This window comes from Bradyrhizobium sp. OK095 (genome assembly GCF_900109945.1).
GTDB lineage: Bacteria > Pseudomonadota > Alphaproteobacteria > Rhizobiales > Xanthobacteraceae > Bradyrhizobium.
Genome location: NZ_FOBX01000004.1, coordinates 336073 through 448052 on the forward strand (window position 1 = coordinate 336073; position 111980 = coordinate 448052).

Here is a 111980-nt window from a genome sequence, read left to right on the forward strand (position 1 = left end):
GGCACGATCGACGTCACCGGCGCCAGCAAGATCGACGGCGGGGCCACGGTCAGCATCAGCACGATCACCGCCGATGCCGCGCTGACGCTGGACGGCGTCACCGTCTCCGGCACGGTCGTCACCGACAAGTCCAGCGTCGTGCTCGCCAACACGGTCATGCTCAAGGACGGTGCCACGATCCAGGGCACTTCCAGCGCGACCAAGGGCGCGATCACCAACAACGGGACGCTCGAGATCGCCGGCGCAGCGACGCTGCTCAACGATATCGTCACCAACACCGGCCATGTCATCAAGATCGACGATGGCAAGACGCTGACGCTGTCCGGCACCGAGATATCGGGCGGCACCATCAATAATTACAGCGGCGCGCTCGGCGGCACGATCGACGTCACCGGCGACAGCAAGATCGGCGGCGATGCGACCCTGAATCAGGGCGCGGTCACGGTGGAGAGCGGCTACGCGCTGACATTCGGCGACGCGACGGTTGCGGGCACCGCGATCACCAACCACGGCGCCGTGAATGTCGATACGAGCAAGAAGCTGACGCTGAACGGTGCGAGCCTGACCGGTGGCGCGCTTACCGTGTCCGGCACGCTGGATTCGACCAGCACCAGCACCGTTACCAATGCTTCCATCACCAACAACGGCCTGCTCGAAGCGATCGGCGGTCTGCTGACGCTCGCCGCTAGCACCTCGGCCACCATCGCCAATGCCGGCACGCTTCAGGCCAACGTCGGCGAGCTCGACATCGACCACGAGGCCGTCACCAACACCGGCACGCTGACCGCCATCAACGACGGCATGCTGAAGCTGATCGGAATGACGGTGACCAATACCGGCGGTACGGTGTCGGTTGAGTCGGGCTCCACGCTCGATCTCGTCGGGGCAACGATCGACGGCGGCACGGTGACGGTCGCGGGCACGCTGGAATCGACCGGCACGAGCGCCATCGACAGCGCCGACATTACCATCGCCGGCACCGGCACGATCTCCGTCACCAGCGGCACGTTGACGATCGATCCCGCTACTCTCCACGCCATCACCAATCACGGCCTGATCGAGGTGGTCACGGGCGGTGCACTGAAGCTGACGGCAGCCACCGTCACCAACACCGGCGCAACGATCACGGTTGACGGCACGTCGAAACTCTATCTGACCGACGTCTCGATCAACGGCGGCAGCCTGACCAATGCCGGCAATCTCTACAGCGTCTCCGGCAACAACACGGTCTCGGCCAGCGTCACCAACACCGGCACCATCGAGGTCCAGACCGGTACGCTGAATCTTTCCGGCGGCGTCACCGGTGTGGGTACGCTGATCGTCGACGACACGGCAACGTTGGAGCTCGGCGGCGCGGACGTGCAGGCCGTCACCTTCGCCGGCGGTACCAATACGCTCCAGCTCGACAAGACGAGCCATGACTTTAGCGGCACCATAACGGGTGCATCGTCGGCCGGCGGCACGTTCAACGTCACCGGGGCCGGCAACGTCACGACCTCGAAGGGCGATGCGCTCGATTTCACCGCATCGGGCGGGACCGCCGGCAGCCACGGCAACATCGTGCTGACGCCGACCGGCGCCCTGACCGGTGCGACCAACGGCATCGTCGTCACCCAGAACGGCATCGGCGACATCTCGTTGACGACTGTTGGCGACGTCACCGGCCAGAACGGCAACGGCATCGTGCTGCACGACAGCGTGGCCGGTGTGGGCGATATCACGGCAACCATCGGCGGCGGCGTCTCCGGCGCGGTCGGTCTCGATGTCGTCTCCCATGGCGACGGCGCTGTCACCATCACGAATAACGGGCACATCGCCGGCACGACCTCGTTCGGCATCAGTGTCGACCAGAATGATGCGGGCGCGACTGGCTCGACCCACATCACCAACACCGGCTCGGTGGTTGGTGCCGACGGTGTCGCGGCGATCTCCATCGAGGAGAACACCACCGGCACGGCGACGATCGACAATTCCGGCACCATCGGGCCTGACGCTGCGAGCGTGGCCTCGACGACCTATGCGATCGTCGAGACCGGCGGCGAGATCACGATCAACAATACCGGCCACATCAACGGCAACATCTCGGTCGCCACCGCCACGTTCAACAACGAGGCGACGGGGATTTGGACCGTCTCCGGCAGCGGCGTGTTCGGCGATGCATCGTCGATCGTCAACCATGGTGAGATTGACCTTCACGGCGCCTCGATTTCCGGGACCGGGCTGAGCATCGACAATTATGCGGATATCGACAGTTGGGGCACGGCGTCGATCTCGGGCATCATCACCAATACCGGCACCGTCGAAGTCCATAATGGGGAGCTGACGCTGTTCGGCTCGCTATCCGGCACGGGCTCGGTCACCGTCGATGCCGGCGCGTTGCTCGACGTCAAGGATACGGTCTCTCAGACGATCACACTCGCCGGCGATGGCGCCGAGCTTCAGATCGACACGTCGACCTTCGGTGGATCGATCGCGGAGCTGTCCGCGAACGACAAGATCGACCTGACGACGATCAAGTACGGGCTCGGCACCAGCGCGGTCTATGTCGCCGATGCCGATCATCCCGAGAGCGGCGGTGTGCTGACGGTCACCGGTGACGATAACAAGACCATCAGCCTGACCCTCGTCGGAGACTATCGCGGTGCACATTTTGCGGGCAGCGATGAGAGTGGCCACACGCTCATCACGATCCACGGGGCTGACGACGCGCCGACGATCACCACCACGGACACGGCGCAGCTGACCGCGAGCTTCTCCGAACAAGCTGATACCACCGGGGACTCCTCGTTCGACCCGACGCCCGCCGCGGCCGGCTCGATCGATTTCACCGACATCGACTTGACCGACCGTCCGACGGTGACGCACGTCGATCAGGCCGTAACCTCACTCGCCGCCAACGGCACCACCGACCTCACCGCGTCGCTGACGACCGCCGAGATCGACGCGTTGAACAACGCGCTGACCTATGAGCTGACCGGCAAGAACAACGGCACCGTCAGCTGGCACTATTCGATTGCCGACAACGCGCTCGATTTCCTCGGCGAGGGCCAGACCGCGAAGGTCGTCTCCACCATCACGCTCGATGACGGCCAGGGCAAGACCGCCACGACCGACGTCACGATCACCATCACTGGAAAGAATGACGCGCCGACATTGGCTGATGTGACCAAGGGGCCGCTCGTCGATACGGCCATCGCCGACAACTTCTCTGACATCACGGGGACGCTGGTCGGGACCGACGCCGACCATGGCGAGACGGCGACGCTGAAATACGCCGTCCAGAACGCGGATAGTCACGGGACGTTGGAGGGCTCGTACGGCTCGCTGACGGTCAATCCCGATGGCACCTACACTTACGTTCCGAATGCGGCTGCGATCAACGCGCTCTCGGAAGGCAATCATGCGGATATTTTCACGATCCAGACCAAGGACGTGCACGATGCTGTCGGCACGGCTTCATTCACGGTAAACGTGACCGGTGCCAACGACGCGCCGATATTGTCCGATGGCAGCATCGGGAAGCTCACCGACACGGCCATCGCGGATCACTTCCTCGATCTCACCGGCCAACTGGTCGCAACCGATGCCGACACCGGCGACACGCTGACCTATTCGGTCCTGAATGCCGATAGTCATGGGACGGCGGCGGGTCTGTATGGGTCGCTCACGGTCAATGCCGACGGCAGCTATACCTACGTGCCTGACGCGGCGTCGATCAACGCGCTGCCGGAAGGCTCCCACTATTCGGACAGTTTCACGGTCCAGGTCTCCGACGCGCACGGCGCGGCCACCACCGCGACATACACCGTGGACCTGACCGGTGCCAACGACACGCCGACCTTGTCCGATCTCAACATCGGCTCACTCACCGATACGGCCGCGACCGACAGCTTCTCCAATCTCACCGGGAAGCTGGCGGGCGCCGATGCTGATACCGGCGAGACGGCGACGCTGACCTACGCGGTCCTGAATGCGGATCACCATGCTGCGACGACAGCTGGGGGACATTACGGCGCGTTGACGGTCAATTCCGACGGCAGCTACAGCTACGTCCCGAATGTGGCTGCGATCAACGCGCTGCCGGAAGGACCCTATACCGATACGTTCACGGTCCAGACAACGGACACGCACGGTGCGATCGGCACGGCGACGCTCACGGTGGACGTGACCGGCGCGAACGACGCGCCGGTGATCAGCGTCGGCGATGTCAGCGCTGCGCCAGACGACAACGGCCACGTAATTGTCGAGGGCCTGTCGGCGAGCGACGTCGATGCAACCGCCAATGAGCTGACGGCGGCCGCCACCGCTGTTTCGGGTACCAATGTGAGCGCCTCGTTGAATTCCGGTGCTCTCACAGTGACCTACACCGAGCCGAACGACGGGCTCGCCACGGACACGGGCGCTATCACCGTGACCGACGGGCACAACGCGACCGACACGGTCAATTTGATCTTCAACCTGACCGAGGCAGGCCCGGTGACGCTCACCGGCACATCCGACAAGGACGTGTTCTTCGGCACCGGCTACCAGGATCAGTTCGTGTTCGCAGCCAAATCGAACCACGATACGGTTGTGAACTTCACATCCGGTACGGACCACATCGATCTGTCGGCGGTTGTGACGGCTTCCAACACGGCTGACTGGATGGCGCAGCATGTGGCTGCTTCAGGGGGCGACACCCTTATTACGATCGATGCGGCAGACACGATTCTCCTGAAAGGTGTCAGCAGCGTCCAGGCGAGTGACTTCATAATCAGTCATCCCTGATGATCGTCCAGACAGCGCCGATCGTCTGCATAACCGATCCGCGCTGCCGTTCACCGCAAAAGCGTGATATCCAACCGGAATGAAACGTCTCAAGATCCTGCGGCGGTGGTTTGCGCGGAAGTTCGGCTTTGCGCGGCTGATGTGTCTTGCGCTGCTGGTCATCTTTGCCGGGATTCGTCTCTGGGACCCGCCGCCGGTCCAGGAATTGCGGCTGCGCACCTTCGACATGTTTCAGTTGATCGACCCGCGCCACAAGACGGTGCGGCCGGTCACCATTGTCGACATCGACGACAAGAGTCTTGCTCAGCTCGGCCAGTGGCCGTGGCCGCGCACGCGGATCGCCGACCTGATCCAGAACCTCACCAGCAACGGCGCGGTGGCGATCGGGTTCGACGTGGTGTTTTCCGAGGCCGACCGGCTCAACCCGGATCAGGTCGCAAGCCAGATGCGCTATCTGGACGATGCCACCCGCGCCAAGCTGCGTGAGCTGCCGAGCAACGACCAGATCCTCGCAGACGCCATCAAGCGCTCGAGCGTGGTGCTGGGCGAGACCGGGCAGCGGGCGATCTCGGCCGAGGTCGACAAGTCGCTGCCCTTCACCGGCGTCGCGACCGTCGGCGAGGAGAACGCCGAGCGCTTCCTGTTCGAATTCCCGGGTCTGCTGCGCAACGTGCCCGTGATCGAGAAGGTCGCGGCCGGCCGCGGCCTGTTCACGATCAGGCCCGAGCGCGACGGTCTGATCCGCCGCGTGCCGATGATCATGCGCGCCCAGGGCAACATCATGCCCTCGCTCAGCCTCGAGATCCTGCGCGTCGTCACGGGCACGCCGACGCTGCTGGTACGGACCGACAAGACCGGCGTGAAGGCCATCCGTATCAAGGGTATGGAGATCCCAACCGACAGGAACGGCCAGCTCTGGGTGCATTATGCCCGCCAGGATCCCTCGATCTACGTCTCCGCCGCCGACGTGCTCGACAACACCGTGCCGCCCGACAAGATCGCAGGCAAGCTGGTGCTGGTCGGCACCTCCGCGGTCGGGCTGAACGACATCAAGACCACGCCGGTGTCCTCGACCATGCCGGGCGTCGAGATCCACGCCCAGGTGCTCGAAAGCGTGCTGAGCCGCGCGGTGATTTCGCAACCGAACTATGCGCTCGGTGTCGAGCTGATCGCGGCGCTGATCATCGGCCTGCTCGTCATCATCTTCACGCCGAATCTCGGGCCCGTGCGGCTGGTGCTCGCGGGGGCGACATTCGCAGCCATCCTGATCGGCGTGTCCTGGTTCTACTATTCGCAGTACCGCTACCTCATCGACTTCACCTATCCGCTGCTCTCGACCACCGCGATCTATCTGACGCTGATCTTCGCCAGCTTCGTGCGCGAGCAGCGCCAGCGGAAGGAAATCCGCGGTATGTTTGCGCAATATCTGTCGCCGGAGCTGGTCGAGCAGCTCACGCCGGAGAAGCTCAAGCTCGGCGGCGAGGAGCGCGAATTGACAATCATGTTCTCCGACGTGCGCGGCTTCACCACGATCTCGGAGAGCTACAAGCACGATCCGCAAGGGCTCATCGCGTTGATGAACCGCTTCCTGACGCCGCTCACCGACGTGATCACCGCGCGGAAGGGATGTATCGACAAGTATATGGGCGATGCCATCATGGCGTTCTGGAACGCGCCGGTTGACGACGCCCAGCACGAGATCAACGCCTGCGAGGCCGCGATCCAGATGCTGGAGCGGATCGATGTGGTGAACAGGGAGCGTGAGCAGGAAGCCGCAGACGGCGGTCACGTCTACATCCCGCTTAATGTCGGCATCGGTCTCAATACCGGGACCGGCGTCGTCGGCAACATGGGCTCCGATCTGCGCAAGAACTATACGGCGCTCGGCGACTGCGTGAACCTGGCGTCGCGGCTCGAAGGGCAGACCAAGGAATACGGCTTCCCGATCATCGTCGGATCCAGCACCGCGCTCGCCGCCAAGGACAAGTTCGCGATTCTCGAGCTCGACTTCATCATGGTCAAGGGCAAGACCGAGCCGGAGGTGATCTACGCCATCGCCGGCCGCGAGGATGTGGTGCATTCGGGGCCGTTCCAGCGCCTGCGCAACATCACCATCGAGATGCTTGGCTGCTACCGCAGCCGCGACTGGCAGGGCGCACTCGACGCCATCGAACGCGGCCGTCGTAGCGAGGACGCCGACACGCTTGCAAAGTTGTTCGGGCTTTACGAAGCGCGGATCAAGGATTTCCAGATCAATCCGCCGCCGGAGGGCTGGACCGGGGCATACGCGCTGCTGACGAAATAGCTTTGCGCGCAACTACGCTTGAGGATATTGCCGGCTACCTCGCCAACGGCCACTCGCCGACAATGCGGAATCTTGCCTTGGCATCATCCTGCCTGAACAGCGCGATGCGATCGATCGCCAGCGCATCGCGCTTCAGCCCCGCAAACCTGTCCCGCAGCATGGCCAGGATCGGCCCGCGCCGCTCCGCATCCAGCCGTCCCGTCAGCGTCATGTGGAAACGGAATTCTTCCATCACGTACGGGTATCCCCAGCGGTCGAGATAATCGCACTGCCGCTCACTCAGTTTCTCAGGTCTGCGCCGGGCCCGGTCCTCCGCGGTCAGGCCTGCACGGAATGCGTCGAAATCCCGCACGCAATCGGCGGCGAGCTGCTGGAGCGCATCGACAGGTTCGGCCGGAATGACGGCAATGAAGCCGCTGATGGCATCGACGACGGGGCGGATCACCGGGACGGGCCGCGCCTTGGCGGTGAATTCCGCGCAGGCCGCGATCAGCTCCGCTTCTGTCTTGCCGGGCGCGAGCGCCATCGGCGCCTTCAGCGTGGCGTGAAAGCCGTATTTGCGGGGGTCGGCGCTGACGTCGCGCCAGTCCGGGGCGACGTGCAGCGCGTCCTGCGGAAACCTCAGCTCGTCGCCGGTATAGGCATCGTAGCCGAGCAGCTCGGCGCCGAAGCGGGAGAGGGCGCTGTCGCTGCCTGCGGCAAAATAGATCGCGTAGCGGGGAAAACCTGTCATCGTCCGAGCATAACCGGTTTAGGCCGCAACAACAGCCTCGCGCGGCACTGCCGCAGCGGGGAGCAGCCGCGTCGCGTCGGTGAGATGCACGAGCTTTCCGCCTGATATCACGGCAACCAGCCGCGGTCGCAGCGGCACGGTATCGTCCACCAGCAGAATGTCGGCGCGGCGCCCTGCCGCGAGCACGCCGCGATCGGTGAGGTCGGTCGCGTGTGCGGGCCCCGCGGAAACCAGGTCCCAGGACTTCGCCAGCGGCAGCACGCCATCGGCGGCGAGGCGGAACGCGGCGAGCAGCTGCGCGGGATAATAATAGTCCGACGCCAGCACCGAGCAGAGCCCCTTGGCGATCATGTCGGATGCCCTGGTCCAGCCGGTATGGCTGCCGCCGCGCACGACGTTGGGCGCGCCGTAGACGATGGCATCGCCATGGCTTGCCGCGGCCCGCGCCGTCTCCTCATTGATCGGAAACTCCGCGATGTCAGCGCCCATGGCACGATAGTCCGCGCGCATCGCCGGCGTCGCATCATCATGCGAGAGCATCCGCACCTCGGCGGCGCGGGCGACCGCGGCAAGCCGCGACACGGAGGCCGGCACATCTGCCGCGCGAGACACGATGTGTCCGACCAGCTTGTCAAAATCCTCGCTCGACAGCCCGGTGCGCTCCACCATGCGGTTGCGCTTGCGAGGCTTGGCCATGTCGGCGACGGTGCCGTCCATGTGGTCGTTGAAGGCGAACAGGTCGACGCGGCCCTCAGCCAGCCACTGGCTCATCTCGGCCTCGGCGTCGAGATTGTAGGTCTCGTGCCGCAGGTGAAAACGGGTGTCGGCGGCGAATTGCGGGCGCTGGCGCTCGATCGCCTCCATCAGGCCGCGCGCATTGTCGGCGCTGCGCAGCCCCGGCTCCCACGAGCAGGTCGTGGCGTGAAACACCGTGGTGATGCCGTTGCTGATCGCCTGGCGGTCGCTATCGGCGAGCGCGACGTCGATCGGGAAGTCGACGCCGGCGCGCGGCATCATCTGCCGCTCGAACGCATCGCCATGGAGATCGACGATGCCGGGCAGCACCAGCAGGTTGCGCGCATCGATCGCCAGCCGCGCCCGGCCGCGAGAGGCATCAACCTGCGCAATATCCGTTCCGGACACGGAAAGCGAAGTTTCGACGAACTCGGCGCCGATCAGGGCCCGGCCGCCCTCGAGGAATATGTCTGTCACGCGACCGCGCTTCGTTTGCTGGTTGAGGAGCTTGCCCGTGCTTCATATGTCGAGAGAAAATCTTCAATCCCGAGCTTGCGGAAATCGGGCAGGGCTGCACGCAATTTGTCGTGATCCCAGTCCCACCAGGCGAGCCGTGCAAGCCGTCCTGCGACCTCTTCCGAGAAACGCCGCCGCACGATTCGCGCCGGATTGCCGGCGACGATGCTGTAGGCCGGCACGTCCTTGGTGACGATGGCGCCGGCCGCGATCACGGCGCCGGTGCCGATATTGCGGCCCGGCAGCACGATCGCGCCATGGCCGATCCAGACGTCATGGCCGATATGGACATGATGCTGGCGCCGCCAGTCAAAAAACTCCGTGTCGTCGCTCTCGCCCGGGAAATAGGCGCTCGAGCGATAGGTGAAATGCGCCTGCGTCGCGCGATGCATCGGATGATTGCCGGGATTGATCCGCGTCATCGCCGCGATCGAGCAGAACTTTCCGATGGTGGTGTAGGTGATCTGCGCATCGTTCACGACATAGGAGTAATCGCCCATCGTGACTTCGGTCAGGATCGTGCGCGCGCCGACCTCGGTATAGGCACCTAACCTGGTCTCGTGCAGCTTTGCGGAAGCGTCGATAGTCGGTTGGACTGAGAGCACCTTGCCGGCCATGTCGTATCCGAAACTCTGAGGGCGGGCGTTCCTCTTCGAGTGGCTTGATGACGGTGTCATGACGAGGCGATGACAGGGGACGAGGTGTGTAGGATCGCCGCACCGCAGCGTGTGTGTCACACAAGTGTCAAGCGCCGGCGTTAGCGGTGGTCCCAGCTACTCTGGAGCCCTGCATGCTGGTGGTTGAAGGTTTGACGTGCCGCTTTGGCGCTAAAGCCGCGGTGGACGACGCGTCGTTTCAAGTCTCCCCTGGCGGCTTTGTCGGTGTGATCGGGCGTTCCGGCGCCGGCAAGTCGACCATGCTGCGCATGATCAATCGTCTGGCGACGCCGACGCAGGGTCGCATCCTTTTCGACGGCCTCGACGTCACCGCGCTGCGTGGCAAGGAATTGCGGCAGTGGCGCGCGCGCTCGGCGATGATTTTCCAGCAGTTCAACCTGGTCGGCCGGCTCGATGTGCTCACCAACGTCCTGATGGGGCGTCTTGCGACGATGCCGGCCTGGCGCTCGCTTACACAGACCTGGCCTGAGCAGGATGAGGCGCTGGCGATGTCGGCGCTCGAACAGTTCGACATCGCCTCGCTCGCCGCCCAGCGCGCCGACCAGCTCTCCGGCGGCCAGCAGCAGCGTGTCGCAATCGCGCGTGCGCTGGTGCAGCAGCCCGACATCATCCTTGCCGACGAACCGATCGCTTCGCTCGATCCGCGCAACACCAAGATCGTGATGGACGCGCTGCTGCGCATCAACAAGCATTTCGGCATCACCGTGCTGTGCAATCTGCATTCGCTCGATCTCGCCCGCAGCTATTGCGACCGGCTGATCGGTATGGCGCAGGGGCGCGTTGTGTTCGACGGCGCGCCGGCTGAGTTGACCGATCACGTTGCGCGTGAGCTCTACGATCTCGAAGCCGCCGACGTCATGGGCGGCACGCCTGCACCGGCGCCCGAAGGCGTCCCGGCGCTCGGAACGGCCGCGGCGGCCTAACACGCGTCGCTTCTGTAGTTGCCAATTTTTGCGTTAACCGACCCAACCGATGAAGAGGGTATCATGATCACTCGCAGATTAGTTCTTGCCGGCGCCGCCGTGCTCGCGTTCACCGCCTCCGCTTCCGCCGAAGACTGGAAAGCCAAATATCCGGAGCTGACCTTCGCGGTCGTCCCGGCCGAGAACGCCTCCGGCGTTACCGAGCGCTGGGCGCCGTTCGTGAGCTATCTCTCCAAGGAATTGGGCGTGAAGGTCACGCTGCGCATCGCCAACGACTACGCCGCTGTCATCGAAGGCCAGCGCGCCGGCAACATCCATATCGCCAGCTACGGCTCGGCCTCGTTCGCGCGCGCCCGCCTGACCGGCGTCAAGACCGACGCCTTCGCCAACGACATCAACGCTGACGGCTCGACCGGCTACTACTCGATGTTCTTCGTCAAGGCGAGCAGCCCCTACAAGAGCGTGGACCAGCTCAAGGGCAAGAATCTCGGCCTCGTCGACCCGAACTCGACGTCCGGCAACAACGTGCCGCGCTTCGAGCTTGACAAGATGGGCATCGCCGACGCCGACAGCTATTTCGGCAAGGTCGTCTTCACCGGCAGCCACGAGAACGCATTGCTGGCGCTGTCGCAGGGCACGGTCGATGTCGCCGCCAATCAGTGGACCAGCGACGACGATTCCACGTTGGCCCAGATGCTGACCAAGGGCATGCTGAAGAATGCCGACGGCTCGGCGATGAAGAAGGATGATTTCCGCATCATCCACAAGTCGGCGGCGATCATCAACGGCCCCTATGCCTATAACTCCGAACTCCCGGAAGACGCCAAGGCGGCGATCGCGAAGGCGTTCTTCGACGCGCCGACCAAGGACAAGGCCGCGTTCGATCGCCTCTCCGACGGCCAGAAGAAGGGTTTTCATCCCGCCACCACCAAGGATTGGGATGGCACGATCGAGCTGATCAAGTTCGTCGATGCGCTGCGTAAGAAGAAGGCGTCCTGATCTCAGGACGACGCCACTGGAGCCGGGTCGATGGACCCGGCTCTTTCTCTTTTGACCGGCCACTCTCCCTGATCAGATGACCCTCGCGGTTTCGATCCTTCCCGAGCAGCAGCTCGCCGTGCTCAATGCCGCCTATAGCCAGGCGGTCGCACGCAGGCGGTTGCGTCTCCTGTTGGGAGTCGTGATCTTCGCCGCCGCGCTGGTTCTCGCCGGCTTCGGCGCGGAAGTGAACCTGCGCACGCTCTTCACCTATTTCGGCAACTTCGTCAGCTATTTCGACCGCATCTTCACGCTCGACAGCGGTCAGCGCGTCTGGACCGATATCGGCGAATGGTTCTGGGGCTTGCGCAAATGGTTGAGGATGTTGGGCGAGACGCTGCTGATCTCCTATGTCGGCACGCTGACCGGCGCGACCCTCGCGTTTTGCCTGAACTTCCTCGCGGCTGAAAACACCTCGCCCTCGCCCTGGCTGCGCTTCGTCGTGCGGCGTTTGCTTGAATTCGCCCGCACGGTCCCCGGCATCGTCTTCGCCTTGATCTTCGTGATCGCCTTCGGTCTCGGGCCGATGGCGGGCGTGCTCGCGATTGCGATCCACTCCACCGGCGCGCTCGGAAAGCTGTTCTCGGAGATCGTCGAGAATGCCGACATGAAACCGGTCGAAGGCATCCGCTCGACCGGCGCGAGCTGGCTCTCCTGCATGCGCTTCGCCATCGTGCCGCAGGTGACCGCAGGCTACGCCAGCTATGCGCTGCTGCGCTTCGAGATCAACGTCCGCGAAGCCTCCGTGATGGGCTTTGTCGGCGCCGGCGGCATCGGCCAGGAGCTCGTCGTCGCCATTCGCAAGTTCTACTACTCGGACGTCAGCGCCATCCTGCTGACCATCATCGTCACGGTCTTCATCATCGATATCAGCACCGGCTGGCTGCGCGGCCGTCTGTTCGGCAAGGAGGCACGGACGTGACGAGCCCGCAGGAGGTCGACACCGCGCAGCTTCGCGCGCGCTACCCGGATGTGTTTGATCGGCCGGCCTCGGCGCGACTTGCCATGCCGGCGATGATCGTCGCTGCGTTCGCGATCTTCGTATATGGTCTCGTCGACCTCGAGTTCTCGCCGTCGCGGTTCTTCGCAGGACTGAGCCAACTTGGCTGGATCAGCGTGATGATGATCCCGCCGGATCCCGGCTCCTCGCTGCCGGTCTACCTGAAGGCGCTGGGTGAGACGCTGTCGATCGCGCTGCTGGGCACCACGCTGGCGGCTGTCTTCGCACTCCCGGTCAGCCTGCTGGCCGCGCGCAACATCGTGCCGTCGAATATCCTGCGCTTCCCGGTGCGCCGTTTCCTCGATTCGATCCGCGGCGTCGACACACTGATCTGGGCGCTGGTGTGGATCAACGTGGTCGGGCTCGGGCCGTTCGCCGGCGTACTCGCCATCGCCGTGTCGGATTTCGGCGCCTTCGGAAAACTGTTCTCGGAGGCGTTCGAGGGCGCCGACCAGAAGCAGGTCGAGGGCATCCGCGCCTCCGGCGGCAGCCCGCTGCATGAGATCCGCTTCGGCCTGTTGCCGCAGGTTCTCCCCGTGATCGCCGGCCAGGTGCTCTATTTCATCGAATCCAACACCCGCTCGGCCACCATCATCGGCATTGTCGGCGCCGGCGGCATCGGCCTCCAGCTCGCCGAGCAGATCCGCGTGCTGGAATGGCAAAAGGTCTCGTTCCTGATCCTGATGATCCTGGTCGCCGTCGCCGCGATCGATTTCATCTCGAGCAAGCTGCGCTTTGCGATCATTGGACGGCGGGCTGTTGCGTAGTTTGCTTTCTTCCCTTCTCCCCTTGTGGGAGAAGGTGGCGCGAAGCGCCGGAGGAGAGGTTCTGTCCGCGAACTGAACTCAGAGTGAGGCTCGCGGAGACAACCCCTCACCCGTCTCGTCGCTTTGCGACGAGCCACCCTCTCCCACAAGGGGAGAGGGGAAGAGGCCGTGCTTCACCCGTTCTCCACCAAAAACTCCACCCGCTCCGCGGCGAACCGCGAATGCTTCGTCACCAGCGGCTTGCCGCCGAGATCGTGATCTGTCGCATCCACGACCAGGATAGGCCGTCCGAGCGGCAGATCGAGCCGCGCGGCATCGGTCGCATCCACGATGCCGGCGGTGATCCGGGTCGCGCCGCGGCGGTAGTCGCGCACGCCGTAATGTTCGAGCAATTTTGTCATTGAGCGCGTCGCGGCGAAAACCTCGCCCGCGCCTGGGAACAGTTCGGCCGACAGCCAGGTGGTGGAGACGCAGATCGGCGTACGGTCGGCAAGCCGTATCGCTTCGATCCGCACCAGGGGGACGCCGGTCTTCAAGCCGAGCTCCCGCGCCAGTTCGCGGGTGGCGACATCATCGGACGCCTCGATCAGGCGGCCATGGGGTTCGCGGCCGTCCGCACCGACGATCTCGGAGAAGCGTGTGCGCGAGCGCAATGGATAGGCGAGCTTCTGCGCCTCGACATAGGTTCCGCTGCCGCGTTCGGCGCGCACGATGCCGCGTTCGGCGAGGGCAGCCAGCGCGCGCCGCACGGTATGGCGGTTGACCCGGTAGGTTTCGGCGATCTCCATCTCGCCCGGCAATTTGTCGCCGGCCGCAAAGCGGCCGTCGGCAATGCCGCGCTCGATGCCGTCGGCAACGAGGCGCCATAGCGCTACGCCGGAAGAGGCGGTGTCCTGCATGCTCATGTTGCCGGTCAGCCTAGCCCAGAAATCACACCCATGTCACGAAACAGTCATGGCGCTTCCGTATGAAGTTGTCTAGTATCATAGACAACTTGGATTCGGCAAGTTGTGTCGAAAAGTGCGGTGGATCAGGTGACGCAGCAAAACAACCAGCAAGCCCAGCGCAAGGCCGCGATGGCCGTGCTGGCGCATGCGGAGGCGGGCGAGATCGCCGCTCGCCTCCGCAACTTGGCCCTTCCGGCCCATCAGGATATGCGCGAACCGGAAAGCGGCCTCGTCATGCTGCGCGGCCGGGTCGGCGGCGATGGCGCACCGTTCAACCTCGGCGAAGCAACGGTGTCGCGCGCCGCGATCCGGCTTGCGAGCGGCGAGGTCGGCTTCGGCTACACGCTAGGGCGCGACGGCGAGAAGGCGCGGCTGATTGCGCTGTGCGATGCGCTGGTCCAGTCGCGGGATTTTGGCGCATCGGTCGAGCGGGACGTTATCGCACCGTTGCGCGAGCAGCTTATGCTTCGGCGCAAGCAGGCGGCGGAAGAGACCGCTGCGACGAAGGTTGATTTCTACACCATGGTGCGCGGTGAGGGGTGAGGCCATGACCACGATTGCTGAATTGCCGCCGGGGTTCGTCGACAAGGTTCTGTCGGCGCAATCGACCTTTCGCTCGGTCATGGACGCGATGGCGCGGCCGGGCTCGGTCCAGCGCATCGTGCCGATGGCCGGGGCGCCTGCTACGATGATGCGCGGTACCGCCGCGATCGCGCTGACGCTGTTCGATCACGACACGCCGCTCTGGCTCGACGCGCGCATGTCGGAAAGTTCCGACGTGACAAAATGGCTGAAATTCCACACCGGCGCGCCGGTGGTGCAGGATTCCTCGATCGCGAGTTTCGCGCTGATCAGCGACGGCGCGACGCTTCCCTCGCTCGAGCGTTTCGCACTCGGCACCAACGAATATCCGGATCGGTCGACTACGGTGATCCTTCAGGTCGACGGCCTGGACACGGGACGCAGCTTTGAGCTGCGCGGCCCCGGCATCGACGGTGTCACGATGCTTCAGGCATCGATCAGGCCTTTCGACCTGTTCGAGCGCCTGCGGATGAACGAGACGCTGTTTCCACGCGGCATCGATCTGGTGCTGGTCGCCGATGATGCCGTGGTTGCGATCCCCCGCACCACGCGCGTCGAGAGCAAGGAAAGCTGAAGCATGTATGTCGCAGTCAAAGGCGGCGAACGCGCCATCGAGAACGCCCATCGCCTGCTTGCCGATACGCGGCGCGGCGACAGAAGCGTTGCGGAAGTTTCCCTCGACCAGATATCGGAGCAGCTCGGCCTCGCCGTCGACCGCGTCATGAGCGAAGGCTCGCTCTACGACCGCGAGCTCGCGGCGCTCGCCATCAAGCAGGCGCGCGGCGACCTGATCGAGGCGATCTTCCTGGTTCGCGCCTTCCGCGCCACCCTGCCGCGCTTCGGCGCGAGCGAGCCGGTCGACACCGGCGCCATGCGGGTGCTGCGGCGGGTGTCGGCGACCTTCAAGGACATTCCCGGCGGCCAGATCCTCGGGCCGACCTTCGATTATACGCATCGCCTGCTCGATCCCTCGCTCGCCGAAGGTTTTGTGCCGGAAGTGCCGGCGACAGCGGAAGCCTCGACGGCACCAACGCCGCGCGTCACCGACATTTTGGGCCGCGACGGGCTGATCGAATCTTCGCCGCAAGCCGAAGATGGCGCCAGTGTCGGTGATCTCACCCGCGAGCCGCTGAACTTCCCGGCCGATCGCGACCTGCGCCTGCAAAATCTCGCGCGCGGTGACGAAGGTTTTCTGTTGGCGATGGGCTACTCCACCCAGCGCGGCTATGGCCGTAATCACCCCTTCGTCGGCGAGATCCGCTTCGGCGAGGTCGAGGTCGAGTTCTCTGCGGAGGACGTCGGCTTCGCCGTGCCGCTCGGCTCCATCGAGCTCACCGAGTGCCAGATGGTCAACCAGTTCAAGGGGTCTGCGACGGAAGCGCCGTGCTTCACCCGCGGCTATGGCCTCGCCTTCGGCCAGAGTGAGCGCAAGACCATGTCGATGGCGCTGGTCGATCGCGCGTTGCGCGCGCGCGAGCTGGGCGAGGAGGCACTCGCCCCCGCGCAAGATGAAGAATTCGTGATGTCGCATTCGGACAACGTCCAGGCGACCGGCTTCGTCGAGCATCTGAAGCTGCCGCACTATGTCGACTTCCAGTCCGAACTCGGCCTGTTGCGCAAGCTGCGCCAGGAATTCGCTGAAGCATTTGCCGAGGCCAATGCGCCTGATACCATGAAGGAGGCCGCGGAATGAACGCGCCGGCCTACAATTTTGCCTATCTCGACGAGCAGACCAAGCGAATGATCCGCCGCGCGATCCTGAAGGCGATCGCGATCCCGGGCTATCAGGTGCCGTTCGCCAGCCGCGAAATGCCGATGCCCTATGGCTGGGGCACCGGCGGCGTGCAGGTCACGGCGGCGATCCTCGGGCCGCAGGACGTGCTGAAGGTGATCGACCAGGGTTCTGACGACACCACCAACGCGATCTCGATTCGAAAGTTCTTCGCCAAGACCGCCGGTGTCGCCACGACGACGGCGACGGAAGAGGCGACCGTGATCCAGACTCGTCACCGTATTCCGGAGACGGCGCTGCACGCAAACCAGGTGCTGGTCTATCAGGTGCCGATTCCAGAACCGTTGCGGTTCCTCGAGCCGCGCGAGACTGAGACGCGGCGCATGCACGCGCTGGCCGAATACGGCCTGATGCACGTCAAGCTCTACGAGGACATCGCCCGATTCGGCCACATCGCGACGGCCTACGCCTATCCGGTGAAGGTGAACGCGCGCTACGTGATGGACCCGTCGCCGACGCCGAAATTCGACAATCCCAAGATGGACCATAGTCCTGCGCTGCAATTGTTCGGCGCTGGTCGCGAGAAGCGCATCTACGCGATCCCGCCCTACACGAAAGTTGTATCGCTCGATTTCGAGGATCACCCCTTCGAGCCCTATCGCTTCAACGCGCCATGTGCGTTGTGCGCCGCCGAGAACTCCTATCTCGACGAGATCGTGACCGACGACAAGGGCGGCCGCATGTTCGTCTGTTCCGACACCGATTATTGCGAGGGCCGCCAGGCCGCCGGCCATCACGGCAGCCTCAGCGCCGCGCCGTACAAGGAGAAGGCGGGCTCACATGGCTGATGCTCTTGAAAACGACCAGCCGCTGCTGGTCGCAGACTCTCTCAGCAAGTCGTTCGGCCGCATCGCCGCGTGCCGCGACGTGTCGTTCTCGCTCTATTCCGGCGAGGTGCTGGCAATCGTCGGCGAATCCGGCTCGGGCAAGTCGACGCTGCTCCAGCTGCTGTCGGGCCAACTCGCGGCCAGTGGTGGACATGTGTCGTACCGGATGCGCGATGGTGTCACCCGCGATCTTGCCACGCTGGGCGAGGCCGAGCGGCGCTTCCTGTTCCGTACCGATTGGGGCTTTGTACATCAGGATCCCGCCCAGGGCCTGCGCATGGCGGTTTCGGCCGGCGCCAATGTCGGCGAGCGGCTGATGGCGGTGGGCTGGAATCACTATGGCCGTATCCGCGACACCGCGTCCGACTGGCTCACCCGCGTCGAGATCGACACAGCGCGCATCGACGACGCACCGCGCACTTATTCCGGCGGCATGCGCCAGCGTCTCCAGATCGCGCGCAACCTCGTCACCGAGCCGCGGCTGGTGTTCATGGATGAGCCGACCGGCGGTCTCGACGTGTCCGTGCAGGCGCGCCTGCTCGATCTCCTGCGCAGCCTCGTTGCCGAGCTGAACCTTGCCGTCATCATCGTCACCCACGACCTCGCGGTCGCGCGGCTGTTGTCGCACCGCGTGATGGTGATGAAGGGCGGCCGCGTCATCGAGACCGGTCTCACCGACCAGGTGCTCGACGATCCGCGCGAGCCCTATACCCAACTCCTCGTCTCCTCGATTCTGCCGGCATGAGGCTTCCGATGACCGCCATGATCGACATTGCCGACGCCAAGAAGACCTTTACGATGCACCTGCAAGGCGGCATCGAATTGCCCGTCGTCAGCGGCGTGACCTTCCACGTCAATCCTGGCGAATGCGTCGTGCTGTCGGGGCCATCAGGCGCCGGCAAATCGTCGATCCTGAAGATGATTTTTGGCAATTACCGCTGCGATTCCGGTCGCATCGGTATCCGCCATCGCGACACGCTGATCGATCTCGCCACCGCCGAGCCGCGGCAGGTCCTCAACGTGCGTCGCGCGACCATTGGCTATGTCAGCCAGTTTTTGCGCGCGGTACCACGGGTCGCCACGATCGACGTCGTCGCCGAGCCGCTGATCGTCAACGGCATGGCCCGAGCCGACGCGCAGGCCCGCGCCGGTGAGCTGCTGCACCGCCTCAACATCCCCGAGCGGCTCTGGCAGCTTCCGCCCGCGACCTTCTCCGGCGGCGAGCAGCAGCGCGTCAACATCGCGCGCGGCTTCATCTCGGATCTGCCGATCCTGCTGCTCGACGAGCCGACCGCTTCGCTCGATGCCGCCAACCGTGCCGTCGTCGTCGCGCTGGTCGCCGAGAAGAAACGCCAGGGCGTCGCCATGGTTGCCATTGTCCACGACGACGAAATCCGCCATCTGATTGCCGATCGCATCGTCGACGTCACCAGCTTTGCCGCCGCCGCCTGAAGGAAGAGGGACATGAACGCCAAGCCAAAGGACACCGTGATCGCCAATGCCAGGATCGTGCTGGCCGATAGGGTGATCGAGCAGGGCTGGCTCGCTCTTGCCGATGGGCGCATTGCCGAGATCGGCGAGGGCAGGGCACCTGCCGGCGCAGAGGATGCCGGCGGCGACCTCATCATGCCGGGCCTGATCGAGCTGCACACCGACCATCTCGAAGCGCATTGCGTGCCGCGCCCAAAAGTGTTCTGGAATCCGGTTGCCGCCGTCATCTCCTATGACGGCCAGCTTGCGACGTCTGGCATCACCACCGTGTTCGATTCGCTTCGGGTCTGGCGTGATGACGGCGCCGAGGAAGTCGATGGTCGTGCCGGCACGCTCGCCGCCGCGATCACGACCGCGCGCGATGCCGACCTGCTGCGCGCCGATCACTTCCTGCATCTGCGCTGCGAAATCCCGATGCCGAGCGTGGTCGAGGAAGCCAAGGAGCTGATCGACCGTCCTGACGTCCGCTTGATGTCGCTGATGGATCACACGCCCGGCCAACGTCAGTTCCGCGATGAAGTCAAGCTGCGCGACTACTATCGCGGCAAGGGTGGCGGCAAGACCGACGCCGAGCTCGATGAGCTGTTCGCAAAGCGTTTCGAGTATCAGAAGCTTTATGCTGCGACCAACATGCGCGAGATCGTAGCGCTGGCGCAGTCGCACAAAATCCCGCTCGCGAGCCACGACGACACCACCGAGGAGAACGTCGCGGACGCCGTGCGCGACGGCGTTTCGGTGGCGGAGTTTCCAACGACGCTGGAGGCGGCGCGCGGCCTGCACCAGGCCGGCATCGGCATTCTGATGGGCGCGCCGAACGTCGTGCGCGGCGGCTCGCACTCCGGCAACATCGCCGCGGTCGACCTCGCCCGTGAAGGCCTGCTCGACATCCTGTCGTCGGACTACATCCCGTCAAGCCTGCTGATGGCCGCGCTGCAATTGCCCGACCACGTGCCGGCGATCAGCCTTCCCGCTGCGGTTCGCACCGTGACGAAAGCGCCGGCCAAGGCGGTTGGCCTCACCGACCGCGGCGAGGTCGCGACCGGCAAGCGCGCTGATCTGATCCGCGTGCATGTGGCGGGCAGCGTTCCCGTGGTTCGCAGCGTCTGGCGCGAAGGAAACCGGGTCGCATGAGCGAGACTGAGGCCATGGCACAGGACACGGCGGGCCGGATCGGACCCGGCCGGCTCGTGCTAGTGGTCGGTCCGAGCGGTGCCGGCAAGGACACGCTGTTGCGGCTCGCGCAAGCGGCCTGCATCGATGATCACAACGTCGTCTTCCCGCGCCGTGTCGTGACGCGCGAATCCTCTGCCGACGAGGATAATATGGCGATGAGTCCCGACGACTTTCGCCGCGCGCGCGAGCACGGCGATTTCGCCGTGTATTGGGAGGCGCACGGCCATTCCTATGCCCTGCCGCTCGAGATCAACGACGATATCCGCGTCGGCCGCGCGGTCGTCGCGAATGTCTCGCGCACGGTGATCGGTGCGCTGCGCCAGGCCTATGCCAATGTCATCGTGGTCGCGATCACGGCGCCGCCGGACGTGCTGGCGCAGCGGCTAGCCGCTCGCGCCCGGCACAGTGACGGCAATATCGCCGATCGGCTCACACGCAGCGTCAACGACGCGTCGGCCCATGCCGACGTCACCATCCTCAATGCGGGCAGTGCGGACTATCACAGCCGCCACCTGTTGCGCGTGATCAGGAATGAATGCTGGCACGAGGAGCGGCCAGCACAATGAGGAGAACGGAATGTCCGTGATTGAAACGGTCGAACAGCTCGAAGCCATCTACGGCGCCACCAATGACGCCTCGACCGTGAAAGTCGCCGACCATGTCACGCCGCTCTACCGCATCTTCATCGAGAAGGCGCCGTTTGCCGCGCTCGCCACCATCGGGCCCGAGGGCATCGACTGCTCGCCGCGCGGCGATCTCCCCGGCTTCGTCCGCATTCACGATCCCAGGACGCTGATGCTGCCGGACCGCCGCGGCAACAATCGGGTTGATTCCCTGCGCAACATCGTGCGCGATCCCAGGGTGTCGCTGATGTTCTTGATCCCCGGCTCCGGCAACGCCGTGCGGGCCAACGGCCGCGCCCATCTTTCCGTCGATGCCGAGCTGCTCGCCTCGTTCAAGGTCGAGGGCAAAGCGCCGCGCAGCGTGATGGTGATGAACGTCGAGGAAATCTACTTCCAGTGCGCGCGCGCCATCGTCCGCTCCGATCTCTGGAATCCGGACAAGCGCATCGATCCGAAGACCTTGCCGACACCCGGCCAGATCCTCGCCGAGATGAGCGAGAACAAGGTCGGCGGCGCGGAATATGACCGCATCTGGCCGGAACGTGCGGCCGCTACGATGTGGTAGGGAATTCCTCGACCAGGGCACGGTCGACGCGCGCGATTACCGCGCTCCAGTCGCGCGCCGCGTCCTGACGGAACAGGCGGGCGGTCGGATACCACGGGCTGTCCTCGCGATCGAGCAGCCAGCGCCAATCCGGCACGTGAGGAAGCAGCAGCCAGACCGGACGCCCGAGCGCGCCGGCGAGGTGGGCCGTGCTGGTATCCACCGTAATGACGAGATCGAGCGCCGCCACCACCGCAGCCGTGTCGGTGAAATCGTCAAAGAATTGTCCGGCCAGGACGAGATTGCTCCGCTCGCCCAGCGCCGCTCTGTCGCTCTGGCGAACTTCCGTCTGCAGGCCGACGAAGACGGCATTGCGCGCAAGCAGCGGCGCGAGCAGCTCGGCGCGGATCGAGCGGTTCCGGTCGTTGGTGTGCGTCGCGTTGCCGGACCAGACGAGGCCGATCTTCGGCCTCTCGTCGGTACCGAGGCGCTCGCGCCACACGTCCGGCAGGTTCGGCGCGGCCAGGTAGGGAATGGCCGAAGGAATGCTCTCCAGCGTGGTACCGAAGGCCAGCGGCAGGCTGGACAGCGGACAGTGCACGTCGAAGTCGGGCAGCGGAGCGTTCTTGTCGATGCACAACGCCACGCCATCCATCGTGCTGATCAGATGTCGCAGCGCGGCTTGCACCCTTGCGATCACGCGCGCGCCACGCGCGGCCAGCATCGGAATGTAGCGGGCGAAGTGAATGGTGTCGCCGAAGCCGAGATCGGCATGGACCAGGATGGTCTTGCCTTCGAGGGAGTTCTCGCCGAGCCACAGCGGCTGCGCGAAGTTCGGCGCGACGAGGCCGAGCGCGGCGACCTTCCTCTGCCATTCCGCCTCCACGAAGCCCCGGGCGAGATCGCCGGTCAGCAGGCGCAGCGTCGCATCGTTCCAGTGGGCCAGCGCGTGATCGGGATTCATCTGCTGGCCCTGCGCATAGCTCGCCAGGGCCTCGTCGTAGCGGGCGAGGTCCTGCAGCACGCTGCCACGATTGACGATGGCGTCGACATAGTCCGGCTTCAGCGCAGCCGCGCGATCAAACGACGCCAGGGCTTCGTCAAGCCGTCCTGCCGCGCGTAGCGCCGAGCCGCGGCTGTTCGCTATCTCGGGTGATTCAGGTTCGAGCGCGATGGCCGCGTCGAAATCGGCAAGCGCCGCCTCGGTCCGCATCAGCCGGAGCAGCACGATGCCGCGATTGTTCAGCGCGGCTGCATGACCGGGCGCGATCTTGATCAGGCGGTCATAGTCCGCCAGCGCAGCTTCGAAGCGATTGAGATCGGAGAGGATATCGGCCCGATATTTCAGGGCGCCGACATAGTCGTGATTGTGCGCGATGGCGCGGCCGAGCGCTGTCAGCGCCTCCTCTGGCCGTTCCATCGCGAGCAGGGTCAAGGCACGATGAAAATGCGCTTCCCAATAGTCGGATTTGCGGCGCAAGGCCTTGTCGAACATCGCGAGCGCGTCGTCGAATTTGCGCTGGTTGCGGAGCGCGACACCCAGATTGGCGAGATAGAGCGGGTTGCGCGGGCTCGTCGCGATCGCCTGCCGTATCAGCTGCTCCGCCTCGCCGGGGTGTTCGGCCAGGAAGCTGACGCCCAGCAGATGCAGCGCGTCGGGCTGCCGCGGATCGATCGTCAGCGCGTAGCGATAGGTGTCGCGCGCCTGGGGCAGGTTGCCAGCCTGATGCAATGCCATGCCGCGGCCGAGCAGATCCGCGATCTGTTGTTGTGCCAGCGGGCTGCCGGGTCGATGCTTGTGAGGAATCATCGGACGGGAATCTAGGTCAGGTCAAGGATTCTGGCCAGCGGTCCCCCCGGCGGCTGGCTGTCGGGCCACCCGTTATCGGCCGTGATTGACCCTGATTCGGCCGGATGGTTACATCGCAGCCGGCGATTCGGCGCCGTAGGCCGGTACAGCCTTCATCAACCGTGGAGCCGGCGATGGTTCGCAAAGACCGCGCGCAAGCGCAGGTGCGAAAGACGGACGTGACACGCTGGTCGGATCCGGCGTCACTCGAGGCCGCCTGGGACGCTCGGGCTGAGCTCGCCGCGCAGTTCATCCCCGCGGGTGCCCGCGTCCTCGACCTCGGCTGTGGCAAGATGTCGTTGCGCCGCTTCCTGCCGCCCGGCGCCAGCTATCGGGGCTGCGACCTGGTCGCGCGGGAGGCCGATACGGTCGTCTGCGACTTCAACGCGGGTGAGTTCCCGGCTGAGGCCGCGACCGATGCGGACATCATCACGCTGCTCGGCGTCCTCGAATACATTCCCGACTCCGACGCATTCTTCGCGCATCTGCGCGCAGCCAAGCGGGACGTCGTGCTCAGCTATTGCGCGACCGACCTGACGGGCTCGGTGGACCGGCTGTCCCTGGGTTGGCTGACCCATTTCAGCTTTCTCGGACTGGCCAAGCTGTTCGATCGTCACGGGTTCCAGATTACTGCGACGATGCCGGTCGATCAGCTCCAGATCCTGATGCGCCTCACGCCCGTGGATCGCATGCCCCAGGTCAACCCGAGCAAGGTCGCGGTCATCTCCTACAACGATGTCGGTAATTTCGGCGACCGGCTCGGCTATCACATGATCAACTCGCTGCTGCCGGGAGATGCCCTGGTCGATCATCTGACCTTCCGGACACTGGACCGCGCGCGCGATGCCTACGATCTGATCGTGCTCGGCATCGGCAACAGCATCTACGAGCCGCTGCTCACCGACGATCTCATGAAGGTGTTGGCGCGCGGCAAGGCAAAGGTCGGCATTTTTGGAACGCAATACCGCGAGCTCATCTCGCGCGCCAAGCTTGACCGGCTGATCGACCGGCTCGACACCTGGTTTGCGCGCTACGAGGACGATGTCCTGATGTACGGTCGCGGACGCTCCAATGTCGAGCATCTCGGCGACTGGCTGATCGATCAGTTTCCGATGGCGACACCTGTCGTCGACGAGCAGCTCAACGTCGGCGACGAGATTTTGAAAAATCTCCCGCTCGACCGCGTCATTCAGGACATCCAGCGGCACAAGAAGGTGTTCTCGAGCCGGCTGCACCCCTTGCTCTGCGCGCTGACGTCGGCCGAGACGGTTGCCTATAGCGAACAGCCGGCGGGCGACACGGAGATCGTGTCGGGCAAGTTCCGCAGCATGTTGATCGACATTTTCGGCCGCACCTATCCGGAGAAGGCGTTCTTTGCGGTCGATCGCGATGCGGTCAGCCGCTACAAGCTACGCGTTCACGGTAATGTCGCGAAGGTCGAATCGCGGCTCCAGGAGATGTTGCGCAACGTCGCGACGGCAGCTTGATCTAGTTAAACGCCATCCCACCGCTCAGCGCGATCGTCTGGCCGGTCATATAGGCATTGTCGACCAGCAGCATCACGGCTTTCGCCACCTCATCCGCCGTGCCGAAGCGGCCGAGCGGAATGCGGCTGACGAGCTGGGGCTGGCCGCTCATCATGTCGGTCTCGATCAGCGACGGCGCCACGGCGTTGACGGTGATGCCTTCCTTGGCCAGCCGCGCCGCATAACCGCGCGTGAGACCCTCCATGCCGGCCTTCGACGCATTGTAGTGCGGCCCGATCGAGCCGGCACCGCGCGCGGCACCGGAGGAGATGTTGACGATCCGGCCCCACTTCCTTGATCGCATCGATGGCAGCACCGCCTGCGTGCACAGGAACGCGGATTTCAAATTGACCAGGATGGTGCGATCGAAATCGTCCTCGGTGAGATCGTCGACGCCGCGCGTGATCGCGATGCCGGCATTGTTGACGAGGATGTCGATGGGACCGAGCCCGGCCGTGACACGCTCGACCATGTTCGCGACAGCCTCGCCCTGTGAGACATCGGCGGCGACGACGATGGCGCGGCCGCCCTGTTTGACGATTTCGCCCGCCACCCGCTCGGCTTGTCCGATCTGCTCGCGGCAGTTGATCGCCACGGCCGCGCCCGATGCGGCGAGCGCGCGACAGACGGCAGCACCGATCCCGCGCGAGCCGCCGGTCACGAGCGCAATGCGCCCCTTCAGATCATCCGTCATCTCTGGACCTCCCGATTTGCCTGCTTTGTAGTTGCTGGAAGCCTATCACGTTGGCCGTGCAGCGGTGTTGAACTCATCGCGAGATGAATCCGACTGTCTGCGCTTGCGGCAGGAGAAACGCCCGGGCGCGCGGCCTTCAAATATGGATAGCCATTTCATTGACCAGTCGCGCCAATCGCTCGATATTCGGAGCATCGAAACTGCTCATCGAGACGAAGCCGCAATATGAGAATTGATCACCAGCGCAATCGGAACGACATGCATGCTTGCATGACGCGGCGCTGTTTCTCGGCGGCAACCGGCGCCTGTTGTTGTTGCTGACCGCCTCCTAACAACCTCCCACAGCACAAATCTTACGACCGGAACGCCGAAATCCCGGCGAATGAGCAGTCATGTCCCAAGCCCAATCGAACGCCTACATTATCGAAATCCACGATCGCGCCGCCGGCATCATCACGCGAAATGAGCGCGGCTTCCGCTTCTTCTCGTCCGAGCGCCTGTTCGACAGCCTCGAAGGCCGCCAGTTCCGCTCGGCACGTGAGGCCGAGCGCGCAGCACGAGCCCTGCTCTCCGAGAAGGGCCGGCGCGCAAACTCCCAACTCTTCGCCAACTGAAACCGGAGGACCACGATATGATCACCAGACGCCAAATGCTCGCAGCGACGCTTCTGATGGCGACGGCCCTTGCCGCACCCGTGCATGCCGAGGACAAGCCGGCGGAGATCCGCATCGGCACCCAGAAGGGCGGCTTCTTCCCGGCGGTGCGCCAGCGCCAGACACTCGAGAATGCGTTCAAGCCGCTCGGCATCGAGATCAGATGGATCGACTTCCAGTTCGGTCCGCCGCTGCTGGAGGCCATCAATGTCGGTAGCGTCGATTTCGGCTTCGTCGGCGACACCCCGCCGATCTTCGCGCAGGCCGGCGGCGCAAAGATCAAATACGTCGCGGCGGTGAAGTCCGAAGGCAACACCCAGGCGATCGTCGTGCCGAAGGATTCACCCATCAAGACGCTGGCGGATCTCAAGGGCAAGCGCGTCGCCTTCGGCAAGGGATCGAGCGCGCACAATCTCCTCGTCGCTGCGCTCGAGAAGGCCGGCCTGTCCTGGTCCGACATCACGCCGGCGCCGCTCGCGCCGGCGGACGCGACGGCGGCCTTCGTGAAGGGCTCGGTCGATGCCTGGTCGATCTGGGATCCTTATCTGGCGCTCGCCGAATTGAAGGAGGGCGCCCGCGTCCTAGTCTTCGACAAGGATGTGCACAAGCCGAACGCTTACTACATCGCCAACACGGATTTCGTGGAGAAATACCCGTCGCAGGTCGGAAAGCTCAACACGACCTTCGCGTCTGAAGGCCTGTGGGCGGACTCACATCATGAGGATGTTTCGAAAGCGCAGGCCGAGGCGACCGGCGTCGATATCGAGGCGATCAGGCGTTTCGTCAACCGTTCCAACTACCGCGTGGTGCCGCTGGATGCGGAGGTGATCAGGACTCAACAGGCTGTCGCCGACCGCTTTGCCAAGCTCGGTCTGATCCCCAAGCCGGTCAACGTCTCCGACATTGTCTGGAAGTGGACGCCGGGCTCCTGAGCAATCCCTAACCTCTCAGCGCCACCAGCAACTCGTCCGGGCGCTCGGCCATGATCATGTGGCCGGCGCCCGGCACCACGACGGTCTTCGCATGCGGGATCGCGGCTGCGAGTGCCTTGCCGGCTTTCACCGGTGTCATCATGTCGCGCTCGCCGAGGATGAGGGTAACAGGCACCTTCACGCTCGCGGCAGCGGTGAGTGCGTTCGCGTAAGCATTGCAGGCGGACAAATCCCTGAACAGGACGCCCGGCTCGCAAGCTTGAAGCACGGCCTGCGCGCCGCCATGCATCCACAGGCCCGGTGCGAGGCTGCCGCCGAGCTCGGCGTTGAAGCCGAGGCCCCAGATCGACACCATGTCGTTTGCATCCTGCTCGTTGGCTTCGGCCGCCTTCAGCAGGTCGGGACCGACCGTCATGGTCGCGGCAGTGCCGATCAGGCTCAGTGCCGAGACTTTGTCGGGGTGCCGCGCCGCCGTCTCCAGCGAGATCAGCGATCCCATGGAATGGCCGATCAGATGGGCCTTCGCCACGTTGGCCGCAGCGAGCAGTGCTGCGGTCCAGTCGGCCATCTCCGCAATAGTTGACAGCGAAGGCCCGGACGAGCGGCCGTGGCCGGGCAAATCAGGCGCCAGCACGCCAAAGCCGTGATGGGCGAACCAGCGCGTATGCAGCGCCCAGGTCGAACGATCGAACCCGGCACCATGGAGGAAGACCATGGTGGGCAGGGACTTGTCGAAGTCGCGGCCGCCAGTTGCGACAAACACATCAGTGCCGTTGACGGAAAGCTTCATGGCGTCAGACCTTCTGCGAGATGCGCAGCGCCTGCGCGAGATCGTCGATGATGTCGCTTGCCGTCTCGATGCCGACCGAGAGCCGTACCAGCTCCTCGCCGATGCCGGCGTCCCTAAGCTGCTCGGCATCCATCTGCTGATGCGTGGTCGACGCCGGGTGGATCACCAGCGTCTTGGCGTCGCCGACATTGGCGAGATGGCTGATCATGCGCAGCGATTCGATGAACTTGCGCCCCGCGGGCCGACCGCCCTTGATGCCGAAGGAGACGATCGAGCCGGCGCCGCGCGGCAGCAGTTGCTTTGCGAGCTGATAGTCAGCGTGACCCTCCAGCGAGGGATGCAGCACCCAGTCGACGGCCTTGTTGGTCTTCAGGGCCTCCAGCACGAGATGCGTGTTCTGCATGTGACGGTCCATGCGTACGCCCAGCGTCTCGACGCCCTGAAGCAGTTGGAACGCGTTGGTCGGCGACAGGCAGGCGCCGAAATCGCGCAGGCCTTCGGTGCGCGCACGCATGATGAAGGCGGCGGTTCCGAACTGCTCGTCAAACACGATGCCGTGATAGCCGCCATAAGGCTCGGTCAGCACGCCGAACTTGCCGGACGTGCGCCAGTCGAAGCGGCCGCTGTCGACGATGGCGCCGCCGATCGCGATGCCGTGGCCGCCGATCCATTTGGTCGCCGAATGCATGACGATGTCTGCCCCAAGCTCGATCGGACGGCTGAGATAGGGCGTGGCAAAGGTGTTGTCGATCAGCAGCGGAATTTTTGCGTCATGCGCGATCGCCGCGACCTTGGGGATGTCGAGCACCTCCAATCCGGGATTTCCGATGGTCTCGCCGATCATCAGTTTCGTGTTTGGCTTGATCGCGGCACGCAACGCGTCGTGGTCGCGCGGCTTTACAAACGTCGTCGTGATGCCGAAGCGCGGCAGCGTGTGCGCCAGCAAATTGATGGTGCCGCCATAGAGCGAGCTCGACGCCACGATATGGTCGCCGGCGTTGAGCAGCGTCGCGATGGCGAGATGTAGCGCGGCCATGCCGCTCGCGGTGCAGATCGCGCCGACGCCGCCTTCCAGCGCCGCGAGCCGTTCCTCCAGCACGCCGGTGGTCGGGTTGGAGATACGCGTATAGATGTGGCCGGCACGTTCCAGATTGAACAGTGCGGCCGCGTGATCGGAGTCCTGGAACACATAGGATGTGGTCTGGTAGATCGGCACCGCGCGGGCGCCGGTCGCGGGATCCGGATGCTGGCCCGCATGCAGGCTCAGGGTCTCGAAGGCAGGCGGTTTCGGCGCGGGCATGCTTGGCCTCGTTGGTCGGTCGGTGATGGCGGCTCTTGTGCCATAAAATGGCGCGCGAAGTCAGCCATTGACAGCACCGTCTGTGCCTTAGCCGCCGATCGCCTGCTCGATGATCTGCGCCTCGCGCAGCAAAATCTCCGCGACCTCCTGCTCGCGGCGGGGGCCGAGCCTCGTCCGAACGGCGGAGACGGTCATGGCCGCGGCCGGCTGGCCATCCGGCGTCTTGATCCAGGTCGAGATCGACTTCGTGCCCTGCACGAGGCCGATCTCTCTCATATTATATCCCCGCTTCCGCGCCGCGGTGACCTGGCCGAGCACCGTCGCGGCGTCGGTTTGGTAGGCCGCGAACCGCTTCTCATTGGCTGCGACGATTTTTCGCGCGTCCTGCGCCGGCATGGCGGCGAGGATGGCGACGCCCGCGCTGGAGACGCCGAGCGGCCGGCGCGCGCCGACCTCGATCGACAGCACCTGGATCGGATAGATTCCGATTCTCCGATCGACGCACAGCGTGTCGTGGCCGGTCCGCATCGTCAGGAAGAGTGTGTCGCCGATCTCGGCCGACGCGCGCCGCAGCGACGGATTGGCGGCGACCAGCAGCCGCGAAGGTCTCGGCCGCGCCAGTGCCAGCTCCGGCACCTGGTTGCCGATCGCGTAGCGGCCGGTTTTGTCGTGCCGCTCGACGATGCCTTCCTCGATCAGCACGTGGATGATGCGATGCACGGTCGGACGGGTGAGGCCGGTCGCGCGCACGACCTCGGCCAATGGCACACCGTCCTCGCGGCCTGCGGCAAGAATACGCAGCACCGCCAGCGCGCGCCGGATGGCCTGCGCGCCCTGTCGCGGTTCCATTGCGTTGCGGACGGATTTCGGTGAAAGTCGTTTGTCCATAATATGGACAAGAACGCCACAATTCGCTCGACAGGTAAAGCGCGCATCTGGAGATTGCGCGGCGATCGAGCGCCATGCGCAACGTCAAGGCGTTCGAAGTGAATTGGAAGCGCCGCCGGGAGGTTAACATGAGATTAATCGCGATTGCCATAGCTGCTGTCACTGCGATGCTGGCGGAGCCCGCATCGGCCCAGCAATGGCCGGCGCGCAGCGTCAAGCTGATCGTGCCTTATCCTGCCGGCGGCAATGTCGACAGCGCGGCGCGGATCGTCGCCGACAAGCTCCAGGAAAAGCTCGGCCAGCCCTTCATCATCGAGAACAAGGCCGGCGCCGGCGGCATGATCGCGGGCGAGGCCTTCGCGAAATCGGCGCCCGACGGCTACACGCTGTTCGTCGGTGCCAACGGCCCGGTGCTGTTCGCGACCGAGATCAACAAACGCGATGCCTATAATTGGAAGAAGGATTTCCTTCCCATTACGACCATCTCGATGACGCCGCTGGTGCTCGAGGTGCATCCCTCCGTGCAGGCCAATACATTCAAGGAATTCGTCGAACTCGCCAAGCGCGATCCCGGCAAGCTGACGATGGCCTCGCCCGGCCCCGGAACCACCAACCATCTGCTCAGCGAACTGATGCAGGAGAATCTCGGCCTGCAATGGGTCACCGCGCACTACCGCGGCAACGCGCCTGCCATCAACGACCTGCTCGGCGGCCAGGTCCAGTTCGCATTCGACCAGCTCACGGTCAGCCTCCAGCACATCAAGGCCGGACTGTTCCGTGCACTCGCGGTGACGAGCCAGCATCGCCTGAAGTCGCTGCCTGATGTCCCGACTTTCATCGAGCTCGGCTACAAGGATTTTGACGGCCAGACTTTTACCGGCCTGTTCGCGCCCGCGGGCACGCCGGCGCCGATCGTCGACAAGCTGCACGAGACGCTGGTCGCGATCCTGAAGGACCCCGCCGTGGTCGACAGGTTCGAGAAGCTCGGCGGTGAAGCGACGCCGATGACGCCGGATGAATTCAAGGCTTATCTCGAGCGCGAGGACGCCAAGTGGATTCCGGTCGTGCGCAAGGCCAACATCAAGGCGGATTGATCGATGCGGATTGACCCCACCGAGCTCGGCGCGGAGCGCATCTATCGCCTGATGACCGGCATCGTGGTGCCGCGTCCGATCGCCTGGGTGACGAGCCTGTCGCGCAAGGGCGTGCTCAACCTCGCGCCCTTCAGCGCCTTCACCTTCGTCTCGCAGAAGCCGCCGATGCTCGCCATCAGCGTCGGCCGCAAGGGTGCCGACTACAAGGACACCGCGCACAACATCCTCGATACCGAGGAATATGTGATCCACATCGCCGATACCCCGCTGATGAAGGCGGTGCACGACAGCTCGGTCGAGCATCCAGCTGAAGTCAGCGAGGTCGCAGAGCTGGGCCTGGAGACGATTGCGAGCGAGCGCATCAAGGTGCCCAGGCTCAGCGTTGCACCCGTCGCGATGGAATGCCGCTTCCGCCAGTGTCTCGAATTCGGCGACGCCCGCAGCCGGCTGATCGTCGGCGAGGTCGTGATGTTCCATCTGCGCGACGGCCTCGTGAACGACGGCAAGGTGGAGACCAAGGCGCTCGACCCGATCGCGCGCATCGGCGGCCCCCGCTACGCCAGCCTCGGCGAGATCGTGACGCTGAACACCGTGTTCCAGACTCCCAAATCGAAAGATTGAGCGCGCGGCCCCGGCCGCGCCTCGAGACCATTGGAGAACGACAATGCGACTCGTAAGCTATCTCCTGGACGGAGAGCCGCGCTATGGCGCTGCCGTTGAAGGCGGTGTCGTCGATCTGACCAAGCGGATCGGCCGCGACTATTCCGACGTCAAGGCGCTGATCGCGGCCAACGCGCTCGCCGAGGCGCAGGAAGTGGTCGCCGGACAAAATCCTGACTACGCGCTGGACAAGCTGGTCCTGCTGCCGCCGGTGCTGGCGCCCGAGAAGCTCTGGTGCATCGGCGTCAACTACGCCGAGCGCAATGCCGAATATAAGGATAGCTCGGACCTGCCAAAATATCCGAGCCTGTTCGTGCGCAGCATGTCGTCGATGACAGGCTCCGGCCAGACGCTGGAGAAGCCCAAGGTCTCCGAACAGCTCGACTACGAAGGCGAGCTCGTCATCGTGATCGGCCATGGCGGCCGCCACATTCCGCGCGAAAAGGCCTGGTCGCACATCTTCGGCATGACGCTGTGCAACGAAGGCACGATCCGCGACTGGCTGCGCCACGGCAAGTTCAACGTCACGCAGGGCAAGAACTTCGATCGCTCCGGCAGCATCGGCCCGTGGATCGTCACGGCTGACGAACTCGACCCGCGTGGTCCCCACGACATCACCACGCGCGTCAATGGCGAGGTGCGGCAGCAGGACACGACCGAGCGGCTGATGTTTCCGTTCGACTATCTGATCTCCTATCTCTCCACCTTCGCCACGCTGAAGCCCGGCGACATGATCGTCACGGGGACGCCGACGGGGGCGGGCGTGCGCTTCGATCCGCCGCGCTGGCTCAAGGTCGGCGACGTCGTCGAGGTCGAGTCCAGCCGCATCGGCGTGCTCCGCAACGTCGTCGCCGCGGAGAGTTAAGCCATGCTGGATGCCGCCACGATCGAACGCCTTGCCGCGCGCCTGGACGAGGCCGAGCGCACCAAAACGCTGATCACGATGTTCACGAAGGACTATCCCGATTTCAGCATCGAGGATGCCTACGCGGTTCAGCGCGCCTGGACCAAGCTCCAGCTCGGCCGCGGCCGAATCATCAAGGGCCACAAGATCGGTCTGACCTCGAAGGCGATGCAAAACGCAGTCGGCATCTCCGAGCCCGATTACGGCGTTCTGTTCGCCGACATGTTCTATGCCGACGCTACGCCGATTCCCTTCGACCGCTTCCACGCGCCCCGCATTGAGGTCGAGCTCGCCTTCGTGCTGAAGGCGCCGCTGCGCGGGCCCGATTGCACCATCTTCGACGTGCTCAACGCCACCGACTACGTCACGCCCGCGCTCGAAATCCTGGAGACGCGCATGCATCGCGTCGACCCGGAAACGGGCAAGGCGCGAAAAGTCATGGACACGATCTCGGACAACGCAGCGAACGCCGCGCTGGTGCTCGGCGGCCGGCCGTTCCGCCCGATGGACGCCGATATGCGCTGGATCGGGGCGCTGCTGTTCCGCAACGGCGAGGTCGAGGAGACCGGGCTTGCCGCCGGCGTGCTCAATCACCCCGCCAACGGCATCGCCTGGCTCGCCAACCGCCTCGCGCCGCATGACGAATATCTCAGGGCTGGCGAGGTCGTGTTGGCGGGATCGTTTACGCGTCCGGTCGATATCCGCCGTGGCGACACGTTCCATGCCGACTACGGCACGTTCGGCTCGGTGTCCTGCCAGTTCGTCTGAACCAACACATGAGAGGGAGCGCATCATGACCGGTCAATCGCGGCGCAAGAGCATCCATATCGGCGGCTTCAAGCACGCCAACCCGATTCCGAACGCCTGCCGCATCGGCAATCTCGTGATGTCAGGCGTCATCCTCGGCCGCGACGCGGTCGGCGCGATGCCCGAGAGCCTGGACGCGCAATGCGCCAACATGTTCGCGCATATGAAGGCGACCGTTGAGGCCGCCGGCGGCACCACGGACGACATCATCAAGATGACGGTGTGGCTGAAGGACCGCACGCAGCGCGCACCCGTCAATGTCGAGTGGCTAAAAATGTTTCCGGACGAGCATTCGCGCCCGGCGCGCCACGCGCTGCCGATGGACAACATGGATGGCGGCGCGCTGGTGCAGTGCGATTTCACCGCAATGATCGACTGAAGGAGCACCTTGCATGCCGACCTATCTGCCGTTCGATCCCAACCCGCGCCGTCCGGTCAAGGCGCCGCCGCCAAAAACCGTCGACAGCCAGTTTCACGTGCTGGGTCCCATCGACAAATATCCCGAGCGTCCCGGTGCGGCCTACCGGATGCCGAGCGCGACCTGGGAAGCGGCGTTGCGCGTGCACAAGACGCTCGGTATCGAGCGCGGCATCATCGTGCAGACCACGACCTACGGCGCCGACCATTCCGTCGTGCTCGACGGCCTCGCCGCGATGGGCCCGAACTATCGCGGCTGTGCCAACGCGCTGGTGTTCGCGGAGGCGAACGATTCCTATCTGGCCAAGCTGCACGATGCCGGCGTGCGCGGCGCGCGCTTTAGTTTTCGACAGGAACTGGGCGCCGTGCTGTCGGATGCGGATTTCGCCCGCGCCATCGCGCGCATCCGCGAACTCGGCTGGTACGTCAAAATCCAGCCGGAGAAGGACGGCATCGTCTCCAGCGTCGCCAAGTATGAGAATCTCGACGTTCCCGTGCTGATCGACCACATGGCGCGCCCCGATCCGGAAGCCGGCAAGAACGATCCGAACTTGCGCAAGATGCTGGAGCTGCTCACCAAGGGCAATTTCTGGGTCATGTTGTCACTCGGCGAGAAGACCTCGAAGGTCGGCCCGCCCTACGACGACGTGATCCCGATCGCGCGCACCTATATCGAGGCCGCGATCGACCGCTGCGTCTGGGCCAGCGACTGGCCGCATCCGGTCTCCGTCAAGCAGCCGCCGAACGACGCCGACCTGCTCGAACTGATGTACCGCTACGCGCCTGATCAAGCCGAGCTGGAGAAGATTTTGGTGCACAATCCGGCGAAGCTGTTTGGCTTTCCGGATTAGAGGGATCGACGCTCGCCACGAGCGCGGTGCGCTACATCGCGCTCACGCCGCCGGCTGCTTTGCCAGCCGGTCCCGCACCCCGGCCGCGATCTCGAACGAGCGCAGCCGCGCGGCGTGGTCGTAGATCTGCCCCGTCGTCATCAGCTCATCCGCGCCGGTCTCGGCGATCAGCGCTTTCAGCTTGTCCGCGACCACTTCAGGCGAGCCGACCGCGGAGCAGGACAGCGACTGGCCAACCATGGCTTTTTCCGCCGGCGACCACAGCGCGTCCATGTCGTCGACCGGCGGCGGCAAGGGGCCGGGCGTGCCGCGGCGCAGATTGATGAACTGCTGCTGCAACGAGGAGAACATCCGTTGCGCCTCGGTGTCGCTGTCCGCGGCGAACACGTTGACGCCGACCATTGCATAGGGCTTGTCGAGCTGCGCCGAGGGCTCGAAGCGCGCGCGATATTCGCGCAGCGCCGGCATCATCATCTGCGGCGCGAAATGCGAGGCGAAGGCGAAAGGCAAGCCCAGCATGGCCGCAAGCTGTGCGCCGAACATGCTGGAGCCGAGGATCCAGAGCGGCACCTTGGTTCCCATGCCCGGCACGGCGCGGATCGCCTGGTTCGGCTGCACATCGCCAAGGAGGGCCTGCAACTCCAGCACGTCCTGCGGAAAATTCTCGGAGCTCGTTGCGAGGTCACGCCGCAGCGCCCGCGCCGTGAACTGGTCGGTGCCCGGCGCGCGGCCAAGCCCGAGATCGATGCGGCCGGGATAGAGCGATTCCAGCGTGCCGAACTGCTCGGCGATCACCAGCGGCGAGTGGTTCGGCAGCATGATCCCGCCGGAGCCGACGCGGATCGTCTTCGTCCCGCCCGCGATATGCCCGATCACCACCGAGGTCGCAGCACTCGCGATGCCCGTCATGTTGTGATGCTCGGCGAGCCAGAACCGCTTGAAGCCCCATGTCTCCGCATGCCGGGCGAGATCGAGCGAATTGCGGAACGCCTGCGCCGCATCGCCACCCCTGCGGATGGGAGCGAGGTCGAGCACGGAGAAGGGGATCATGTTGGGGATACCGGGTGGAAGGCGATATACGCCGGAGCTTCACATGTAGTGGCGTCCAGCCCGAATGTTAGCGTGGCACGGTCGCCCAAATGTCGGTGCAACGATGCCATTCAAAATCGCCGTGCCGGGCTTGATACGAGCCCCATGGCTCGAACCCTTGCGAGGCGTTGCAGGCGGTTACGTTTTCCCGCGCGGATCTTTCAGCAGGCCCGGCTGGACACGGCCGCCCTCCCCGAACACGTTGAGAACCTCGCTGCAAAACGCAGGAATCTCGGCGGCATCGGCCCGCACTGCATATTCGGCATCTCCCTTTTCCAGCGCGAGGTCTTGCGCAATTCCCTCTGGCGTTGCGTGTTGTGCACTTGGCCCTTTGCGCAAAAATTCGGTCCACGACGATCGTCCCGCCGCGATGATCGTTTCCGCAGCCTGTGTGTTCGCCTCGACGCCAGCGCATTTGCCGGGAACGGCAAGCGCGTAATAAGCCGTGAAAACGGGCCTCAATGAGTTGTTTGCAGTGGGGTCTTCGTTCGGCCGCAATCCGATCCCGGCAATTGCATCGGACTTCGTGCATCGGGCCAGTGTCTCCGGCGGATCGTGCCTGGCCAGTGACGTGATTTCAACGGCACCCTCGTCGAGCAGCTTGACTTTCGTATGCCAGCCCGACCGATTGCCGGGACTCCTGAGATTGAGGATGTATCCGTCCTTCAGCTTCTGGTGCGACACGATGGTGGCGCCGCACATGGAGCCACCGCAGAACTCGTAGCTGGTCGCACTGAACGAGGTGAAGTTATCGGCCTTGCGGTGGTAGGACTGGCATTGCGCGGGGCTGTTGCCGTAACTGCCGATCAACTCGCGCGGGCCGTTGGGGTAGACCTTTGCGTCACCGGCTTCCGCGGCGATTTGACCGGCGACAACAGACAGCGCGGCTATCGTCAGCATTCGCTTCATTGTCACGTCCCCCATTTCTCCTGCCGCCGGAAGCTACTGCAGAACGCGTAGGACGGGTAGCGTGCTTGCGAGACCCATCATGTCTTGTCGCCGCGCTGATGGAGTTTACCTCCGCCTTTGGATCTGTCTGCTACGGCGGACACGTCACTTGACCCATCCCCCGAAGCTTGTCGAGGAGCCCGTTCACAACAGCGTTATTCCGACCTGTCGCGCCCTCTCTCTCAACTGGGCGTTCCGCGCGTATTGTTGTAACTTGAGCGGAGTCACCACACGGCGATCGCGCGTCCGGGGCGCGAGAAATAACCGTACGCCAGCTGATGCTCGCCAGGAGGATTTGACATGACCATGGTCGTACTCAACCGCCGCAGCCTCCTCGCCGCCGGCGGGTCCGTCCTCGCAACCGGAGTTTTGACAGCCGGCGTTTCGGGACTGCTGTTGCCGGCCCGCGCGGACGGCCTCGCGCCGACCGAAACGATGTCGGGCGGGGCGAATAATTACCGCAAGGGCGCGCCGGTCGTGGAACGGATCGGCAAGGGTGGCTTCTGGATGAGCGGCACCGTGCGCCGCGCCGGCGACGGGGCTCCGCTCGCCGGGCAGCGCATTCAGATCTGGGCGCACACCACCGAAGGCCAGGAGCATGAGCCGCAGAGCCACGGCGCCACGCTCACCGACAAGGACGGCGCGTTCCGGCTCGAGATGCCGCAGATCATTCCGATCTTCGGCCAGCCGCATGGTCACCTCGCCTATGACAGCGGTGACTTCAAAACCGTCTTCCTGCGGCCGGTGATGCGGAGCGCCAAGGAAACCAGCCTCGAGGCGCACTTCGTGCTTCAGCCGGCCTGACCGGATTGCGAATGAAGGAGTGGAAATCAGCCAAGGCGACCCTGATCTGGGTCGTCCTTGCGACTGCCATTGGCGTGCCGATTGCGTTCGCTGCGGGAAACGAGCAACTCGCATGGCGCGGCCCGGTCTACATCCTCGCCGGCTTCGCAGGGATCATCGCGCTCGGTCTCGTGCTGGTTCAGCCCTTGCTGATCGGCGGATATCTGCCGGGCCTGTCGGCCTATCGCGGACGGCGCGCCCATCACTGGATCGGAGGCGCGCTCGCCCTGGCGGTGGTGATCCATGTCGCCGGCCTCTGGATCACCAGTCCGCCCGACATGATCGACGCCTTGACCTTCGCATCGCCGACGCCGTTCTCCCCCTTTGGCGTGACCGCCATGTGGGCGATCCTCGCAGTCGCGCTTCTGGCACTCCTCCGCCGGCGATTGGGACTGCGCCTACGAACCTGGCGCCTCGTCCATATCCCCCTCGCGATCGTCATCGTCGCAGGCAGCGTGGTCCATTGCCTGCTGATCGAGGGGACGATGGAGACCATCTCGAAGGCGGCGCTTTGCGCAGCCGTGCTCGCGGCGACCATCAAGCTCATGGTTGACCTCTGGCGAAAGCGAACGCTGCGCGGCGAGAGCTCGTAGCCCGGATTATGCTTGTGCTCCATCCGGGCTACGGCACTTCTCAAGCACGTCGGGCATCGTCTGCGCCGGTGAGTGCTCTGCTTGCCGCAGGTGGCGGCGGCGCGTATCTTCGCCCGATGGTTGTCAGTGCCCCCGATCTGAAAGCGTTCCTGCTCGCGACGCCGTTCTTCGGCGGCCTTACGGACCGAGGTCTCGACCTCCTGACGTCGATGCTGGTCGAGTGCCGCTTCGATACCGGCGTAACCGTCGTGACGGAAGGCGAGCCGGGACGCTCGATGTTCATCGTCAAGTCGGGCCGGCTGGCGGTGAGCAAACGGGCGAATGCGGGGAGCGTCATTCCGATCTCCGTTCTACAGCCCGGCGATTTCTTCGGCGAGATGACGCTGATCGAGATGCAAAACCGCTCCGCCACCGTGGTCGCGGAGAGCCCGACCGTGCTGTACGAGCTGACGGCCCAAAATCTCTACGCCTGCTACAAGGCCGACGTCCACGCCTATGTGATCGTCCTGCAGAACATCAATCGCGAGCTATGCCGCCGCCTGCGCCGCGCCGACGATCGCTTCACCGGGCATCAGGTGGATGACGACAATTGATTCTTCGTAGGATGGGTAGATGACCATTGTCACAATAGAACTCGATGCCGGCGATTGGAAAAGTGCTTCCGATTTTCGATCAGCCCTTAAGGATGCAATAGGAGCGCCGGAATGGCATGGCGACATCGCCGCTGCTTTCCTGGACTCAATTTTCGGGGGAGGCATGAATGCCCTCAAGCCGCCTTACATCATCAGGGTCGTTAATACGGCGCAGCTTGCGCCGGAGCTTAAGGAGCTGATCTGCGACCTTTCGTCAGCGATGGAAGAGATCCGAATGCGTCGACTTGCCCGGACAGGCGAGAACGTCGAGGCCAGTCTCGAAATCGCAGATTGAGGGACGTGCGAACATCGGCTCCAGGCGCGTAGGATGGGTTGAGCACCTGCGAAACCCATCATGTTTCGCCACCGAGCAAGGCCTTGATGGGTTTCGCTCCGCTCCACCAATCTTGCGAGCAGGCATCGCTGATGCGGCTACAGCAACGCCATCGAGTGCAGCGAGTTTCTATGAAAGCCGAAGGCAACTATGCCGGACAGAAACAACGCAATCCCAGTCACGATCAGGCAACAAGCAAACACTATCGGAGCCTCTGATTTCATCGTCCACGGCACAGACGATAATAGATAAAATTTTACCGACAATCGAAAGGAAGAATTAACCTTACCTGCGCGGTCCAATCGCGACCCGTCGGGCAAAACACCCGCCTCCCCCAAACCCCCGTCAACCCTCTCTCACAAAAATATTCCACTTTACCGAAATTCGGATTTGCGGCACTATCCCGCCATCCCGACCCAGGGAGAGGGGCGATCGTACGTCGTGTCGAACGTGGGTCGGGGTGCGGTGGACGCGGCAGCGCCGGGCACGGTGAGGCGGGACCAGGGCGAGATGAACCTCGTGAGGTCCTGCTCCGTGCGGAACGGACGGCGCCAGCTGCGTACGGTGAAAGCGCGTGGTCCTGACCGTCGTTGCTACGGTCAAGCCTTGCGGAGGTGCTTCCAGGCTCAACCGGGTCTTGAGGTATCGCCAATTCGCGAGGTGACGGAGGCCAAAAGGAACTCGGCTCCGGGGAGAGCGCGCATAAGCCGTCAACCCATCGCGCAGGGAAGGCCGGGTGTTTTCCGGCCCACCTGTTTTCCGCCTGCGCATTTGCGTGTGCAAAGTCTTCGCGCAGCGGACGAGGGGTGCCAGCCGGCACCCGGTCTTCCCTGCGCCCTCTTCAAGGAAGAGGGTGATGGACGGAAGCAAAACTCGGGCGTTTCGAGCCGCGAGAACGCTGCTTCATGCGTGATCTGAGAATCGTGCTGCCAGGCAGTCTTGATGGAGATAGTAGCGCGTGTCGCCCAAAACCCACACGCGCTGGAAATCTCCGACTTACGCGCCGGAAACGATCGCCTGCGTCAACGCGATAGCTTTGAGCTCTCGCGACCAGGTTCCATAGTGTCAGCAGATGATTTGCAACCAGGGGGAGGGGCATAAAATGACAGCGCGTAAATGTTTTATCGTGGCTGCGGGCTTGATGACGGCGGGCGCCGCCCATGCCGAGGACGTTCCATCCAACGCCGAACTGTTTCGCATGCTGAAAGCGCAGCAGCAGACCATTTCCGAGCTGCGCGCTGAATTGAAGCAGACAAAACAGGAGCGGCGCGCCGCCACTCCGCGCGAGGCGGCTGCACCGACAGCCAGGCTCGCCGGACGTGACGCCGTGAAGGAGACGGTGGCTTTAACCCCGCCCGCGCAGGCCTATGCGATGTACAACAAGGGGCCTGCAGTCGTGCCGGCGCGTAGTGGCGGTGCCTATGTCGGCGTTTTCGGTGGCGGGGGCAGTCGCGGCGGGACCGACGTCAGCCAGTTCGGCACCGCCTTTTTCCCCGAGATCGTCGGAGGCCCTATGGCCGTCGATGCCAAGGGGCGAACCAGCAGCGGCAGCGTCGGGTTCGGCGGCGCGCATCTCGGTTATGAATGGTCGTATGGCGCGTATGTGCGGCCTGCCCTGGAGATCGAGGGTTTTTATCTCGCAGGCAACCAGCCGCGTGCGACGTTGGTGAACCCCACGGACCGGCTTCCCGAACACACCTTCGACGATACCTTCCCGACCCGCACCACGGTGCTTCTGGCGAATATGGTTGTCGGTTTCAACACGCCCTATAAGAGCATCACGCCCTATATCGGCGGCGGGATCGGGGGCGCCAACGTCTCCATCAACGGCGCCACCTCCACCCAGACCGACCCGGCCGAGCCTGGCATCAACCATTTCAACTCGCGTCCCGACTCCTCAGCCTGGACCTTTGCGGCACAGGCAAAGGCTGGCGCGCGTTTCGCCCTCGGCGACAGCGGCGCTTACCTCTTTGGCGAGTACCGCTATTTGTATGTCGGCGACGTCAATCAGGTTTTTGGCTCCACCGCCTATCCCGCTCATGCTCCGACCAGCCCGTGGATGACCAGCTTCGGCGGGACGTCGCACCATCTGGCAGCCGGCGGCATCGGCTTCGGCTTCTAGCTGAGCTTGAGCGGAACTTGATCTCGCGAGAACCGTCGCCCTCTTCCCGGAAGAGGGCGGCGGAAAACAGCAAAACTCGGGCGTCCGGTGCCGCGAGAACGCTGATCTGCGTGATGTGAAGCAGAGAATGGTGCTGCCAGACAGGATTGAACTGTCGACCTCTCCATTACCAATGGAGTGCTCTACCACTGAGCTACGGCAGCAGGTGCTGGGACAAGAATCGGCCGCCAAGGGCGCCCACCAAGCGGGCCGATATCTGACACAAGCCCCCCTCCTGTGCAAGCTTGCAAGGCAGGTCAAAACGAGAAAATCGGGACGATATCAGGCCCGAAATGCCTGATTTGGCGCGAAACGACCGACTTTCTACGGATTTTGGTCCTGATATCCCCCGCCAACTGGCCAGTTGGCTTACATCCGGGATTCGGTCCATTTCGAGTTTCGCACGATCCGTTCGCGCGGGCCTCTTGAGCTGCCTTATTCCTCGGGCATGTTATTGCGGATCGCTGTAATGGACCGCGTGATGGCTGACGAGAACGACAAGAGCGCGAGACAGGAGCGGACGTCCCGGGACGACCGCCTGAAATCGGCGCTGCGCGAAAACCTGAAGCGGCGGAAGGTGCAGGCGCGCGAACGCGCCGCAACCACCGAGCCCTCGCAGAATGACAATGGTTCCCTAAATGAGGGGACCGCCGGCAAGACCAGCGGCTGAAATCCGGCGGCTGGAAGTTTTTGGAGTGCATGGACGTGGCAATGGCGCAGGACGAATCGCAACGGACCGATAGTGACGCGCAGATGTCGCGGTTCACCCGCCCTGAGCAGACCTTTCCGACACTGACATCCGCCGAGATCGCGCGGATGCGGCATTTCGGCGAGGTCCGCTTCTATGCCGACGGCGAGTTGCTGTTCGAGACCGGCAAGCCGGGGCCGGGCATGTTCGTCGTGCTGAAGGGCCATGTCGCCATGACCCAGCGCGACGGTCTCGGCAACGTGACGCCGTTGATCGACCAGGGGCCGGGACAATTCCTGGCCGAGCTCAGCCAGCTCTCCGGTCGCCCAGCGCTGGTCGACGGCCGTGCCGAAGGCGAAGTCGAGACCTTGCTGTTGCCGCCGGAGCGGCTGCGCGCGCTGCTGGTCGCCGAGGCCGAGCTCGGCGAGCGCATCATGCGCGCGCTGATTCTGCGCCGGGTCAATCTGCTTCAGGCCGGCGTCGGCGGTGTGGTGCTGATCGGTCCCTCGCATTCGGCCGGCGTCGTCCGCTTGCAGGGTTTCCTCACCCGCAACGGTCAGCCGCATCATCTGCTCGATCCCGAGCGCGACCGCGACGCCGCCGAGGTGATCGCGCGCTATTCGCCCAAGCCCGAAGACTGGCCGCTGGTCGTCGCCTCTGATGGTGCGGTGCTGCGCAACCCCAATGAGACCGAGCTTGCGCGCGCGATCGGCATGATCGGCGGCCCGCGCAACGACCGCATCTACGACGTCGCGATCGTCGGCTCCGGACCGGCCGGGCTCGCCACCGCGGTGTATGCAGCCTCGGAAGGCCTTTCTGTCGCGGTGCTCGACACCCGCGCCTTCGGCGGCCAGGCCGGCGCCAGCGCCCGCATCGAAAATTATCTGGGCTTTCCGACCGGCATTTCCGGCCAGGCATTGACCGCGCGCGCTTTCAACCAGGCGCAGAAATTCGGTGCGGATATCATGATCCCTGTCACCGTGAAGTCGCTCGACTGCACGCGCAAGGACGGTGCGTTTTCCGTGGCGCTCGACGGCAGCGATCCGCTGCGCTCTCGCGCGGTCGTGGTCGCGAGCGGCGCGCGTTATCGCCGGCCGGAGATCGAGAACCTCGACAAGTTCGAAGGGCGCGGTGTCTGGTATTGGGCCTCGCCCGTGGAGGCGAAGCTGTGCGCCGGCGAGGATGTGGCTCTGGTCGGCGCCGGCAATTCGGCAGGCCAGGCGGCCGTGTTCCTCTCGGGGCACGCCAAGAAGGTGCTGATGATCATCCGCGGCGGCGGCTTAGGGGCCAGCATGTCGCGCTATCTCATCGAGCGCATCGAGGCGACGCCGAACATCGAACTGCTGTTCAACACCGAGATCTCTGCGCTCGAAGGCGACGAGGCGTCGCTGCTGCGGCGCATCCGCCTGAGGAGCCGGCTGTCGAGCGACGAGGAGGTTGCCGACATCCACAATCTCTTTCTGTTCGTCGGCGCCGATCCCGCCACCAACTGGCTCGACGGTTGCGGCGTCACGCTCGATCGCGGCGGCTTCGTCGTGACAGGCGCGCAGTCCGAGCAGAACCAGGGTCGTCTGGTGGCGCCGCTCGAGACCTCCGTACCCGGCGTCTACGCCGTCGGCGACGTCCGCTCCGGCTCGGTCAAGCGCGTCGGCGGCGCCATCGGCGAAGGCGCGCAGGTGGTGGCCTCCCTGCACGGCTATCTCGGCGACGCCGCAAAACCGGCGCTTTAGTCAAGGACAAGACAAGCGGACGGCAAGTCAAATGAGGCTTGCCATCTTGCCGTGTCCCACGGACTATCGCCTCATCGCGAGGCCAATCATGGGCGAAGAACAAAGATCCACAAGGGAGGACTAAATGGCTGAAATCGTCGTGCTTTACAAAACGCCAAAGGATGTTGAGGCCTTCGACAAGTACTATGCCGAGACGCACATTCCGCTCGCCAAGAAACTTCCCGGCCTGAAAAAATACGCCGTTAGCAAGGGACCGGTCGCCTCTCCCGCCGGCCCTTCCGGAATCCATCTCGTCGCCATTCTCACCTTCGACAGCGTGGCCGACATCCAGGCGGCATTCGGCAGCGAAGCAGGCAAGGCGACCGGCGCTGACGTGCCGAAATTCGCCAGCGGCGGCGCCGATCTGCTGATCTTCGACACCAAGGAAGTGTGAGCAACGATTCAACTTTCGTCGAAAGCCTGCTGTCATTTTTGACAGCGATGCAAAAAAATCAGCCATGCGTTTGCCGATTCGCACGACGACGCATGGCTGCACGCGCATCTGTGATGCGGGAGCATGTGGCAATCCGATGAGGACCGTAATATCAACCTCCTGATCTCAGCGCCGAGAATAGGAGAGATGTCATGGTCCTTGGATTGAGTTTGCCCGCCTTCACGTTGGTCCATGTCATCATCAGCCTGATCGCAATCGTTGCCGGCCTCGTCGTGATGTTCGGCCTGCTCGGGTCGAAGCCGATGCCGGGCCTCACCGCGATCTTTCTGCTGTTCACGATCCTGACCAATGCGACGGGCTTCCTGTTTCCGTTCAAGGAGCTGCTGCCCTCTTACATCATCGCCGGCATCTCGCTGGTGCTGCTCGCGATCGCCTGCATCGCGCTCTACGGCATGAAGCTCAAAGGTGCTTGGCGTCCGGTCTATATCGTCACTGCGATGATCTCGCTCTATTTCAACGTCTTCGTGCTGGTGATCCAGTCGTTCCTCAAGGTGCCGGCGCTTGCCGCGCTCGCACCCGCCGTGCCACCGGCGCCGCCGGGCGGCCCCGTCTTCGCCGTGGTGCAGGGCGTCGTGCTGGTGTTCTTCGTCGTGCTGACCATCGGTGCCTGGCGCCGCTACAAGCCGATGACGTTTGCTTGAACGCACGATCAGGTCGGTGCGCGGCATCGACCTCGTGATATCGCACAACCATCTGCGTGTTGCCGGCTCGCGTTGTTGCGAGCCCCGGATTGATTCTCACTGAAGGAGCCATTCATGCCCACCATCACCACCAAAGACGGCGTCGAGATCTTTTTCAAGGATTGGGGCTCGGGCCAGCCGATCGTATTCAGCCATGGCTGGCCGCTGTCATCCGACGATTGGGACGCGCAGATGATGTTCTTCGTCACCCGCGGCTACCGTGTCATCGCCCATGACCGTCGCGGTCATGGCCGCTCCACCCAAGTGTCCGACGGCCACGACATGGATCATTATGCCGACGACCTCGCAGCGGTAACGGCGCATCTCGATCTGAAGAACGCCATTCACGTTGGCCATTCCACCGGCGGCGGTGAAGTCGTGCATTACATCGCCCGCCATGGCGAGAGCCGGGTGACGAAGGCCGCAATCATTTCCGCGGTACCGCCGCTGATGGTGCAGACCGCCGCCAATCCCGGCGGCCTGCCGAAGAAGGTGTTCGACGATTTCCAGGTGGCGCTCGCTGCCGGCCGTTCGCAATTCTATCGCGACGTCGCCGCCGGCCCGTTCTACAACTACAACCGTCCGGACGCGAAACCCTCCGAAGCCGTGATCCAGAACTGGTGGCGGCAAGGCATGATGGGCGGCGCCAAGGCGCATTACGACGGCATCGTCGCGTTCTCGCAGACCGATTTCACCGAGGATCTGAAAAAGATCGACGTGCCGGTGCTGGTGATGCACAGCGAGGACGACCAGATCGTACCTTACGCCGACGCCGGCCCGCTGTCGGCCAAGCTGCTGAAGAACGGCACGCTGAAGACCTACAAGGGCTTTCCGCACGGCATGCCGACCACGCACGCCGAGACGATCAACGCGGACCTGCTGGCGTTTTTCAAGGAGTGAGGGGAAAAACCCTCACTTCAATATCGCCCTGATCGCATCGAAGGTGCGCTTCACGAACGCCTCCGGCTTTTCGCGCGCACCTTCGCCGATCCAGCTCTCGCCACCGACGCGCATCGCGCCGGTCGAGATCATCGCGACGAGCCGCGCCTTCAGCTGGTCCGATTTGCGGCCGGAGCGCTGGGCAAGTCCTTCCGCCAGCGCCTGCTCGAGCTTTTCGTATTTGAGCTGGTCGCGCGCGTGGAGCGCCGGATTGTCGCGCTTGAGCCGCGACATTGCCGCCGCCTCGGCCGGATCGATCCGTTTGACTGCCGCCGCGATCGCATTCTCCGCCGCCGTCAGCATGGTTTCGTCCGCGGGCCGCGCGAGGATCTCGGCGACCAGCGCGGCCGCGGCATCCTCCTGCCAGGCGGCGACCACGTCCTCCTTGGAGGCGAAATAATGGAAGAAGCTGCGGCGCGACATGTCCGCCTTGGTCGCGATGTCGTCGATGGTCGTGGCCTCGAAGCCGCGTTCCAGGAACAGCGCCATCGCCGCCCGCTTCAGCCGCTCACGCGTCTGCTGCTGCTTGCGCGCGCGCAGGCCGGGCGCCGCGGGTGATTTTCCTTGCGGCGACAATGGCTTGGCGGTTGTCCTGGCGGGCTTCGAAACCTTCAAATTATTTCACCTCTTGCAAATTTGCACTCAGTGCACATTTAGACCCGTCGCGGGCTTTTTCCAGCCCCGAACGGAGTTATGGCATGACCGACTGGAGCACCGCAGACATCCCCTCTCTCAGCGGCAAGACCGCCGTCGTCACGGGGGCGACGGGCGGTCTCGGCTACGAGACGGCGATGGCGCTGGCGGGCGCCGGTGCCTTTGTCATACTCACCGGCCGCAATGACGCAAAGGGCCTGCGGGCGATCGAGGGCATTTGCGAACGGTTTCCCAACGCGCTGATCGCCTACGAGCATCTCGACCTCGCAAGCCTTGCCTCCATCGCCGATTTCGCCAGGCGCTTTGCCGCCAGCAACGAGCAGCTCGACCTCCTCGTCAACAATGCCGGTGTCATGGCGCTGCCGAAACGGCAGCAGACCGAGGATGGTTTCGAGATGCAGCTCGGCACCAATTATTTCGGCCATTACGCGCTGACGGCACGCCTGTTGCCGCAGCTTCGGCGTGCCAAGACCGCGCGCGTCGTCAATCTCTCCAGCCTTGCGCACCGCTCGGGCGCGATCAATTTCGACGATCTCCAGAGCAAGCATTCCTATCGCCCCTGGCGGGCGTACTGCCAGTCCAAGCTGGCGATGCTGATGTTTTCGCTCGAATTGCAGCGCCGCAGCCTCGCCGCCGGCTGGGGTCTGACGAGCCTTGCCGCTCATCCCGGCTACGCGCGGACCGATCTCATTCCGAACGGGCCGGGCGCCAACACCTTCCAGTGGCGGGTGAGCCGGTGGCTTCAGCCTTTGATCAGCCAGTCGGCAGCCGAGGGTGCATTGCCGACACTGCTCGCTGCGACCTCGCCTGCCGCCGAGCCCGGCGGTTATTATGGTCCGAACTGGTTCTATGAATTGAAGGGACCGCCGGTGACGGCGAGGATCATGTCGCAGGCAAAGGATTTTGCCGCCGCCGCTATGCTGTGGGATGTCTCGGCGACGTTGACGGGTGTATCCTTCGACGAGATCGCGGTCGCCGCATGAGCCGCGACGCCGTTGGGGACGTTCCGATGCAAGTGATCATCTTCGGCGCGACTGGCATGGTCGGGCAGGGTGTTTTGCGCGAGTGCCTGATCGATCCCGGCATCGACCGCGTGCTCGTGGTCGGCCGCAGCCCGACCGGCGTGCGCAACGCCAAGCTCACCGAGATCATCCATGGCGATTTCACGGACTATTCGGCGATCGAAGCGCAGCTCACCGGATTCGACGCCTGCTTTTTCTGCCTTGGCCTGTCCTCGATCGGCATGAACGAAGAGCGCTACCGCCATCTCACCTACGACATCACGCTCGCTGCTGCGTCGACGCTCGCACGCCTCAATCCGCAGATGACATTCACTTATGTCACCGGCGCCCACACCGATTCCACCGAGCAGGGCTCGCGGATGTGGGCGCGGGTCAAGGGCAAGACCGAGAACGATCTGCTCAAGCTGCCGTTCAAGGGCGCCTATATGTTCCGGCCCGGCGCGATCCAGCCCCTGCACGGCATCCGCTCCAAGACCGCCTGGGTGCAGGCGGTCTACACCGCAACCTGGCCGCTCTGGTCGGTGCTGCGGCGGATATCGCCGCGGCTCGTCACCTCGACAGAGCAGTTGGGCCGCGCCATGATCCACGTCGCCCGGGCGGGTTATCCCAGGAAGGTGCTGGAGATGGAGGATATCAATAGCCTCTAGTCGGCCGGGACGTTAGTGCTAGGGAAATTTCGGCGACCACGTGCGTTGAGCCGTATCCGCTCTCGAGGAGAAGTGCCGGTGATGTCTCCCCAGCTCAAAATGATCGCACTCGACGCCGACGATCTCGCTGTCATCTCCACTCACGTGCAGGACGCCCGCGTCCAGCCCGCCGACATCATCTGGCGGCAGAGCGAGAAGCGGCTGGTGGTCGGCATGAGCCGGCTGGACTGGGAGCAGACGCTGGACGCCGAGGCCGAGCCACGCCGGCTGGTCGCCGCGCTCCGCTTCGACCGCGTGCTCGCCTGCAAATCGCGCAACATCGATCTGGCCGCGCCGGACGAGGTGCTGGACCTCGTCGGCATCGAGTTTCACCCCCAGGACGGCCGCGAGGCGGAGCCGGGCGGCAGCGCGCTGCTGCTGTTCGCCCAGGGCGGCGCCATCCGCCTCGACGTCGAATGCCTGGAATGCGAGCTGACCGATCTCGGGGCCGACGAGTTGGGGGCGGGACTGGGGATCGAGGAGTGAGGCGGTATACCAGCGCCAAGCAAACCGGCGTCGTCCCGGCGGACGCCGGGACTCATAACCCCAGGGCCTTGTTGCTGAAACGAGATGGGGCTCCGATTTCCTCAATAATGACCGCCGGTGGCTATGGGTCCCGGCGTTCGCCGGGACGACATCTCGCAAGGGTTGACGGCGGGTGGCCGCCGCGCCATTGAGCAGGGGTCGGGTGGGCCAATCCGCCCCAAAGATCAGCCGGAAGCCAAGCCCAAAATGCCCGTTCGTCTCGACCGCAGCAGCGCCGATTTTGACCAGCGATTTGCGGCCTTCCTCGCCGCCAAGCGCGAGGCCTCGGCCGACGTCGAGGCTGCCGCGCGCACCATTGTCGACGACGTCGCCAGGCGCGGCGATGCGGCCCTGCTCGAGGCCACCGCAAAGTTCGACCGGCTCAAGCTCGATGCATCCGGCCTGCGCATTACCGCCGCCGAGATCGAGACCGCGGTGAAGGCTTGCGACGCGGTGACGCTGGATGCGCTGAAGCTCGCGCGCGACCGCATCGAGATCTATCACCGTCGCCAACTGCCGAAGGACGAGCGCTTCACCGATCCGCTCGGCGTCGAGCTCGGCTGGCGCTACACCGCGATCGAATCCGCCGGCCTCTACGTGCCCGGCGGCACCGCGGCCTATCCGTCCTCGGTGCTGATGAACGCAGTACCCGCAAAAGTCGCCGGCGTGTCGCGCCTGGTGATGGTGGTGCCCTCGCCCGACGGCAAGCTCAATCCGCTGGTGCTCGCGGCAGCGTCGCTCGGCGGCGTCAGCGAGATCTATCGCGTCGGCGGCGCGCAGGCCGTGGCCGCGCTCGCGCATGGCACTGCGACGATCGCGCCGGTCGCAAAAATCGTCGGCCCCGGCAACGCCTATGTCGCCGCTGCAAAGCGGCTGGTGTTCGGCAAGGTCGGCATCGACATGATCGCCGGCCCCTCCGAGGTGCTCGTCATCGCCGACGACACCGGCAATGCCGACTGGATCGCCGCGGACCTGCTGGCGCAGGCCGAGCATGACGCCAGCGCGCAGTCGATCCTGATCACGGACTCGGCGCGGCTTGCCGCCGATGTCGAGAAGTCGGTCGAGGCGCAGCTGAAGACGCTGCCGCGCGCCACCATTGCCGGCGCTTCCTGGGCCGATTTCGGCGCCATCATCATGGTGAAGACTCTGGCCGATGCCATTCCATTGGCCGATGCGATCGCGGCCGAGCATCTCGAGATCATGACGACCGACCCGGATGCGCTGGCCGCAAAAATCCGCAACGCCGGCGCTGTCTTCCTCGGCGCGCATACGCCGGAAGCGATCGGCGATTATGTCGGCGGCTCCAACCATGTGCTGCCGACGGCGCGCTCGGCGCGGTTCTCCTCAGGCCTCGGGGTCGCCGATTTCATGAAGCGCACCTCGATCCTGAAATGCGGCCCGGACCAGCTGCGTGCGCTGGGACCTGCCGCGATGACGCTTGGCAAGGCGGAGGGGCTGGATGCCCATTCGCGCTCGATAGGATTGCGCCTCAATCTGTCATGACAGAGCTGCCCGAACAGGACGACTCGCAGAACCGCATCGTCGGCGTCACGCTCGACGAGGACTCGATCGGCCGTTCCGGGCCCGACATCGAGCACGAGCGCGCGATCGCGATCTACGACCTGATCGAGCAGAATTTGTTCGCGCCTGAGGGCGCCAACGGCAAGGGGCCGTTCACGCTGCATATCGGCATCACCGGCAGCCGCTTGATGTTCGACATCCGGCGCGAGGACGGAACGCCCGTGGTCGCGCATCTGTTGTCGCTGACGCCGTTCCGGCGGATCGTGAAGGACTATTTCATGATCTGCGACAGCTACTATCAGGCGATCCGAACCGCGACGCCGGACAAGATCGAGGCCATCGACATGGGCCGCCGCGGCATCCATGACGAGGGATCGCGCACGCTGCAGGAGCGGCTGAAGGGCAAGGTGCGGGTCGACTTCGAGACCTCGCGCCGGCTGTTCACGCTCATTACTGTTCTTCATTGGAAGGGTTAAGTGCGATGGCGGGTCCGCCACGCGCACGCGATCCGCAATCGGTGCTGTTCGCCTGCGCGATGAACAGCGTGCGCTCGCCGATGGCCGAGAGCCTGCTGCGGCACATGTTTCCGCAGGGCCTCTACGTGAAGTCGGCCGGTGCGCGGAAGGGCGAGCTCGATCCGTTCGCGGTCGCCGTGATGGACGAACTGGGGCAGGACATCTCCACCCACAAGCCGCAGACTTTTGAGGAGCTGGAGGACTGGGAGGGGCTGAATTTCGACCTCATCATCACGCTCTCGCCGGAAGCGCATCACAAGGCGCTGGAGTTGACCCGCACGCTTGCCGCCGATGTCGAATACTGGCCGACCCAGGATCCCACCACCATCGAAGGCAGCCGCGACCAGAAGCTCGCCGCCTATCGCGAGGTCTGCGACCAGCTCCTGATGCGCATCCGCCGCCGGTTCGCCAAGGTCGGCGCGGCGAACGGGTAGCCGTAACACCCGCGTCACAGACTAAGGGCACAGGCATGTCGGAAACCTCGAATCAGTAAAGTCCGGGTTCCCGGGTTGTGAAATCAGCCCCCTTCCGATAGGTTCCGCGCGCAATTCACCCCCTGCTTCATCCCCCAAATCACCTGATGCTCGGCCGCCCCAAATTCGTACTTGCCTCCGGTTCGCCGCGGCGCCTGTCGCTGCTCAACCAGGCCGGCATCGAGCCGGACGCGCTCCGGCCGGCCGACGTCGATGAGACGCCGAAGCGGGGCGAGCTGCCGCGCGCCTGCGCCAACCGTCTCGCGAGGGCCAAGGCCGACGCGGCGCTCAAATCGGTGCAGCTCGACGACGAGCTGCGCGGCGCCTTCATCCTCTCCGCCGATACGGTTGTGGCGGTCGGCCGCCGCATCCTGCCCAAGGCCAATCTCGTCGACGAGGCCGCGCAGTGCCTGCGGCTGCTGTCGGGCCGCAACCACCGCGTCTACACTGCGATCACCCTGGTCACGCCGCGCGAGGCCTTCCGCCAGCGCCTGGTCGAGACCCGCGTCCGCTTCAAGCGTCTCTCGGAGGACGACATCCAGGCCTATATCGGCTCCGGCGAATGGCGCGGCAAAGCCGGCGGCTACGCCGTGCAGGGCATCGCCGGCTCGTTCGTGGTGAAGATGGTGGGGTCCTACACCAACGTGGTCGGCCTGCCGCTCTACGAGACCACGACGCTGCTCGGCGGCGAAGGCTTTCCGATCCGCTTCGGCTGGCTCAACGCCACTGCGGTGTGAGCGCCAACTAAAACCTCGAAAACAACCCCATGCACAGTAGAATGGCCCCTTCGGACCCCGGCGGGAAGGCATGCGCCGCCGCCCGAGGAACCCGTTTGCCGACAGGCTCTTGAACCCCTTTACCCCGTGTCAGCCGCCGAGATTATGGACGACCAAGTCAAAAAGCCCGCCGTGCCACTCAAAACCTGCCCGATCTGCGGCAAGCCGCAGGCGCAGGCCACCCGTCCGTTCTGCTCCTCGCGCTGCCGCGACGTCGATCTGAACCGCTGGCTGAAAGGCTCCTACGTCATCCCCAGCCGCGACGATGAGGCGGATGGCGAAGAATAAATAAGTAATATCAATGCTTTAATTGCGCGGCGAACGTGCCGCGCCCCGGCCGCGGCAAGGCCACCCGACCTTGTGCACAGCCGGGCCGCACCCCGCGAAGCCTTCGGCGAAGCGTGGGTGGACAGGCAGCTCTCCGCCCACTATAAACCGCCCGCTCGATGGGCTTTGGCCCCTCTTTGGAGCACGCCCAGGTAGCTCAGTTGGTAGAGCATGCGACTGAAAATCGCAGTGTCGGTGGTTCGATTCCGCCCCTGGGCACCACTCAACGCCTAATACCGTCCACTCACGGCACGACGGAGGCAATATTTCGCAGGCCGGCGAGCCGCGCGATCGCCTGAGCGGCCAGCTTCTGCGCAAGCTCCATGCTGTCCTGGTCGGGGGCGCTGTCCGCATCGCTCAGATACATGTTCGACAGTTGTTCGGCGCGGCGCAGCGCGCGCTGCTTGATCTGTTCGATCTCTCCTGACGCAGGTTCGGTGTCAGCCCTATCGGGGGGCGTCAGGAAATGTGGCGGCAAGCGATAAGGATCCATGGCCAGCACACGGTCGCGCTGCGCAGGAGTCAATCCTTGCGACCACGCGACGATGTCTCTGTGGAGAAGACTTTCCAGCAGCGCTGCCGATGCGGGCTCGTTGGTTCCTTCAGCAGACGCAATCTCGTTAGACGCAATTTTCCGCTCGGCCCTCCACGCCAGCCGCCGTTCGCGGCGCAACAGATTTCCGGCGGATAGCGCATCGCGCGCGAAACCTTCCGCCGTTTTCCTGATCAGAGCGTCTTCGGCGAGAGCGATGACATAAGTCCAGAACACGAAGGCGCGTTGGCGGTGGTGGGCTGCCAGCGCCCATGCGGTGTAGGGCGTCGACAATCCGGAATTCCCAAGCTCGGAAATTTCGGCCGCAGGAACGAGATCGACAGGTGCCCAGCGCAGATCGGCCACATCTGGACGCTTGCCGCATGCGGTGAGACAGGCTGCCGACAAACCGTCGGCACGATCACGTTCGCTTGCGACGAGAACTTCAAAGACGCGACGAAGCGGACCAAAGCTTACGTCGCTTCGCTCCACGAGCGCGCTATATCGCTGGGCGGCCTTTTGCGCGACGTCGAACGCAATTGCGTAGAGCTCGGCCAAGCTCCGCACGGGAGCAGGTGGTACTGCGGTCAGAAGCGGCTCACGGTGCATGTCGGGTTCCCTTTGACCATTTGGGCCGAACAGAGATCTGCGAGTTTGATCTAGCGCAAGTAGCAAGCCTGCTTGGTGCCGTAAGCGACCTCTAGCTGCCTTTCAAGCTCGCGATCCAGAACAATGGCGTTCTGTTCAATTCTGGAACATGCGTCTTGCGAAAATCCATCAACATCGCTGTCCTTGTTGGAGTTCTGGCCCTGTTCGGCTGGATTGCCATCCTTGGAGAGGCGCGTGCCGCGGGCCGGCTGAACGATTATCTTGGCAAGGCCGAGCCGGCCGAACTGGTTGCAGGCGCGAACCGCTTTGGGCCGCCGCAAGGCGATCCTGCGATTGTGGGGGCCTACAAGGATGATCAGCTTCTCGGCTTCGTCTACCTGAATTCCGACTTCGCCAATGCCACCGGGTATTCCGGTCGACCGATCCAGATTCTGGTCGGCATCACGCCGAAGGGCGTGCTGACCGGCCTCAAACTCGTCGAGCACAAGGAGCCCATCGTGCTGGTGGGCATTCCGGTCGCGCGCATTCTGGAAGCGGTCAACAAGCTGATCGGCACCGACATGGACTCCGTCGCGCGCGGCGCTGTGCCCGCGCCGCAGGTCGATATCGTCAGCGGCGCGACGGTCACCGTGCTGGTGATGGGCGACAGCATTGTCCGCTCCGCGACCAAGCTCATCAAGAGCGGCCGGCTCGGCGCAGGGGGCAACGCGGTCACGGCCGCGGCGCCGGCGGCGGCGAAGACCATCGATCTCGAGAAAAGCGAAAGCCGCGATTGGCAAAGCCTGGTTGGGGATGGCTCCGTGAGCCGGCTGAATCTCAGCCTCGCCGACGTGAACAAGGCTTTCGAGAAATCCGGCAACGCGGCGGCCGCCGCGCGGCCGGAGGAGGGCGATCCAGATGACACATTCATCGACCTCTATGTCGCCGACGTCGCGGTGCCGACCATCGGCCGCAGCCTGCTCGGCGACGACGGCTTCAAGCGGCTGTCGGATCGGCTCAAGCCGGGGCAACAAGCGCTGATCGTCGCGGGATCGGGCCGGTATTCGTTCAAGGGCGCTGCTTACGTTCGCGGCGGGATATTCGATCGCATCGAACTGATCCAGGAGACCAACAGCATTCGATTCCGGGACCGCGATCACACGCGGCTCGGGAATCTTGCAGCCGAAGGTGCGCCCGACTTTCCAGAGATTGCCCTGTTCACGGTGCCGCCGGACTTCTCGTTCGACCCGACGGAGCCGTCGACACTTCAATTGCTGGTCCAGCGTGTGGTCGGCACGAGGGAAAAGGCGTGGCTGACGTTCGATCTCGGCTACAGGCTTCCGGACGCCTATATGAAGCGTGCGCCGGTGCCGGACCGGGCAGTCGTGTCATCAGCAGCGCCCGCGACGATCGCCAATCCGATTGCCAACACACCGATTGCTCAGACATCGGCGCCATCAGCTCTCGCCGGCAGCGGCAACTGGGCATGGCCTGCTGCCGAAGACGAACCGCTGTGGATGAAGATATGGCGCGGCAACGTCGTCAAGATCAGCACGACGATCGCTGCGCTCGGTGCGCTCACTCTGATCTTCTTCTTTCAGAACGCCCTGGTTCGCCGTCCCCGCGTCTACACATGGGTTCGCCGCGGCTATCTGCTGTTCATTCTCGTCTGGCTCGGCTGGTACGCCAACGCCCAGCTCTCCGTGGTCAATGTCCTGACCTTCGCCAATTCGCTGCTGACCGGCTTCAGCTGGGAATACTTCCTGTCGGCGCCGCTGATCTTCCTGCTGTGGGCCGCGATCGCTGCTGGACTGCTGTTCTGGGGGCGTGGGCCATTCTGCGGTTGGCTGTGTCCGTTCGGCGCTCTGCAGGAATTGCTCAACAACATCGCCCAGGCCGTGAAGATCCCGCAATACAGGCTGCCATGGGGTCTCCATGAAAGGCTGTGGCCGATCAAGTACATCATCTTTCTCGGCCTGTTCGGCATGTCGCTGTATTCGACCGCCTTTGCGGAACAGCTCGCCGAAGTGGAGCCCTTCAAGACCGCGATCGTCCTGAAGTTTGCGCGCGAATGGCCGTTCGTGATCTACGCCCTGACGACGTTGTCCGCGGGACTGTTCGTCGAGCGCTTCTTCTGCCGCTACATGTGCCCGCTCGGCGCCGCGCTGGCGATTCCAGGCCGCATCCGGATGTTCGAATGGCTGCGCCGCTGGCCGGAATGCGGCACACCCTGCCAGCGCTGCGCCAAGGAATGCCCCGTGCAGGCGATTCATCCGGAAGGTCACATCAACGTCAATGAGTGCATCTACTGCATGCATTGCCAGGAACTGTATTTCGACGATCACCGCTGCCCGCACATGATTCAGGTGCGGCTGAAGCGTGAGAAGCGCGATGCGCTGTCGTCACCGTCGATGCGCAGTGGTGGCAAAGGACCGAACACCATCATCACTGCGGGCGGCAAGCCCGTCGGTCTGCCGCCGGTCGTCTCCGCAACCCCATCACCACCTGCGACCTGAAAGCCTAGGAGGCTATTATTATGAGCGACAATGAAAACGGAAAGGGCGTCAGCCGGCGCACCTTGCTCGGAACCACCGCGGCGGCAGCAGGCGTGGGCCTCGCGGGCGGAGTCGCGCTCGGCACCGACGGGGCCATCACGACTGCCGATGCGCAGACCAAGACGGCGGCGCCGAAGGCTCCCGCCGCGCGACTTGCGGTTCAGAAAGCCGAAGTGGCGCCGGGCGAGCTGGACGAATACTATACGTTCTTCTCCAGCGGCCAGTCCGGCGAAATGCGCATCGTCGGGCTTCCGTCGATGCGCGAATTGATGCGCGTTCCCGTGTTCAATCGCTGCAGTGCCACCGGTTGGGGCTTGACCAACGAGAGCCTGAAGGTCCTCACCGAGGGGCTGCTTCCCGAGACCCGCGAACTCCTCAAGACGCGCGGCGGCACCTACACCAACGGTGACCTGCACCATCCGCATCTTTCCTTCACGGACGGTACCTATGATGGTCGCTACGCCTTCATGAACGACAAGGCCAACACCCGCGTCGCGCGGGTTCGCCTCGACGTCATGAAATGCGACAAGATCATTCAGCTTCCGAACCAGCACTCGGTGCACGGCCTGCGCGTGCAGAAATATCCGCGCACCGGTTATGTGTTCTGCAATGGTGAGGATGGTGTGCCGCTGCCGAACGACGGCAAGATACTCGATGATCCGAAGCAGTATCAGGCGATCTTCTCCGCAGTCGATGGCGACACCATGAAGGTGGCCTGGCAGGTGATCGTCGACGGCAATCTCGATAACGTCGATGCCGACTATCAGGGCAAGTACGCCTTCGCCACCTGTTACAATTCGGAAGAAGGCGTCACTCTCGCCGAGATGACCGCCAGCGAGCAGGACTGGGTCGTCATCTTCAATATCAAGCGCATCGAAGAGGCGGTGAAGAAGGGCGACTTCAAGGAAATGAACGGCGTTCCGGTGATCAACGGCCGCAAGGGCTCACCCTATACGCGTTATGTCCCGGTCTCCAACAACCCGCACGGCATGAATACGGCACCGGATGGCATTCATATCGTGGCGGCTGGAAAGCTGTCGCCGACCGTCACGGTGATGGACGTCCGCCTGTTTGACCAACTGTTCGACGACAAGATCAAGCCTCGTGATGTCGTGGTCGCGGAGCCTGAACTGGGGCTCGGGCCGTTGCACACGGCCTATGACGGCAGGGGCAACGCCTACACGACGCTGTTCCTCGACAGCCAGGTCTGCAAATGGAACATCGATCTCGCCAAGCGGGCGTTCAAGGGCGAGAAAGTCAATCCGATACTCCAGAAGATCGATGTGCACTATCAGCCCGGTCATAACCACTCCTCGATGGGACAGACCAAAGAGGCGGACGGAAAGTGGCTGATCTCGCTGAACAAGTTCTCGAAGGACCGCTTCCTCAATGTCGGCCCGCTGAAGCCTGAGAACGATCAGTTGATCGATATCTCCGGCGACCAGATGAAACTGGTTCATGACGGCCCGAGCTTTGCTGAACCGCATGACGCCACCATCGTTCACCGCTCCAAGATCAATCCGATTTCGATCTGGGATCGTGCCGATCCGATGTTCGCGGACGCGGTCAAGCAGGCCAAGGCCGACGGGATCGATCTCGAGGCGGATTCCAAGATCATCCGGGACGGCAACAAGGTGCGCGTCTACATGACGTCGACCGCGCCGGCGTTCGGTCTCGAGCAATTCCAGGTCAAGCAGGGAGATCAGGTCACCGTCTACGTCACGAACATCGATGCGGTGGAGGATCTGACCCACGGCTTCGCGATTACGAACTATGGCATCCAGATGGAAGTCGCGCCGATGGCAACCGCTTCGGTTTCGTTCTCGGCCGATAAAGCCGGCGTGTTCTGGTACTATTGTTCATGGTTCTGTCACGCCATGCACATGGAGATGAAGGGCCGCATGTTCGTCGAACCCAAGTCGGTTTGAGGCGGGACAGCCTGTGATCCGCTTCTCGCACATCATTCCGGCGGCGATGTTCGCCGCCGGAGCCTCGGGCTTCGCCGTTGCGGAGACGCTCAAGGCCGTGCCGGAACAACCGCTGCAGGCGATGCTGGAGCGAGCGCAGGACGGCGACGTCGTCGAGCTGGCCGCCGGCGAATACAAGGGGGCGATCAGGATCGACCGGCGCATTGTATTGAACGGGCGGCCGGGCGCGGTGCTGAACGGCGGCGGTTCCGGCAATGTCGTCACCGTGACGGTGCCGGACGTCACGGTCCGCGGCTTGACCATCCTGGGATCGGGCCACGATCTTCAAAAGATGGACTCCGGTGTTTTCCTGGAGAAGACCGCGGAGCGGGCGCTGGTCGAGAACAACCGCTTCGAAGGCAACCTGTTCGGCATTTACGTGCATGGCGCAGCCGGCTCGCGGGTCGAGCGTAACGTGGTCGAAGGCGTTCGCGGAGGGCGTCTCAATGAGGCCGGCAACGGTGTGTCGCTCTGGAATGCGCCGGAAGTAACTATCGCCGAGAATATCTTTCGCTACGGACGCGACGGCATTTTCACGATTTCCAGCCGCAAGGATCGCTTCATCAACAACCGCTTCGAGCAGGTGCGGTTCGCGGTGCACTACATGTACACCAACGACAGCGAAGTGAGCGGCAACCTGTCCGTCGGCAATCACGTCGGCTACGCCATCATGTATTCGAACCGGCTCGTCATCCGCAACAATATCTCGGACCGCGACCGCGATTACGGACTGCTGTTCAACTACGCCAATTATTCCGAGCTCGATGGCAATCTGGTCGCGGGCGGCTCGCTTGACAATATCGCGAGCAGCCGGGACGAGGGGCCGGACGACGAGAAGGGCATGGTGCCGGAAGCAAGGCCCGCGCAAGGCCTGCGCTCCGGACCGGAGAAATGCGTCTTCATCTACAACACCAATCATAATCGCATCCGCAATAACTGGTTCGAGCATTGCGGCATCGGGGTTCATTTCACGGCCGGCTCCGAGGGCAACGTGATCACCGGCAATGCCTTTGTCGGCAATCGCAGCCAGGTGAAATATGTCGGCACCCGCGACCTCGACTGGTCGAAGGGCGGGCGCGGCAACTACTGGAGCGACAATCCGGCGTTCGATCTCAACGGCGACGGTATCGCCGACACCGCCTACCGGCCCAACGATCTGGTTGACCGGGTGTTATGGACCGCGCCTGCGGCGAAGGTTTTGATCAACAGCCCAGCGGTGCAGGTGCTGCGCTGGGCGCAGGCCCAGTTTCCGGCTCTCTATCCCGGCGGCGTCGTCGATAGCCATCCTCTGATCGCGCCACCGCCGAGACCATCGGCCAGCCGGAGTCTGCGATGACCGTTACCGTGTCGGTGAATGGCGTGGAGAAAAGCTACGGCGCGGTAAAGGCGCTGCGGCATGTCTCGTTCGATCTCGGTCCGGGACGGCTCAGTGCGCTGGTCGGCCACAACGGCGCCGGCAAGACCACGCTGATCAAATTGATGCTGGGATTAATTCGGGCCGACAGCGGTGCGGTCCGCGTGCTGAACGAGGATCCGGCGGCTGGTGAATTCTCGGCACGCCGGCAACTTGGATATCTGCCCGAGAATGTTGCATTCAACGCCGCCCTAACCGGACGCGAAACGCTGGCATTTTATGCGCGGCTGAAGCAGATCAAGCCCGCTTCGGCATGGGCGCTGCTCGACCGTGTCGGGCTGATGGATGCCGCCGATCGCAGGGTCGGAACCTATTCCAAGGGCATGCGGCAACGTCTGGGGCTGGCTCAAGCCCTGCTCGGACGACCGCGGGTGTTGTTGCTCGACGAGCCGACGACAGGGCTGGACCCGGCGCTGCGGCAAACCTTCTATGAAATCCTGAACGAACTGCGCGACGACGGCGCGACCGTCTTGATCTCTTCGCACGCGCTCAACGAACTCGAGGATCGCGCCGAGCGCGTTCTCATCATGAACCAGGGCGTGCTGGTGGCGCAGGGGACATTGGCGGAACTGCGCTCGATCTCGCGGCTCCCGATCCGGGTTTCGCTCGATCTCGCGTCCGGTGCGAGCGGGGTACCGGCTTGGATCAACGGTGAGTCATTCGCGACGCCGCACGGCCGCGTCCTGCTGGTGCAGGATGAGGCGCAGAAGATGGAATTGTTGCGTGTTGCGGCCAGCGATCCCATGGTCAGGAACATCGAGATCGCGGCCCCCACCCTCGACGATCTCTACGCGCATTTTCTTCGTTCACGGGAGCAGGCGGCGTGAAAAACATCGTCATCATCGCCGGCAAGGAAATCAAGGAAGGGTTGCGAAACCGCTGGGTTCTGGCAACCACACTGCTGCTGGCCGCGCTCGCGCTGTCGCTGACCTTCCTCGGCAGCGCGCCGACCGGTAATGTCGGCGCCGGCGCGCTCGACGTCGTGGTCGTCAGCCTGTCGAGCCTCACCATCTTTCTGCTGCCGCTGATCGCGCTGCTGATCTCCCATGACGCCGTGGTCGGCGAGATGGAGCGCGGCACCATGATCCTGCTGCTTAGCTACCCCGTGGGCCGCCATCAGGTCATTCTCGGAAAATTCTGCGGGCATGTCCTGATTCTCGCCTTCGCCACCGTCATCGGTTACGGCGCGGCGGCGGTGGCGCTTGTCGTCACCGGCGCCTCGGTGCTGGCGGCAAGCTGGTATGCTTTTGCGTCGATGCTCGGGACCTCGATCCTGCTCGGCGCGGTCTTTGTCGCGATCGGATATCTGATCAGCAGCCTGGTTCGCGATCGCGGCACCGCCGCAGGCGTTTCGGTGGGCATTTGGCTGTTGATGGTGCTGGTCTTCGACATGGCGCTGCTCGGCATCCTGGTGGTCGATCAGGGGCGCATCATCTCGGCGCCCGTCCTCGAAGGATTGCTGTTTCTCAACCCCGCCGATCTCTACCGGCTGGCCAATTTGACCGGGTTCAACGTCAGCCAGTTCTCCGGCATGGCAGGGCTCGCGGGGACCGCGACCACGGGGATCGGCACGCTGCTGCTGGGCTTGCTGTTATGGATCGCCGCGCCGCTTGGACTGGCGACAATGGTTTTTGCGCGGAGGGCCTTATGACGCGGCGGATTGCCTTTACCTTTTTGACCGCGATTCTGCTCGCGGGCTGCAATCAGGACGCGGCTAACTCGGTGGTTCCGCCCCCCGTCGCCCTCACGAGCGACGCGATGGGCGTGTTCTGTGGCATGAACCTGACGGAGCACCCGGGGCCGAAAGGTCAGATCATCACGGCGAGCCGGATCGACCCGTTCTGGTTCACGTCGGTGCGTGATACCGTGGCGTTTACGTTGATGCCCGACCAGCCCCGTGACATCCGGGCGATCTACGTATCGGATATGGCGCGGGCGACGAGTTGGGAAGATCCTGGTACGACGAACTGGATCGACGCGCGTAAGGCGTTCTTTGTAATCGAAAGCCGCAGGCAGGGTGGCATGGGCGCGGCCGAGGCTGTGCCCTTTGGAAATCGCGAGGCGGCCGACGCGTTCGCTAAAGCGAATGGCGGCAAGGTCGTGACGTTCGCGCAGATTCCCGACGCTTATGTGCTCGGCGGTGACACCGCCGCCGATCAGACAGGACGTTCCGATGCGCGTCTCAACTGACGAGGAGCGATCGATGCCGAATCGAGATCTCACGCGCCGGCGCATGATCGCCATTGCGGCGTCGGTCGCCGGGTCGGCATTGCTGTCCGGCGGCCGAATGGCCAGGGCAGGCGATCCGGTGCGATGGCAGGGATCAGCCCTCGGGGCACAAGTATCGATGGAGATCCATCATCCGGACCGGACAGAAGCGCAGCGCCTCGTCGATCGGTGTATCCAGGACGTGCGGCACCTGGAACGGCAGTTCAGCCTGTACCGGGAGCATTCGGCGATCTGCACGCTCAACCGCACCGGCATCCTTGTCGCTCCCGATACCGACATGGTGGCGCTGCTCAAGGCTTCGCTGTATTTTTCCGATCTGACCGATGGTGCCTTCGATCCGACGGTGCAGCCGCTGTGGCAGCTTTATGCGGATCACTTCACCTCCGACAGGCCCGATCCGCAAGGGCCGTCGAAGGAGAGGCTGGCGGAAGCGCTGGCCAGCGTCGGACGCAGCGGCCTTCTCGTCAGCGAAGACCGAATTGCGCTCACGCGGCGCGGCGCCGCAATTACTCTGAACGGCATTGCACAGGGGTACGCCACGGATCGCGTCGTCGAGAGATTGCGTAGCGCCGGCCTGTCGACGACGCTGGTCAACATGGGAGAGGTCCGGGCGATCGGGCCGAGACCTGAGGGTACGCCCTGGCGCGTGGGACTGGCGGATCCCGAGAGGTCCGGTGCGCTTACCGAAACCGTTGACATCGTCAACCGTGCGGTGGCGACATCGGCGGGCGCTGGATTCCGGTTCGATCGCTTGGGACGGTTTACGCATCTGTTCGATCCGGCGACCGGTCGCAGCCCCGCGCTCTACACCACCCTCAGCGTCATCGCCCCGACGGCAACCGAGGCCGATGCACTGTCGACGGCATTCAGCCTGATGCCGGCGTCGGGGATCCAGCGCGTGGTTGCCGCTCGGCCGGACGTTCAAGCCCGCATGATGACATCCGGCGGAGGCTTGATCGTATACGGGGCCTAGCAGGCAGTGCCGGCTGCGGCTGATGTTCGGACTACCAGGATAGTACCACCAACCGCTCAAACCGGGCAGGCTGAAAACGGAGAATCAGATGCGAGCTGTTATATTTGTCGCTGTTTTGGCCGTTGTCGGCGCAGGCGAAGCGAGAGCGCAGGACGCTGCGGCCGGTGAGAAGGTCTTTGCCGTGTGCAAGGCTTGTCATCAGATCGGCGAAACCGCGAAGAATGCCGTCGGACCGGTCCTCAATGGCGTCATCGGCCGCAAGGCGGGTAGCGTTGCCGGCTATACATATTCCGCCGCCAACAAGGACTCGGGAATCACCTGGGATGAGGCCACCTTCCGCGAGTACATCAAGGACCCGAAAGCGAAAGTCCCGGGCACCAAGATGATCTATGCAGGCCTGAAAGACGAACAGAAGACCAACGACCTCGTCGCATTCCTCAAGCAGTTCGATACCGACGGGAAGAAAAAGTAATCGAAACCGCTATTGGCAGCTCTGGCTGCATTCGCTGTTCGACAACTCGGCTGCGGTCGCGACCGGCGTAGCGGCCGTCATGCCCTTGCCTGACTGCCTCAAGAGAGGTGCAGAAAAAATGCCGCGTTGGTTCGCGGAGCTGCGGTGAGGTGAGGTGAGGTGAGGTTGTGTAGCAATTTCAATGAGATACGAGTTCGTAATTTTGTCCTGACTGGCGCACCATCCCCCCTTAGTGGATACCCTCTCAGCGCCCAGTTCGATCAGCCGGCTCGGGCCGTTTGCCGGGACATCAGGTGAACCGCAAGCGCGGCCCCAAACCTGGCCCCCGCAAGTTGCGTCCGCTGGCCGACGCGGCGAACTGGCCCAGGCGTGTGCGAAGAACGCGAGATCGGACAACAGGCGCTCGATATCGTTTTTTTTCAGAAAGCCTTGCGCGCCTTGGACGCGGCGGATCGGTGGTCTCTCGTCAGTTGGCGTCGATGGGGGCGGGGTTCGTTCTTCGACGATTCGAACCTCCTCCAAACGCACGCGACGGAGGAGGATCGCTTCGTCCATCCGAATTTCCTGCCGATCACGGGCTGCGCCGAGGTCGGACGCGAACAATCCCGCGCCTCAAAAACACCCGACGAGGTCGAGGGAATGCAGCGCGCACCAGTCGCGCAACACCTGCTCTCGCTTGAAAATCGACCTTAACTTTAAGTTGCGTAATAATATGATTCTAGTTATGGTTCATAGCTCTCTCGGGGAGGTGGCCATGGTTCGCGTCGTAGCGCTGCTGTTGATCCTCATGGGCGTTTCGACCGTATGCGCCTCTGCGCAACAACTCCCGATCCCGTCGTCCTGGCAGAATCAAAGTGGCTCCGAGCTGACCGTCTTTGCGCCTGGCGCGAACGGTGGCTTTGTGGGCCAATACGTCAATCAGGCAACAGGCTTCGATTGCCAGAACATGCCGTTCGACGCGAGCGGCAGGTCGGGCGCGGGCAATGTGCGCTTCGTGGTGACGTGGAAGAACAGCTTCAAGAGCTGCAATTCCGTCGCGGCCTGGACTGGCACGCTGGCCGGCAACGTCATGACCACGCAGTGGGAGCTGGCCTATGTCGATCCCGCGACCGGGCGGCTGAAGATCGCCAGGGGTAATGATGTGTTTCACCGGACGCGCTAGCGGGGATTTGGCCATGGCACCGGCGCGTGCCGCGCGCTGGCATTAAGACATTGGCCGGCGCCCCGACCAGGTCACGGGATTTCCGCCACCGGGCGCATGAGCTTTTCGTCGACGGATATTGCGTCATCGACGATGTCCTGGGTCAGGAAGATTTGGCCCGGCTTCGGGCGATCTGCGGTGCCCAGACGGTGGACGCGGAGCGCAAATTTCCCGGCGACGGATTCCTGGGCCATGTCACCGACGTCAGCGCGCTTCCCGAGCTCGGCTGGTTCGTCGGGCTCGAGCAGCATTATGCGCTGCTGCGCGCGCTGGGATGTCCGGATCCGAAATGGTTCATGGGCTTCGTCATCCAGAAGCCGCCGCACAGCCCCGGCCTGTATTGGCACCAGGATTGGTGGGGGTGGTCGGACGAGGTGAGCTTCGGCGATCGACCGCCACTTCTCGTGCTCGCCTTTTATCTGCGCGACGTCGGTACCGAGAACGGATGCCTGCGCGTGCTGCGCGGAACGCATCGCAGGCGGCACGCGCTTCATGCGGAGATGGGCCGAACCGCGGAATTGCTGGGCGATGATGGCGAGCGCCGTGCGCATCCTCTGCTTGCCTCGCTTCCCGATGCCGTCGATGTACCGGTTCGTGCCGGAGACATGGTGGTGCAGGATGCGCGGCTGCTGCACGCCACCCATCCCAACGCGTCGCCGGACTGGCGTCCAATGATCTTCCTGTCGGTCATTCCCGACATGGCCTGGTTGTCCGAGGCGGTGCAGGCCACCGTCGAGATCAAGCGACCGAAGGTCGAACGGTCATGGCCTGCGCAGCACTACGACCTCGTCTGCGCCCGACAGGCCCGTTACCACGGCACGGCCGCGCCAGCGCTGATCAATCGGACCGCGCTGCCGCGCGGCAGCGGCGCGCAAGCGGACGGCGCGACCAGGGTGCGATGACATCCTGATCTCATCGCACCTCATGCAATGGTGACGGCTGGAGTATCCTGGACGGCGGGATCCCCCGGCTTGACGGCCACGTCGGTGACGGTGCCTGCGACCGTCGCGCGCTGGATCAGAAGCGTCTTGCCGAGCTCGACTGCGAAGAGATGCTGCTGGGGCGTGACATTGTCGCCCTTCTTGACATAGACCTCGATGACAATTCCGCCGGTCGGGACCTGAATAATCGTTGGCATCGCGATCTCCTCTGGACGAGTTGTCGAGCGCTTCCCCTGCGGCAGCAAATGCCTCTCGCCCGTGATCTCTCGAAAACGAGTGCCGCGCCATGCTTCTATTTAAAGTAGCATGCCGCCGGAATCTCGTCCACTGCATAAGTGATCAAGAGATTGCCCCTGGTGTGGTCTTGCCGGCGGATTGTCCGACTGTGAAAAACGCAGCGATGGCGGACCCGACGCAGACGTGCGGAATAGCTCCCCTCATGCCGGACGGACTGCGGGCAAGCGGGCTTCACGCCGGCGGCTGCTTTTCGGTGCGGACGCGATACCATTCCTCCCCTTACTGAGTACTCTCCCTCCCCGCAGGTTCGATCAGCCGGCTCGGGCCGTTTGCCGGGACCGCAGGTAGCCGCCGAGCGCGGCGAGGGCAGGGCTGAGCAGCAAATAGAGCACGTGGAGCCAGAAGCGGCTGGTGCCGTTGACCAACGCATAAACTCCGAGACCGACGCAAAGAATGGACGCGAGCGTCCCGTTCAGCACTTCGTCATGCTTGGCGATGCGCGCCGAAACGTAGCCACCAAGGACCGAGCAGAGCCCGCCCAGAACAGTCGATGCCGCGAGGAAGACGCTGCTTGCCTTCAGGACCTCGGCGGCAGAGCCGGCGCCATGATCCGGCAGTGATGTTTCGCCTGCCGATGCCAGAACGAGGATCATGACGGGTATCGCCACGAGATTCGACGAGACGATGTCGACGACGTTGCCGATGGCGACGCCCTTGAAAGATACTTGCTTCATTTGCACGCGATAAACCGCCTCGTTCATTTCAATCCAACCGGACGACGCACTATCTCATGATTTTGGTGGGCGATCGCCTAACAGCTCCCGATTCCAAATCTGCGCTTCCTTGGTCGCTGTCACCATAACGCGACTTCCAATCGTCGCAACCTTAGCCTGTAATATCTTCGACAACAGGATGGCTGCTGTCGAGGAGGTCGTGAATGGCTACACCTGCGCAAAATCCGGAAATTCAGATCGGCATCGGGACGCGGCCGCAGGGCAATGCGGTCGCGCTGTTCGGGTCGAACATCTTCGTCGTCGGCTTCGGCGACAGTTCCGACATCCAGCAATCGCTGTACCCGACCGCGTCGGGCTTCACCGCCTCCAGCCTCGGCAACAAGGAATTATGGTCGAGCAGCCAGCTCAAGCTGAAGAACGGCTTCGGGCCGAAGAGCGTGGGCGGATGCGCGCTTGCGATCCAGTCCGGCACGATCCCGGAGCTCTATTTGTTCTGGAATCAGTCGAACTTGTGGAAGGATTCGAGTGCCGGCGTCATGGTGACGTGGCTGAACGCTGTCACGCCGGGGGCGGGAAGCTCCAGCGCGGCGACAGCGATCTGGCTCGCGGGCTTCGTGCTATGCGATGAGAACGGCCTCGGCATTCCTTTGCCGGGCGGGGCGTCCATCAGCGCGATTTCTCTGGGATCGCAGGCGTTCCTCGTAGGGATCGTGCAGCAGGCTCCGGTCGAAACCGGCAAGCTCATGGATTTCGCGACGGTCGGGGTATATTACGTGGCCGACCAGCTGCCGGACAATACCGTCGCCACGAACGCGGGCACGTTCGGAACCTGGCCCGCGCGCAATGAAACCTCGATGGCGCTGAGCGCAGCGGAAATCGGCGCGCTGCTCCCCGCGGTTGCCGGCCGCTCGGGCGTGAGCCTCGACAACCTGATCAGCCTTGCGGTGACCCCGCAGGTCAGCGGCGCCGACATCAGCAGCAACGATCTGGCCCTGGACCTCGTGATGTTCATGACCGTCACCATGGCCGACGCGAAGGGGGGCGACAAGACGCCGTTCCAGGTCGCGGTGACCTGCCCGCTCGACGCCAGCGGCTCGCCGGCCGCAGGGCAGCCTGCGCTCGCGTGGTCGAGCGCGGCCGCCACCCAATCCCCGCTCACGATCCTGCCTGATCCTGCGGGCCGCATCATCGCCTGCGGATCGTCAGTCACCGACGAGAAGAACCTCGAGAAAACGCTGCTCATCGAGGTGTTCTCGACCTACGAGCCGCTCGCCTATGCGAGCCAGTCCACGCTGCCGGCATCCTCCGCCGACACCAGCACGCCCCCGAGCATGATGTTCATCGTCGACACCGGCAATGGAAAGCAGTCGAACCCGACGTCGAACGTGAACGGCACCGGGAACATGACGACCACCACGTATCCGCTGCTGCAGCTATTGTTCTACGGCGAGACGACGGTGGCGCAGGTGCAGCCGTTCGGCACCGTCAACGTGATCTCGAACTATGCCAACATCTCGCTGAACACTCCGAATGACGGGCCCGCCATCGCCGTGACCGGAATCATCGAAGGACCGATCCCGCTCCCGAACGCGAACATCTTGAACTGGCTGTTCGAAGGCACGACCAACGATCTCGGCTCGGTCATCTACGGAACGTCGCAGGGCGCAGGCACCCAGGGCGAGCAGAGTTGGAACGTGGGCGCGAGCATCACGGCCAACGGAAAGATCGGAGTTTCGGCCGGAGTCGAATCACTTGGCGACGGCGGCGAAGCCGGCATCGCCTGGAATGCGTCGGTTTCCGGCGGCTACACCAGGAATTGGTCGAGCTCGACCTCCAGCACCCTCACGCTGCCGTTGCAGCAGACCAGCGTTGCGAGTGTCGAGCAGGGCAAAATGGTCGGGGAGAGCATCGAACCCTACGGCCTGGTGTTCGCTGCGTCTGCGTCGATCTCGATCACCAACCTGCAATTCTTAGACGCGAACGGCAAGATGATCACCGACGGCACTTCGAACGTCGCGAGCTCGGCCCCGCAGGCGCCGATCTTCGCGGCGACCAGCGCGACCGTCGGCCAGTCCAACGGGCACCAGTATGTGCCGTTCCTGGTCACGCCCGGAGATCTCATGACCTATACGATCGATGGCACGCGCCCGGACCAAACGCCCTGCGGCATCAACGCCACGATGGCGGCGCTGACCAACAACGCGATCACCGACTATTTCGATTCCGTGATCTGGCCGGCCGCGTTCGACTTCGGAGCGGCCTCCGGGGGGCCGTCGCAGAAATATCTGGATTTTTCCTGGTCGCTCGGCGGGGTGACCGGCGCCGCCTTCACGGCGCTGAAGACCGCCATGAACAGTGGCTCCTGGAATATCGAGGCGTCGCTCGCGCTCGGTTGCTACTGGGATGACGAGGCAGGGATTCCGCTGCTCGGCGGGGTCGAGACCTCGGGCAGCATCATGATCGGGGGATCGGGTGGCTATTCGAGCACGACGACCGACACAGAGACCGCGCAGTGGGGCGTTTCGCTGCAGCCGTTCGGCGCAAGCCCGCCGTGGGGGCCGCCGAACTGGGGCACGTCGATCGATCCGGACGATGAGAACAGCGTGATTGCGTCCTACCGCTTCGCGCTGTTGCTGCTGCCCGATCCGCGGCCAGGCGATGCGTCCGGACTGAGTCCGGGCTACTGGGTGCAGGAGCTGCTCAAATACGGCAATCAGAATGCCGCGACAGCGAACCCCAACGCGTTTCTTCCGAATAATCTCGATCCCGGATCGGGCTCATGGAAGATCGTCTTCGTGGTGCTGGAAATTCAGACCTATGCCGACATGAACAACGGCACCTACACGTATCAGTACACGGATCCGAAGGGGAGATTCAGCTAGCGGCAGGCTCGCGACCTACACCGGAAACGTCAGCGACTTTGCCAGCCTGACCAGATCGACCTGACGCCGGCATCCCGTCTTTTGGAAGACATGAACGAGGTGGCTCTTCACGGTGGCGACGGAAACGCCGAGCGACGCCGAGATATCGGCGCGCGTCTGTCCTTCGCAAATGAGCTCGAAGATACGGATCTCGGCCGGCGTCAGATCGTATAGCTGGTTGAGAGCATCGTGAGGCAATCGCGGCGGCCCGGAGGCCGACGTCACGAACAAGGCGGCGGCGGCGCGCTGGATCAGACCGGATCGCATATGGCTGCGTCGCAGCGGCAGAACGTGGATGACGAGAGGATCACCGCTCGCGCGAGGGATCGGGATACCAATGCCTTTTTGGCCGAGCGTCGCCTCGTCCTTCGCGGCCTGTGCGATGGCCGATTGCAATATGCCGGTGGTCATCGCGGATTGAACGGCGATCCGGCCATGTTGAACCACAATCGGATCACCCGACGCGAGCATGGCGCTCGCTGCGGCGTTGGCGTGTACGATTTTCGAATCCTCGTCCGCCAGCACGACGCCGACCGTCAGGGCCTCGACGGTCGCGGCGAATGTCGCGGCTTCCACCGTCTTCATGTCGAACAGGTTGCTGATCGTCACGGCGCGGCGGATGTGTGGCGCCAGAAGGCGCAATCCGCCGATTTGCGCATCGTCGATGGGGCCGGCCGATTCATGCTGGCTGAAGATCGCATTTCCAACCATCGTCCTGTCGCGAACGAGGCCGACGGCGACGGCGTCGAACAAGCCTTTGGGCAGGGCCCATTCGCGATAATAGCGATTGCCGGAGATGACGTCCTGCCGGACTGCCTGGGATTGAACGATGGGCTCCCCGAGCGGGTATTGCTGAATGCGCTCGGCGCCGCCCCAGAGCTCGATGATGTCAGCCCCGTACCCGATCGCGTTCTGAGACATCCGAGCGAGGTCGCTGGTGCCGGAGACCGCATTGACGACGGCCTTCATGTTCGAGAGGCTGGCGGCCGAGAGTGCGCCGGTGGCAAAGCCGAACTCGGCGCATATCCCATCCAGAACTTCGGTCCAGCGTTCGGGCGCGATCACACAATCATAGATGCCGCCAATGAGATCCGAGAATTTCTCGACCGAAGCCTGCTGCATTCCAAACCACCCACTTCAAAAACATCACGCACGTCGCCGTCACCCGGGCCGCTCCCTACACCGGAAACGTCAGCGACTTTGCCAGCCTGACCAGATCGACCTGCCGTCGGCATCCTGTCTTCTCAAAGACATGAAAGAGGTGGGTTTTCACCGTGCTGACGGACACCCCGAGCTGCGACGAAATCGCGTCGCGTGTCTGTCCCTCGCAGATGAGTTCGAAGATACGAACCTCGGCCGGCGTCAGATCATAGAGCTGGACCAGCGCATCGTGAGGCAGCTGCGGCGGACCGGAGGCCGATGCCACGAACAGCGCGGCGGCGGCGCGCTGAACCAGGCCGGCCCGCATGTGGCCACGTCGCAGCGGCAGAACGTGGATGACGAGAGGGGCACCGTCCGGGCGCGGAATCGGGATACCAATGCCTTTCTGGCCGAGGGCCGCCTCGTCCTTCGCGGCTTGTGCGATGGCCGATTGCAGTGAGGCGGTCGTCGCCGCGGACTGAACCGCGATCCGGCCATGTCGCGTCAGAACCGGATCGCCGGCCGCGAGCATCGCTTCTGCTGCGGCGTTGGCGTGAACGATCTTCGAATCCTCGTCCGTCAGGACGACGCCGGCCGTCAGGGCCTCGACGGTCGCGGAGAATGTCGCGGCTTCCACAGTCTTCATGTCGAACAGATTGCTGATGATCACGGCGCGGCGGATGTGAGGCGCGAGAATGCGCAATCCGCTGACCTGCGCATCTTCGATGGCCCCGTCCGACTCATGCTGACTGAATGTCGCATTGCCGATCATGGTTTTTTCGCGAACAAGGGCGACGCCGACGGCGTCGAACAGGCCCTTGGGCAGGGCCCATTCCCGGTGATACCGATTGCCGAGGATGATATCCTCTGGAACCGCCTGGGATCGAATGATCGGTTCTCCAAGCGGATACTGCCGGATGCGCTCAATGCCGCCCCAGAGTTCGACGATATCAGCGACATACTCGACTGCGGTTCCGGTCATCGTCGGGACAGGGTCGGTTCCAGAGGCCGCATTGACGCCGATTTTCGTGTTTGTGAGGCTGTAGGCCGAGAGCACGGCGGTCGCGAAGCCGAACTCCATGCGAATCTCGTTCAGAACCCTCGTCCACTGTTCAGGCGCGATCACACAATCGTAGATATTGCCGATCAGGTCCGAGAACGTCTCGACCGAAGTCTGCTGCATTCCAAACCGCTCACTTGAAAATCACTGCCGTCACTTGAAAGCTATATTGGGAGTGGCTTCATCGCCTATGGCGGATTTCACAACTCTCGGCCCATGGTCTTATCACCGCGATTTCGCGGCGCAAACGGGAACGCCGGACACAAACCCTTGTGACGCCTCTTGCGCGGCTGCCATGATTTTCGCGAATGGCGGGACGTCTGCGTCTTTACTGCGCAAGTCTGCCACCCGGTCTGCGCGAGGCCTGATTAAAACTGTGGCAGACGCGACGTCGATAGGTCGTCGGTGGAATCGACTTGCATCGAGTTGCGGGATTCGACGATGCAACTTCAATGGGTGCGTGATATCTTCATCTCGGGGATGGAATTGACTGTCTCCGCATCTGGAAGGACATGGTCATGACGTTGTCGTCACGCTTCGTTGCGCGTCCCGCTGTCGCGCTTCCATCGATTGCGCTGCTGCTGTGCAGCCTGAGCGGCACGGCCATGTCGCAGCCGACCCCCGCCGACACCCAGCTTCCCGGCGTCACGGTCGAAGCGCCGAGGCAGATGGCGCGGCCGTACCGGCCGACGCATCACGCGACAGTCCACAGCACGAGGTCGATCCGGACCGCGCCGGCCGCTGCAACGGCCTCGACGTCGCCGATGTCGGATAACTCGAAGCTTGCCAAGCTCCAACGCGAAACCGGCAGCTGCATCGGCGGTTGCCAATCGAGCTTCAAGACGGCCGACAAGCCCTGGACCGGGTGCAACGCGTCGGGTGGCGTGTATTCGGCCACGTGCCGCAACGTCGGCAACTACAGGAGCTACGACGAATGCAAGGAGGCTGGACGCATCACCGGTTGGCGATCCGGTGAGACCTCGGCGTATTGCAGCAGTGTGGCGCTGGCGGCCGGCTGGCGCTGAGGTCGCGGTCGAGCTCCCGAACTGACGTGCAGTTCGGGGCGCCGGCTCACATTGTCTTCAGAAATTCGACCAGCGCCATCCGCTCCTGCTTCGTCAAAAAGCGCCCGATCACGCCGTCCTTTTCATTTTGCTTGGTCCCATCGCCATTGAACTCGTGCCCGGTGTTGTGATTGCCCCGGAGCGTCGTATCGAGCTCGAATCCGTTCTCCAGCTTGTCGGTGCGATATCCGACATTGCCCGCGTCATATTCGCGGTTGCCCAGGTCAAACTTCGTCGGCCGCTCGCTGACTGGCGAGAACAGGGCGTAGAGGTTGGGCACCGAGCCGTTGTGCAGGTACGGAGGCGTCGCCCATATCCCGTTGAGCGGACGCGCCTTGTAGCCCAGCGGGTGGTCGATACCGTTATTCCGGTATCCGTTCATTTCCTCGCGCTTTTCCGGCGCAACCGGTGGCGTCTGGCTGTCATACCAATGCTTGATGGTCTTTTCGGTGACTGCACCGAGCGCGAAGCCGAAACCGTCGTAAGGGACATCGAGCTCTTGCGGAACCGTGACCTTGCGATCGAACATATCCTGGGCCTGTGCCGGGTCAGTGCCGATACGCGCGAACGGGAAGACCTCGAGGTGGAGATAACGCTCGCCTGGATAACGCTCCTCCGTCCGCTTGTCCGGCAGCGACCAGCGGTCGGACTTCCAGAATTCGGCACTGCTCACCGGCGGCAGATGGCATCCTTGGCAAAGATCCTTGTAGAGGATCGCACCTTGCTCGGCGACCGCCTTTTTGATCGGAGGAAGCTCGGAAGGCCATTGCGGTGACTTCAATCCGGTGAAGCCTGTACTTTCATTCGGCTGCTTGCCGGCCAGCGATTTCTCGATCCTGTCCAGGTTCATGATTTCGATACCTGAGTTGTAAAGCCCCCCCTTCGCGCTTGTCAGGTTGACCATCGCGGATACGCCCATGGCTTCACCGGCATTACGCACCATGGGCTGTTCGATCGATGCGTTGTACTGGACCCAATCGAACCACGAGGAATCCCAGATGCGCGGGAAATGCACGGGCGCCGATGTGGCGGCATAGTTGGCGGGAATCTTGAGGTCGACCGCAAAGACCTCGTTGCCGATGCGGTTCAACGCGTCGAGCCTGCCGAACCCCTCGACCACGCTCTGCGGAGCGACCATGGTATCGAGATCCGCGAGCCCCTTGCCCTGCGCCAGGATCTTGTCGAGTTGCGCAAGCAACTGACTCTTTTCCACTTCGCTTGGGCTTGCTCCGATGATTTTTTCGGCAAACCGATCGAAGCGGAAGGGAACGAAGCGCGTGAACGCCAGCGAGAGGCCAAGCGCGCTCCGGAATTTGCCGAGATCCGTGAGCGCCGGGCCGCCGTCGACCAGGAACTCTGTCCCCTGGTAGGTGAAACGTCCGGTGTGGCACGCCGCGCAGGTCAGCCCGATCCGCGTCATGTCATTGTAGGGGGCCCGTGGATTTTTCCAGGGTTGTGCGGTGCCGTCGACCATGGCCTTGCCGCGCGCCATGCCGACAGGCAATCCGAGCTTGGGATCGGTTGGATCGGGAATGAATCCGAAACGGTCGAGATAAGCGGGGTCGCTCAGAAGTCCCACCGAGGTCAGCGGAGTCAGCGACAACACCGGCTGTTCAAGGGCCATGAACCATTCGTAAGGGATGTGGAAAGTCGCCGTTCCCTGATCGGCGTGGTGAAACCAGTCGCGCTTGTCGGTCCAGTTCTGGTCGAGCCAGCGGGTCTTCTGGGCTGTTGGATATTCTGGGAGCTTCACCCTGATCCCGTCATAGACCTTAGCGACATAGGGGTAGCCCATCAGTCCCGCGATCACGACGACCGCGGCAACAATGACCGAGAAGAGCAGGGCCAGTGAGGCGACGCTTGAATTTGGTTTCCACGCCATTGTGCTCTCCTTGGCAGGCTGTTGAAGAACTCAGCCTGAATCCATCATGAGGCCGTGTCTGCCGGGGAGCCGGCAAAGGACCGCAACGCGGCGATGCCGGGCAGGAAGAAGTACTCCCCGCCGCGTGTGCTCACGAAAGCCGGCAATTTCTGCAATCGACGCCGCGGCGGTTCGACACGCGGGATCGTGAAGGTCCCGCTCCCGTCATTGCCGCCGATCATCGGATCCTTCTCATTCTCCAGTCCGGCGAAGCCGCCATCATTGATCCAGACCTTCTGAACGAATTCGAATTGACGGGCGATGTCGGCGTTCACCAGCAACATGACGGCGCCGCGCTCGGCACCGTCATCGGCAGTCGCATCCGCAGGCAGGCGCGTCCCATAGGGCAAACCCTGGCGCAGCAGCCGATGCCGATGGACGGATGCGCCATTCGGGCCCGTCAGCCCGGAGCGCGGATTGAGGCGCCGCACATGTGCCCCCACCGGGCAGCTCGTTCCTTGCAAGTCGTCGAGATATGTAAAATCATTATTTCGCTTCGGATCTGCGGCGAGCACCGGATCGTCCTGCTTTGCTGTCAAAGCCAGCGGTGCGCCGCTTTGCCAGCGTCCCATCATCTTCGCCGCCACGAGCGCGGCGTCGGCGTCGTCCTTGGCGGAGCTCCGCAGATAGTTGCGGAAGGCCCAGACATGCTGGTGCAGCTTGCGCAACACCACGAAGCTGCCGTTACCGCTGAAATTTGCCGGGGTCGGCAAGTCAGGGACGGCACCGGTCTCGTCGGGCTGCCCGAGTACGAACTCACCAGCCCTCAGGGCTCGCCAACCAGCTGCGTCCGGAACGCCCGCGCCGGGCAAGGCAGGCTCCCCACTGCCCTCGATCGAGGGCTCGGTAATTCCGTCACGGTAGCCAAAGTGCTCGATTGGAGCGAGCTTGCCATCTGGACCGGCCAACAATTTCGCATCGATGGCACCTGCCGCAGTCAAGCCGTTATCGCGCAATTCAGACAGCAATGCTGTCGAAGCGGCATCGCGATCCGCTGTCGTCATCGCACTCACCACGACGAGCACGTGAACTCTCGCGTTGAACGGCGCGTCCCACCGCGCCGGAGCGCTGTCGCCCACGTCGCCGAGCCGATCGGCGCGCGCAGCCATTCCCTGCTGGAATTCCTGCGGGAAGCTCAGCAGGCTGGCCTCCGGCAGACCCATCGCCGACAGACCTTGCCACGAGAGGGCGACGTTGAAGGCCTGCGAAGGCGATGCGTCCAGGCCCGCCACGGTGGTGCATCGCCCGGCGATACCACTGAACCATCGCCGAGCTTTCGCTGAATCGCCCACATTCAGCACGTGATAGTGCGCAAACGGGAAGCGATACGGCCGCATCGCCATCCCCTGGATGTCGTTCCGATCCAGGTTGCCGGCAGTGGACTGGGCAGTCATTCCCGTCAACCGAGCTGGTCGAGGAATGTGTCGAGCTTGCCCTTCCAATCCAGCGCCTTGTTGATGTCCGCGACGGTCGAATTCGGATAGGCGCAATAGTAACCATCGGTTTCGACGGCGCTTCCGAGAATGTAATCCCGCAGCTTTGGATAATCGCGCGCGCCCGGATACCCCTCGCAATGGCCCCAGATCGCGTCGATTCCATCGGGGGCCCGCTCGGCGAAATCGCGCATGTAGTCTTCGACGTCGCCGTCGAAATTCGTTGCGAAGAATAAGCGCGTGTCATTATCGAAAATGACCCAGCGCACGATATGGATCGTTCCGAGAGAAGCGATTTTACCGCCGTTTGCAGCGGTCAGCCCCTGAAGCGTCTTGCGCAACACTTCGGCTTGACCGGGAACGATCTTGGTAATTGCGGTCAGGACGCTGATCTTCCCAGCTTTCAATACAACTGACATGGCAACTCCTCCCTGTGATCCGCTGGAACCGTTGCGAATGACCCATTTGCAGCGGGCGGCAATGATGACCTTACGCCCGCGCTTTTAGCACTTAATACAGCTACAGATTGTGAGATGTTTCACATCGAAAGGTGCCGGTTGCTCTTGGGGCACGTTCCACACGGCGCCTCACCGTCCGGTCACCGGGGACATCGCCGCACATTGCACGCAAGGCGCGGCGCGAGCGCATCAAACGTTGCCGCGTGATCGTCGGCACATATCATTCCGACAGACCGATCTAGCCTTTTGTCAGGTGGCTCGCAGTGATCCACCGGCAAAGGACAAGACTCATGCGCAATTCCATCCTCGTGGCTCTCGCAGCGATCACCTTGGCAGGCGTGGCGACACCCTCGAACGCGACAACCATCGTCCGCGACCATCGCGACCCGCCCATCGTGCGCGACCATCGCAATCAGACCATCGTCCGGGACCACCGCACTCAACCCGAGGTCCGCGATCACCGCCACTAAGCTTCCCGGCGACGGAGCCGAACTGAACCGGTTCGGCTCCGCTTGCCGCTTACCGCCCCGCCTTCACCAAACCCGCCAAACTCGCAGCCAGCTCGTCGCTCCGGAATGGTTTCGTCAGCCGTGACAAATCCGGCGTGATGCCTTCGTTGTTGGCATAACCTGAGACCACGAGGATTTGCAGCTCGGGATACTGGTTGCGCAGCGCGAGGCCCAAGTCCGTTCCGCTCATGCCCGGCATCAGATGGTCGGTGACAAGCAGGTTCGGCCGCAGGCCGTCCCTGACACGTTGAAGCGCATCTTCGGCCGAACCCGCTTCGACGACCCTGTAGCCGAGCTCGCTCAGCATCTCGGCGGTGCTCATGCGCACCAGCGGTTCGTCATCCACCAGCAGCGCGGTGCCGGCGGGAAGTGGCCGCAGTTCTGGTTGTGCGACTGTCACGATCGGCCCCGCGGCCGCGTGGCTGACCGGCAACCATAACTCCACTGTTGTCCCGGAGCCCACGGCGCTCCTGATCGTCAGCGCGCCGCCGAGCTGTGAGGCGAGGCCGTGGACCATCGAAAGGCCGAGGCCGGTCCCTTGGCCGACGCCCTTGGTCGAGAAGAACGGTTCGACGGCGTGCGCCTGTGTCGTCTCGTCCATGCCGATGCCGGTATCAGCGACCGAGATGCAGACATATGTGCCCGGCGCCAGGTCCGCGTCGTGCTCGCTGGTCACCGTGCGGGCCTTGGCGGAGATGCGCAGGCACCCGCCATCTGGCATGGCATCCCTGGCATTCACGCTGAGATTCAGGATCGCCATCTCGACCTGGTTGGGATCGGCCATGGCCTCGGGAATGCCTAGCGGCGTGTCCAGCGTCAGCTGGATCTGCGGGCCTGTCGTGCTCAAGATCAGATCGCCCATGTCGGCCACGAGCCGGCCGATGTTGACCGGAACGGCTTGAAGCGGTTGCCGGCGCGCAAAGGCCAGCAGACGCTGCACCAGCGTCTTGGCGCGCTCGGCCGCCTGGGCTGCGCCGGCAATGAGGCGATGCTCGCGCTCGCCGCCGATGCCCTTGCGCTGAAACATGTCGAGCAGGCCGACGATCGGTGTGAGCAGATTGTTGAAGTCGTGTGCGACGCCGCCTGTGAGCTGGCCCATCGCCTCCATCTTCTGGGCCTGACGCAGCGCTTCCTCGGCCTGCGCGAGCCGTGCCTGCTCCTCCAGCCGATCCGTGACGTCGACCCCGGTCAGGAATGCACCGATCCGCGTGCCGTCAGGAGCGCGCAGCACCTCGAATTTCATCTCGTAGACGCGGCGCTCGAACCGGGGATCGCCGAACTCCTCGATGTTGGTGAAGGCTTCGCCCTCCAACGCCCGGCTCCAGATCGCGATTGCCGCAGCGAGATGCTCGGGCCGGTCGGCCAGGAATTCGTGCAGGGAATCTCCGACGTTCGGCCGCTTGCCGTAGATGCGCTGATACGCATCGGCGCAGGACGTGTTGATCGCGAGCCAGCGATAGCCGAGATCGAGCGCTTGAATCTGCCCGTCGGTGGTTTCCACGATCGTGGCGAGCAGATGACGCTCGACAGTTCGTTCGGCCACGCGCTGCTCGAGCGTGGCGTTCAGCTCTCGGTACCGCGCTTCGCTGGCCCGCAGCCGCGTCACGCCCAACACGCGTTCGGTGGTCTCCGAGACGAGACAGAGCACGCCGCCGACCGAGCCGTCATCATCAGGCACGGCGGAATACGAGACATCCCAATAGCTGGTCTCGCCGTAGCCATGACGCTCGACGTAGAACGGACGATCCTTCGCGGCGAATGTCTTCCTGGTTTGACGGACGCCTGACAGCAGCGGTTCGAGATCGTCCCACAGCTCGCCCCAGTTCTCGATCGCCGGGCGGCCGAGGGCGCGGGGGTGGTTGGCGCCGATGCCCGGCGCGTAGGCGTCATTGTAGAGAGCGACGAAGTCGGGGCCCCAGAACAAAACGATCTGGGCTTGGGCGGGCAGCATCATGCTGACCGTCGCCTTCAGGGCCTGGGACCAGTCGCGGGGAGGACCGAGCGGTGAATCCGACCAGTCGAGCGAGCGCATCGCGGCGCCCAGCTCGCCGCCGTCGGCGAGGAAGCTTATATCAGTCGACTGCCGAGCAGTATTCTCAGACAGCACCTGATCCCCCGCGACGCGTGACATGGGCATCTTTGCCCATTCGAGCCCGAATTTCGCGGACTCAACGGTCGTTAACGCGCAATGCAGAATCTGGTTCCATTCCAGTGGTTTGACCCCACCCTTGTGCTATTGCTTCACCCCGCAACGACGCGAGGTACCATGCTCCCCATTCCCGCCGACATCTTCACCGAGCCCGAGGACGTCTCGCCCGACAGCCTTGCCAATCTCGGCCCGCTCCGCCGGCTCGCCGGCACCTGGCAGGCGGACAAAGGCATAGACATCAATCCGAAGGCGGAGGGGCCGGAGCGGCGGACCTTCATCGAGCATATCCGGATGGACCCGATCGATCCGCAGGCCAATGGGCCGCAGCTGCTCTATGGACTGCGCTATCACATCCACATCAATACGCCCGAGGAAGACATCACCTTCCACGACCAGGTCGGCTACTGGCTGTGGGAGCCCGCGACCGGGTTGATCATGCAGACGCTAGCGATCCCGCGCGGGCAAGTGCTGCTGGCGTCGGGCAAGGCCGGACCGGATGACAGGAAGATCTCGGTGACGGCGAAGCGCGGCGACACCGCTTACGGGGTCTGTTCGACCGACTTTCTGGAACAGGCCTTCCGCACCGATTCCTACCGCTGCGACATCACCTTCAACGACGACGGAAGCTGGACCTATCTGATCCAGACCGAGTTGTTCGTCCGCGGCGCGCCGTTCAATCATCACGACAGCAACACGCTCCAGCTGGTCGCGCCGCCAAAACTCAATCCGCTCGCGGTGATCGTGAACGATCGCGCCAAAGACAACGCCAAGAACGGCGGATCCAAGAGCGGCGGAACGGCGGCTTGAGCGTGGTCCGGAGATTTGCATGAAGCCTTATGTCATCTGTCTGATGCATTCGAGCCTCGACGGCCGTACGCATCCCAGCCGCTGGCGTCCGAAGGGCGCCGGCACGGATTGGTTCGAGACAATCCATGGCGAGCTCGGCGGCGACGCCTGGGTGATCGGCCGCGTCACCGGCTCGGAGTTTGCCAAGGGTAAGCCCTATCCCGCGACGGCGGACGAAAAGTTTCCCCGCGAAAACTGGTTCGCGCGGCGCGATGCGAAAACCTATGGTGTCGTGCTCGACGCGCAGGGCAAGATCGGCTGGGGCCGCTCCGACATCGGCGGCGATCCGATCGTCGCCGTGCTGACCGAGAGCGTGCCGGATTCGCATCTCGCAGGGCTTCGCGGCGAGGGCGTGTCCTACATCTTTGCGGGCAAGTCGGAGATCGATCTGGCGCTCGCGCTGGACATTCTCAGTCGTGAGCTCGGGGTGAAGCGGTTGCTGGTGGAGGGCGGCGGCGTCGCCAATGGCGCGTTCCTGCGCGCCGGTCTCATCGACGAGTTCAATCTGATCCTCAGCCCCGCGATCGATGGCGCCAAGGGCGCTCCCTTCGTGTTCTCTTCGACGGACGCGGACAGCGACAAGCGCGCGCCGCTTGCCGCGATGACGTTGGAGAATGTGCGGGAGCTCGGCGGCGGCGTCCTGCTGTTGCGCTACCTGATCAAGAACGATCCGCAAGGCGTGGCCGGGTAAAGCGCGGGCATGTCTGACACGTCCGAGCACATCATCGTTGTCGGCGCCGGCGCGGCCGGCCTGATCGCGGCACGCGAACTCGCGCGTGCCGGGAAGAGGGTGACGATCCTGGAGGCGCGCGAGCGTTGCGGTGGGCGTATTCACCCGCTGCTTGCTGCGGAGTTCGGCTATCCCGCCGACGGCGGCGCCGAATTCGTCCATGGCGAGGCGCCGGTCACGCGCGCTCTGCTGAGCGAGGCGCGTTTGTCCCTTCAGGAGATCGAAGGCACGCAATGGAGCTTTGACGGTGCAAGCTTCTCGCGCGAAAGCCGTCACGATCCGCATGAGGCGGAGCTGCATGCCGTGCTCGGGGAGTTGAAGGACGACCTCACCGTCACCGATTTCCTGCGCCGTCATTTTGCCGGACCCGAATACGGCCGGCTGCGCACCTCGATCGAGCGCATGGTCGAGGGCTACGACGCCGCCGATCCCGCGCGCGCCTCCATTCTGGCGCTGCGCGAAGAGTGGATGGATGGTGGGCGCCACACCCAGGCGCGCATCGTTGGCGGCTATGGCGCGTTGATCGATTTTCTGGCGGCTGAGTGCCGCAGGCATGGCGCGGCGATCAGCTTTGGCTGCGTGGTGTCGGCTATCGATGAGAAGGACGGCGCAGTCGTCGTCCGCTGTGTGGGCGGCGACGTGCATGGCTGCAATCGCGTGATCGTCACCGTCCCGCTGCCGTTGCTGCGGGACATCGCTCTGCCCGCGGCCGCGCGCGCGAAGGCTGCGGTGGCCTGCGACATCGGCTTTGGCAGCGTGATCAAAATCCTGCTGCGGTTCGCGCGGCCATGGTGGCGCGAGGTGAAGCTGGATCTTGCAGATATGACTTTCCTGCTGTCGGACCAGACCATCCCGGTGTGGTGGACGCGCTATCCGGAGCCGCATCCCGTGCTCACCGGCTGGTTCGGCGGCCCGCGCACCGCGGAGCTGCAAAGCCTCGATCCGCAAGGGCTGATCGATGCCGGGCTCGATTCGCTCGCCGCCATCTTCGCCCTGCCGCGAGAGGAGATCGCGCGCGACCTCGTCGCAGCTGCGGCGACGAACTGGGCGCACGATCCTTTCGCCCGCGGCGCCTATTCCTGGGCGATGCCGGCGACGCGCGAGGCGCAAGCGATCCTGGCGCGCGCCGACGGCCCCGTGCTGTTTTCCGGTGAGGCGCTCTATCGCGGCCGCGACATGGGTACCGTCGAGGCCGCGCTGGCGAGCGGGCTGGAGACGGCGGGGATGATCCTGCGCAAATAAAAAAGGCCCGCGTGTTCGCGGGCCTTTCGTTCGTCCGTGTCAGTCCGCTCACCAGCGGTTGCCGCCGAAGCCGAAGGTCACGTTCGGACCGCCGCCGCCGTAATACCCGTACGGTCCGCCGCCATAATAGCCATGGTGTCGCGGGTAATAGCCGTAGCTCCGGTGGTGTGGGCGATAATAGCCGTGCTGGTGATGGCGCCATTGGTGATGGCGCTGGCCATGATGATGGTGCCGGTGTTGTGCGCTGACGTCCGTCGGCGCTTTCTGCTTCGCGCCTGTGTTGGCCGCGTTCGCCGCCGAACCGCCGGCCAGCGCCGCAGCACCGACGGCCATCGCGACAATGAGATACTTCATGTCATCACTCCAGTTGAATGTCGTGTGACAACAGATGGGCGCTGGCTGCGTTCCGGCCAGTGCGGGCGTCGAAACGACGCAGCGCGCGATGTTCGATCTCACACGAATGATCGCGCGTCGTGAGATGTATTGTCGCATCACGGGCGCTCATCGCGCCGCCGCCATCACTTCGCCGCGAATGATGCGATCACGTCGTCAGTGGTGACGATCCGCGCGAATTCGCCGTTGAGATTCGACAGCGTCATCGCATGGATCGCCTCGGCGGAATGCGCATCACCGTCGGGCCCGATGCGGTCGAACGTCCAGGTCGCATCGCGCACCAAGCGCGCATCGAAGCCGAGATTGCCGGCCATCCGCGTCGTCGTCTCGACGCAATGATTGGTAGTGGCGCCGCAGATGACGAGCGTGGTGATGCCGGCTGCACGCAGGCGCGTCTCGAGGTCGGTGCCGATGAAGGCGCTGTTGACGCGCTTGACGATGACGGGCTCGCCCGCTTCCTCGCGCGCCTCGTCCTTGACCGCGTAGCCGGAACGCGACGGTAGAAACGTCGAGTTCGGCTTGGTACCCTCATGGCGGATGTGAACAATCGGCGCGCCGCTGGCCCTGGACGCTTTGAGCAGATCGACGATGCGTGCCACCGCATCCGGATTGTTACGGCGCTTGCCCGCCGCCTCCCATTCGTCGAACGCGCGCTGGACGTCGACGACGATGAGGGCGGGGAGGGGGATGGTCATGATCGAACCTTTCGGACGGCCTGTTGGGCCGACTATGCGAGGCGATCAGGGAAGCGCAATGCCAATCTTCCCTCGTTTCGCGACGTGACCCGTAGCCCTCACGGATGCGGATCGGGAAACCCATGGCGTTCGGACAGCGCGGCGAGGATCGCGTCCTTGTCGGCGATGAAGGCGCGGCCGTGGTGGCTGCCGGTCTGGTGCGGCGAGGTCGCGCCGTCCGCCAATACGAGCAGCGGCAGCCACTGGTTCTCCTCGCCGACCATTGCGATCACTTCCTGCCGCGGCCGCGGCCAGGCGATGCGTTCGACGTCGAGCCTTTCGGCAAGCTGCGGAAACGAGGCGAGCAGTCCCTCGATCAGCACGCAATGCCAGCAATAGAAACGCCGGCCCGGATAGGCGGGGTCTTCGAAACCGGGGCGCAGCAGAAACAGACGGTCGCGCGTCATGGGTCGCTCCGAAGCATGGCCGGCTTGCTGAGGATCAAGGCCGCAAGGGCTGGCCGGCCTAGTGTCGAGCCCCCAAATTGATTGGGAATCGACGGTCAGGAAAGGACGCCATGCCGGGGCCGATCAGTCAACCGCAGACGCTCACTGATGTGAAGACATTGCCGCAGCTGCTGCGCTGGCGCGTCAAGGCGACGCCGACGGGGGAAGCCTATCGCCATTTCGACGCGGATGCCGGGCGCTGGATCAGCCAGTCCTGGCACGAAATCGACGCGGAATTCGAGCTGTGGCGGCGGGCGCTGGCCGCGGAGGATCTGTCGCCCGGCGAGCGCGTCGCGATCCTGATGCCGAACGGGATTCCACATGTCGCCATGGACCAGGCGGCGCTGTCGCGCGGCCTCGTGCCGGTGCCGATGCATGCGGTCGACAACCCCGACAGCATCGCCTACATCCTCGCCGATTCGGGTGCGCTGCTGCTGTTCGTGGATACGCTGTCGCGCTGGCAGGCGATCGTGGCCACCGGCCAGCCGCTCGACACGCTCAAGCGCATCGTCTGCGCCGACATCACCGGGTCGTCACCTGACGATAAGCGCATCGTTGCGCTCGACGCGTGGCTTGCATCCGCACCAGGCGCGACCGCGCCCTTGCCCGACGTCGCGGTGGCGCCGGACGATCTCGCCGCCATCGTCTACACCTCGGGCACCACAGGGCGGCCGAAGGGCGTGATGCTGTCGCATGACAATGTCGTCGCCAATGTGAAGGCGATCGCCGGTCGGATCGCGGCTGCGCCGGATGACGTGTTCTTGTCGTTCCTGCCGCTCTCGCACACCTTCGAGCGCACCGGCGGCTATTACTATCCGATCGCGGCCGGGGCCTGCGTCGCCTATGCGCGCTCGGTGCCGCTGCTTTCCGAGGATCTGAAGCATGTGCGGCCGACGGTGCTGATCTCGGTGCCGCGGATCTATGAACGCATCCACGCGCTGATCATGCAGCATCGCGACGCCGCCGGGACCATGGAGCGAACGCTGCTCGATCTCACGCTCGCCGTCGGCGGCCGGCGTTTTGATGCGCGGCAGGGGCGCGGCACCTTATCGGTGCTCGACCGGCTGGCATGGCCGCTGTTGAAGCGGCTCGTCGCCGACAAGGTGCTGGCGCAGCTCGGCGGCCGGCTGCGTGTCGCGGTCTCCGGCGGCGCGCCGATCGCCGAGCCCGTCATCCGCCTGTTTCTCGCGCTCGGGCTCGACATCCTCCAGGGCTACGGCATGACCGAGACCTCACCGGTCGTCTCGGTCAACACGCCGGAGGATAACGACCCGCATTCGGTCGGCCACGTGCTTGACGGCGTCGAGGTCAAGCTCAGTGAGAACGACGAATTGTTGGTGCGCGGTCCCAGCGTAATGCTCGGCTACTGGCACAGGGTGGAGGAGACGCGTCGCGTGAAGGACGCCGACGGCTGGCTGCACACCGGCGACCAGGCGCGCATCGAGAATGGCCGCATCACCATCACCGGCCGCATCAAGGATATCCTGGTGACATCCACGGGCGAGAAGATCGCACCGGTGGACCTCGAGACCGCGATCCTCGCCGATCCCTTGTTCGAGCAGGTGCTGGTGGTCGGCGAGCAGCGCCCCTTTCTCACCGCGCTGGTCGTGCTCAACGCAAAGGCCTGGGTGCAGGAGAAGGAAAGGTTAGCTGCGAGCGGCAAGCAGGGTGGCGCGGCGGAGCGGGCCGCTCTGCTGGCGCGGATCGCGGCGGCGGTAAAATCCTATCCATCCTACGCGACCCCGCGCGCGGTGTGGTGGACGCTGGACCCCTGGACCATTGCCGCCGGCCTGCTGACGCCGACCCTGAAGAACAAGCGCCCCGCGCTCGAACATCGTTTTGCAGACGAGATCGCGCAGATCTACGCCAAGAAGCCACCACAATAACGCCGTCGTGATTCTCGTCTTTCGCCGCGCTTGATCCAGCGCAACTTCGGCCGCGCCTCCACATGCAATGTCGCCGCGAAAATTCGAATTGTAATCGAGGCAAGTCATGAAGGCGTATTTCATCGGTGGGGGCATCGGATCGCTCGCGGGCGCGGCGTTCCTGGTTCGCGATGCGCAGCTGCCGGGGCGCGACATCGTGATCTACGAGGCGCAACCGCTGGTCGGCGGCAGCCTCGACGGCGCGCTGCTCGCGAGCGGCGCCTATTCGCTGCGCGGCGGGCGTATGCTCACCACCGATCACTACGAATGCACCTGGGACCTGCTCTCGGGTATTCCCTCGCTCGAACGTCCAGGCCTCAGCGTGCGCGAGGAGACCGTCGCGTTCAATCTGGAAAACCCGGCGCATTCCCAGGCGCGGCTGGTCGATCGCAACCGCTTCAAGATCGACGTCTCGCATATGGGCTTCTCCGGGCGTGACCGGCTGGAGCTGTTGCGGCTTGCCGAGGCGTCGGAGGAGACGCTCGGCAACAGCCGGATCACCGACTGGCTGTCGCCAAAATTCTTCGAATCCAATTTCTGGTTCATGTGGCAGACCACCTTTGCTTTCCAGCCCTGGCACAGCGCGGTCGAGCTGAAGCGCTATCTGCACCGCTTCATGAGCGAATTCCCGCGCATCGAGACCCTCGCCGGCGTCAAGCGCACCGTCTACAATCAGTATGACGCAATCGTGCGGCCGCTTGCCGACTGGCTGAAGCGGCAGGGCGTGCAGTTCGTGCGCGGCACTGGCGTCACCGACATGACGCTCGAAGACGAGGGCGGTCGTGTGCGCGTGCGCCAGCTCGCGCTCGACCGCGATGGTCGCATCGCCAATGTCCGCCTTGAGGACGACGACCTCGTGTTCTTCCAGAACGGTTCGATGACCGATGCTTCGAGCGTGGGCACCATGACCGAGCCGGCTCCGCGCCTGACCAAGAAAGACAGCCAGGGCTGGGCGCTGTGGGAGAGCATCGCGAAAGAGCGGCCTGAATTCGGCAATCCGTCCGCGTTCAACACCTCGATCCCCGAATCATACTGGCTGTCCTTCACCGTCACCTGCCGCGATCCGCGCTTTTTCGACAAGATGGAGGCGTTCTCCGGCAACAGGGCCGGCACGGGCGGGCTTGTGACGTTCAGGGATTCCAACTGGCTGATGTCGGTGGTGCTGTATCACCAGCCGCATTTCGTCGACCAGCCGAAGGACGTGCAGGTGTTCTGGGGCTATGCGTTGCATCCGGACCGCGTCGGCAATTTTGTCGCCAAGCCGATGTCCGAGTGCGGCGGTGCCGACATCCTGAACGAGCTGTGCGGGCATCTGAATTTCGATCGCGAATTGTTCGAGACGGCGATCTGCGTTCCGTGCCGCATGCCCTACATCACCAGCATGTTCATGCCGCGCAACCGGACCGACCGGCCGCTGCCGGTGCCCAAAAATTCGGTCAACCTCGCCTTCGTCAGCCAGTTCGTCGAGATTCCTGACGACGTCGTGTTCACCGTCGAATATTCGGTGCGCGCGGCGCAGATGGCGGTCTATCAGCTCATGAAGATCGATCGCCCGGTGCCGCCGGTGACCCGCCACGACAAGTCGCTCGCGGTGATCTTCGCAACGCTGGAGAAGGCATTCGCGTAAGGGGGGGCGGCTATCGCGGCGCTGCCAGCGGCAGGCTGACGTGAAACACGGCGCCTCCTGACGGCGTGTTTTCGGCCCAGATGCGCCCGCCATGTGCCTCGACGATGGTATGCGCGATCGAGAGACCTATGCCCATGCCTTGCGCCTTGGTCGTGAAAAACGGCTTGAAGATCTCGGTCACCTTTTCCGCAAGGATGCCGTCGCCGGTATCGGCGATGGAGACAAGGGCCAGATTGCCGTCGGCGAGACTGGTCCGGCCGACGACGCGGCGCCGATCGTCCGGAAGATGGGCCACTGCATCCATGCCGTTCACGACGAGATTCAGGATGGCCTGCTGGAGCTGGACCTTGTCGCCTTTCACGCGGATGGCCGAGGACGACGCCTCCGCCGCGAGTTCGACATCATGGGTCATGGCCTGCACGGAGAGGAAGCGAAACACCTCGGCGACCGTCGCATTGAGGTCGATCTCGCGCCGTTCGGTCGGGTCCCGCTTCAGAAACGAGCGTAGCCGGTCGATGATCTCGGCCGCCCGCTGATCGTCGCGGCGGATGTGGTCCAGTATGTCCCTGACCTCGCCGAGATCAGGAGCCGGACCCTGCAACACGTGCTGGGCCGTCTCGGCATTGATCAGGATAGCGGCGAGCGGCTGGTTCAGCTCGTGTGCGATCGAGGCGGTCATCTCGCCCGCGGTCGCGCGGCGGTTCATGTGGGCGAGTTCCGACATGCGCTGGCGTGCCTCGACCTGGGCCAGGAAACGCAAGCGGCGCTCGCGCAGCAGAATGGCGATCATCAGCCCCTGGACCAGCACTACGCTCGCGACGATCGTCGAGTGCCAGTAATATTGTTCCCAGAAGCTCGGTTCGCGGAAACGCACCTCGCTGCCTGGAGGCAGATTGGCTTGGTCCACGTTCCAGCGTTGCAGCTGTCGCCAGTCGAAGATCGGCTTCACGTTGTCCCCGCCGAAGGGCGCGATACGCGACGGCGCTTCGCCATCGAGAATCCGCATCGCCACTTCGCCGGCTTCCCGGCCGATGATTTCGGGCAGCAGCAGGAAGCCGCCCACTCCCGATCGCCCCAGGAACGTATCGGACGTCATGATGATCGGGCGGTTCGCGCTCTCGGCGATTCGTGCGAGCGCCGAGGCGGGCGAATAATAGGTGCCTTCGCCGTCGGAATACATGGCCGAGGTCAGGATCGCGGAGCGGGCGGGCAGGGAGGCGACCTGCTTGCGGACGTCACGCAGCACCGCATCGGACAGATCGGTGACCTCCAGACCGGGCATCGCGGCCGCGAAGTCCTGCTTCCAATGTCCATACACCAGCGGATTCTTCCAGGCGTCGCCGACGAGTACGACACGGGTCAGGTCGGGAACGATGGCGCGCGCTGCAGTCAGGAGATGGGTCGGCCTCACTCTGGCGAAGACGGCCGTCGTGTCGGGCAGGAACAGCGCACGCGTCTCGGGCAGGTCGGGCACGAAGCCGTACACGACAGGCGCGGCGGGCCAGATGTCCTGCTTGCGCTTTTGCAGGAATTTCGCCGATGCGACGCCGATCGACACGATGACGTCGATCGACCGGAGTGCATATTTGGTCTTGAGGTGACCGACCAGGCTCTCTTCGTAATCCGGTCCGGGGAAGCGGGCCAGATCGAGGCTCTCGCCGTAGATCACCGTGTCGCTCTTCCCGTTCTGTTTTGCGGCGGCACGGATGCCGGCAAAGATCTCCGAATAGAAGGGCGAGCGAAAATCGGCTTCTTCCAGAACCAGGATCGAACGCTGCCGCGGACCGTCGGCTGCGATGCATTCGCGCGACAGGGTTGCAAACAGGCAGACGATCAGGATGCGCGAGAGCCCGGTGATCATACGCATTGCTGGACTCATCGCCCCGCTTTCGGTTGCAATCGGGCCTCCTCGACGAGGACGCACGCGAAAGCATACAAGCCGGACCTGGAGTTTCAACGGCAGGATGCGCGTCCGGTCCCGGTGACAAGCGGGACGGGACGAAGGGCCGCTACTTGAACGGATCCTGGATCGACGGCGACGATTGCCGGATGCGGCGCACGCTGACTGGCGTGCCGTCGGAGACGAACAGCAGCTCGTAGCGGCGGCCTTCGCTGTCGGTCGCCGAGCAGGTGACGTCGTTGACCTTTTTGGCGGCAAAATTGCCAGTCTGGCGGCAGATGCCGGTTGAGGCCTGCTCGGCCGGCACCGGCAGGCCGTCGACCTTGGGCCGGTCCTTGGAATTGAGCAGCATGCGGTCGATCGGCAGCTCGTAGGAATTGTCGTCGGCCCGCTTGCCGTTCTCGCCGGAGAACGACACGACATGGTTCTCGTCGGTGGGATCGTCGACGGCGACCGCGAAATTGACCCGGCCCTTGTCGCCATGGGCGTAGGCCACCGTCTTGCAGTCGAAGGTGCGGCCTGCGACCTTCAGCGTCTTGCAATGGCCCGACATCAGCGCCAGCAGGTCGATGAGGGCGTTCTGCTGCGCCGGCGGATTGTTGACGGGGATCGCGGCGGAAGACTCGGCAAAACAAGGACTTGCCCAAGAACTTGCCAAGCTGACGAGGGTTGCGGCCAGAGCCGCTTTGCAAAGGCGCATCGTCAGGCTCGCGTGCCGGGGGCCACGGTCAAATCCCGTCCAACAACCATCGAACCCGAAATTGGTTGCGATCCCATTTGTGCTGCAAAACCCGACTGGAATACCACCGCGCCACCCCTGGCGATTCGTCCAAATCGCCCCATCCGTCCCGGCAGGCACTTGCCGTCAGGCCGATGTTTTTTTCGTGGCGGAGACGAAGGGTCACGCCGCCTGCTTCATGGTCCGTGCAAAAGCCGGATAAGTCTCGGCGAGCTCGTCGAGGATTTTTCCGCGCAGCAGTGCCAGGGTCGCGGGATCGGGCCGCTGCGTTTCCCGCACGATTTCCGGCTCCTGATAGGTGAAGCCGGTATTCTCCCTGATATCCGCCGGCGTGAAGGGCGGGTGCACCGAGCGCAGCGCGAACCCGCCCGCGTCGCGGTCGAAGTCGAACAGCGCCATGTTGGTCAGGAGCGCATATGGCCCGCCGCGGCGAGGGACCTCCGGCGTGATCGCCCGCGCGCTGACGAAATCGACCTTCGGCACCAGCACGCGCGGGGTGTGCTCCTCGCGAAACAGGATCACGCGCGGAATGAGGTGATAGAGATAGGCCGAGCCGAACGAGCCGGGCCAGCGCACGTCGGTCTTCGGATACTCGCCGGTGCCGACCAGATTGATGTTGCCCTGCCCGTCGATCTGGCCGCCGCCGAGGAAGAAGGCGTCGACGCGGCCTTGCGCCGCGCAGTCGAACAGCTCGATGCCGCCATTGGTGAAGAAATTATGCGCCTGCGATCCCAGGATCGAGACGCGCACCGGCGGCCTGCCGTCGCGCTGGTTGCGCGCGCGCAGCAGCATCGCGCCCGCCGCGGGGATCGGTGACGAGGCACCGACCGCGACGTGACTGATACCGTCGAGCAGGTCGGCGATGGCAGCGATCAGGGTTTCGCGCCGTTCGCGCTCAGTCGACATCAGGCGACCTGCTTGCGATGCGACAGGAAGGTCGAGAGATAGGCGCGAAAGCCGTCCTCGCTGCGCGCCATCGCCGCATAGCGCGCGATCTCGGCTTCGTCGGCCGGATATTCGTCCCACAGCGCCAGCGGCCAGGCGCCGCGCGTGGCGACTGCGATGGCATCGACATAGAGCGAGGGCAGCACGCCGGCGGCCGAGTCTTCTGTCTCCAGCAAATTGCGGTCGACGATGCGCTCGACGGTGACCAGCGTGCGTCTTGCGGCATAGGCGAGGTTGGCGAGTTCGCGGTGGCGGCCGATGCGGACATTGCCGGCGCGGTCGGCCTCGGGCGCATGAAACAGCGCGACATCGGGACAGATCGCGGGCACCACGACCACCTTGCGGGCCTCGCCGACGGGACTGTCGATCACCTGCCAGTCGGGCCGCACCGCGAGCAGGTCGCTGCCGATGATGCCGGCGATCGGCATGAACGGCACGCCCTTCTGCGCGGCGAGAAGGCCAGCGAAGATCGCGGGGCAGGTGGAGTCGCGCAATGCAAACGCGCCGCTCTTGACGCCGGCGGTGAAGCGCGGCGCGGCGCCGGCTTCGCCTAGCGACACCGCGCTGGTCTCGAGCGCGGCGATCGCGCCGGCGCCGATCAGGAGGTCGGCTTGAAGGCCGGAAATCGGCACGCAGATCAGCCTGAGATCGCGGATGCCGGTTTCGAGCAACGCCGCGGTCACCGCCATCGCCACGCCGGAGCCGTCGACGGGAATGGCCAGCGACTGCCCCGACGTGACGCGCGCGGCCAGCGCCTCCAGCGCAACGATCTCGGTCATGGGCGTCCTCCGGTCTTGTTTTCCTTATCCTGCCTCAAGCCATCGCCGCCTGCCAGCGCTGATCACGAGGTGAAGCGCGGCGGTGCAGGCGGGCATCGAGCAGGCTGCGGGCGCGGGGGAGATCGCGGCTGCGCATCAGCGCCACGATGAAGGTGTCCTCGATCAACTCGCGCTGAGCGTGGCTGCCGCCGATGCGGACGACCTCGTCCAGCACGGGCGCGAGCGTTTGCGCGCAGGCCGCATAGTCCTCGTCGGCAAAGGCGGCCAGCGCGCGGCAGATCGCCGGGACCACGGGACCAGCCGGAAGCTTGCCCTCGGTGAGCCGCTGCTCGATCACGGCAAGCCGCGCGGCGAGCGCCTCACGGTTCTGCGTGGCAGCGGCGAACAGCGCCATGTGGACGTCGGCGAACGGCAGGCCCGATCTCGGAAACAGTTTTTGCGCGGCTGCGTCACCTTCGGCCCAGAGCTGCTTCGGCACGGCATGGCCGTAGGCCGAAAGGCGCCAGAGCAGCGAGGCGCCATCGGTGACGACGTTGAGCGGCGGCGCCTGCGTGGCCGAGGGCTGAAGCACGTCGGCATAGATCTCGAGCGCACGTGCGGCGTCGCCGTGTTCGAGCGCGCCGAGCGCCTGGTGCCAGAGGATATGGCCGTGCAGGATTCCGGCACGGCCGTAGGTCGGGAGCCATTCGTCGATGAGACGGTCGGCCGCCTCGATCGAGCCGTCCTCGTACATCGCATGCAGCACGGCGTGTGCGGCATGGGCATTCGCCCGGCGCAGGTCAAAACCGCGCTCGGTGACGCCGCGGCCGCGCGCGACGTCGCCATTCTCGGTCATCGCCCAGCCGGACATGGTGAGGAACCACCAGTCCTCGCCATAATGCTGCGCGACGCGCTCGCACAGCTCATGCCGCGCGCGGTCGTGATCGGCCATGCCGGAGAAGGCGAACAGGCCGAAGGCGCCGAGCGGCAACGACAGCACCACGGCATCGCGCGGCCATGCCTCGATGTGCTTCAGCGTCGATGCGATCGCCTCGGGCAGCCGGCCCTCGATCGCAAGCGCTAGCGTCTCGACATGCGAGCGCTCACGCTCGGTGCCGCGCTTGGCAGCGCACTCGCGCGCGAGTGCCGCCTTCTGCCGTGCGAGATCGCCCTGCTGGTAGAAGGCGTGGATGCGGGCGCGCGCGATGTGGGCCAGCGCGAAATCCGGATCGGCCGCGATCGCGCGCTCCAGTGCCTCCGCCGCGCCGGTCCACCCCGCCAGCACGAGGTCGACGCCGTCGCGATAGGCGGACGCCGCCTCGTGCGAGGAGGTGGAGAGCGGCAGGCCGTAGCGGTCTTCGTGCGCCATCGTCGTCCCCCGTTGTTATGCCGTTCGTGCGCGGCGTCCTTCGATCGGGTAGGCCGGGTCGTTGTAGCCCGGCGTCGAGGGATGACCCGGCACGACCAGCTTGTCGATCAGCGCCTCGTCATCGGCGGTGAAACGATAGTCGAGCGCGCTGATGTAGCCGTCCCACTGCTCCTCGGTGCGGGGACCTGCGACGATCGACGAGACGAAAGCCGAGTTCAGCACCCAGCTGACCGCGAACTGGCCGGCGGTGATGCCTTTCCGCTCGGCATGGGTCTTGATCTCCTGCGCGAGCTGAAGCGATTCCGGCCGCCATTCCGTTTGCATCATGCGGGTGTCGTTGCGGCCGGCACGCGTCTCCGTGTCCGGAGCGGCGTCCGGCTTGTACTTGCCGGTGAGCACGCCGCGCGCCAGCGGGCTATAGGGCACAATGCCGAGGCCGTAGTAGCTGCAGGCCGGAAAATGCTCGACCTCGGGCATGCGGTTCATGGCGTTGTAATAGGGCTGGCTCACCGCGGGCCGGTCGATGCCGAGCCGGTCGCAGATGTTGCAGATCTCGGCGACGCGCCAGGCGCGGTAGTTCGAGACGCCGAAATAGCGGACCTTGCCGGCGCGGATCAGATCGCCCATCGCGCGCACGGTCTCTTCCAGCGGCGTCGCATGGTCTTCCTTGTGCAGATAATAGATGTCGATGTGGTCGGTGCCGAGCCGCTTCAGGCTCTCGTCGGCGGCCTGCAACACCCAGCGGCGCGACAGGCCGACGCGATTGGGATCGTTGCCCATTCCATTGTTCATGGGGTTAGCGAGCTTTGTCGCGAGCACCCAGGCATGGCGGTTGTTGCCGATCGCGCGTCCCACGACCTCTTCGGATGCGCCCTTCGAATAGGCGTCCGCGGTGTCGATGAAATTGATGCCGGCTCCGTGTGCCTTGTCGATGATCCGCTTTGATGCGGCCTCGTCCGTGGGGCCGCCGAACATCATGGTGCCCAGACAGATCGGCGAAACCTTCAGGCCAGTGCGGCCGAGCTGGCGGTATTGCATGGGCTATGTCCTTGCTGCTTTTTGTGGAGGCAGCATAGCCAGCTACCGCCGTCATTGCGAGCGCAGCGAAGCAATCCAGAGCTGCGTCCGCGGAGAGATTCTGGATGGCTTCGTTGCGCTCGCAATGACGCGGAGAAGGCAGTGTGAGCCCTGACTGCGCCTACTCCGGCCCTCTCAGAATCTTGAACACGCCATTCGCCATCACCACGCAGCGGTCGTCCACGCTGACCTCCGTGCTCATGAAGATCAGGCTGCGGGTCGAGCGCACCACGCGCGGGCGGGAGATCAGGATGTCGCCGATCTTGCCGGCTTCGACGAAATGGGTGTCGAGCTGCACAGTCGCCATGAATTCCTTGCCGGAGGTGTAGCGGGCGGTCATGCCGCAGGTGCGGTCGGCAAAGGTCATCATCACGCCGCCCTGGACCATGCCGCGGCGGTTGTGGTGCTTGTCTTCGGTCGCAAGCGCAAATTCGAACTGGCCGTCGACCTTGCGCTCCCACAAGGGGCCGATCAGGTGCATGAAGCCGGTGGTCTCGAGGATGCTCCAGCCCTCTGATTTGAGCCTTGCGGCGGCCTTGTTGGTCATCTCGTCGTCCATTCCTGTGCGGGCCTTGCGATCTCATTTCATCGGGGGCGGACGTGGTGTAGTCAAGCATCATGAGATCGTTCGACGATGCCACACGGCGGAATATCGCGGCCGCCTGCGCGGCCTTCACGCGGCTGCCGGAAGACGGAGCATCGCCGGCGCTGAAGCGCGCCGCGGTGGCGGTCGCGCTGACCGCAGCGGGTGAGGGCGATGACACCGCGTTTCTGCTCACGCTGCGTGCATCGCATCTGCGCGCGCATCGGGGGCAATGGGCTCTGCCGGGCGGACGTTGCGATGCCGACGAGACGCCGGTCGAGGCGGCGCTGCGCGAGCTCGACGAGGAGCTTGGCCTCCGCCTTACGGGCGTCGACGTGCTCGGCACGCTAGACGACTATCCGACGCGGTCGGGCTATCTGATCACGCCGGTCGTGGTCTGGGCCACGGACAGCGCCGCGATCCGTCCGAACCCGGACGAGGTGGCTTCGGTCCACCGCATCGCGCTTGCCACCGTCGAGCGCGACGACGCCTTCGACTTCGTCGCGATCCCCGAGAGCGCGCGCCGTGTCATCCGGTTCCATCATCAGATGAACCTGATCCACGCGCCGACGGCTGCGCTGATCTACCAGTTCCGCGAGGTGCTGGCGGGGCGGCAGACCCGCGTGGCCGAGCTGGAACAGCCGGTGTTCGCCTGGAAGTGACGCAAGAGACAAAAAAAGAGGTAAACGGCTCGTTAACGTGACGGTTACCGGATGCCTGCTAAGAGGGCAGCATGCATCATTCGATTCGAAAACCACTGGCGTTGGTTCCACTCGCGCTCGTCCTGCTTGCGCCCGCCGCGCGCGGCGGCGAGGCCGACGCGCTGCCACCCGCTGTCCGCGATGCCAACGCGCAACTGCTGTCGCAGTTTTTCGCGCAGGGTGGGGCCTCGCCTGCGGTGCTCGAATATCGCCGCAAGCTCGCAGAGTATCAGAAGATCCGTGGTGCCTTCGACGAGGAGGCCGGTGCCTATTGGAGCCAGATCTCCGAGAAGCGGAAAGGCCGCAATGCCAAGCGGCGCAGCGGGCAGCAGGTCACGCTGGACGATTACGTGCTGGAGCATCCACCGCTCTATAACGGGCCGAAGCGGCCGGTGAATCCTGAACCGGAGCAGACGCCGGATCGCCCCGAGCGAAAGCCGATCCCCGTGGTCGGCGATCTCTTGCGCGCGGCGCAGGAACTCTATCAGTTCACGCCGCAGCGCCCGTCCAGCGAGGTCGAATTCAAGCGCGCCTATGCGCGCTACGCGCTCGCCTCGGGGCTGACGCGCGAGCAGGCGGTGCGGGTCTATTCGTTCGAGACCGGCGGCACCGGCAGTTATGACGTGCAGGCGGGTATCGAGCATGGCGGCAAGCGCGCGATCTCGACCGCGATGGGCTACAACCAGCTCCTGACCACCAATAGCGTCGAGCTGCTGGCCGAACAGGGCCATGAACTCATCCGCGTGCTCTCCGACAAGGTGGCGAAGACCTCGGGGCCGGCGCGTCAGTCACTCGAGCACAAGCTCACTGTCCTGAAGAAAATGGTGGCGCAGGCGAAGTCGGTGCCCGACACCTGGTCGGAGCACGAGAAGATCGGCAACACCGCGCAGGGCTGGGCCATGCATGCGATGGTGCTCGACGTCGATATCGGCCCGATGCTGCAGACCCACAAGCTGCTGACATCCGTGCTGTTCGCGCGCACCAAGGGTTACAGCCGTCCGCTCACCGCCGCCGAGCTCGAGATGATGAACCTCACCGGCGACGGCACCGGGCTCGACATGGTGACGATGCCGCAGGCGATGCGCGAGCAGGTGCCGACTTCGAACTTCTTCCAGCGCGGCGGTTACGAGCGCAACCCGGTCGCGATCCGCCACAACACGGTGGCGAAACTGCTGGCGGTGACCGATACGCGGATGGACAGCAACAGCAACAATGCCGGTGCGAGAGAGCTGGCGGCGGCGTTTTAGGGCGGTCTCTCTTCACCTCTCCCCGCTTGCGGGGAGAGGTCGGATCGCTCTTGCGATCCGGGTGAGGGGGTACAGGTCCCTCGACAGTCTCATGCGCGGAGAGAGGCCCCTCACCCCAACCCTCTCCCCGTAAGAACGGGGCGAGGGAGCGCACCGCCATCGCGGCCCTACTAATTCGACCCGAACTTGAACTTGCCGTCGCCTTCGAGATACGGGCCGGTGCGGATGTAGAGCTGGCCGTTCTGGCCGATGAAGAACAGCGTGCCCTTCGGCACTTTCTTGGCGCCCTTCAGGAGTTCGCCGGCATTGCTGGTGCCCATCTTGTAAGAGAAGGTCTTGCCTTCCTTGTCATAGGCATAGCCGGTGTCGGGCTTGAGCTCCCACGGCGTCGCTGCCGTTTGCGCCAATGCGGGTGCGGCGAACGCACCGAGCGCCGCAGCAACTAAAAATGTCTTCGTTGAAAATGCCATCATCCATCCTCCCCGCCATTGGGGTACCTGTTTGAACAAATCACGAACGATATTTCCGGGTCAATTCGCAAAACGCCGCAGCGCATCACGTCTTGCCCAGTAGTTTGTGATTTTCCCTTCGCCCACCCGCGACTATGTTCCGCTTTCCGTCTAGAACGCAATTCGACAAAAATATTGGTGGGGATGATTCGAATGAACCATGTCATTAAAGCCTGCTCGGCTGCCGCGCTGTTGGTCACGGCGCTGGCGCCGGCCGCCCAAGCTGATGATTACCAGCTCAGCCACAACCAGCGGATTTCGTGCAGCCGCGGCCTTGCCCCGGGCAAGCTGAACACGGCGACCTGCAAATCCTACACCTATCTCTTCAATGCCAAGACCTCGGAATATTTCCGCTGCCAGGTCTCGCTGGCGCTGACCCGGGACAACAAGGAAGTCATCAACGTCCAGACCGACGGCGGCTGCACCAAGAAGCCGCGCATCTTCGAGACCGACGGCCATTACGACTTCGACGCCACCGAGACCGAGCCGCCGAACACCAATTCGTTCTTCGGCCCCGGCGGCTACTCGATCTGGGCCGCCGACATGGCCGCGCAGAAGATCCGCGGCTGCATCACCATCTCGTCCGGCCTCGGCTCCGACATCTCCAAGTGCCTGGACATGACGTTCCAGTAAGGCGACCGTCAGCGCTTGGCTGCGCCACGTCGCCGCACCCGCCGGGTTCCCGAAAAATCGAGCCGGGACAGCCGTTTGCCGCAGTCCTGTTTTGACTTTTGGACGGGTTGACCCGCTCCCCTCATCCGGCCAACTTCCCGGCCGGTTTGGGGAGTAAAAACAACCATGAAACGGACGATTTTCGGCGTGGCCGCGGCTCTTGCCCTGGCGGCGACGGCACCTTGCGCGCAGGCGCAATCCTTCATCAACGTGCTGACCGGGGGCACCTCCGGCGTCTACTATCCGCTCGGCGTCGCGATCGGGAAGATCTACGGCGACAAGATTCCGAACGTGAAGACGCAGGTGCAGGCCACCAAGGCGTCGGTCGAGAATTTGATCCTGCTCCAGCAGGGCCGCGGCGAACTGGCGTTCACGCTGGGTGACTCGCTCAAAGCCGCCTGGGACGGCGACGAGGAAGCCGGCTTCAAGACCAAGCTCGACAAGCTCAGGACCATCGGCGCGATCTATCCGAACTACATTCAAATCGTCGCGACCGCCGAAAGCGGCATCAAGACGCTCGCGGACCTCAAGGGCAAGAGCCTGTCCGTCGGCGCGCCGAAATCGGGCACCGAGCTGAATTCCCGCGCCATCCTCGCCGCCGCCGGCATGACCTACAAGGACCTTGGCAAGGTCGAATATCTGCCGTTCGCCGAATCCGTCGATCTCATGAAGAACCGCCAGCTGGGTGCGACGCTTCAGTCGGCCGGCCTCGGCGTCGCCTCGCTGAAGGATTTGTCAACCTCGAGCCCGATCATTGTGGTGTCGGTGCCGAAGGAGACGGTCGACAAGATTGGCCCGCCCTTCATCGCCGCGATTATTCCAGCCAACACCTATACCGGCCAGGACAAGGACGTGCCGACCGCGGCCGTGGTCAACTACCTCGTGACCAGTTCCGCGGTGTCGGATGATCTCGCCTACCAGATGACCAAGCTGGTGTTCGAGTCGCTGCCGGAATTGCAGAATGCCCATGCCGCCGGCAAAGAGATCAAGCTCGAGACGGCGGCCAGCGGCAGCCCGGTTCCGCTGCACCCCGGCGCGATCCGCTATTACAAGGAAAAGGGGCTGATCAAGTAAGATCGGCTCTCGTCGTCGGACGTCATGGCCGGGCATTAGCGCGAAGCGCGTCTTCGCACAGATGTCCCGGCCATTCACGTTCTGCGTCCATGCGGGGAAGCTTCGTGGGTGCCCCGGACAAGCCCGGGCATGACGTATTTGGGACGCAGCGCGAATGCTGTAAGAACGCCCCCATCAGGGCGCGGGGAAACATCGATGTCGCAGGCAGAGAGCACCAAGGCGCCCATCAAGGTCGAGTTCGACAATTTCGAGCACGGCTTTCCGGAAGGTTTTGGCCCGGGTTGGTGGGGCCAACTCGCCTACTGGATCGGCATCGCCTTTGCGACCTTCCAGCTCTATGTCGCCGCCTTCAACTATCTGCCGAGCCAGGTGGTGCGCGGCGTCCATGTCGGCTTCCTCATTCTCCTTACCTTCGGCCTGATCGGCAACTTCACCGCCAAGAGCAACCTCGGCCGCGCCCTCGGCTGGCTGATCGGCGGTGCCGGATTCCTGTGCGGGCTCTATCAGTGGATCTTCTATGCCGATTTGATTGCACGTGACGGCGATCCGACGCAGGTCGATCTCGCCGTCGGCACGTTGCTTGCGGTGCTGATCTTCGAGGGCACGCGGCGGCTGATGGGCCCGGCGCTGCCGCTGATGTGCGGCGCCTGTCTCGTCTACTGGTTCTTCGGGCAATATCTGCCATCGCCGCTCAACCATCGCGGCTATGGCTTCGACCAGATCGTCACGCATCTGTCGTTCGGCACCGAGGGCTTCTACGGCGTGCCGATCTATGTTTCGGCGACCTACATCTTCCTGTTCATCCTGTTCGGCTCGTTCCTGGAGCGCGCCGGCATGATCCAGCTCTTCACCGACGTCTCGCTCGGCCTGTTCGGCCGCACCCGCGGTGGCCCCGCGAAGGTCGCGGTGTTTGCCTCGGGCATGATGGGTACGATCTCCGGCTCCGGCGTGGCCAACGTCGTCACCGTCGGCCAGTTCACGATTCCGCTGATGATCAGGTTCGGCTACCGCCGCGCCTTCGCCGCCGGCGTCGAGGCCACCGCCTCGATGGGCGGCCAGATCATGCCACCGGTGATGGGCGCGGTCGCCTTCATCATGGCGGAGACGCTCGGCGTCCAATATTCGGAAATCGTGAGGGCGGCCGCGATTCCCGCAGTGCTCTATTTCGCCTCCGCCTTCTGGATGGTGCATCTGGAAGCCGGCAAGCAGGGCCTCACCGGCATGAAGCGTTCGGAGACGCCGAGCGCGTGGAGGGCGCTGGTGAAGGGCTGGTATCTCGTGCTGCCGCTCGCAGCCCTCGTCTACATGCTGTTCGAAGGCTTTACGCCGCTCTATGCCGGCAGCATGGGCCTTGCGCTCACCGTGGCGCTGATCCTCGGTGCGAGCATCACGGCCGGCTTCTCCGCCACCGCCATCCGCTACATCTTCTGGATCGGGCTTGCGCTCATCGTCGCCGCGTTGTCGCGCGACGGCCTTCAGATTGTGCCGGTCGCTTGCGTTGTGGTCGGACTGATCGTGATCACGGCCTTTGTCCGCGGTGGGTTTGCCGCCTTGCGCTCCTGTCGTGACTCGCTCGCCGAGAGCGCCAAATCCGCCATCACCGTCGGCATGGCCTGCGCCATCGTCGGCGTCATCATCGGCATGATGTCGCAGACCGGCGTCGGCACCATTTTCGGCGGCTGGGTGATCGGGCTCGGCGAGAAGAGCCTGTTCCTGGCGCTGATCATGACCATGCTGCTGTCGATCCTGCTCGGTACCGGCATTCCGACGATCCCGACCTACATCATCACCGCTGCGCTCGCAGCGCCTGCGCTGGCAAAACTCGGCGTGCCCCTGATCGCGAGCCACATGTTCGCATTCTATTACGGCATCATGGCCGACCTCTCGCCGCCGGTCGCGCTGGCCGCGCTCGCGGCGGCGCCGATCGCGAAGGAGAATCCGGACAAGATCGGCTGGGAAGCGATGCGTATCGCGCTCGCCGGCTACGTCATCCCCTTCATTTTCGTCTATTCGCCGGCGCTGATGCTCCAGGCCGGGGATCCCATGGCGGCAAAGCTGGGCTTCTACGGCGCGGTGGCGCTCGCGAGCCTCAAGGCGCTGGTGGCGATTGCGCTGTTCGGCATGGTCGCGATCGGCTTCCTGTTCACGCGGCTGACTTTCGTTGAACGCCTGGTCGCACTCGGCGCGGCGCTCTGCCTGCTCGGCGACTTCCCGTTCAGCGACACCGCGGGCTTCGTGCTCGCTGCGGCACTGGTGCTGTGGCAATGGCGGCAGCGTCCGCCCGTAACGGTCGAGGCGGTGTGAGCCTCTGCCTCGCAACAGCGGGGAGTGTAAAGGCGCTGGCGCTGTCTGCCTTTACGCTGGTGTGGACGCATTCGATCGCGAAGGTCGATTGGCAGGAAGACTGGCGCGTGACGCCTGCGGGCCTCGAGCTGATGCAGGCCCGCGTCAAGGGTACCGGTCCCGGCATGGAGCCGCCGCCCGAGGCGCGGCTGGTCGATGGCTGGTTTCAATGGCAGCCGCAGCGCGCGCCGATGCCGGAGGTGGTGTTGGGCAATTCCGGCGCGGCGGGGGAGTGGCGACTATGTCATGATGGGAAGTGCCGAACCTTGTCGGAGATTGTCGGGCATCCCATTGGTGCTAACGTCACAAAAATGAGCGTCTGCAAAGATCCGTAGCCCGGATTGCGCTGCGCTCCATCCGGGCTACAAGAAGAACAACAACACGGGAGAAACGCGATGGATCGGCTCAAGGGCAAGGTTGCGATGGTGGTGGGCGCCGGCTCGATTGGGCCGGGCTGGGGCAACGGCAAGGCCACCGCGGTGACCTTCGCGCGCGAGGGCGCGCAGGTATTTTGCGTCGATCGCAACGGCGCAGCCGCCGAGGAGACCGCGAAGATCATCACTGGCGAAGGCGGCAAGGCGACAGCGTTCACGGCCGATGTCTCGCGGGCACCCGAGATCGAGGCGATGCTCGCTTCGTGCCTCAATGCCTATGGCCGCATCGACGTGCTCGACAACAATGTCGGCATCGCGGAAATGGGCAGCGTGGTCGATGTCGCCGAGGAGAGCTGGGACCGCGTCTTCACCGTCAACCTCAAGAGCGCTTATCTCGCCATGAAGCACGTCATCCCCGTGATGATGAAGCAGGGCGGCGGCTCGATCATCAACATCTCTTCGATCGCCTCGATCCGCCATGTCGGAATTTCCTATGTCAGCTACAACGCCAGCAAGGCGGCGATGAACCAGTTGACGCGCTCCACCGCGGTCGAGTTCGCGAAGGACCACGTGCGGGTGAATGCGATCCTGCCCGGCCTGATGAAGACACCGATGGTGGAGCATTCCGCCGGCCTTGCTGCCAGCTACGCCAAGGGTGATGTCGAGGCGATGTGGCGCGCCCGCGACGCCCAGGTGCCGATGGGCCACATGGGCGAAGCCTGGGACGTCGCCAACGCGGCGCTGTTTCTGGCGTCGGACGAGTCGAAATACGTGACGGGGATTGAGCTCGTGGTGGACGGCGGGATTACGTGCAAGGCGGGGGCATGAACCAATCTTCGCCGTCGTCCCGGGGCGCTCCGCTTCGCTACACTTGTCCGGGACGACAGCGGTGGCTCACTGCGCCAGCGCCAGAATCCCGCCGGCAAACGCATGCCAGGCGGCCGTTTCGCTGATCGGCCAGTTCAAGACCTTCACCGCCAGCAGAGCAAGCGTGCCGTAAATGTAGACCGGATGCACGCGGCCTTCAGTGCGCCAGTCGCGCACCATGGCGACGACGAGCAGGAGCGAGGCGACTACGGCTGGCGCGATCGTTACAGGCACCGGCGGCGGGCCGGGCGGTCCCGGTGGTGCGAGGAAGGTCAGGAACCAGCGTGCGATCGCGGCGTCGAGGATCGAGACCGCGGCGAGCAGCATCAGGCGCTTGTGAATCTCGGGCTTCCGCGTGTTCATGATCGCGAGCACGAATACGACTGCAAAGAACGCGATGCCGCTCATCGGCACGATCGAGAAGGCGATGCCGGCCTCTCGCTGCCCGAGTGCGGCGGAATGCTGCATCACATGCACGGAAGCGAGGAAACCGAAGATCGTCATTGCGGTCGCGAGCGAGACGCCGGCGATGCCGAGCGCGCGGTGGTTGACGACGCGGCCCGAGGCCGCGAGCCAGGTCTGGATCACAAAATAAAGTGTCCAGGTGAAAAACAAGAGTCCGTGAAAATGAATCACCGGACTTGTGGAAAGCGCGCCGCGGGCGAGCGGCATCCAATAGGTCGGTGCGAAGCCGAGAAACGCGGTGGCCGCGCAGGCCAGCGCCATGTGGAGATAAAAATATCGTGCAGGCGACGCATCTCGCGCGCGTACACGACGGTCGTCGATCAAGGTCGTCATCAGGAATGAGTCTGAAGGGGCGGCGTTTGGTTCAAGCTCCTAGCCATCTGTATAGGCTAATGCGCGCTGCACCGAGCTCAACCCCCCGCGCTCAATTCCGCGAGATCCAGCTCGCCCTCGAGCCTGTGAAACGCGTCGTCGCCGATCACTTCGGTGGCGCGGAGATGGAAGATCGATTTGCGCGCAGCTTCGATGGCGCGGCGGCGCAGGGGATCGGCGGGAAGCTCGCCATTGGGGATGCCGCCGTTCGGATCGTCGTCCGCCTGCATCAGAAGGGCGCGATATTCGAGCCGCAGGATTTCCGCTTCCTCCGACGGGTCGTCCTCGATGGCATCGAGCGCGGCGCGATAGGCGATGGCGCGGGCGCGCGCGACCTCGATGCCGACGGGATCATCGTCCTTGAGGCCGAAGGCCAGGATCAGCGGCCGCAATGTCAGGCCCTGAATGACCAGCGATCCCAGCACCACCGCAAAGGCGATGAAGACGATGAAATCGCGATAGGGAAAGTTCTCCGGCAAGGCGAAGGCAGTGGCGAGCGTGACGAGCCCGCGCATGCCGCACCAGGAGATGATCAGGCCGCCCTTCGGCGAGGCCACCTGCTTGGGATCCTTCGGATGATAGATGTCGTGCGCGATCAGCACGCGCAGCGTCGTGCGGTAGAATGTGATCCAGGCCAGCCGTACCAGGATCACTGTGAGCAGGATCCAGCCGGCGGCGACGCAATATTCCCAGCGTACGTCCGCATCGAGCCGCGTCCAGATCGGCCGCATCTGCATGCCGATCAGCATGAAGGCGAGCACGTTGAGCACGAACACCATCGTCTCCCACACGGCATAAGACGGTACCCGCAGCCGTGCCGGCATGCGCAGCCCCGCGGTGCGCGCGATGGTCATGGCGTAGACCACGATGGTGAGGATGCCGGAGAGGCCGAGATGCTCGGCGGCGATCCAGACCATGAAGGTGGTGGCGAACTGGACGATGATCGCGCTCGGTGCTTCCTTCACACGTTCCATGAACAGCGGGATGATACGCCCGGCGACAAGACCGGCGAGCACGCTGCCGACCAGCCCCAGCGCAATCGTCGGCGCGACCTCGCTCCACTTGAGGTGCTCCATGACCACCGCGCCGACGGCGATGCGATAGATCAGCAGCGCGCTGGCGTCGTTGAGCAGGCTCTCGCCCTCCAGCACCTTGACCATGCGGTAGGGCAGCTTCACCTGGCTCAGGATCGCGACCGCAGCCGCAGCATCCGGTGGCGCGACGATCGCGCCGAGCGCCACTGCGGCGGCCCAGGGCATGTCCGGGAAGAGCCGATGGGCGACATAGGCCACGCCGACCGTGGTCAGGCCGACCGCCGCCACCACCAGGGTCGCGACCGGAACCCAGTTTTTGCGCAGATCCCGCAGCGAGGTGTCGAAAGCGGCATCGAGCAGCACCGGTGCGACAAAAAGCGCCAGGGCCAGGTCCGGCTCCAGCGCCCAGGTCGGGCTTGACGGCACGAAAGCGATCAGCGCGCCGCCGATGGCGAGAAAGGTCGGGTAGGGGACCTTGATCCGCCGCGCCAGCGCCGATAAGGCAACGGCGCCGAGCAGCAATACGATGATCCATTCGAATGTCGACACGCGTATCCCCGAAACCGATTTGAGCCGTGCCACAAGCTAGCACCAATCGGGCCGTATGATGGATAGTACGGCCTCAAGGCAAGACTGAAGAAGACTTCCTGAAGAAGACTTTCCGATTGCAACCAGCATGCGTTTTCAAAAACTCGTTCAATTGTCGGGAGCCGTGGTGCTCTCTCTGTTTTCGCTCAATGCGGCCCATGCCGCGACCGGCGGCGAGCCCGCCGTCGTCGTGCAGGTCGATATGGCGCCGTGCCTCGCCGCCAGCGCGGCCGATGACATGGACAAGGCCACCACCGCCTGCGCCACCGTGATCGACAATGAGAAGACGGCCAAGGCGGACCTGGTCAAGGCGCTGATCGCGCGCGGCGCGCTTTATGCGCGGCATGATCAGGTCGACCGTGCCATCGCCGACGACAGCCGCGCCTTGCAACTCGATTCCACGCTGGCGGACGTTTTCAACGCGCGCGGCGAGCTCTGGCTGAAAAAGGGCGACAAGCCCAAGGCGGTGCAGGATTTCGGCGCGGCGCTGCGGATCGATCCGACCCACGAGAAGGCCAAGGCCAATCACAAAGCGATGGCGCGCGAGCTCGAACGGATCGGTGCGCAGATGGCTGTCGCCGGCAAGCCCAGCTTCAATTGCAGGAGCGCAGCCCGCGCCGTGGAGAAGGCGATCTGCGGAAATCGCGAGTTCGCCGATCTCGACCGCGAGATCTTTGCATCGAATGCCCGCGTGATCAGGGCAGCGCGCAATCCTGCGGAAGCCAAGGCGCTCCAGCGCGAGCAGGACGATTTTGTTGCCCGCCGCAATGCAGGGTTCGGCCGGCCGGGCTATGATTTGAAGAGGGCGATGCAGGAGCGGCTGCAACGGATCAACGGGGTGGACGGGTATTGAGGCGATCTTCGCCTCGCCCCGCAAGCGGAGCAAGGGAGTGCAGGCGCCGGCGCGTCCCCAACAGGCCCGTTTTGAACCCATCTCTTCTCCGCCGCGACAATGGTGAACACCTGATGTCACGGAGCCCTACGCCATGTGCGGCATGCATCCTTCCGCGCAAATGTCCCCGTTTGCCAGACCGTCGCTTCGCGCCATCCTCCTCGGCGCTGCGATGAGCCTTGTCATCGCAGCTCCGGCCTTGGCCGCCGTCGATTGTGTGATGGGCAGCAAGGCCGCGCCGGCCGAGCTGATCCCGGCGTGCAGCATAATCATCGACCAGGCCTCAAATTCAGCCGCCGATCGCGCCGCGGCGTTGCTTGTTCGCGGCGACGCCAATGCGCGGACCTCGGGCGGCCTCACGCAGGCGCTGCGCGATATCGACCGTGCCATCGCGCTCGACGGCAAGAACGCAAAGGCCTGGCGCCTGCGCGGCGACCTGCTGCGCGAGGCCGGCGGCGATCTCAGCCGCGCGGCCGCCGATCTCAGCAAGGCGATCGAGCTCGATCCGCAGGATGCGGAGGCCTACGAGCTGCGCGGCGTCGTCTACACCAACCAGCGCCGGCTCGACCGTGCGCTGGCTGATTACGACCAGGCGATCAAGCTGAAGGGCGATGATGCGCAGGCCTGGTCCGACCGCGGCGTGACCTATTATCTCAGCGGCGACAACGAGAAGGCGATCCGCGATCTCAGCGAGGCCTTGCGGCTCGATCCGAACCGGCCGCGCAGCTACACCAATCGCGGCGCGGCCTACAAGAAGCTCGGCCAGCTCGACAAGTCCGTCGCGGATGATGGCGAGGCGATCAGGCTCGATCCGAAGGTCGCGGAATATTACGACAATCGCGGCCTGTCGCTGGCCGCGATGAGCAAGTACGACGAGGCGATCGCCGATTACGACCAGGCGCTGCGGCTGGCGCCGAAGCCGAACTTCTTCACCAACCGTGGCGATTCCTATCAGCTCAAGGGCGAGTTCGGGGCGGCGCTGAGCGATTACGAAGCCGCACTGAAGCTTGATCCGAATTTCGCGCAGACCTACAACAACCGCGCCGTACTCTACAAGAAGATGGGCGAGCGCAGGAAAGCGCTGGCCGACTACGACACGGCGCTGAAGCTCGATCCCGGCAACGACAACGCGACGGCCGGGCGCCGAACCATGATCGCCGAGATCGCGAAATTCGGCGACGAGCCGCGGCGTCCGCTCGCGGCGAATTCCGGCAACGGGCCGTCCTTTGATTGCGCGACGGCGAAGCGCGAGGTTGAGAAGGTGATCTGCGCCGATCCGCAGCTGGGCGTGCTCGACCGTCAGATCGCCGAGACCTATGAGCGCGTGCTGAAGGTGGTGACCAAGCGGTCGGCCGGCGACCTTCGCAAGACCCAGCGCGATTTTCTCGCCACGCGGAACACGAGTTTCGGTCGTCCCGGCTATGATCTCAAGAAGGTCATGCAGGACCGGCTGCAGCGGCTGAATGCGATGGAGAGCTGAGCACCGTTCTTTTCAGCTTGAACCGCGGCCCGTTCCCGGGAAAATAGCCGTCAAACAAGGTCGGATCCTTGATCCCTGTCATGGCGGGACGCTCGTCCCGTCGGTCAGTTCAGGGTCAGGCCAATGCAGGGAACGGGAGCGCGGGAATGAACGTCCAGGGAAAGAGTCTCTATCACGAGGTCCATGCGCGCTCGCTGGCTGATCCCGAGGGCTTTTGGGCCGAGGCGGCCAAGGAGATCGACTGGATCGAGCCGCCGAAAAAGATCTTCGATGGCTCGCAGGGCGTCTACGGCCGCTGGTTCACGGGCGGCGTCGTCAACACCTGCTACAACGCGCTCGACCGTCATGTCGAACGCGGCCGCGCCGATCAGGTCGCGCTGATCCATGATTCGCCGCTGGCAAACAGCGTCACCAAGTTCACCTATGCCGAGCTCCTGAACGAGGTGCAGGCGCTTGCCGCCATCATGCAGGACTTTGGCGTCGCCAAGGGCGACCGCGTCATCCTCTATATGCCGATGGTGCCGGAAGCGGTGGTCGCGATGCTCGCCTGCGCGCGCATCGGCGCGGTGCACTCGGTGGTGTTCGGCGGCTTTGCCGCCAAGGAGCTCGCCACCCGCATCGACGACGCGCAGCCAAAACTCATTCTGTCCGCGAGCTGCGGCATCGAGCCCGGCCGCATCGTGCAGTACAAGCCGCTGCTCGACGAAGCAATCAAGCTTGCGAGCGTGAAGCCGAAGGCCTGCATCGTCCTGCAACGCCCGCAGCTCATCTGTGACCTCACGCCCGGCCGCGACTATGATTGGGCGGGCCTGCGCCGCAAGGCGATGAACGATGGCAAGAAGGCTGCTTGCGTCCCCGTCGCCGCCACTGATCCGCTCTACATCCTCTACACATCAGGGACGACGGGCATTCCCAAGGGCGTCGTGCGCGACAATGGCGGTCATCTCGTTGCGGTGAAATGGTCGATGTTCAACCTCTATGGCGTCAAGCCGGGCGAGGTCTGGTGGTGCGGCTCGGATATCGGCTGGGTGGTCGGCCACAGCTACATCATCTACGGCCCGCTGCTGCACGGTGCGACCTCGATCATGTACGAGGGCAAGCCGGTTGGCACGCCCGATGCCGGCGCGTTCTGGCGCGTGATCTCCGAGCACAAGGCGGTGGCGCTGTTCACCGCGCCGACGGCGTTCCGCGCCATCCGCAAAGAAGACCCGGAAGGCAAGTTCATCCGGCAATACGATTTGTCGAAATTCCGCACGCTGTTCCTCGCTGGCGAGCGCGCCGATCCGCCGACGGTGGAGTGGGCGGAGCAGCAGCTGAAGGTGCCTGTCATCGACCATTGGTGGCAGACCGAGACCGGTTGGTGCATCGCGGGCAATCCGGTTGGCCTGGGCCAGCTGCCGGTGAAGCACGGCTCGCCGACGGTGCCGATGCCGGGCTATCAGGTCGACGTGGTCGACGAGGCCGCAAAGCCGGTCGGCCCGAACACCATGGGATCGATCGTCATCAAGCTGCCGATGCCGCCAGGCTGCCTGCCGACGCTGTGGAATCAGGATGCGCGCTTCAAGGAAGCTTACCTGAACGAATTCCCCGGCTACTACAAAACCTCCGACGCCGGCTACAAGGACGAGGACGGCTATGTCTTCGTCATGGGCCGCACCGACGACATCATCAATGTCGCCGGCCACAGGCTCTCGACCGGCGGCATGGAGGAGATTTTGGCGTCGCACCCCGACGTCGCCGAATGCGCCGTGCTCGGCGTCAAGGACGCCATCAAGGGCGAAGTGCCCTGCGGCTTCCTGGTACTGAAGTCCGGCGTGAAGCGGGCGCCTGCCGAGATCGAGAAGGAGATCATCGCGCTGGTGCGCGACAAGCTCGGCCCGGTCGCCGCCTTCAAGCTCGCCATCACCGTCGGCCGCCTGCCCAAGACGCGCTCCGGCAAGATCCTGCGCGGCACCATCAAGAAGATCGCCGACGGCGACACCTGGACCATGCCGGCGACGATCGAGGACCCCAAGGTGCTGGACGAGATCGGCGAGGCGCTGAAGGGGCGGGTGTGAGGCCTCTTGGGGCTTGAATAGGTCGCATTTTTCCGCTCAACCCTCATCCTGAGGAGCCGCGCCTTGCGCGGGCTCCTCACCATGAGGATGAAAGACCTTTCATGAATGCGAAGCCGCTTCTTGCGATTGTGTTTGCTGGCCTCATTCTCTCCGCCTGCTCCGCGCGCTACCAGACGCCGGTGGCGATGGGCGGTGACGATGACGACGCGGTCTGCCTGAGCCGCGGCAATGCGCAGGGTTCGCCCGAATACGTGGCCTGCCGCAAGGATCGCGACGTCCAGCGCAATGCTGCCACCGCCCGGTCCGACCGCCGCCAGCGCGATCTCGGCGAATACATGCTGAACCATCCCGACCGTCCCTGATATCCGGCACGGAATTATCCTGCGCCATTCGCTCGCATTGGTCGTGACACATCTGCAACGCCGCGGCCAAATCGCGCCGCGCATCGCCTGATTTGATCGGCGTCAAATCCTTCGCCGTCCCCTTTCTGCTCTGACGCTGATGTCGCGCAACGAAGCGCGCCTGTGGCTGAAGGGGAATGCAATGGACGGAACGATAAGAAACCTGGCGCGGATCGCGACGGTCGGTGCGATGCTCGCGGGGACTTTTGCCTCGGTACAGGCGGCCGATTTGCCTGTTTACAAGAAGGCGCCAGCGCCGGCCGAAGCCTTCAATCCGTGGATGGTGCGTCTGCGCGTGCTCGGCGTGCTGCCGGATGCCGGCGGCTCCACCGTCAATGTCGCGGGCGTTCCGTCGCTGTCGTCGCCGAATTCAGGGCTCAAGATCAGCGACCAGGTCGTGCCCGAGCTCGACATCAGCTATTTCTTCACCAAGAACATCGCGGCCGAACTGATCCTCGGCGTGACCCGGCATTCGATCAGCGGCACCGGCTCGCTCGCGAATTTGCCGATCGGCAAGACCACGCTGCTGCCGCCGACGCTGACGCTGCAATATCACTTCGACAATTTCGGCGCGTTCAAGCCGTATATCGGCGCTGGCGTGAACTACACTGTGTTCTTCAACAATTCGGCTGCGAATGCGCCGGCTGCCATCGTCGGCCCGCCCGCGATCGTCGCCACCACCACGGGCCTGCACGTCAGCAATGCCTGGGGCGGCGCGGTGCAGTTCGGCTTCGACTACATGCTCGACCGGCACTGGGGTCTCAACGTCGACGTCAAGAAGCTCTGGCTGCGCCCCGATTACAGCGCGACTGTCTCCGGCCTGCCGGTCACCGGCACCGCGCATATCGATCCGTGGCTGGTCGGCGGCGGTGTGACGTATAAGTTCTGACGGTGTTGTAGCTGCCTATCCGCAAACAAAAACGCGGCGGATCGACCCGCCGCGTTTGCATTCGATAGCGAACAGAAGAGCGGAGCCTTACTCCTCCTCTTCGTCCTGCTTCTTGCCGCCGAGCGTCTTCAGCTTGGCGAAGACGGCGTCGACATTGAGATCGTCGTTCGATCGCTCGGCCGGCTCGAACTCGTCCTTCTTGGTGGTCTCCGAGGCCGGCAGCAGGGTGGCGCCGCCATAGGCTGTGTCGATCGGCTTTTCCTTGGCCGCACGCGCCACCTCGAAATCGAGCTCGATCTGCGAGCAGAGGCCGAGGGTCACAGGGTCGATCGGGGTCAGCTGGGAGGTGTTCCAGTGGGTGCGGTCGCGGACGCTGGCGATCGTGCTCTTGGTGGTGCCGACCAGGCGCATGACCTGGGCGTCCTTGAGCTCCGGATGGCTGCGCAGCAGCCAGAGGATGGCGCTCGGGCGCTCGTGGCGGCGGGAGACCGGGGTGTAGCGCGGGCCCTTGCGCTTGGGCTGGGGCGGCAGAATCACCTTGCTCTCCTGGAGACGGAGCCGGTAGTCGGGGTTCTTCTCGCCCTTCTCGATCTCCTCGCGGGTCAGCTGGCCGTTGGAGAGGGGGTCCATGCCCTTGATGCCCTGGGCGGCGTCGCCATCGGCGATCGCGCGCACCTCGAGGGGGTGCATTTTGGTGAAATCGGCGACCTGATCGAAGGTCAGCGCGGTGTTGTCGAGCAGCCAAACGGCGGTCGCCTTGGGCATCAGCGGTGCGTTGCTCATGGCAAATCTCCTTTGTGCTTCGCCCACCCCTTGGGGGCGAAACCGGTGGTCATCAGCGATGACAGGGAATTCGGCTATATAAGCCGGGAGGGGGTAGCCACGCAATGGTTCTGCTATAGATAGTGCCTTGACAGAGCCTGAAAGGGGGCCCAATTCCCTTAAAAGCCCTGTAAGCTCGTACCTTAGCCCTTTCCATCCATCGACCGCCCCCGCCAGAAGGCGAAACGGGTGATTCGGTCCCGAGATCGCTCAATGTCAGCCAAACCAGACCTCAAGATCGTGCTTTGTTCTCCCCGCGGCTTCTGCGCCGGGGTGGTCCGGGCGATCGACACCGTGGAGCGGGCGCTCGATAAATACGGCGCCCCCGTCTATGTTCGCCATGAGATTGTGCACAACAAGTACGTCGTCGACGGGTTGAAAAAGAAGGGCGCTATCTTCGTCGAGGAGCTCGCCGAAATCCCGGAAAACACCACCGCGCCGGTGGTGTTCTCGGCCCATGGCGTGCCGAAATCGGTTCCAGCCGACGCCACGTCCCGCAATTTGTTCTCGCTGGATGCGACCTGCCCGCTGGTGACCAAGGTGCACCGCGAGGCCGCGATCCATTTCAAGCGCGGCCGCGAGATCTTCCTGATCGGCCATTCGCATCATCCCGAAGTGGTCGGCACGCTCGGCCAGCTGCCGGTCGGTGCAGTGACCCTGATCGAGACCGCCGAGGACGCCAAGACCATCGCGCCGAAGGATCCGAACAACCTCGCCTTCGTGACCCAGACCACATTGTCGATCGACGACACCGCGGAGATCGTGGCGCTCCTGAAGGAGCGCTTCCCGAACATCAACGGGCCGCATAAGGAAGACATCTGCTACGCCACCACCAACCGCCAGCTCGCGGTGAAGAAGGTGGCACCGGTGGTCGATGCCCTGATCGTGGTCGGCGCGCCGAACTCCTCGAACTCGCAACGTCTGCGCGAGGTCGCCGAGCGCGAGGG

The 111980-nt window shown here is 64.1% G+C and carries 109 protein-coding genes and 2 tRNA genes (2 of these 111 only partly in view); 74 read left to right on the forward strand and 37 right to left on the reverse strand.

Features of this window, described 5'->3' with window-relative positions; translation table 11 throughout:
* Both BMW89_RS13610 and BMW89_RS13615 read left to right on the forward strand, forming a co-directional pair.
* Positions 1-4767 carry the 3' portion of a VCBS domain-containing protein gene (locus tag BMW89_RS13610; protein WP_092027042.1) on the forward strand. The gene continues 3228 nt to the left of window position 1, outside the view, so 4767 of the gene's 7995 nt are visible here — the last part of the coding sequence; the start codon falls outside the window, past its left edge; it ends in the stop codon at positions 4765-4767.
* Positions 4768-4846: 79 nt separating this feature from the next.
* Positions 4847-7072, forward strand: a complete 2226-nt coding sequence (locus BMW89_RS13615; protein WP_092027044.1) for a CHASE2 domain-containing protein — start codon at positions 4847-4849, stop codon at positions 7070-7072.
* A 34-nt stretch (positions 7073-7106) separates the two neighbouring features.
* Here BMW89_RS13615 and BMW89_RS13620 read toward each other — a convergent pair whose 3' ends face one another.
* Genes BMW89_RS13620 through BMW89_RS13630 form a run of 3 tightly spaced genes read right to left on the reverse strand, consistent with a single transcriptional unit; the run spans position 7107 to position 9673 of the window.
* Entirely contained in the window at positions 7107-7805 is a 699-nt protein-coding gene (locus BMW89_RS13620) for a DUF1045 domain-containing protein (RefSeq protein ID WP_092027046.1), read from the reverse strand.
* 18 nt (positions 7806-7823) lie between these two features.
* Complete coding sequence (locus BMW89_RS13625) at positions 7824-9017, reverse strand: alpha-D-ribose 1-methylphosphonate 5-triphosphate diphosphatase (protein WP_092027048.1); 1194 nt, start codon at positions 9015-9017, stop codon at positions 7824-7826.
* Complete coding sequence (locus tag BMW89_RS13630; RefSeq protein ID WP_092027050.1) at positions 9014-9673, reverse strand: LbetaH domain-containing protein; 660 nt, start codon at positions 9671-9673, stop codon at positions 9014-9016. The genes BMW89_RS13625 and BMW89_RS13630 overlap by 4 nt, the downstream gene beginning before the upstream one ends.
* Positions 9674-9846: 173 nt before the next feature.
* Between BMW89_RS13630 and phnC the strand changes: the two genes are divergently transcribed.
* The 4 genes from phnC (at position 9847) to phnE (BMW89_RS13650) (ending at position 13461) form a co-directional block, all read left to right on the forward strand.
* A complete protein-coding gene (phnC, locus tag BMW89_RS13635; protein WP_092027052.1) occupies positions 9847-10656 on the forward strand; it encodes a phosphonate ABC transporter ATP-binding protein in 810 nt (269 codons plus the stop codon).
* 63 nt (positions 10657-10719) lie between these two features.
* Positions 10720-11655, forward strand: coding sequence for a phosphonate ABC transporter substrate-binding protein (gene phnD, locus BMW89_RS13640; protein WP_092027053.1), 936 nt, complete (start codon positions 10720-10722; stop codon positions 11653-11655).
* Positions 11656-11731: 76 nt separating this feature from the next.
* A complete protein-coding gene (phnE, locus tag BMW89_RS13645; RefSeq protein WP_092027055.1) occupies positions 11732-12616 on the forward strand; it encodes a phosphonate ABC transporter, permease protein PhnE in 885 nt (294 codons plus the stop codon).
* A complete protein-coding gene (phnE, locus tag BMW89_RS13650) occupies positions 12613-13461 on the forward strand; it encodes a phosphonate ABC transporter, permease protein PhnE (protein WP_092027057.1) in 849 nt (282 codons plus the stop codon). The genes phnE (BMW89_RS13645) and phnE (BMW89_RS13650) overlap by 4 nt, the downstream gene beginning before the upstream one ends.
* Before the next feature lie 173 nt (positions 13462-13634).
* Here the strand turns inward: phnE (BMW89_RS13650) and phnF are convergent, their stop codons facing one another.
* A complete protein-coding gene (phnF, locus tag BMW89_RS13655) occupies positions 13635-14366 on the reverse strand; it encodes a phosphonate metabolism transcriptional regulator PhnF (RefSeq protein ID WP_092027059.1) in 732 nt (243 codons plus the stop codon).
* Between the two features lie 120 nt (positions 14367-14486).
* On the opposite strand from phnF, the gene phnG reads away from it, so the two are divergent.
* From phnG to BMW89_RS13700, 9 genes are read left to right on the forward strand one after another with little or no spacing between them, the layout of a single operon-like run.
* On the forward strand, positions 14487-14951 hold the full coding sequence (phnG, locus tag BMW89_RS13660; protein WP_092027061.1) for a phosphonate C-P lyase system protein PhnG: 465 nt from the start codon (positions 14487-14489) through the stop codon (positions 14949-14951).
* 4 nt (positions 14952-14955) lie between these two features.
* Entirely contained in the window at positions 14956-15564 is a 609-nt protein-coding gene (gene phnH, locus BMW89_RS13665; RefSeq protein WP_177196034.1) for a phosphonate C-P lyase system protein PhnH, read from the forward strand.
* 3 nt (positions 15565-15567) lie between these two features.
* A complete protein-coding gene (locus tag BMW89_RS13670) occupies positions 15568-16683 on the forward strand; it encodes a carbon-phosphorus lyase complex subunit (protein ID WP_092027065.1) in 1116 nt (371 codons plus the stop codon).
* Positions 16680-17570, forward strand: a complete 891-nt coding sequence (locus BMW89_RS13675) for an alpha-D-ribose 1-methylphosphonate 5-phosphate C-P-lyase PhnJ (protein ID WP_092027066.1) — start codon at positions 16680-16682, stop codon at positions 17568-17570. Before BMW89_RS13670 ends, BMW89_RS13675 begins: the two co-directional genes overlap by 4 nt.
* Complete coding sequence (phnK, locus tag BMW89_RS13680) at positions 17563-18354, forward strand: phosphonate C-P lyase system protein PhnK (RefSeq protein WP_092027068.1); 792 nt, start codon at positions 17563-17565, stop codon at positions 18352-18354. Before BMW89_RS13675 ends, phnK begins: the two co-directional genes overlap by 8 nt.
* Before the next feature lie 8 nt (positions 18355-18362).
* Positions 18363-19061 (forward strand): phosphonate C-P lyase system protein PhnL, encoded by a 699-nt coding sequence (phnL, locus tag BMW89_RS13685; protein WP_177196035.1) that lies wholly within the window; start codon positions 18363-18365, stop codon positions 19059-19061.
* Between the two features lie 12 nt (positions 19062-19073).
* Entirely contained in the window at positions 19074-20231 is a 1158-nt protein-coding gene (locus BMW89_RS13690; RefSeq protein WP_092027071.1) for an alpha-D-ribose 1-methylphosphonate 5-triphosphate diphosphatase, read from the forward strand.
* The gene (gene phnN / locus BMW89_RS13695) at positions 20228-20839 is read left to right on the forward strand and encodes a phosphonate metabolism protein/1,5-bisphosphokinase (PRPP-forming) PhnN (protein ID WP_092027072.1); all 612 of its coding nucleotides are present in this window, start codon (positions 20228-20230) and stop codon (positions 20837-20839) included. The genes BMW89_RS13690 and phnN overlap by 4 nt, the downstream gene beginning before the upstream one ends.
* 10 nt (positions 20840-20849) lie before the next feature.
* Positions 20850-21461, forward strand: a complete 612-nt coding sequence (locus BMW89_RS13700) for a pyridoxamine 5'-phosphate oxidase family protein (protein ID WP_092027074.1) — start codon at positions 20850-20852, stop codon at positions 21459-21461.
* Here BMW89_RS13700 and BMW89_RS13705 read toward each other — a convergent pair.
* A complete protein-coding gene (locus BMW89_RS13705; protein ID WP_092027076.1) occupies positions 21448-23250 on the reverse strand; it encodes a tetratricopeptide repeat protein in 1803 nt (600 codons plus the stop codon). The genes BMW89_RS13700 and BMW89_RS13705 overlap by 14 nt on opposite strands.
* 173 nt (positions 23251-23423) lie before the next feature.
* On the opposite strand from BMW89_RS13705, the gene BMW89_RS13710 reads away from it, so the two are divergent.
* Entirely contained in the window at positions 23424-24776 is a 1353-nt protein-coding gene (locus BMW89_RS13710; protein ID WP_177196036.1) for a class I SAM-dependent methyltransferase, read from the forward strand.
* A 1-nt stretch (position 24777) separates the two neighbouring features.
* On the opposite strand, the gene BMW89_RS13715 is transcribed toward BMW89_RS13710, so the two are convergent.
* Positions 24778-25509, reverse strand: a complete 732-nt coding sequence (locus BMW89_RS13715; protein WP_092027080.1) for an SDR family NAD(P)-dependent oxidoreductase — start codon at positions 25507-25509, stop codon at positions 24778-24780.
* A gap of 392 nt (positions 25510-25901) precedes the next feature.
* Between BMW89_RS13715 and BMW89_RS13725 the strand changes: the two genes are divergently transcribed.
* Complete coding sequence (locus tag BMW89_RS13725; RefSeq protein WP_092027082.1) at positions 25902-26123, forward strand: hypothetical protein; 222 nt, start codon at positions 25902-25904, stop codon at positions 26121-26123.
* 17 nt (positions 26124-26140) lie between these two features.
* Complete coding sequence (locus BMW89_RS13730) at positions 26141-27094, forward strand: aliphatic sulfonate ABC transporter substrate-binding protein (protein ID WP_092027084.1); 954 nt, start codon at positions 26141-26143, stop codon at positions 27092-27094.
* A 7-nt stretch (positions 27095-27101) separates the two neighbouring features.
* Here the strand turns inward: BMW89_RS13730 and BMW89_RS13735 are convergent, their stop codons facing one another.
* From BMW89_RS13735 to BMW89_RS13745, 3 genes are all read right to left on the reverse strand, one after another.
* Complete coding sequence (locus tag BMW89_RS13735) at positions 27102-27884, reverse strand: alpha/beta fold hydrolase (protein WP_092027086.1); 783 nt, start codon at positions 27882-27884, stop codon at positions 27102-27104.
* A gap of 4 nt (positions 27885-27888) precedes the next feature.
* Positions 27889-29184, reverse strand: a complete 1296-nt coding sequence (locus BMW89_RS13740; RefSeq protein ID WP_092027088.1) for an O-acetylhomoserine aminocarboxypropyltransferase — start codon at positions 29182-29184, stop codon at positions 27889-27891.
* A gap of 87 nt (positions 29185-29271) precedes the next feature.
* Complete coding sequence (locus BMW89_RS13745; protein WP_092027090.1) at positions 29272-30072, reverse strand: IclR family transcriptional regulator; 801 nt, start codon at positions 30070-30072, stop codon at positions 29272-29274.
* A gap of 128 nt (positions 30073-30200) precedes the next feature.
* Between BMW89_RS13745 and BMW89_RS13750 the strand changes: the two genes are divergently transcribed.
* The 6 genes from BMW89_RS13750 to BMW89_RS13775 are packed head-to-tail and all read left to right on the forward strand — an operon-like array spanning position 30201 to position 34805.
* Positions 30201-31166, forward strand: coding sequence for a Bug family tripartite tricarboxylate transporter substrate binding protein (locus BMW89_RS13750; RefSeq protein ID WP_177196037.1), 966 nt, complete (start codon positions 30201-30203; stop codon positions 31164-31166).
* Between the two features lie 3 nt (positions 31167-31169).
* A complete protein-coding gene (locus BMW89_RS13755; RefSeq protein ID WP_092027094.1) occupies positions 31170-31787 on the forward strand; it encodes a flavin reductase family protein in 618 nt (205 codons plus the stop codon).
* 43 nt (positions 31788-31830) lie between these two features.
* Positions 31831-32691 (forward strand): fumarylacetoacetate hydrolase family protein, encoded by an 861-nt coding sequence (locus BMW89_RS13760; RefSeq protein ID WP_092027096.1) that lies wholly within the window; start codon positions 31831-31833, stop codon positions 32689-32691.
* 3 nt (positions 32692-32694) lie between these two features.
* Positions 32695-33498 carry a 2-oxo-hept-4-ene-1,7-dioate hydratase gene (hpaH, locus tag BMW89_RS13765; RefSeq protein ID WP_092027098.1) on the forward strand — a complete coding sequence of 268 codons (804 nt, stop codon included), beginning with the start codon at positions 32695-32697 and terminating at the stop codon, positions 33496-33498.
* Positions 33499-33523: 25 nt separating this feature from the next.
* Positions 33524-33916 carry a RidA family protein gene (locus BMW89_RS13770; protein WP_092027099.1) on the forward strand — a complete coding sequence of 131 codons (393 nt, stop codon included), beginning with the start codon at positions 33524-33526 and terminating at the stop codon, positions 33914-33916.
* Positions 33917-33929: 13 nt separating this feature from the next.
* Positions 33930-34805: an amidohydrolase family protein gene (locus tag BMW89_RS13775; RefSeq protein WP_092027101.1), complete on the forward strand. Its 876-nt coding sequence runs from the start codon at positions 33930-33932 to the stop codon at positions 34803-34805.
* Positions 34806-34847: 42 nt separating this feature from the next.
* On the opposite strand, the gene BMW89_RS13780 is transcribed toward BMW89_RS13775, so the two are convergent.
* Together BMW89_RS13780 and BMW89_RS13785 are read right to left on the reverse strand one after the other, a co-directional pair.
* On the reverse strand, positions 34848-35855 hold the full coding sequence (locus BMW89_RS13780) for an LLM class flavin-dependent oxidoreductase (protein WP_092027103.1): 1008 nt from the start codon (positions 35853-35855) through the stop codon (positions 34848-34850).
* 177 nt (positions 35856-36032) lie between these two features.
* A complete protein-coding gene (locus BMW89_RS13785) occupies positions 36033-36803 on the reverse strand; it encodes a hypothetical protein (RefSeq protein WP_092027105.1) in 771 nt (256 codons plus the stop codon).
* Between the two features lie 339 nt (positions 36804-37142).
* Between BMW89_RS13785 and BMW89_RS13790 the strand changes: the two genes are divergently transcribed.
* The 5 genes from BMW89_RS13790 to BMW89_RS13815 all read left to right on the forward strand — a co-directional run bounded on the left by BMW89_RS13790 (position 37143) and on the right by BMW89_RS13815 (position 41366).
* Positions 37143-37646: a peptidase associated/transthyretin-like domain-containing protein gene (locus tag BMW89_RS13790; RefSeq protein ID WP_092027107.1), complete on the forward strand. Its 504-nt coding sequence runs from the start codon at positions 37143-37145 to the stop codon at positions 37644-37646.
* Positions 37647-37657: 11 nt separating this feature from the next.
* A complete protein-coding gene (locus BMW89_RS13795) occupies positions 37658-38278 on the forward strand; it encodes a ferric reductase-like transmembrane domain-containing protein (RefSeq protein WP_092027109.1) in 621 nt (206 codons plus the stop codon).
* A 116-nt stretch (positions 38279-38394) separates the two neighbouring features.
* A complete protein-coding gene (locus BMW89_RS13800; protein WP_092027111.1) occupies positions 38395-38871 on the forward strand; it encodes a cyclic nucleotide-binding domain-containing protein in 477 nt (158 codons plus the stop codon).
* A 19-nt stretch (positions 38872-38890) separates the two neighbouring features.
* Positions 38891-39205, forward strand: coding sequence for a hypothetical protein (locus tag BMW89_RS13805; protein WP_092027113.1), 315 nt, complete (start codon positions 38891-38893; stop codon positions 39203-39205).
* Between the two features lie 1180 nt (positions 39206-40385).
* Entirely contained in the window at positions 40386-41366 is a 981-nt protein-coding gene (locus BMW89_RS13815; protein ID WP_092027334.1) for an outer membrane protein, read from the forward strand.
* A 128-nt stretch (positions 41367-41494) separates the two neighbouring features.
* Here BMW89_RS13815 and BMW89_RS13820 read toward each other — a convergent pair.
* Positions 41495-41569, reverse strand: a tRNA-Thr gene (locus tag BMW89_RS13820).
* Between the two features lie 317 nt (positions 41570-41886).
* Here BMW89_RS13820 and BMW89_RS13825 point away from each other — a divergent pair.
* The 5 genes from BMW89_RS13825 (at position 41887) to BMW89_RS13845 (ending at position 45896) form a co-directional block, all read left to right on the forward strand.
* Entirely contained in the window at positions 41887-42075 is a 189-nt protein-coding gene (locus tag BMW89_RS13825) for a hypothetical protein (RefSeq protein ID WP_092027338.1), read from the forward strand.
* Between the two features lie 41 nt (positions 42076-42116).
* Positions 42117-43823 carry an FAD-dependent oxidoreductase gene (locus BMW89_RS13830; RefSeq protein WP_092027336.1) on the forward strand — a complete coding sequence of 569 codons (1707 nt, stop codon included), beginning with the start codon at positions 42117-42119 and terminating at the stop codon, positions 43821-43823.
* A gap of 124 nt (positions 43824-43947) precedes the next feature.
* Positions 43948-44256: an EthD family reductase gene (locus tag BMW89_RS13835; RefSeq protein WP_092027115.1), complete on the forward strand. Its 309-nt coding sequence runs from the start codon at positions 43948-43950 to the stop codon at positions 44254-44256.
* Between the two features lie 191 nt (positions 44257-44447).
* Positions 44448-44957 (forward strand): hypothetical protein, encoded by a 510-nt coding sequence (locus BMW89_RS13840; protein WP_092027117.1) that lies wholly within the window; start codon positions 44448-44450, stop codon positions 44955-44957.
* A 114-nt stretch (positions 44958-45071) separates the two neighbouring features.
* The gene (locus BMW89_RS13845) at positions 45072-45896 is read left to right on the forward strand and encodes an alpha/beta fold hydrolase (RefSeq protein WP_092027119.1); all 825 of its coding nucleotides are present in this window, start codon (positions 45072-45074) and stop codon (positions 45894-45896) included.
* A 12-nt stretch (positions 45897-45908) separates the two neighbouring features.
* Here BMW89_RS13845 and BMW89_RS13850 read toward each other — a convergent pair whose 3' ends face one another.
* The gene (locus BMW89_RS13850) at positions 45909-46550 is read right to left on the reverse strand and encodes a TetR/AcrR family transcriptional regulator (protein WP_092027121.1); all 642 of its coding nucleotides are present in this window, start codon (positions 46548-46550) and stop codon (positions 45909-45911) included.
* Between the two features lie 83 nt (positions 46551-46633).
* Here BMW89_RS13850 and BMW89_RS13855 point away from each other — a divergent pair, with 83 nt between their 5' ends.
* From BMW89_RS13855 to BMW89_RS13895, 9 genes are all read left to right on the forward strand, one after another.
* A complete protein-coding gene (locus BMW89_RS13855) occupies positions 46634-47572 on the forward strand; it encodes an SDR family oxidoreductase (RefSeq protein WP_092027123.1) in 939 nt (312 codons plus the stop codon).
* A gap of 26 nt (positions 47573-47598) precedes the next feature.
* Positions 47599-48258, forward strand: coding sequence for an NAD(P)H-binding protein (locus BMW89_RS13860; RefSeq protein WP_177196038.1), 660 nt, complete (start codon positions 47599-47601; stop codon positions 48256-48258).
* Between the two features lie 81 nt (positions 48259-48339).
* Complete coding sequence (locus tag BMW89_RS13865; RefSeq protein WP_177196052.1) at positions 48340-48783, forward strand: DUF2948 family protein; 444 nt, start codon at positions 48340-48342, stop codon at positions 48781-48783.
* A gap of 246 nt (positions 48784-49029) precedes the next feature.
* Positions 49030-50325, forward strand: a complete 1296-nt coding sequence (gene hisD / locus BMW89_RS13870; RefSeq protein WP_092027128.1) for a histidinol dehydrogenase — start codon at positions 49030-49032, stop codon at positions 50323-50325.
* A complete protein-coding gene (locus BMW89_RS13875) occupies positions 50322-50819 on the forward strand; it encodes a UPF0262 family protein (RefSeq protein WP_092027130.1) in 498 nt (165 codons plus the stop codon). The genes hisD and BMW89_RS13875 overlap by 4 nt, the downstream gene beginning before the upstream one ends.
* A gap of 5 nt (positions 50820-50824) precedes the next feature.
* On the forward strand, positions 50825-51292 hold the full coding sequence (locus BMW89_RS13880; protein ID WP_092027132.1) for an arsenate-mycothiol transferase ArsC: 468 nt from the start codon (positions 50825-50827) through the stop codon (positions 51290-51292).
* A 146-nt stretch (positions 51293-51438) separates the two neighbouring features.
* Complete coding sequence (locus BMW89_RS13885; protein ID WP_007597557.1) at positions 51439-52068, forward strand: Maf-like protein; 630 nt, start codon at positions 51439-51441, stop codon at positions 52066-52068.
* A 144-nt stretch (positions 52069-52212) separates the two neighbouring features.
* On the forward strand, positions 52213-52395 hold the full coding sequence (gene yacG / locus BMW89_RS13890; protein ID WP_092027134.1) for a DNA gyrase inhibitor YacG: 183 nt from the start codon (positions 52213-52215) through the stop codon (positions 52393-52395).
* Positions 52396-52580: 185 nt separating this feature from the next.
* Positions 52581-52656 (forward strand) — tRNA-Phe (locus BMW89_RS13895).
* A gap of 22 nt (positions 52657-52678) precedes the next feature.
* Here BMW89_RS13895 and BMW89_RS13900 read toward each other — a convergent pair.
* Positions 52679-53533, reverse strand: coding sequence for a ferritin family protein (locus tag BMW89_RS13900; protein ID WP_244547592.1), 855 nt, complete (start codon positions 53531-53533; stop codon positions 52679-52681).
* Between the two features lie 197 nt (positions 53534-53730).
* On the opposite strand from BMW89_RS13900, the gene BMW89_RS13905 reads away from it, so the two are divergent.
* The 8 genes from BMW89_RS13905 to BMW89_RS13940 all read left to right on the forward strand — a co-directional run bounded on the left by BMW89_RS13905 (position 53731) and on the right by BMW89_RS13940 (position 63164).
* Positions 53731-56070 carry a NosR/NirI family protein gene (locus BMW89_RS13905; protein ID WP_092027138.1) on the forward strand — a complete coding sequence of 780 codons (2340 nt, stop codon included), beginning with the start codon at positions 53731-53733 and terminating at the stop codon, positions 56068-56070.
* 20 nt (positions 56071-56090) lie between these two features.
* Positions 56091-58037: a TAT-dependent nitrous-oxide reductase gene (gene nosZ / locus BMW89_RS13910; RefSeq protein WP_092027140.1), complete on the forward strand. Its 1947-nt coding sequence runs from the start codon at positions 56091-56093 to the stop codon at positions 58035-58037.
* 46 nt (positions 58038-58083) lie between these two features.
* Positions 58084-59412 carry a right-handed parallel beta-helix repeat-containing protein gene (locus BMW89_RS13915; protein WP_177196054.1) on the forward strand — a complete coding sequence of 443 codons (1329 nt, stop codon included), beginning with the start codon at positions 58084-58086 and terminating at the stop codon, positions 59410-59412.
* Entirely contained in the window at positions 59409-60317 is a 909-nt protein-coding gene (locus BMW89_RS13920; protein WP_092027142.1) for an ABC transporter ATP-binding protein, read from the forward strand. The genes BMW89_RS13915 and BMW89_RS13920 overlap by 4 nt, the downstream gene beginning before the upstream one ends.
* Entirely contained in the window at positions 60314-61141 is an 828-nt protein-coding gene (locus BMW89_RS13925; protein WP_092027144.1) for a DUF2705 family protein, read from the forward strand. Before BMW89_RS13920 ends, BMW89_RS13925 begins: the two co-directional genes overlap by 4 nt.
* On the forward strand, positions 61138-61680 hold the full coding sequence (locus BMW89_RS13930; RefSeq protein WP_092027146.1) for a nitrous oxide reductase accessory protein NosL: 543 nt from the start codon (positions 61138-61140) through the stop codon (positions 61678-61680). The genes BMW89_RS13925 and BMW89_RS13930 overlap by 4 nt, the downstream gene beginning before the upstream one ends.
* A 13-nt stretch (positions 61681-61693) precedes the next feature.
* Entirely contained in the window at positions 61694-62692 is a 999-nt protein-coding gene (locus BMW89_RS13935; RefSeq protein ID WP_092027148.1) for an FAD:protein FMN transferase, read from the forward strand.
* A gap of 88 nt (positions 62693-62780) precedes the next feature.
* The gene (locus BMW89_RS13940; RefSeq protein WP_092027150.1) at positions 62781-63164 is read left to right on the forward strand and encodes a c-type cytochrome; all 384 of its coding nucleotides are present in this window, start codon (positions 62781-62783) and stop codon (positions 63162-63164) included.
* Between the two features lie 9 nt (positions 63165-63173).
* On the opposite strand, the gene BMW89_RS37310 is transcribed toward BMW89_RS13940, so the two are convergent.
* The gene (locus tag BMW89_RS37310; protein ID WP_143062757.1) at positions 63174-63719 is read right to left on the reverse strand and encodes a hypothetical protein; all 546 of its coding nucleotides are present in this window, start codon (positions 63717-63719) and stop codon (positions 63174-63176) included.
* Positions 63720-63918: 199 nt separating this feature from the next.
* Here BMW89_RS37310 and BMW89_RS13950 point away from each other — a divergent pair, with 199 nt between their 5' ends.
* Complete coding sequence (locus tag BMW89_RS13950) at positions 63919-64326, forward strand: avidin/streptavidin family protein (protein ID WP_177196039.1); 408 nt, start codon at positions 63919-63921, stop codon at positions 64324-64326.
* A gap of 26 nt (positions 64327-64352) precedes the next feature.
* Positions 64353-65267, forward strand: coding sequence for a phytanoyl-CoA dioxygenase family protein (locus tag BMW89_RS13955; RefSeq protein ID WP_283805327.1), 915 nt, complete (start codon positions 64353-64355; stop codon positions 65265-65267).
* 20 nt (positions 65268-65287) lie between these two features.
* Here the strand turns inward: BMW89_RS13955 and BMW89_RS13960 are convergent, their stop codons facing one another.
* Positions 65288-65503, reverse strand: coding sequence for a biotin/lipoyl-containing protein (locus BMW89_RS13960; protein ID WP_092027158.1), 216 nt, complete (start codon positions 65501-65503; stop codon positions 65288-65290).
* 351 nt (positions 65504-65854) lie between these two features.
* Positions 65855-66304, reverse strand: a complete 450-nt coding sequence (locus BMW89_RS13965; RefSeq protein ID WP_092027160.1) for a hypothetical protein — start codon at positions 66302-66304, stop codon at positions 65855-65857.
* 176 nt (positions 66305-66480) lie between these two features.
* On the opposite strand from BMW89_RS13965, the gene BMW89_RS13970 reads away from it, so the two are divergent.
* Positions 66481-69159, forward strand: a complete 2679-nt coding sequence (locus tag BMW89_RS13970) for a hypothetical protein (RefSeq protein WP_092027162.1) — start codon at positions 66481-66483, stop codon at positions 69157-69159.
* A 15-nt stretch (positions 69160-69174) separates the two neighbouring features.
* On the opposite strand, the gene BMW89_RS13975 is transcribed toward BMW89_RS13970, so the two are convergent.
* Together BMW89_RS13975 and BMW89_RS13980 are read right to left on the reverse strand one after the other, a co-directional pair.
* The gene (locus tag BMW89_RS13975; RefSeq protein WP_092027163.1) at positions 69175-70320 is read right to left on the reverse strand and encodes a helix-turn-helix transcriptional regulator; all 1146 of its coding nucleotides are present in this window, start codon (positions 70318-70320) and stop codon (positions 69175-69177) included.
* Positions 70321-70375: 55 nt separating this feature from the next.
* On the reverse strand, positions 70376-71419 hold the full coding sequence (locus tag BMW89_RS13980) for a helix-turn-helix transcriptional regulator (protein ID WP_244547587.1): 1044 nt from the start codon (positions 71417-71419) through the stop codon (positions 70376-70378).
* A gap of 497 nt (positions 71420-71916) precedes the next feature.
* On the opposite strand from BMW89_RS13980, the gene BMW89_RS13985 reads away from it, so the two are divergent.
* Positions 71917-72423, forward strand: coding sequence for a hypothetical protein (locus tag BMW89_RS13985; protein WP_092027342.1), 507 nt, complete (start codon positions 71917-71919; stop codon positions 72421-72423).
* A gap of 46 nt (positions 72424-72469) precedes the next feature.
* Here the strand turns inward: BMW89_RS13985 and BMW89_RS13990 are convergent, their stop codons facing one another.
* From BMW89_RS13990 to BMW89_RS14000, 3 genes are read right to left on the reverse strand one after another with little or no spacing between them, the layout of a single operon-like run.
* Positions 72470-74344 (reverse strand): di-heme-cytochrome C peroxidase, encoded by a 1875-nt coding sequence (locus tag BMW89_RS13990; protein ID WP_092027167.1) that lies wholly within the window; start codon positions 74342-74344, stop codon positions 72470-72472.
* A gap of 44 nt (positions 74345-74388) precedes the next feature.
* Positions 74389-75777: a Dyp-type peroxidase gene (locus BMW89_RS13995; RefSeq protein WP_092027168.1), complete on the reverse strand. Its 1389-nt coding sequence runs from the start codon at positions 75775-75777 to the stop codon at positions 74389-74391.
* 5 nt (positions 75778-75782) lie between these two features.
* Positions 75783-76235: a hypothetical protein gene (locus BMW89_RS14000; protein ID WP_143062759.1), complete on the reverse strand. Its 453-nt coding sequence runs from the start codon at positions 76233-76235 to the stop codon at positions 75783-75785.
* 329 nt (positions 76236-76564) lie between these two features.
* On the opposite strand from BMW89_RS14000, the gene BMW89_RS37895 reads away from it, so the two are divergent.
* Complete coding sequence (locus BMW89_RS37895; protein ID WP_177196041.1) at positions 76565-76744, forward strand: hypothetical protein; 180 nt, start codon at positions 76565-76567, stop codon at positions 76742-76744.
* Positions 76745-76793: 49 nt separating this feature from the next.
* Here BMW89_RS37895 and BMW89_RS14010 read toward each other — a convergent pair whose 3' ends face one another.
* Positions 76794-78914 carry an ATP-binding protein gene (locus tag BMW89_RS14010; RefSeq protein ID WP_092027172.1) on the reverse strand — a complete coding sequence of 707 codons (2121 nt, stop codon included), beginning with the start codon at positions 78912-78914 and terminating at the stop codon, positions 76794-76796.
* A gap of 135 nt (positions 78915-79049) precedes the next feature.
* Between BMW89_RS14010 and BMW89_RS14015 the strand changes: the two genes are divergently transcribed.
* The 3 genes from BMW89_RS14015 to BMW89_RS14025 are packed head-to-tail and all read left to right on the forward strand — an operon-like array spanning position 79050 to position 81750.
* Positions 79050-79739, forward strand: coding sequence for an FABP family protein (locus BMW89_RS14015; RefSeq protein WP_092027174.1), 690 nt, complete (start codon positions 79050-79052; stop codon positions 79737-79739).
* Positions 79740-79758: 19 nt separating this feature from the next.
* Positions 79759-80469 carry a RibD family protein gene (locus tag BMW89_RS14020; protein WP_092027176.1) on the forward strand — a complete coding sequence of 237 codons (711 nt, stop codon included), beginning with the start codon at positions 79759-79761 and terminating at the stop codon, positions 80467-80469.
* 9 nt (positions 80470-80478) lie between these two features.
* A complete protein-coding gene (locus tag BMW89_RS14025; RefSeq protein ID WP_092027178.1) occupies positions 80479-81750 on the forward strand; it encodes a flavin monoamine oxidase family protein in 1272 nt (423 codons plus the stop codon).
* 48 nt (positions 81751-81798) lie between these two features.
* On the opposite strand, the gene BMW89_RS14030 is transcribed toward BMW89_RS14025, so the two are convergent.
* The 3 genes from BMW89_RS14030 to BMW89_RS14040 form a co-directional block, all read right to left on the reverse strand.
* Positions 81799-82104 carry a hypothetical protein gene (locus tag BMW89_RS14030; protein ID WP_177196042.1) on the reverse strand — a complete coding sequence of 102 codons (306 nt, stop codon included), beginning with the start codon at positions 82102-82104 and terminating at the stop codon, positions 81799-81801.
* A gap of 164 nt (positions 82105-82268) precedes the next feature.
* The gene (locus BMW89_RS14035) at positions 82269-82838 is read right to left on the reverse strand and encodes a cysteine hydrolase family protein (RefSeq protein WP_092027180.1); all 570 of its coding nucleotides are present in this window, start codon (positions 82836-82838) and stop codon (positions 82269-82271) included.
* A gap of 98 nt (positions 82839-82936) precedes the next feature.
* A complete protein-coding gene (locus tag BMW89_RS14040) occupies positions 82937-83284 on the reverse strand; it encodes a DUF3088 domain-containing protein (RefSeq protein ID WP_092027182.1) in 348 nt (115 codons plus the stop codon).
* Between the two features lie 110 nt (positions 83285-83394).
* Between BMW89_RS14040 and BMW89_RS14045 the strand changes: the two genes are divergently transcribed.
* The gene (locus BMW89_RS14045) at positions 83395-85209 is read left to right on the forward strand and encodes an AMP-dependent synthetase/ligase (protein ID WP_092027184.1); all 1815 of its coding nucleotides are present in this window, start codon (positions 83395-83397) and stop codon (positions 85207-85209) included.
* A 106-nt stretch (positions 85210-85315) separates the two neighbouring features.
* Complete coding sequence (locus BMW89_RS14050; protein ID WP_092027186.1) at positions 85316-86875, forward strand: oleate hydratase; 1560 nt, start codon at positions 85316-85318, stop codon at positions 86873-86875.
* A gap of 10 nt (positions 86876-86885) precedes the next feature.
* Here BMW89_RS14050 and BMW89_RS14055 read toward each other — a convergent pair whose 3' ends face one another.
* The 7 genes from BMW89_RS14055 to BMW89_RS14085 form a co-directional block, all read right to left on the reverse strand.
* Positions 86886-88742 (reverse strand): sensor histidine kinase, encoded by a 1857-nt coding sequence (locus tag BMW89_RS14055; protein WP_092027187.1) that lies wholly within the window; start codon positions 88740-88742, stop codon positions 86886-86888.
* 142 nt (positions 88743-88884) lie between these two features.
* Positions 88885-89475: a hypothetical protein gene (locus BMW89_RS14060; protein WP_092027189.1), complete on the reverse strand. Its 591-nt coding sequence runs from the start codon at positions 89473-89475 to the stop codon at positions 88885-88887.
* 201 nt (positions 89476-89676) lie between these two features.
* On the reverse strand, positions 89677-90420 hold the full coding sequence (locus BMW89_RS14065; protein ID WP_092027191.1) for a CoA transferase: 744 nt from the start codon (positions 90418-90420) through the stop codon (positions 89677-89679).
* Positions 90420-91238: a CoA transferase subunit A gene (locus BMW89_RS14070; RefSeq protein ID WP_092027193.1), complete on the reverse strand. Its 819-nt coding sequence runs from the start codon at positions 91236-91238 to the stop codon at positions 90420-90422. The genes BMW89_RS14065 and BMW89_RS14070 overlap by 1 nt, the downstream gene beginning before the upstream one ends.
* Before the next feature lie 34 nt (positions 91239-91272).
* Positions 91273-92586 carry a tetratricopeptide repeat protein gene (locus BMW89_RS14075; protein WP_092027195.1) on the reverse strand — a complete coding sequence of 438 codons (1314 nt, stop codon included), beginning with the start codon at positions 92584-92586 and terminating at the stop codon, positions 91273-91275.
* Positions 92587-92601: 15 nt separating this feature from the next.
* Positions 92602-93624 (reverse strand): aldo/keto reductase, encoded by a 1023-nt coding sequence (locus BMW89_RS14080; RefSeq protein WP_092027197.1) that lies wholly within the window; start codon positions 93622-93624, stop codon positions 92602-92604.
* Positions 93625-93784: 160 nt separating this feature from the next.
* Positions 93785-94210, reverse strand: a complete 426-nt coding sequence (locus tag BMW89_RS14085; RefSeq protein ID WP_177196043.1) for a PaaI family thioesterase — start codon at positions 94208-94210, stop codon at positions 93785-93787.
* 71 nt (positions 94211-94281) lie between these two features.
* Between BMW89_RS14085 and BMW89_RS14090 the strand changes: the two genes are divergently transcribed.
* Together BMW89_RS14090 and BMW89_RS14095 are read left to right on the forward strand one after the other, a co-directional pair.
* Complete coding sequence (locus BMW89_RS14090) at positions 94282-94908, forward strand: NUDIX hydrolase (protein WP_177196044.1); 627 nt, start codon at positions 94282-94284, stop codon at positions 94906-94908.
* Between the two features lie 71 nt (positions 94909-94979).
* Entirely contained in the window at positions 94980-96194 is a 1215-nt protein-coding gene (locus BMW89_RS14095; RefSeq protein ID WP_092027203.1) for a hypothetical protein, read from the forward strand.
* Between the two features lie 170 nt (positions 96195-96364).
* Here BMW89_RS14095 and BMW89_RS14100 read toward each other — a convergent pair whose 3' ends face one another.
* Entirely contained in the window at positions 96365-96664 is a 300-nt protein-coding gene (locus BMW89_RS14100; protein ID WP_092027346.1) for a hypothetical protein, read from the reverse strand.
* Between the two features lie 192 nt (positions 96665-96856).
* Between BMW89_RS14100 and BMW89_RS14105 the strand changes: the two genes are divergently transcribed.
* From BMW89_RS14105 to BMW89_RS14125, 5 genes are all read left to right on the forward strand, one after another.
* Positions 96857-97336: a hypothetical protein gene (locus BMW89_RS14105; protein ID WP_092027204.1), complete on the forward strand. Its 480-nt coding sequence runs from the start codon at positions 96857-96859 to the stop codon at positions 97334-97336.
* Positions 97337-97501: 165 nt separating this feature from the next.
* Positions 97502-98449, forward strand: coding sequence for a TAXI family TRAP transporter solute-binding subunit (locus BMW89_RS14110; protein ID WP_092027206.1), 948 nt, complete (start codon positions 97502-97504; stop codon positions 98447-98449).
* A gap of 195 nt (positions 98450-98644) precedes the next feature.
* Positions 98645-100753 (forward strand): TRAP transporter permease, encoded by a 2109-nt coding sequence (locus tag BMW89_RS14115; RefSeq protein WP_092027208.1) that lies wholly within the window; start codon positions 98645-98647, stop codon positions 100751-100753.
* The gene (locus BMW89_RS14120; RefSeq protein WP_092027349.1) at positions 100714-101127 is read left to right on the forward strand and encodes a DUF1850 domain-containing protein; all 414 of its coding nucleotides are present in this window, start codon (positions 100714-100716) and stop codon (positions 101125-101127) included. The genes BMW89_RS14115 and BMW89_RS14120 overlap by 40 nt, the downstream gene beginning before the upstream one ends.
* Before the next feature lie 60 nt (positions 101128-101187).
* Positions 101188-101994, forward strand: coding sequence for an SDR family NAD(P)-dependent oxidoreductase (locus tag BMW89_RS14125; RefSeq protein WP_092027210.1), 807 nt, complete (start codon positions 101188-101190; stop codon positions 101992-101994).
* A 66-nt stretch (positions 101995-102060) separates the two neighbouring features.
* Here the strand turns inward: BMW89_RS14125 and BMW89_RS14130 are convergent, their stop codons facing one another.
* Both BMW89_RS14130 and BMW89_RS14135 read right to left on the reverse strand, forming a co-directional pair.
* On the reverse strand, positions 102061-102831 hold the full coding sequence (locus BMW89_RS14130; RefSeq protein WP_092027212.1) for a hypothetical protein: 771 nt from the start codon (positions 102829-102831) through the stop codon (positions 102061-102063).
* Between the two features lie 77 nt (positions 102832-102908).
* On the reverse strand, positions 102909-104486 hold the full coding sequence (locus tag BMW89_RS14135; protein WP_092027214.1) for a cation:proton antiporter: 1578 nt from the start codon (positions 104484-104486) through the stop codon (positions 102909-102911).
* Between the two features lie 94 nt (positions 104487-104580).
* On the opposite strand from BMW89_RS14135, the gene BMW89_RS14140 reads away from it, so the two are divergent.
* From BMW89_RS14140 to BMW89_RS14160, 5 genes are all read left to right on the forward strand, one after another.
* Entirely contained in the window at positions 104581-105345 is a 765-nt protein-coding gene (locus BMW89_RS14140; protein WP_092027216.1) for a hypothetical protein, read from the forward strand.
* 133 nt (positions 105346-105478) lie between these two features.
* Complete coding sequence (locus BMW89_RS14145) at positions 105479-106864, forward strand: tetratricopeptide repeat protein (protein WP_092027218.1); 1386 nt, start codon at positions 105479-105481, stop codon at positions 106862-106864.
* 146 nt (positions 106865-107010) lie between these two features.
* A complete protein-coding gene (locus tag BMW89_RS14150) occupies positions 107011-108921 on the forward strand; it encodes a propionyl-CoA synthetase (RefSeq protein WP_092027220.1) in 1911 nt (636 codons plus the stop codon).
* A gap of 101 nt (positions 108922-109022) precedes the next feature.
* Positions 109023-109283 carry a hypothetical protein gene (locus tag BMW89_RS14155; RefSeq protein WP_092027222.1) on the forward strand — a complete coding sequence of 87 codons (261 nt, stop codon included), beginning with the start codon at positions 109023-109025 and terminating at the stop codon, positions 109281-109283.
* A gap of 181 nt (positions 109284-109464) precedes the next feature.
* Positions 109465-110211 carry an OmpW/AlkL family protein gene (locus BMW89_RS14160; RefSeq protein WP_092027351.1) on the forward strand — a complete coding sequence of 249 codons (747 nt, stop codon included), beginning with the start codon at positions 109465-109467 and terminating at the stop codon, positions 110209-110211.
* A gap of 87 nt (positions 110212-110298) precedes the next feature.
* On the opposite strand, the gene BMW89_RS14165 is transcribed toward BMW89_RS14160, so the two are convergent.
* Positions 110299-110994, reverse strand: a complete 696-nt coding sequence (locus BMW89_RS14165) for a DUF1013 domain-containing protein (protein WP_092027224.1) — start codon at positions 110992-110994, stop codon at positions 110299-110301.
* 252 nt (positions 110995-111246) lie between these two features.
* Here BMW89_RS14165 and ispH point away from each other — a divergent pair, with 252 nt between their 5' ends.
* Positions 111247-111980 carry the 5' portion of a 4-hydroxy-3-methylbut-2-enyl diphosphate reductase gene (gene ispH, locus BMW89_RS14170; protein WP_092027227.1) on the forward strand. Its footprint extends 235 nt past the window's final position, so 734 of the gene's 969 nt are visible here — the first part of the coding sequence; its start codon is at positions 111247-111249; the stop codon falls past the right edge of the window.

What these genes read in the sequence shown, in the direction of transcription:
- BMW89_RS13705 (WP_092027076.1), bottom strand. Translation starts at nt 23,250, where the DNA reads ATGATTCCTCACAAGCATCGACCCGGCAGCCCGCTGGCACAACAACAG.
- BMW89_RS13965 (WP_092027160.1), bottom strand. Translation starts at nt 66,304, where the DNA reads ATGAACGAGGCGGTTTATCGCGTGCAAATGAAGCAAGTATCTTTCAAG.
- BMW89_RS13690 (WP_092027071.1), top strand. Translation starts at nt 19,074, where the DNA reads ATGAACGCCAAGCCAAAGGACACCGTGATCGCCAATGCCAGGATCGTG.
- BMW89_RS14120 (WP_092027349.1), top strand. Translation starts at nt 100,714, where the DNA reads ATGGCGGCAGCGTCCGCCCGTAACGGTCGAGGCGGTGTGAGCCTCTGC.
- BMW89_RS13985 (WP_092027342.1), top strand. Translation starts at nt 71,917, where the DNA reads ATGACGTTGTCGTCACGCTTCGTTGCGCGTCCCGCTGTCGCGCTTCCA.
- BMW89_RS14095 (WP_092027203.1), top strand. Translation starts at nt 94,980, where the DNA reads ATGCATCATTCGATTCGAAAACCACTGGCGTTGGTTCCACTCGCGCTC.
- BMW89_RS14105 (WP_092027204.1), top strand. Translation starts at nt 96,857, where the DNA reads ATGAACCATGTCATTAAAGCCTGCTCGGCTGCCGCGCTGTTGGTCACG.
- BMW89_RS14025 (WP_092027178.1), top strand. Translation starts at nt 80,479, where the DNA reads ATGTCTGACACGTCCGAGCACATCATCGTTGTCGGCGCCGGCGCGGCC.
- BMW89_RS14130 (WP_092027212.1), bottom strand. Translation starts at nt 102,831, where the DNA reads ATGACGACCTTGATCGACGACCGTCGTGTACGCGCGCGAGATGCGTCG.
- BMW89_RS14015 (WP_092027174.1), top strand. Translation starts at nt 79,050, where the DNA reads ATGCTCCCCATTCCCGCCGACATCTTCACCGAGCCCGAGGACGTCTCG.
- BMW89_RS13935 (WP_092027148.1), top strand. Translation starts at nt 61,694, where the DNA reads ATGCCGAATCGAGATCTCACGCGCCGGCGCATGATCGCCATTGCGGCG.
- phnH (WP_177196034.1), top strand. Translation starts at nt 14,956, where the DNA reads ATGACCACGATTGCTGAATTGCCGCCGGGGTTCGTCGACAAGGTTCTG.
- BMW89_RS13845 (WP_092027119.1), top strand. Translation starts at nt 45,072, where the DNA reads ATGCCCACCATCACCACCAAAGACGGCGTCGAGATCTTTTTCAAGGAT.
- BMW89_RS14020 (WP_092027176.1), top strand. Translation starts at nt 79,759, where the DNA reads ATGAAGCCTTATGTCATCTGTCTGATGCATTCGAGCCTCGACGGCCGT.
- BMW89_RS13750 (WP_177196037.1), top strand. Translation starts at nt 30,201, where the DNA reads ATGAGATTAATCGCGATTGCCATAGCTGCTGTCACTGCGATGCTGGCG.
- nosZ (WP_092027140.1), top strand. Translation starts at nt 56,091, where the DNA reads ATGAGCGACAATGAAAACGGAAAGGGCGTCAGCCGGCGCACCTTGCTC.
- yacG (WP_092027134.1), top strand. Translation starts at nt 52,213, where the DNA reads ATGGACGACCAAGTCAAAAAGCCCGCCGTGCCACTCAAAACCTGCCCG.
- BMW89_RS14100 (WP_092027346.1), bottom strand. Translation starts at nt 96,664, where the DNA reads ATGGCATTTTCAACGAAGACATTTTTAGTTGCTGCGGCGCTCGGTGCG.
- BMW89_RS13700 (WP_092027074.1), top strand. Translation starts at nt 20,850, where the DNA reads ATGTCCGTGATTGAAACGGTCGAACAGCTCGAAGCCATCTACGGCGCC.
- hpaH (WP_092027098.1), top strand. Translation starts at nt 32,695, where the DNA reads ATGCTGGATGCCGCCACGATCGAACGCCTTGCCGCGCGCCTGGACGAG.
- BMW89_RS14065 (WP_092027191.1), bottom strand. Translation starts at nt 90,420, where the DNA reads ATGTCGACTGAGCGCGAACGGCGCGAAACCCTGATCGCTGCCATCGCC.
- BMW89_RS13825 (WP_092027338.1), top strand. Translation starts at nt 41,887, where the DNA reads ATGGCTGACGAGAACGACAAGAGCGCGAGACAGGAGCGGACGTCCCGG.
- BMW89_RS14010 (WP_092027172.1), bottom strand. Translation starts at nt 78,914, where the DNA reads ATGTCACGCGTCGCGGGGGATCAGGTGCTGTCTGAGAATACTGCTCGG.
- BMW89_RS13615 (WP_092027044.1), top strand. Translation starts at nt 4,847, where the DNA reads ATGAAACGTCTCAAGATCCTGCGGCGGTGGTTTGCGCGGAAGTTCGGC.
- hisD (WP_092027128.1), top strand. Translation starts at nt 49,030, where the DNA reads ATGCCCGTTCGTCTCGACCGCAGCAGCGCCGATTTTGACCAGCGATTT.
- BMW89_RS13975 (WP_092027163.1), bottom strand. Translation starts at nt 70,320, where the DNA reads ATGCAGCAGGCTTCGGTCGAGAAATTCTCGGATCTCATTGGCGGCATC.
- BMW89_RS14160 (WP_092027351.1), top strand. Translation starts at nt 109,465, where the DNA reads ATGGACGGAACGATAAGAAACCTGGCGCGGATCGCGACGGTCGGTGCG.
- BMW89_RS13880 (WP_092027132.1), top strand. Translation starts at nt 50,825, where the DNA reads ATGGCGGGTCCGCCACGCGCACGCGATCCGCAATCGGTGCTGTTCGCC.
- phnK (WP_092027068.1), top strand. Translation starts at nt 17,563, where the DNA reads ATGGCTGATGCTCTTGAAAACGACCAGCCGCTGCTGGTCGCAGACTCT.
- BMW89_RS13760 (WP_092027096.1), top strand. Translation starts at nt 31,831, where the DNA reads ATGCGACTCGTAAGCTATCTCCTGGACGGAGAGCCGCGCTATGGCGCT.
- BMW89_RS13835 (WP_092027115.1), top strand. Translation starts at nt 43,948, where the DNA reads ATGGCTGAAATCGTCGTGCTTTACAAAACGCCAAAGGATGTTGAGGCC.
- BMW89_RS13805 (WP_092027113.1), top strand. Translation starts at nt 38,891, where the DNA reads ATGACCATTGTCACAATAGAACTCGATGCCGGCGATTGGAAAAGTGCT.
- BMW89_RS14140 (WP_092027216.1), top strand. Translation starts at nt 104,581, where the DNA reads ATGCGTTTTCAAAAACTCGTTCAATTGTCGGGAGCCGTGGTGCTCTCT.
- BMW89_RS13815 (WP_092027334.1), top strand. Translation starts at nt 40,386, where the DNA reads ATGACGGCGGGCGCCGCCCATGCCGAGGACGTTCCATCCAACGCCGAA.
- BMW89_RS13875 (WP_092027130.1), top strand. Translation starts at nt 50,322, where the DNA reads ATGACAGAGCTGCCCGAACAGGACGACTCGCAGAACCGCATCGTCGGC.
- BMW89_RS37310 (WP_143062757.1), bottom strand. Translation starts at nt 63,719, where the DNA reads ATGGACGAAGCGATCCTCCTCCGTCGCGTGCGTTTGGAGGAGGTTCGA.
- BMW89_RS13630 (WP_092027050.1), bottom strand. Translation starts at nt 9,673, where the DNA reads ATGGCCGGCAAGGTGCTCTCAGTCCAACCGACTATCGACGCTTCCGCA.
- BMW89_RS13735 (WP_092027086.1), bottom strand. Translation starts at nt 27,884, where the DNA reads ATGAAGCTTTCCGTCAACGGCACTGATGTGTTTGTCGCAACTGGCGGC.
- BMW89_RS13930 (WP_092027146.1), top strand. Translation starts at nt 61,138, where the DNA reads ATGACGCGGCGGATTGCCTTTACCTTTTTGACCGCGATTCTGCTCGCG.
- BMW89_RS14090 (WP_177196044.1), top strand. Translation starts at nt 94,282, where the DNA reads ATGAGATCGTTCGACGATGCCACACGGCGGAATATCGCGGCCGCCTGC.
- BMW89_RS14110 (WP_092027206.1), top strand. Translation starts at nt 97,502, where the DNA reads ATGAAACGGACGATTTTCGGCGTGGCCGCGGCTCTTGCCCTGGCGGCG.
- BMW89_RS13670 (WP_092027065.1), top strand. Translation starts at nt 15,568, where the DNA reads ATGTATGTCGCAGTCAAAGGCGGCGAACGCGCCATCGAGAACGCCCAT.
- BMW89_RS13840 (WP_092027117.1), top strand. Translation starts at nt 44,448, where the DNA reads ATGGTCCTTGGATTGAGTTTGCCCGCCTTCACGTTGGTCCATGTCATC.
- BMW89_RS13800 (WP_092027111.1), top strand. Translation starts at nt 38,395, where the DNA reads ATGGTTGTCAGTGCCCCCGATCTGAAAGCGTTCCTGCTCGCGACGCCG.
- BMW89_RS13915 (WP_177196054.1), top strand. Translation starts at nt 58,084, where the DNA reads ATGTTCGCCGCCGGAGCCTCGGGCTTCGCCGTTGCGGAGACGCTCAAG.
- BMW89_RS13745 (WP_092027090.1), bottom strand. Translation starts at nt 30,072, where the DNA reads ATGGACAAACGACTTTCACCGAAATCCGTCCGCAACGCAATGGAACCG.
- BMW89_RS14125 (WP_092027210.1), top strand. Translation starts at nt 101,188, where the DNA reads ATGGATCGGCTCAAGGGCAAGGTTGCGATGGTGGTGGGCGCCGGCTCG.
- BMW89_RS13950 (WP_177196039.1), top strand. Translation starts at nt 63,919, where the DNA reads ATGGTTCGCGTCGTAGCGCTGCTGTTGATCCTCATGGGCGTTTCGACC.
- BMW89_RS14155 (WP_092027222.1), top strand. Translation starts at nt 109,023, where the DNA reads ATGAATGCGAAGCCGCTTCTTGCGATTGTGTTTGCTGGCCTCATTCTC.
- BMW89_RS13715 (WP_092027080.1), bottom strand. Translation starts at nt 25,509, where the DNA reads ATGACGGATGATCTGAAGGGGCGCATTGCGCTCGTGACCGGCGGCTCG.
- BMW89_RS14070 (WP_092027193.1), bottom strand. Translation starts at nt 91,238, where the DNA reads ATGACCGAGATCGTTGCGCTGGAGGCGCTGGCCGCGCGCGTCACGTCG.
- BMW89_RS13865 (WP_177196052.1), top strand. Translation starts at nt 48,340, where the DNA reads ATGTCTCCCCAGCTCAAAATGATCGCACTCGACGCCGACGATCTCGCT.
- BMW89_RS13730 (WP_092027084.1), top strand. Translation starts at nt 26,141, where the DNA reads ATGATCACCAGACGCCAAATGCTCGCAGCGACGCTTCTGATGGCGACG.
- BMW89_RS14060 (WP_092027189.1), bottom strand. Translation starts at nt 89,475, where the DNA reads ATGCGCCTTTGCAAAGCGGCTCTGGCCGCAACCCTCGTCAGCTTGGCA.
- BMW89_RS13795 (WP_092027109.1), top strand. Translation starts at nt 37,658, where the DNA reads ATGAAGGAGTGGAAATCAGCCAAGGCGACCCTGATCTGGGTCGTCCTT.
- BMW89_RS13770 (WP_092027099.1), top strand. Translation starts at nt 33,524, where the DNA reads ATGACCGGTCAATCGCGGCGCAAGAGCATCCATATCGGCGGCTTCAAG.
- BMW89_RS13780 (WP_092027103.1), bottom strand. Translation starts at nt 35,855, where the DNA reads ATGATCCCCTTCTCCGTGCTCGACCTCGCTCCCATCCGCAGGGGTGGC.
- BMW89_RS13620 (WP_092027046.1), bottom strand. Translation starts at nt 7,805, where the DNA reads ATGACAGGTTTTCCCCGCTACGCGATCTATTTTGCCGCAGGCAGCGAC.
- BMW89_RS14165 (WP_092027224.1), bottom strand. Translation starts at nt 110,994, where the DNA reads ATGAGCAACGCACCGCTGATGCCCAAGGCGACCGCCGTTTGGCTGCTC.
- BMW89_RS14040 (WP_092027182.1), bottom strand. Translation starts at nt 83,284, where the DNA reads ATGACGCGCGACCGTCTGTTTCTGCTGCGCCCCGGTTTCGAAGACCCC.
- BMW89_RS13995 (WP_092027168.1), bottom strand. Translation starts at nt 75,777, where the DNA reads ATGACTGCCCAGTCCACTGCCGGCAACCTGGATCGGAACGACATCCAG.
- BMW89_RS13725 (WP_092027082.1), top strand. Translation starts at nt 25,902, where the DNA reads ATGTCCCAAGCCCAATCGAACGCCTACATTATCGAAATCCACGATCGC.
- BMW89_RS13755 (WP_092027094.1), top strand. Translation starts at nt 31,170, where the DNA reads ATGCGGATTGACCCCACCGAGCTCGGCGCGGAGCGCATCTATCGCCTG.
- BMW89_RS13860 (WP_177196038.1), top strand. Translation starts at nt 47,599, where the DNA reads ATGCAAGTGATCATCTTCGGCGCGACTGGCATGGTCGGGCAGGGTGTT.
- BMW89_RS13740 (WP_092027088.1), bottom strand. Translation starts at nt 29,184, where the DNA reads ATGCCCGCGCCGAAACCGCCTGCCTTCGAGACCCTGAGCCTGCATGCG.
- BMW89_RS14000 (WP_143062759.1), bottom strand. Translation starts at nt 76,235, where the DNA reads ATGTCAGTTGTATTGAAAGCTGGGAAGATCAGCGTCCTGACCGCAATT.
- BMW89_RS14045 (WP_092027184.1), top strand. Translation starts at nt 83,395, where the DNA reads ATGCCGGGGCCGATCAGTCAACCGCAGACGCTCACTGATGTGAAGACA.
- BMW89_RS13785 (WP_092027105.1), bottom strand. Translation starts at nt 36,803, where the DNA reads ATGAAGCGAATGCTGACGATAGCCGCGCTGTCTGTTGTCGCCGGTCAA.
- phnD (WP_092027053.1), top strand. Translation starts at nt 10,720, where the DNA reads ATGATCACTCGCAGATTAGTTCTTGCCGGCGCCGCCGTGCTCGCGTTC.
- BMW89_RS13960 (WP_092027158.1), bottom strand. Translation starts at nt 65,503, where the DNA reads ATGCCAACGATTATTCAGGTCCCGACCGGCGGAATTGTCATCGAGGTC.
- BMW89_RS13790 (WP_092027107.1), top strand. Translation starts at nt 37,143, where the DNA reads ATGACCATGGTCGTACTCAACCGCCGCAGCCTCCTCGCCGCCGGCGGG.
- BMW89_RS14055 (WP_092027187.1), bottom strand. Translation starts at nt 88,742, where the DNA reads ATGCGTATGATCACCGGGCTCTCGCGCATCCTGATCGTCTGCCTGTTT.
- BMW89_RS14145 (WP_092027218.1), top strand. Translation starts at nt 105,479, where the DNA reads ATGTGCGGCATGCATCCTTCCGCGCAAATGTCCCCGTTTGCCAGACCG.
- phnE (WP_092027055.1), top strand. Translation starts at nt 11,732, where the DNA reads ATGACCCTCGCGGTTTCGATCCTTCCCGAGCAGCAGCTCGCCGTGCTC.
- BMW89_RS14150 (WP_092027220.1), top strand. Translation starts at nt 107,011, where the DNA reads ATGAACGTCCAGGGAAAGAGTCTCTATCACGAGGTCCATGCGCGCTCG.
- BMW89_RS13830 (WP_092027336.1), top strand. Translation starts at nt 42,117, where the DNA reads ATGGCGCAGGACGAATCGCAACGGACCGATAGTGACGCGCAGATGTCG.
- BMW89_RS13970 (WP_092027162.1), top strand. Translation starts at nt 66,481, where the DNA reads ATGGCTACACCTGCGCAAAATCCGGAAATTCAGATCGGCATCGGGACG.
- BMW89_RS14085 (WP_177196043.1), bottom strand. Translation starts at nt 94,210, where the DNA reads ATGACCAACAAGGCCGCCGCAAGGCTCAAATCAGAGGGCTGGAGCATC.
- BMW89_RS13885 (WP_007597557.1), top strand. Translation starts at nt 51,439, where the DNA reads ATGCTCGGCCGCCCCAAATTCGTACTTGCCTCCGGTTCGCCGCGGCGC.
- phnN (WP_092027072.1), top strand. Translation starts at nt 20,228, where the DNA reads ATGAGCGAGACTGAGGCCATGGCACAGGACACGGCGGGCCGGATCGGA.
- BMW89_RS13675 (WP_092027066.1), top strand. Translation starts at nt 16,680, where the DNA reads ATGAACGCGCCGGCCTACAATTTTGCCTATCTCGACGAGCAGACCAAG.
- BMW89_RS13775 (WP_092027101.1), top strand. Translation starts at nt 33,930, where the DNA reads ATGCCGACCTATCTGCCGTTCGATCCCAACCCGCGCCGTCCGGTCAAG.
- BMW89_RS13940 (WP_092027150.1), top strand. Translation starts at nt 62,781, where the DNA reads ATGCGAGCTGTTATATTTGTCGCTGTTTTGGCCGTTGTCGGCGCAGGC.
- BMW89_RS37895 (WP_177196041.1), top strand. Translation starts at nt 76,565, where the DNA reads ATGCGCAATTCCATCCTCGTGGCTCTCGCAGCGATCACCTTGGCAGGC.
- BMW89_RS14035 (WP_092027180.1), bottom strand. Translation starts at nt 82,838, where the DNA reads ATGACCATCCCCCTCCCCGCCCTCATCGTCGTCGACGTCCAGCGCGCG.
- BMW89_RS14030 (WP_177196042.1), bottom strand. Translation starts at nt 82,104, where the DNA reads ATGAAGTATCTCATTGTCGCGATGGCCGTCGGTGCTGCGGCGCTGGCC.
- BMW89_RS14050 (WP_092027186.1), top strand. Translation starts at nt 85,316, where the DNA reads ATGAAGGCGTATTTCATCGGTGGGGGCATCGGATCGCTCGCGGGCGCG.
- BMW89_RS13980 (WP_244547587.1), bottom strand. Translation starts at nt 71,419, where the DNA reads ATGGAGTTCGGCTTCGCGACCGCCGTGCTCTCGGCCTACAGCCTCACA.
- phnL (WP_177196035.1), top strand. Translation starts at nt 18,363, where the DNA reads ATGACCGCCATGATCGACATTGCCGACGCCAAGAAGACCTTTACGATG.
- BMW89_RS14115 (WP_092027208.1), top strand. Translation starts at nt 98,645, where the DNA reads ATGTCGCAGGCAGAGAGCACCAAGGCGCCCATCAAGGTCGAGTTCGAC.
- phnC (WP_092027052.1), top strand. Translation starts at nt 9,847, where the DNA reads ATGCTGGTGGTTGAAGGTTTGACGTGCCGCTTTGGCGCTAAAGCCGCG.
- BMW89_RS13855 (WP_092027123.1), top strand. Translation starts at nt 46,634, where the DNA reads ATGACCGACTGGAGCACCGCAGACATCCCCTCTCTCAGCGGCAAGACC.
- BMW89_RS14080 (WP_092027197.1), bottom strand. Translation starts at nt 93,624, where the DNA reads ATGCAATACCGCCAGCTCGGCCGCACTGGCCTGAAGGTTTCGCCGATC.
- BMW89_RS14075 (WP_092027195.1), bottom strand. Translation starts at nt 92,586, where the DNA reads ATGGCGCACGAAGACCGCTACGGCCTGCCGCTCTCCACCTCCTCGCAC.
- phnF (WP_092027059.1), bottom strand. Translation starts at nt 14,366, where the DNA reads ATGAGCATGCAGGACACCGCCTCTTCCGGCGTAGCGCTATGGCGCCTC.
- BMW89_RS13920 (WP_092027142.1), top strand. Translation starts at nt 59,409, where the DNA reads ATGACCGTTACCGTGTCGGTGAATGGCGTGGAGAAAAGCTACGGCGCG.
- BMW89_RS13990 (WP_092027167.1), bottom strand. Translation starts at nt 74,344, where the DNA reads ATGGCGTGGAAACCAAATTCAAGCGTCGCCTCACTGGCCCTGCTCTTC.
- BMW89_RS13710 (WP_177196036.1), top strand. Translation starts at nt 23,424, where the DNA reads ATGGTTCGCAAAGACCGCGCGCAAGCGCAGGTGCGAAAGACGGACGTG.